General features: G+C 59.6%; 107 protein-coding genes and 1 tRNA gene (2 of these 108 cut by a window edge). 46 read left to right on the top strand and 62 right to left on the bottom strand.

Features of this window, described 5'->3' with window-relative positions; all coding sequences use genetic code 11:
* Window positions 1–415 carry the 5' portion of a PA2169 family four-helix-bundle protein gene (locus JUI81_RS15885; protein WP_019581457.1) on the bottom strand. It extends 53 nt beyond the left edge of the window, so 415 of the gene's 468 nt are visible here — the first part of the coding sequence; the start codon lies at window positions 413–415; its stop codon lies off the left edge, out of view.
* Window positions 416–618: 203 nt separating this feature from the next.
* Here JUI81_RS15885 and JUI81_RS15890 point away from each other — a divergent pair, with 203 nt between their 5' ends.
* Both JUI81_RS15890 and JUI81_RS15895 read left to right on the top strand, forming a co-directional pair.
* On the top strand, window positions 619–855 hold the full coding sequence (locus JUI81_RS15890; protein ID WP_007949456.1) for a DUF3820 family protein: 237 nt from the start codon (window positions 619–621) through the stop codon (window positions 853–855).
* Window positions 856–879: 24 nt separating this feature from the next.
* Entirely contained in the window at window positions 880–2,061 is a 1,182-nt protein-coding gene (locus JUI81_RS15895) for an aminotransferase class V-fold PLP-dependent enzyme (RefSeq protein WP_204124640.1), read from the top strand.
* A 2-nt stretch (window positions 2,062–2,063) separates the two neighbouring features.
* Here the strand turns inward: JUI81_RS15895 and JUI81_RS15900 are convergent, their stop codons facing one another.
* From JUI81_RS15900 to zwf, 4 genes are all read right to left on the bottom strand, one after another.
* Complete coding sequence (locus JUI81_RS15900; RefSeq protein ID WP_019581459.1) at window positions 2,064–2,789, bottom strand: intradiol ring-cleavage dioxygenase; 726 nt, start codon at window positions 2,787–2,789, stop codon at window positions 2,064–2,066.
* A 351-nt stretch (window positions 2,790–3,140) separates the two neighbouring features.
* Window positions 3,141–3,806, bottom strand: a complete 666-nt coding sequence (locus JUI81_RS15905; RefSeq protein WP_018926462.1) for a bifunctional 4-hydroxy-2-oxoglutarate aldolase/2-dehydro-3-deoxy-phosphogluconate aldolase — start codon at window positions 3,804–3,806, stop codon at window positions 3,141–3,143.
* Between the two features lie 17 nt (window positions 3,807–3,823).
* Window positions 3,824–4,537: a 6-phosphogluconolactonase gene (pgl, locus tag JUI81_RS15910; protein WP_018926463.1), complete on the bottom strand. Its 714-nt coding sequence runs from the start codon at window positions 4,535–4,537 to the stop codon at window positions 3,824–3,826.
* Window positions 4,524–5,993 carry a glucose-6-phosphate dehydrogenase gene (gene zwf / locus JUI81_RS15915; RefSeq protein ID WP_019581460.1) on the bottom strand — a complete coding sequence of 490 codons (1,470 nt, stop codon included), beginning with the start codon at window positions 5,991–5,993 and terminating at the stop codon, window positions 4,524–4,526. Before zwf ends, pgl begins: the two co-directional genes overlap by 14 nt.
* A 227-nt stretch (window positions 5,994–6,220) precedes the next feature.
* Between zwf and JUI81_RS15920 the strand changes: the two genes are divergently transcribed.
* A complete protein-coding gene (locus JUI81_RS15920; RefSeq protein ID WP_172901244.1) occupies window positions 6,221–7,081 on the top strand; it encodes a MurR/RpiR family transcriptional regulator in 861 nt (286 codons plus the stop codon).
* A gap of 154 nt (window positions 7,082–7,235) precedes the next feature.
* Here JUI81_RS15920 and JUI81_RS15925 read toward each other — a convergent pair whose 3' ends face one another.
* The 11 genes from JUI81_RS15925 to edd form a co-directional block, all read right to left on the bottom strand.
* A complete protein-coding gene (locus JUI81_RS15925) occupies window positions 7,236–8,090 on the bottom strand; it encodes a D-hexose-6-phosphate mutarotase (protein WP_028939405.1) in 855 nt (284 codons plus the stop codon).
* Window positions 8,091–8,206: 116 nt separating this feature from the next.
* On the bottom strand, window positions 8,207–9,553 hold the full coding sequence (locus JUI81_RS15930) for a carbohydrate porin (RefSeq protein ID WP_028939406.1): 1,347 nt from the start codon (window positions 9,551–9,553) through the stop codon (window positions 8,207–8,209).
* A gap of 129 nt (window positions 9,554–9,682) precedes the next feature.
* Window positions 9,683–10,843 carry an ABC transporter ATP-binding protein gene (locus JUI81_RS15935; protein ID WP_204124641.1) on the bottom strand — a complete coding sequence of 387 codons (1,161 nt, stop codon included), beginning with the start codon at window positions 10,841–10,843 and terminating at the stop codon, window positions 9,683–9,685.
* A gap of 2 nt (window positions 10,844–10,845) precedes the next feature.
* Entirely contained in the window at window positions 10,846–11,691 is an 846-nt protein-coding gene (locus tag JUI81_RS15940; protein WP_019581464.1) for a carbohydrate ABC transporter permease, read from the bottom strand.
* A complete protein-coding gene (locus tag JUI81_RS15945; protein WP_018926470.1) occupies window positions 11,684–12,592 on the bottom strand; it encodes a carbohydrate ABC transporter permease in 909 nt (302 codons plus the stop codon). The genes JUI81_RS15940 and JUI81_RS15945 overlap by 8 nt, the downstream gene beginning before the upstream one ends.
* A 142-nt stretch (window positions 12,593–12,734) precedes the next feature.
* Complete coding sequence (locus tag JUI81_RS15950; RefSeq protein ID WP_204124642.1) at window positions 12,735–14,036, bottom strand: ABC transporter substrate-binding protein; 1,302 nt, start codon at window positions 14,034–14,036, stop codon at window positions 12,735–12,737.
* 117 nt (window positions 14,037–14,153) lie between these two features.
* On the bottom strand, window positions 14,154–15,413 hold the full coding sequence (locus JUI81_RS15955) for an AGE family epimerase/isomerase (protein ID WP_019581466.1): 1,260 nt from the start codon (window positions 15,411–15,413) through the stop codon (window positions 14,154–14,156).
* 229 nt (window positions 15,414–15,642) lie between these two features.
* Entirely contained in the window at window positions 15,643–17,112 is a 1,470-nt protein-coding gene (locus JUI81_RS15960; protein WP_018926473.1) for an ATP-binding protein, read from the bottom strand.
* Window positions 17,102–17,833, bottom strand: a complete 732-nt coding sequence (locus tag JUI81_RS15965) for a response regulator (protein WP_007934711.1) — start codon at window positions 17,831–17,833, stop codon at window positions 17,102–17,104. The genes JUI81_RS15960 and JUI81_RS15965 overlap by 11 nt, the downstream gene beginning before the upstream one ends.
* Window positions 17,834–18,011: 178 nt before the next feature.
* A complete protein-coding gene (locus JUI81_RS15970) occupies window positions 18,012–18,962 on the bottom strand; it encodes a glucokinase (protein ID WP_138866917.1) in 951 nt (316 codons plus the stop codon).
* Entirely contained in the window at window positions 18,959–20,785 is a 1,827-nt protein-coding gene (gene edd / locus JUI81_RS15975) for a phosphogluconate dehydratase (protein WP_019581468.1), read from the bottom strand. The genes JUI81_RS15970 and edd overlap by 4 nt, the downstream gene beginning before the upstream one ends.
* 219 nt (window positions 20,786–21,004) lie before the next feature.
* On the opposite strand from edd, the gene gap reads away from it, so the two are divergent.
* Together gap and JUI81_RS15985 are read left to right on the top strand one after the other, a co-directional pair.
* Window positions 21,005–22,006 (top strand): type I glyceraldehyde-3-phosphate dehydrogenase, encoded by a 1,002-nt coding sequence (gene gap, locus JUI81_RS15980; protein ID WP_018926476.1) that lies wholly within the window; start codon window positions 21,005–21,007, stop codon window positions 22,004–22,006.
* Window positions 22,007–22,024: 18 nt separating this feature from the next.
* Window positions 22,025–22,489, top strand: a complete 465-nt coding sequence (locus tag JUI81_RS15985) for a methylglyoxal synthase (RefSeq protein WP_204124643.1) — start codon at window positions 22,025–22,027, stop codon at window positions 22,487–22,489.
* 139 nt (window positions 22,490–22,628) lie between these two features.
* Here the strand turns inward: JUI81_RS15985 and JUI81_RS15990 are convergent, their stop codons facing one another.
* Complete coding sequence (locus tag JUI81_RS15990; RefSeq protein ID WP_019581469.1) at window positions 22,629–22,991, bottom strand: DUF6124 family protein; 363 nt, start codon at window positions 22,989–22,991, stop codon at window positions 22,629–22,631.
* Between the two features lie 476 nt (window positions 22,992–23,467).
* On the opposite strand from JUI81_RS15990, the gene JUI81_RS15995 reads away from it, so the two are divergent.
* From JUI81_RS15995 to JUI81_RS16025, 7 genes are all read left to right on the top strand, one after another.
* Window positions 23,468–24,799 (top strand): CoA transferase, encoded by a 1,332-nt coding sequence (locus JUI81_RS15995; protein ID WP_204124644.1) that lies wholly within the window; start codon window positions 23,468–23,470, stop codon window positions 24,797–24,799.
* Between the two features lie 587 nt (window positions 24,800–25,386).
* The gene (gene arcD, locus JUI81_RS16000) at window positions 25,387–26,814 is read left to right on the top strand and encodes an arginine-ornithine antiporter (protein ID WP_096480964.1); all 1,428 of its coding nucleotides are present in this window, start codon (window positions 25,387–25,389) and stop codon (window positions 26,812–26,814) included.
* Between the two features lie 51 nt (window positions 26,815–26,865).
* The gene (gene arcA, locus JUI81_RS16005) at window positions 26,866–28,122 is read left to right on the top strand and encodes an arginine deiminase (RefSeq protein ID WP_204124645.1); all 1,257 of its coding nucleotides are present in this window, start codon (window positions 26,866–26,868) and stop codon (window positions 28,120–28,122) included.
* Window positions 28,123–28,191: 69 nt separating this feature from the next.
* Window positions 28,192–29,202 carry an ornithine carbamoyltransferase gene (locus JUI81_RS16010; RefSeq protein WP_019581472.1) on the top strand — a complete coding sequence of 337 codons (1,011 nt, stop codon included), beginning with the start codon at window positions 28,192–28,194 and terminating at the stop codon, window positions 29,200–29,202.
* Between the two features lie 95 nt (window positions 29,203–29,297).
* Window positions 29,298–30,227, top strand: coding sequence for a carbamate kinase (gene arcC, locus JUI81_RS16015; RefSeq protein WP_019581473.1), 930 nt, complete (start codon window positions 29,298–29,300; stop codon window positions 30,225–30,227).
* A 79-nt stretch (window positions 30,228–30,306) separates the two neighbouring features.
* Entirely contained in the window at window positions 30,307–30,666 is a 360-nt protein-coding gene (locus JUI81_RS16020) for a DUF5064 family protein (protein WP_018926483.1), read from the top strand.
* Window positions 30,667–30,811: 145 nt separating this feature from the next.
* The gene (locus tag JUI81_RS16025) at window positions 30,812–32,320 is read left to right on the top strand and encodes a sigma-54-dependent transcriptional regulator (protein ID WP_028939412.1); all 1,509 of its coding nucleotides are present in this window, start codon (window positions 30,812–30,814) and stop codon (window positions 32,318–32,320) included.
* A gap of 172 nt (window positions 32,321–32,492) precedes the next feature.
* On the opposite strand, the gene JUI81_RS16030 is transcribed toward JUI81_RS16025, so the two are convergent.
* Entirely contained in the window at window positions 32,493–32,699 is a 207-nt protein-coding gene (locus JUI81_RS16030) for a hypothetical protein (protein ID WP_155954627.1), read from the bottom strand.
* Between JUI81_RS16030 and gcvH the strand changes: the two genes are divergently transcribed.
* The 6 genes from gcvH to JUI81_RS16060 all read left to right on the top strand — a co-directional run bounded on the left by gcvH (window position 32,698) and on the right by JUI81_RS16060 (window position 39,798).
* Window positions 32,698–33,072 carry a glycine cleavage system protein GcvH gene (gcvH, locus tag JUI81_RS16035; RefSeq protein ID WP_018926486.1) on the top strand — a complete coding sequence of 125 codons (375 nt, stop codon included), beginning with the start codon at window positions 32,698–32,700 and terminating at the stop codon, window positions 33,070–33,072. The two genes, JUI81_RS16030 and gcvH, sit on opposite strands and share 2 nt — an antisense overlap.
* Before the next feature lie 11 nt (window positions 33,073–33,083).
* Entirely contained in the window at window positions 33,084–35,936 is a 2,853-nt protein-coding gene (gcvP, locus tag JUI81_RS16040; RefSeq protein WP_204124646.1) for an aminomethyl-transferring glycine dehydrogenase, read from the top strand.
* 137 nt (window positions 35,937–36,073) lie between these two features.
* The gene (locus JUI81_RS16045; protein WP_018926488.1) at window positions 36,074–37,450 is read left to right on the top strand and encodes an L-serine ammonia-lyase; all 1,377 of its coding nucleotides are present in this window, start codon (window positions 36,074–36,076) and stop codon (window positions 37,448–37,450) included.
* A 33-nt stretch (window positions 37,451–37,483) separates the two neighbouring features.
* Entirely contained in the window at window positions 37,484–38,608 is a 1,125-nt protein-coding gene (gene gcvT, locus JUI81_RS16050) for a glycine cleavage system aminomethyltransferase GcvT (protein ID WP_019581476.1), read from the top strand.
* 393 nt (window positions 38,609–39,001) lie between these two features.
* Entirely contained in the window at window positions 39,002–39,214 is a 213-nt protein-coding gene (locus JUI81_RS16055; protein ID WP_007934683.1) for a cold-shock protein, read from the top strand.
* Between the two features lie 95 nt (window positions 39,215–39,309).
* Entirely contained in the window at window positions 39,310–39,798 is a 489-nt protein-coding gene (locus tag JUI81_RS16060) for an RDD family protein (protein ID WP_028939413.1), read from the top strand.
* 61 nt (window positions 39,799–39,859) lie between these two features.
* On the opposite strand, the gene nadA is transcribed toward JUI81_RS16060, so the two are convergent.
* The 18 genes from nadA to JUI81_RS16150 all read right to left on the bottom strand — a co-directional run bounded on the left by nadA (window position 39,860) and on the right by JUI81_RS16150 (window position 54,301).
* A complete protein-coding gene (gene nadA / locus JUI81_RS16065) occupies window positions 39,860–40,918 on the bottom strand; it encodes a quinolinate synthase NadA (RefSeq protein ID WP_018926491.1) in 1,059 nt (352 codons plus the stop codon).
* 262 nt (window positions 40,919–41,180) lie between these two features.
* Window positions 41,181–41,256: transfer RNA gene (locus JUI81_RS16070), tRNA-Lys, on the bottom strand.
* Between the two features lie 63 nt (window positions 41,257–41,319).
* Window positions 41,320–42,012 (bottom strand): 7-cyano-7-deazaguanine synthase QueC, encoded by a 693-nt coding sequence (queC, locus tag JUI81_RS16075; RefSeq protein ID WP_019581478.1) that lies wholly within the window; start codon window positions 42,010–42,012, stop codon window positions 41,320–41,322.
* A gap of 1 nt (window position 42,013) precedes the next feature.
* A complete protein-coding gene (gene queE, locus JUI81_RS16080; protein WP_018926493.1) occupies window positions 42,014–42,661 on the bottom strand; it encodes a 7-carboxy-7-deazaguanine synthase QueE in 648 nt (215 codons plus the stop codon).
* A gap of 166 nt (window positions 42,662–42,827) precedes the next feature.
* On the bottom strand, window positions 42,828–43,673 hold the full coding sequence (gene ybgF / locus JUI81_RS16085; RefSeq protein WP_204124647.1) for a tol-pal system protein YbgF: 846 nt from the start codon (window positions 43,671–43,673) through the stop codon (window positions 42,828–42,830).
* Window positions 43,674–43,679: 6 nt separating this feature from the next.
* Complete coding sequence (pal, locus tag JUI81_RS16090) at window positions 43,680–44,177, bottom strand: peptidoglycan-associated lipoprotein Pal (RefSeq protein WP_003178634.1); 498 nt, start codon at window positions 44,175–44,177, stop codon at window positions 43,680–43,682.
* 52 nt (window positions 44,178–44,229) lie between these two features.
* Window positions 44,230–45,498, bottom strand: a complete 1,269-nt coding sequence (gene tolB / locus JUI81_RS16095) for a Tol-Pal system beta propeller repeat protein TolB (protein WP_018926495.1) — start codon at window positions 45,496–45,498, stop codon at window positions 44,230–44,232.
* 29 nt (window positions 45,499–45,527) lie between these two features.
* Window positions 45,528–46,607, bottom strand: a complete 1,080-nt coding sequence (gene tolA, locus JUI81_RS16100) for a cell envelope integrity protein TolA (protein WP_018926496.1) — start codon at window positions 46,605–46,607, stop codon at window positions 45,528–45,530.
* Entirely contained in the window at window positions 46,607–47,059 is a 453-nt protein-coding gene (gene tolR, locus JUI81_RS16105) for a protein TolR (protein WP_169342487.1), read from the bottom strand. The genes tolA and tolR overlap by 1 nt, the downstream gene beginning before the upstream one ends.
* A 23-nt stretch (window positions 47,060–47,082) precedes the next feature.
* Window positions 47,083–47,778 carry a protein TolQ gene (tolQ, locus tag JUI81_RS16110; RefSeq protein WP_018926498.1) on the bottom strand — a complete coding sequence of 232 codons (696 nt, stop codon included), beginning with the start codon at window positions 47,776–47,778 and terminating at the stop codon, window positions 47,083–47,085.
* Window positions 47,768–48,235 (bottom strand): tol-pal system-associated acyl-CoA thioesterase, encoded by a 468-nt coding sequence (ybgC, locus tag JUI81_RS16115; RefSeq protein WP_007933231.1) that lies wholly within the window; start codon window positions 48,233–48,235, stop codon window positions 47,768–47,770. The genes tolQ and ybgC overlap by 11 nt, the downstream gene beginning before the upstream one ends.
* Window positions 48,236–48,362: 127 nt before the next feature.
* The gene (ruvB, locus tag JUI81_RS16120; protein WP_018926499.1) at window positions 48,363–49,424 is read right to left on the bottom strand and encodes a Holliday junction branch migration DNA helicase RuvB; all 1,062 of its coding nucleotides are present in this window, start codon (window positions 49,422–49,424) and stop codon (window positions 48,363–48,365) included.
* Complete coding sequence (gene ruvA, locus JUI81_RS16125) at window positions 49,425–50,036, bottom strand: Holliday junction branch migration protein RuvA (RefSeq protein WP_007933256.1); 612 nt, start codon at window positions 50,034–50,036, stop codon at window positions 49,425–49,427.
* Window positions 50,037–50,151: 115 nt separating this feature from the next.
* Window positions 50,152–50,676 (bottom strand): crossover junction endodeoxyribonuclease RuvC, encoded by a 525-nt coding sequence (gene ruvC, locus JUI81_RS16130; protein ID WP_018926500.1) that lies wholly within the window; start codon window positions 50,674–50,676, stop codon window positions 50,152–50,154.
* 163 nt (window positions 50,677–50,839) lie between these two features.
* The gene (locus tag JUI81_RS16135; RefSeq protein WP_204124648.1) at window positions 50,840–51,586 is read right to left on the bottom strand and encodes a YebC/PmpR family DNA-binding transcriptional regulator; all 747 of its coding nucleotides are present in this window, start codon (window positions 51,584–51,586) and stop codon (window positions 50,840–50,842) included.
* Between the two features lie 120 nt (window positions 51,587–51,706).
* Entirely contained in the window at window positions 51,707–53,482 is a 1,776-nt protein-coding gene (gene aspS, locus JUI81_RS16140; RefSeq protein WP_018926502.1) for an aspartate--tRNA ligase, read from the bottom strand.
* Window positions 53,483–53,604: 122 nt separating this feature from the next.
* Window positions 53,605–53,826 (bottom strand): FmdB family zinc ribbon protein, encoded by a 222-nt coding sequence (locus JUI81_RS16145; protein WP_010457489.1) that lies wholly within the window; start codon window positions 53,824–53,826, stop codon window positions 53,605–53,607.
* A gap of 136 nt (window positions 53,827–53,962) precedes the next feature.
* Entirely contained in the window at window positions 53,963–54,301 is a 339-nt protein-coding gene (locus JUI81_RS16150) for a ribbon-helix-helix domain-containing protein (RefSeq protein WP_019581482.1), read from the bottom strand.
* Between the two features lie 463 nt (window positions 54,302–54,764).
* Here JUI81_RS16150 and JUI81_RS32000 point away from each other — a divergent pair, with 463 nt between their 5' ends.
* A complete protein-coding gene (locus JUI81_RS32000) occupies window positions 54,765–55,367 on the top strand; it encodes a cold-shock protein (protein WP_204124649.1) in 603 nt (200 codons plus the stop codon).
* A 60-nt stretch (window positions 55,368–55,427) separates the two neighbouring features.
* Here JUI81_RS32000 and JUI81_RS16160 read toward each other — a convergent pair whose 3' ends face one another.
* The 3 genes from JUI81_RS16160 to JUI81_RS16170 form a co-directional block, all read right to left on the bottom strand.
* Window positions 55,428–55,637 (bottom strand): SlyX family protein, encoded by a 210-nt coding sequence (locus JUI81_RS16160; protein ID WP_019581483.1) that lies wholly within the window; start codon window positions 55,635–55,637, stop codon window positions 55,428–55,430.
* Window positions 55,638–55,640: 3 nt separating this feature from the next.
* Entirely contained in the window at window positions 55,641–56,066 is a 426-nt protein-coding gene (locus JUI81_RS16165; protein WP_007933275.1) for an HIT domain-containing protein, read from the bottom strand.
* 103 nt (window positions 56,067–56,169) lie between these two features.
* Entirely contained in the window at window positions 56,170–56,403 is a 234-nt protein-coding gene (locus tag JUI81_RS16170; RefSeq protein WP_204124650.1) for a hypothetical protein, read from the bottom strand.
* Between the two features lie 561 nt (window positions 56,404–56,964).
* Here JUI81_RS16170 and JUI81_RS16175 point away from each other — a divergent pair.
* Entirely contained in the window at window positions 56,965–58,329 is a 1,365-nt protein-coding gene (locus JUI81_RS16175; RefSeq protein WP_204124651.1) for an OprD family porin, read from the top strand.
* Window positions 58,330–58,457: 128 nt separating this feature from the next.
* Here the strand turns inward: JUI81_RS16175 and JUI81_RS16180 are convergent, their stop codons facing one another.
* Window positions 58,458–59,300 carry a mechanosensitive ion channel family protein gene (locus JUI81_RS16180; protein ID WP_204124652.1) on the bottom strand — a complete coding sequence of 281 codons (843 nt, stop codon included), beginning with the start codon at window positions 59,298–59,300 and terminating at the stop codon, window positions 58,458–58,460.
* A gap of 136 nt (window positions 59,301–59,436) precedes the next feature.
* Window positions 59,437–59,922, bottom strand: coding sequence for a YajQ family cyclic di-GMP-binding protein (locus tag JUI81_RS16185; protein ID WP_018926510.1), 486 nt, complete (start codon window positions 59,920–59,922; stop codon window positions 59,437–59,439).
* A 140-nt stretch (window positions 59,923–60,062) separates the two neighbouring features.
* Here JUI81_RS16185 and JUI81_RS16190 point away from each other — a divergent pair, with 140 nt between their 5' ends.
* The 3 genes from JUI81_RS16190 to JUI81_RS16200 are packed head-to-tail and all read left to right on the top strand — an operon-like array spanning window position 60,063 to window position 63,646.
* Complete coding sequence (locus JUI81_RS16190) at window positions 60,063–60,980, top strand: putative 2-dehydropantoate 2-reductase (protein WP_204124653.1); 918 nt, start codon at window positions 60,063–60,065, stop codon at window positions 60,978–60,980.
* A gap of 45 nt (window positions 60,981–61,025) precedes the next feature.
* Window positions 61,026–63,062 (top strand): HAMP domain-containing sensor histidine kinase, encoded by a 2,037-nt coding sequence (locus tag JUI81_RS16195; RefSeq protein ID WP_028939417.1) that lies wholly within the window; start codon window positions 61,026–61,028, stop codon window positions 63,060–63,062.
* Between the two features lie 2 nt (window positions 63,063–63,064).
* Window positions 63,065–63,646 (top strand): cob(I)yrinic acid a,c-diamide adenosyltransferase, encoded by a 582-nt coding sequence (locus JUI81_RS16200; protein ID WP_019581489.1) that lies wholly within the window; start codon window positions 63,065–63,067, stop codon window positions 63,644–63,646.
* A gap of 50 nt (window positions 63,647–63,696) precedes the next feature.
* Here the strand turns inward: JUI81_RS16200 and JUI81_RS16205 are convergent, their stop codons facing one another.
* The 4 genes from JUI81_RS16205 to secA form a co-directional block, all read right to left on the bottom strand.
* Entirely contained in the window at window positions 63,697–64,641 is a 945-nt protein-coding gene (locus JUI81_RS16205; protein WP_204124654.1) for a Nudix family hydrolase, read from the bottom strand.
* Window positions 64,638–65,270, bottom strand: a complete 633-nt coding sequence (locus JUI81_RS16210; RefSeq protein ID WP_019581491.1) for a glutathione S-transferase family protein — start codon at window positions 65,268–65,270, stop codon at window positions 64,638–64,640. The genes JUI81_RS16205 and JUI81_RS16210 overlap by 4 nt, the downstream gene beginning before the upstream one ends.
* A 131-nt stretch (window positions 65,271–65,401) precedes the next feature.
* The gene (gene argJ, locus JUI81_RS16215) at window positions 65,402–66,619 is read right to left on the bottom strand and encodes a bifunctional glutamate N-acetyltransferase/amino-acid acetyltransferase ArgJ (RefSeq protein WP_019581492.1); all 1,218 of its coding nucleotides are present in this window, start codon (window positions 66,617–66,619) and stop codon (window positions 65,402–65,404) included.
* A gap of 122 nt (window positions 66,620–66,741) precedes the next feature.
* A complete protein-coding gene (secA, locus tag JUI81_RS16220) occupies window positions 66,742–69,477 on the bottom strand; it encodes a preprotein translocase subunit SecA (RefSeq protein WP_019581493.1) in 2,736 nt (911 codons plus the stop codon).
* A gap of 307 nt (window positions 69,478–69,784) precedes the next feature.
* Between secA and JUI81_RS16225 the strand changes: the two genes are divergently transcribed.
* Complete coding sequence (locus JUI81_RS16225; protein WP_018926518.1) at window positions 69,785–70,240, top strand: DUF721 domain-containing protein; 456 nt, start codon at window positions 69,785–69,787, stop codon at window positions 70,238–70,240.
* 101 nt (window positions 70,241–70,341) lie between these two features.
* Here JUI81_RS16225 and JUI81_RS16230 read toward each other — a convergent pair whose 3' ends face one another.
* Window positions 70,342–71,829 (bottom strand): helicase HerA-like domain-containing protein, encoded by a 1,488-nt coding sequence (locus JUI81_RS16230; protein WP_026286451.1) that lies wholly within the window; start codon window positions 71,827–71,829, stop codon window positions 70,342–70,344.
* Window positions 71,830–72,012: 183 nt separating this feature from the next.
* Between JUI81_RS16230 and JUI81_RS16235 the strand changes: the two genes are divergently transcribed.
* From JUI81_RS16235 to JUI81_RS16250, 4 genes are all read left to right on the top strand, one after another.
* The gene (locus JUI81_RS16235) at window positions 72,013–73,902 is read left to right on the top strand and encodes a methyl-accepting chemotaxis protein (RefSeq protein WP_019581494.1); all 1,890 of its coding nucleotides are present in this window, start codon (window positions 72,013–72,015) and stop codon (window positions 73,900–73,902) included.
* Window positions 73,903–74,060: 158 nt separating this feature from the next.
* The gene (locus tag JUI81_RS16240) at window positions 74,061–75,182 is read left to right on the top strand and encodes a glycosyltransferase family 1 protein (protein ID WP_204124655.1); all 1,122 of its coding nucleotides are present in this window, start codon (window positions 74,061–74,063) and stop codon (window positions 75,180–75,182) included.
* Window positions 75,175–75,951, top strand: coding sequence for a DUF2334 domain-containing protein (locus JUI81_RS16245; protein ID WP_204124656.1), 777 nt, complete (start codon window positions 75,175–75,177; stop codon window positions 75,949–75,951). Before JUI81_RS16240 ends, JUI81_RS16245 begins: the two co-directional genes overlap by 8 nt.
* Window positions 75,948–76,943 carry a lysylphosphatidylglycerol synthase transmembrane domain-containing protein gene (locus tag JUI81_RS16250; RefSeq protein WP_019581496.1) on the top strand — a complete coding sequence of 332 codons (996 nt, stop codon included), beginning with the start codon at window positions 75,948–75,950 and terminating at the stop codon, window positions 76,941–76,943. The genes JUI81_RS16245 and JUI81_RS16250 overlap by 4 nt, the downstream gene beginning before the upstream one ends.
* A gap of 119 nt (window positions 76,944–77,062) precedes the next feature.
* Here JUI81_RS16250 and JUI81_RS16255 read toward each other — a convergent pair whose 3' ends face one another.
* Window positions 77,063–77,239: a hypothetical protein gene (locus tag JUI81_RS16255; RefSeq protein ID WP_019581497.1), complete on the bottom strand. Its 177-nt coding sequence runs from the start codon at window positions 77,237–77,239 to the stop codon at window positions 77,063–77,065.
* Between the two features lie 81 nt (window positions 77,240–77,320).
* Window positions 77,321–78,169: a formyltetrahydrofolate deformylase gene (purU, locus tag JUI81_RS16260; protein WP_204124657.1), complete on the bottom strand. Its 849-nt coding sequence runs from the start codon at window positions 78,167–78,169 to the stop codon at window positions 77,321–77,323.
* Between the two features lie 327 nt (window positions 78,170–78,496).
* Here purU and mvaT point away from each other — a divergent pair, with 327 nt between their 5' ends.
* On the top strand, window positions 78,497–78,874 hold the full coding sequence (gene mvaT / locus JUI81_RS16265) for a histone-like nucleoid-structuring protein MvaT (RefSeq protein WP_007933316.1): 378 nt from the start codon (window positions 78,497–78,499) through the stop codon (window positions 78,872–78,874).
* A gap of 98 nt (window positions 78,875–78,972) precedes the next feature.
* Here mvaT and sbcB read toward each other — a convergent pair whose 3' ends face one another.
* Window positions 78,973–80,403 (bottom strand): exodeoxyribonuclease I, encoded by a 1,431-nt coding sequence (sbcB, locus tag JUI81_RS16270; RefSeq protein WP_019581499.1) that lies wholly within the window; start codon window positions 80,401–80,403, stop codon window positions 78,973–78,975.
* A 183-nt stretch (window positions 80,404–80,586) separates the two neighbouring features.
* Between sbcB and JUI81_RS16275 the strand changes: the two genes are divergently transcribed.
* The 8 genes from JUI81_RS16275 to JUI81_RS16310 all read left to right on the top strand — a co-directional run bounded on the left by JUI81_RS16275 (window position 80,587) and on the right by JUI81_RS16310 (window position 88,554).
* The gene (locus JUI81_RS16275) at window positions 80,587–81,312 is read left to right on the top strand and encodes an RDD family protein (protein ID WP_019581500.1); all 726 of its coding nucleotides are present in this window, start codon (window positions 80,587–80,589) and stop codon (window positions 81,310–81,312) included.
* Complete coding sequence (locus JUI81_RS16280; protein WP_019581648.1) at window positions 81,309–82,286, top strand: stage II sporulation protein M; 978 nt, start codon at window positions 81,309–81,311, stop codon at window positions 82,284–82,286. The genes JUI81_RS16275 and JUI81_RS16280 overlap by 4 nt, the downstream gene beginning before the upstream one ends.
* Entirely contained in the window at window positions 82,273–83,817 is a 1,545-nt protein-coding gene (locus tag JUI81_RS16285; RefSeq protein ID WP_019581501.1) for a DUF4129 domain-containing protein, read from the top strand. The genes JUI81_RS16280 and JUI81_RS16285 overlap by 14 nt, the downstream gene beginning before the upstream one ends.
* Window positions 83,814–84,977, top strand: a complete 1,164-nt coding sequence (locus JUI81_RS16290) for a DUF4350 domain-containing protein (protein ID WP_019581502.1) — start codon at window positions 83,814–83,816, stop codon at window positions 84,975–84,977. The genes JUI81_RS16285 and JUI81_RS16290 overlap by 4 nt, the downstream gene beginning before the upstream one ends.
* Complete coding sequence (locus JUI81_RS16295) at window positions 84,974–85,975, top strand: MoxR family ATPase (RefSeq protein WP_018926531.1); 1,002 nt, start codon at window positions 84,974–84,976, stop codon at window positions 85,973–85,975. Before JUI81_RS16290 ends, JUI81_RS16295 begins: the two co-directional genes overlap by 4 nt.
* A gap of 205 nt (window positions 85,976–86,180) precedes the next feature.
* Window positions 86,181–87,512, top strand: coding sequence for a DUF58 domain-containing protein (locus tag JUI81_RS16300; protein ID WP_204124658.1), 1,332 nt, complete (start codon window positions 86,181–86,183; stop codon window positions 87,510–87,512).
* A gap of 132 nt (window positions 87,513–87,644) precedes the next feature.
* Window positions 87,645–87,893 (top strand): hypothetical protein, encoded by a 249-nt coding sequence (locus tag JUI81_RS16305; RefSeq protein ID WP_019581504.1) that lies wholly within the window; start codon window positions 87,645–87,647, stop codon window positions 87,891–87,893.
* Between the two features lie 280 nt (window positions 87,894–88,173).
* A complete protein-coding gene (locus tag JUI81_RS16310; RefSeq protein ID WP_081625771.1) occupies window positions 88,174–88,554 on the top strand; it encodes a DUF6124 family protein in 381 nt (126 codons plus the stop codon).
* Between the two features lie 53 nt (window positions 88,555–88,607).
* Here the strand turns inward: JUI81_RS16310 and JUI81_RS16315 are convergent, their stop codons facing one another.
* Together JUI81_RS16315 and JUI81_RS16320 are read right to left on the bottom strand one after the other, a co-directional pair.
* Window positions 88,608–88,967 (bottom strand): PilZ domain-containing protein, encoded by a 360-nt coding sequence (locus JUI81_RS16315; RefSeq protein WP_204124659.1) that lies wholly within the window; start codon window positions 88,965–88,967, stop codon window positions 88,608–88,610.
* A 237-nt stretch (window positions 88,968–89,204) separates the two neighbouring features.
* Entirely contained in the window at window positions 89,205–89,588 is a 384-nt protein-coding gene (locus JUI81_RS16320) for a tol-pal system YbgF family protein (RefSeq protein WP_019581507.1), read from the bottom strand.
* A gap of 172 nt (window positions 89,589–89,760) precedes the next feature.
* On the opposite strand from JUI81_RS16320, the gene pyk reads away from it, so the two are divergent.
* A complete protein-coding gene (gene pyk / locus JUI81_RS16325) occupies window positions 89,761–91,212 on the top strand; it encodes a pyruvate kinase (RefSeq protein ID WP_018926537.1) in 1,452 nt (483 codons plus the stop codon).
* A gap of 188 nt (window positions 91,213–91,400) precedes the next feature.
* Here pyk and JUI81_RS16330 read toward each other — a convergent pair whose 3' ends face one another.
* The 3 genes from JUI81_RS16330 to JUI81_RS16340 form a co-directional block, all read right to left on the bottom strand.
* Window positions 91,401–92,150 (bottom strand): enoyl-CoA hydratase-related protein, encoded by a 750-nt coding sequence (locus tag JUI81_RS16330; RefSeq protein WP_204124660.1) that lies wholly within the window; start codon window positions 92,148–92,150, stop codon window positions 91,401–91,403.
* A 193-nt stretch (window positions 92,151–92,343) separates the two neighbouring features.
* Window positions 92,344–93,279 carry an iron-sulfur-binding ferredoxin reductase gene (locus JUI81_RS16335; protein WP_204124661.1) on the bottom strand — a complete coding sequence of 312 codons (936 nt, stop codon included), beginning with the start codon at window positions 93,277–93,279 and terminating at the stop codon, window positions 92,344–92,346.
* Entirely contained in the window at window positions 93,272–94,378 is a 1,107-nt protein-coding gene (locus JUI81_RS16340) for a diguanylate cyclase (protein ID WP_026331874.1), read from the bottom strand. Before JUI81_RS16340 ends, JUI81_RS16335 begins: the two co-directional genes overlap by 8 nt.
* Before the next feature lie 569 nt (window positions 94,379–94,947).
* On the opposite strand from JUI81_RS16340, the gene JUI81_RS16345 reads away from it, so the two are divergent.
* The 5 genes from JUI81_RS16345 (at window position 94,948) to JUI81_RS16365 (ending at window position 106,151) form a co-directional block, all read left to right on the top strand.
* Window positions 94,948–96,471 (top strand): fumarate hydratase, encoded by a 1,524-nt coding sequence (locus JUI81_RS16345; protein ID WP_204124662.1) that lies wholly within the window; start codon window positions 94,948–94,950, stop codon window positions 96,469–96,471.
* A 235-nt stretch (window positions 96,472–96,706) separates the two neighbouring features.
* Window positions 96,707–101,221 carry a SpvB/TcaC N-terminal domain-containing protein gene (locus tag JUI81_RS16350; protein WP_204124663.1) on the top strand — a complete coding sequence of 1,505 codons (4,515 nt, stop codon included), beginning with the start codon at window positions 96,707–96,709 and terminating at the stop codon, window positions 101,219–101,221.
* A 203-nt stretch (window positions 101,222–101,424) separates the two neighbouring features.
* Window positions 101,425–103,185 (top strand): ATP-binding protein, encoded by a 1,761-nt coding sequence (locus tag JUI81_RS16355; RefSeq protein WP_204124664.1) that lies wholly within the window; start codon window positions 101,425–101,427, stop codon window positions 103,183–103,185.
* Window positions 103,185–104,519: a sigma-54 dependent transcriptional regulator gene (locus JUI81_RS16360; protein ID WP_204124665.1), complete on the top strand. Its 1,335-nt coding sequence runs from the start codon at window positions 103,185–103,187 to the stop codon at window positions 104,517–104,519. The genes JUI81_RS16355 and JUI81_RS16360 overlap by 1 nt, the downstream gene beginning before the upstream one ends.
* Before the next feature lie 312 nt (window positions 104,520–104,831).
* On the top strand, window positions 104,832–106,151 hold the full coding sequence (locus tag JUI81_RS16365) for an MFS transporter (RefSeq protein WP_019581515.1): 1,320 nt from the start codon (window positions 104,832–104,834) through the stop codon (window positions 106,149–106,151).
* Between the two features lie 66 nt (window positions 106,152–106,217).
* Here JUI81_RS16365 and JUI81_RS16370 read toward each other — a convergent pair whose 3' ends face one another.
* Window positions 106,218–106,973, bottom strand: coding sequence for a membrane protein (locus JUI81_RS16370; protein WP_019581516.1), 756 nt, complete (start codon window positions 106,971–106,973; stop codon window positions 106,218–106,220).
* A 206-nt stretch (window positions 106,974–107,179) separates the two neighbouring features.
* Here JUI81_RS16370 and JUI81_RS16375 point away from each other — a divergent pair, with 206 nt between their 5' ends.
* The gene (locus JUI81_RS16375) at window positions 107,180–107,371 is read left to right on the top strand and encodes a hypothetical protein (protein WP_204124666.1); all 192 of its coding nucleotides are present in this window, start codon (window positions 107,180–107,182) and stop codon (window positions 107,369–107,371) included.
* A 166-nt stretch (window positions 107,372–107,537) separates the two neighbouring features.
* Window positions 107,538–108,167: a flavin reductase family protein gene (locus JUI81_RS16380; RefSeq protein ID WP_018926552.1), complete on the top strand. Its 630-nt coding sequence runs from the start codon at window positions 107,538–107,540 to the stop codon at window positions 108,165–108,167.
* On the opposite strand, the gene JUI81_RS16385 is transcribed toward JUI81_RS16380, so the two are convergent.
* Together JUI81_RS16385 and JUI81_RS16390 are read right to left on the bottom strand one after the other, a co-directional pair.
* Window positions 108,168–108,398, bottom strand: a complete 231-nt coding sequence (locus tag JUI81_RS16385; protein ID WP_018926553.1) for a hypothetical protein — start codon at window positions 108,396–108,398, stop codon at window positions 108,168–108,170.
* A gap of 41 nt (window positions 108,399–108,439) precedes the next feature.
* The gene (locus tag JUI81_RS16390; RefSeq protein WP_026286455.1) at window positions 108,440–108,793 is read right to left on the bottom strand and encodes a putative quinol monooxygenase; all 354 of its coding nucleotides are present in this window, start codon (window positions 108,791–108,793) and stop codon (window positions 108,440–108,442) included.
* Window positions 108,794–109,129: 336 nt separating this feature from the next.
* Here JUI81_RS16390 and JUI81_RS16395 point away from each other — a divergent pair, with 336 nt between their 5' ends.
* On the top strand, window positions 109,130–110,059 hold the full coding sequence (locus JUI81_RS16395) for an AraC family transcriptional regulator (protein WP_019581520.1): 930 nt from the start codon (window positions 109,130–109,132) through the stop codon (window positions 110,057–110,059).
* Window positions 110,060–110,182: 123 nt separating this feature from the next.
* Here JUI81_RS16395 and JUI81_RS16400 read toward each other — a convergent pair whose 3' ends face one another.
* The 5 genes from JUI81_RS16400 to JUI81_RS16420 form a co-directional block, all read right to left on the bottom strand.
* Window positions 110,183–111,238, bottom strand: coding sequence for an ABC transporter ATP-binding protein (locus tag JUI81_RS16400; protein ID WP_018926556.1), 1,056 nt, complete (start codon window positions 111,236–111,238; stop codon window positions 110,183–110,185).
* An 18-nt stretch (window positions 111,239–111,256) separates the two neighbouring features.
* Entirely contained in the window at window positions 111,257–112,105 is an 849-nt protein-coding gene (locus JUI81_RS16405; RefSeq protein ID WP_018926557.1) for an ABC transporter permease, read from the bottom strand.
* On the bottom strand, window positions 112,102–113,010 hold the full coding sequence (locus JUI81_RS16410) for an ABC transporter permease (RefSeq protein WP_204124667.1): 909 nt from the start codon (window positions 113,008–113,010) through the stop codon (window positions 112,102–112,104). Before JUI81_RS16410 ends, JUI81_RS16405 begins: the two co-directional genes overlap by 4 nt.
* A 266-nt stretch (window positions 113,011–113,276) precedes the next feature.
* Window positions 113,277–114,380 carry an extracellular solute-binding protein gene (locus JUI81_RS16415; protein WP_018926559.1) on the bottom strand — a complete coding sequence of 368 codons (1,104 nt, stop codon included), beginning with the start codon at window positions 114,378–114,380 and terminating at the stop codon, window positions 113,277–113,279.
* A 218-nt stretch (window positions 114,381–114,598) separates the two neighbouring features.
* Window positions 114,599–115,343, bottom strand: the 3' portion of a protein-coding gene (locus tag JUI81_RS16420; protein WP_028939435.1) for an aldehyde dehydrogenase family protein. 704 nt of this gene lie beyond the right edge of the window; 745 of the gene's 1,449 nt are visible here — the last part of the coding sequence; its start codon lies off the right edge, out of view; the stop codon is at window positions 114,599–114,601.

Raw genomic sequence — 115,343 nt, forward strand, 5'->3', positions numbered from 1 at the left:
GTTGCACGCCGTGGTACTGGCGTTCAACGGTGTCACGAATACTTACCAGGTTGTCCTCGTTGATTTTTTCCAGCGCTTTCTTGTAAGCCTTCTTCGCGTGGTCTTCACCACGCTCCGCTTCGTTCAGCACTGCCTCTTCATCCTTGCCGGTGAACATCGACTTCACATCCACCCAACGACGGTGCAGATCGCCGCTGACACTGGTGGAGGTTTCCGGATCGCCGCCCAGGGAACGCACCGTGGCCTGCAGTTCGGCAGCGGCAGTGGCGCAGTCGGCGGAGCGCTGAATGAACAGGTTTTTGAGTTCGGGATTCTTGATGTCTTCAGCGCAAGTCTTGAACCCTTCCTGACCATCTTTACAGGTTTCAATCAGGTCGTTGAGTACAGAGATCGCTTCTTTATTAATGTCGGTCATTTTTCAATTCCTTGCGGTTGATGAAAGATGCAGTAAGTCATTGCACCCCGCATGCCAGCTTCGAATTGATATTTTTCACTTTAATTTCAATACGTTAGATTTATATGAGAAATCTGTATCCGTTTTTTTTGCATGATCTGTCAATTGGCCTGCATGCAGAATGCCTGTATTTTCCAGACTGTTTTGAATCAAGACGACTGATGATGAATCCCGAAAAGCTCGAACTGCTGATTACCCGCGAGATGCCCTTCGGCAAATACAAGGGCCGTATCATCGCCGACCTGCCCGGTCAGTACCTGAACTGGTTCGCTCGCGAAGGTTTCCCTCACGGGGAACTGGGCGGGTTGCTGGCCTTGATGCAGGAAATCGATCACAACGGCCTGTCGGAACTGCTCGAACCGCTGCGCGCCAAGCACGGCAAACCTGCCCCTCGTCACTGACCCGCCCTTCTGACCGAGTAGCCCATGCCCGATAACACCCGCCGTGCCCGTGATGAAGCCTTTTGGCAGACCTTTGCCGACCGTTATGCTGTCGAACCCGGCCCCCTGAACCTGGAGAACGGTTACTTCGGGCGCATGTCACGCACCGTGGTCGAGGAGTATCAACGCAACATCGAGCTCATCAACCGCGGCAACTCGGTGCATGTGCGCCAGCGCTTCGAACAGGGCGAAAGCGTCAAGATCCGCGCGCAGCTGGCCGAGCTGATCGGTGCCCCGGCCGAAGCCGTCGCCTTCACCCGAAACGCCTCGGACGGTTTGCAGTCGCTGATCCGCAACTACAATCGCCTGGAACCGGGCGATCAGGTCCTGCTGTGCGATCTGGAGTACGACACGGTCAAGAGCGCAATGCGTTGGCTGGCCCGCTATCGAGGCGTGGAAGTGATCGAGATCGAGCACCGTCACCCCGCCAGTTTCGACAGCTTGCTGGCCACGTACCGCGAAGCTTTCACACGTTATCCGCGACTGAAGTTGATGGCCCTGACCCACGTCACCCATCGCACCGGTCTGGTAATGCCGGTGCAGGCGATTGCCGCTGCAGCCAGGGAGCATGGCATCGATGTAATCCTCGACGGCGCCCATGCCCTCGGCCAGATCGAGTTCAACCTCGATGAACTGGGCATCGCCTTTGCCGGCTACAACCTGCACAAATGGATCGGTGCGCCATTGACCCTCGGCTTCATTTACATCGCGCCCGAGCGCCTGGTCGACATCGATCCGGACATGGGCGAGATGCATTTCCCGGCCACCGACATTCGCGCCCGCACGCCATACAGCACCCCGAACATCCCGGCCCTGCGGACCCTGCCGCTGGTGTTCGAAGAGCATCAGGCCATGGGCGGTTCTGTCGCCAAGGGCACACGGCTCAATTACCTGCGCAACCGCTGGGTCGATGCCGTTCGGGCGTTACCGGGGATCGAAGTCATGACCCCGGATGACCCGCGCCTGTACTGCGGCATCACCTCGATGCGCTTTACCCGACATGCCGACCAACAAGTGATGGTCGAGCGCCTGCTCAACGACTACAACCTGTTTACCGTGGCGCGCAGCGGCGCGGCGTCTGGCCCGTGCATCCGCATTACGCCGGGGCTCACGACCATGGCTGCGGACATGGATGTACTGGCCCGGGCGTTGAACGAATTGCGCTGACGTCACACGGTGTATTTATCAAAGTCCTCGGGCTTGATTTGCGATGACACCGCAAACGTGTCGACACCGATGGTCATGTGCCCGAAAAAGCCGTCCTCATTCGAGTCTCGACCGATGGTGTGGATGTTCAGGGTCGAGGCCTCGCCGCCCATGCGCTGATGAAACATATCCTGCGCATTGGTCAGCGGTGAGACGGCTCGACCGCTGTACTCACGGGCGTTGAGCACCGACCTTGATGCGACCTCGGGAAAGTAAAGCTGGCCGACCCAGGCAACGTGCCGCTCTTCCAGATAGTTATTACCGGCCGTGATGCGTACCGCGACGTGAATGTGCAAAGCGCGGCCGGCATAGAACCCCGGATAAATCGTGGTAAACCGCACGATGCCCATTTTGTCGGTGAATTGCCCACCACGCAGGTAGGTGTCGTCATCGGTGCGCGGGATCGACCCGATATCATCCACATCGACTTCCTTGTCCGGGTTGACCTTGCTCCAGCCCGAATACGCCCCGCGCGCATTGCAATGCCAGATATCGACCAATGCCCCGGTAACCGGTTGACCGGTCATGGCATCGATGATCGTGAGCCGCAGCACCAAGGGAATGCCGTCCATGCCTTCGCTGACGTTTCGCCTGATCAGTTTTGGATTTCGAAAATACGGACCGGCGATCTGCTCGGGTGACAGTTGATAAACCGGTAGTGGGGATGCAGCTGAGGTGTTGTCGTCCATGACGTTCTCTCTTCCATAAGATGAACGCAGGTTAACGCTGGACGTGCGGCGAGATGCGGTAACTATGTATCGCGTGATGTCGATCCGTAGCAGCTGCCGAGCCTGCGAGGCTGCGTTCGGCTGCGCAGCAGTCGTAAAACCAGAGATTGCGGTATGTCAGGCAGACCGCGTCAGCCGGATTCACGACTGCTTCGCAGCCGAACGCAGCCTCGCAGGCTCGACAGCTGCTACAACGAGCGTTTCGACGGCCACAGGAGTTTTCACCAGGCAAAAAAAAACGGTGCACCGACCAAGCGCACCGTAAAGCCGTAGAACACACAACGAAGTGTTTGGTAAATCCGGTAAATCAGATCAGTCCAGCAGCGCCAACGCCTCGGCGGTGCACTCCTGGATACGGGCCCAGTCGCCGTTCTTGATCCACTCGGGGTCAAGCATCCAGCTACCGCCCACGCACATCACGTTTTTCAACGCCATGTAGCTCTTGATGTTGGCCGGGCTGACGCCGCCGGTCGGGCAGAATTTAACTTCGCCGAACGGGCCGCCCAGGGCTTTGATGGCTGCGACGCCGCCGCTGACTTCCGCCGGGAACAGCTTGAAGCGGCGATAGCCCAGGCAATAGCCTTCCATGATGCCGGAGGCGTTGCTGATGCCCGGCAACAGCGGGATCGGGCTGGCGACACTGGCTTCGAGCAAGTCACGGGTGATGCCCGGCGTCACGATGAATTGCGAACCGGCGGCTTCGGCAGCGGCCAGCATGCTGCGATCAAGCACCGTACCGGCACCGGTCACCAGCTCCGGACGCTTTTCGCGCAGGATCTGGATGGCCTTGAGGCCGAACTGCGAACGCAGGGTCACTTCCAGCGCCGTCAGGCCACCGGCGGCCAGGGCGTCGGCCAACGGCAGCACGTCCTGTTCGCGAGCGATGGTGATCACCGGCAGGATCCGCGCCTTGGCGCAGAGGCTGTCGATCAGGGCAACTTTGTCCGCCATGGAAACGGTCGGGGATGTGTTTGTCATAGCGGCTGATCCTTGGTTCATGGGCACCAGTAAATCTCTAACGTAGGTTGCAGAAACGCCCGAATCGGCATGGCGGCGACATCGTCACCGGCCAGTGCGGCGCTCAGGGTGGTCAACTTGGACTGACCGGAAATCGATAGAACGGTGTGCCTGGCCGAAGCCAGCAGCGCGCGACTCATGGTCAGGCGCTGACGCGGCACGGTCGGCGCCAGCATCGGCCAGCAACGACGAGTGCCGTCGACTTTCAAGGCGTCGGCCAGGTTCGGGCTGTTGGGGAACAGTGATGCGGTGTGACCGTCGTCGCCCATGCCCAGCACCAGCACATCGATCGCCGGCAACTCGGCGAGCAAGCGATCAGCCTGCTCGGCGGCCTGCTCCAGGTTGGCGGTGGCACTGTAGAGGCTCAGGAACTGGGCCTTGGCCGCCGGACCTTGCAACAGGTAACGCTTGAGCAGACCGGCATTACTGTCGGCATGCTCCACCGGCACCCAACGCTCGTCAGCCAGGCTGACCACCACCTTCGACCAGTCCAGCGCCTGCTTGGCCAGGTGCTGGAAAAATGCCACCGGGCTGCGTCCACCGGACACCACCAGCGTCGCGGTGCCTTGTGCGGCAATCGCGTCGCTCAGTTGTTTGGCCACTGCCAATGCCAGGCCTTCGGCCAGCAGCATCGGTTTTTTGAACTCATGGGCGCTGACGCCCTGAGGCAGTTTCAATTCAGATATCGCCATACCACGACCTCCCGTCCCGCGTGATCAGTGCAATGGAGCTCATCGGCCCCCAGGACCCGGCCGCGTACGGCTTGGGCGCATCACCGGACTTTTTCCACCCGGCAATCAACTGGTCACACCACTTCCACGCGGCTTCGATTTCATCTTTACGGACAAACAGGTTCTGATTGCCACGCATCACTTCCAGCAACAACCGCTCGTAGGCATCGGGAATCCGTGCGCTGCGCCAGGTGTCGGAAAAATTCAGCTGCAACGGACCGCTACGCAGCTGCATGCCCTTGTCCAGGCCTTGTTCCTTGGTCATCACGCGCAAGGAAATGCCTTCGTCCGGTTGCAGGCGGATGATCAGTTTGTTGCTGATCTGCAAGCGCTGCTCGGGGGCGAAGATGTAGTGCGACGGTTCCTTGAAGTGGATGACGATCTGCGACAGCTTCTGCGGCATGCGCTTGCCGGTGCGCAGGTAAAACGGCACGCCGGCCCAACGCCAGTTGCGAATGTCGGCACGCAGGGCAACGAAGGTTTCGGTGTCGCTCTGGGTGTTGGAGTTAGGCTCCTCCAGATACCCCGGCACCGACTTGCCTTCGCTGTGACCGGCGATGTACTGGCCGCGCACCACTTGAGTGGTCAGGCCTTCCGGGCTGATCGGCGCCAGTGCCTTGAGCACTTTGACTTTCTCGTCGCGGATGCTGTCGGCGGACAAGTCGGCCGGCGGGTCCATGGCGATCAGGCACAGCAACTGCAACAGGTGATTTTGGATCATGTCCCGCAGCTGGCCGGCCTTGTCGAAGTACCCCCAACGGCCTTCGATCCCGACCTGCTCGGCCACGGTGATTTCCACGTGGGAGATGTAATTCTGGTTCCACTGGGTTTCGAACAGGCTGTTGGCGAAACGCAGCGCAATCAGGTTCTGTACGGTCTCTTTGCCCAGGTAGTGGTCGATACGGTAGGTGCGGTTCTCCGGGAAGAACTGCGCCACGGCGTCGTTGACCTTACGCGAGGATTCCAGGTCCGAACCGATGGGTTTTTCCAGCACCACGCGGGTGTTTTCGGCCAGGCCAACCTTCGACAGGTTCTCGCAAATAGCACCGTAAACCGCCGCCGGCGTGGCGAAGTAGGCAATCACCCGCTGGGCGCTGCCGGCCTGCTCGGCCAGGGCGACGTAATCGTCAGCCTTGAGGAAGTCGACATGCAGGTAGCTCAAACGGGCCAGGAAGCGCTCGAGCACGGCTTCATCCAGCTCTTTGGCGCCCACGTAGCGACGCAACTCGGTGGCGATGAACGCCAGATGCTGCTGCTCGCTGCCAGGTTCACGGGCCAGTGCGATAATGCGCGTATCCTCATGAAGCAGGCCGGCACCATCGAGTTGATAAAGGGCAGGGAACAGCTTGCGCAGGGCTAGATCGCCGAGAGCGCCGAACAAGGCAAAGGTGCACGGTTCAACCGTAATCGAAGGCATGATGTTTGTTCTTTTATCAAGTTAAGCTACAAATACCTTTTTTCAAGGCATCACTCAAGGGAAAATGTAGTAATAACCACAACATTTTCGCAAAATATAGATTCCGAGTGGTGGTCGGTCGGAGCCATCAGTAGGATAGGCCACCGTTATGGGCCGTATCAAAGGCCCAATTTGCATAGCCGAGCGCTTGTTTGCGCAGGTGAATTTAGGAACCCCATATGGACCGCGTGCGAAATTTACTGGAACAGATCCAGAGTCGCCTCGAAGACCTGAACAAGGCAGAACGCAAAGTCGCCGAAGTGATCCTGCTCAACCCACAGCAGGCGACCCGGTTCAGCATCGCCGCCCTCGCCCAGGCCGCGTCGGTCAGTGAGCCGACGGTCAACCGTTTCTGCCGCTCATTCGGTGTCAGCGGCTACCCTGAACTGAAACTGCAGCTGGCCCAGAGCCTGGCCAGCGGCGCGGCGTATGTCAGCCGTGCGGTGGAAGCCGACGACAACCCCGAGGCTTACACCCAGAAGATCTTCGGCAGCGCCATCGCGTCCCTGGACAGCGCCTGCCAGGCACTGGACCCGAACCTGATCAGCCGCGCCGTCGACCTGTTGATCCAGGCCCGGCAGATCCACTTCTTCGGCCTCGGCGCCTCGGCCCCGGTGGCACTGGATGCGCAGCACAAGTTCTTCCGCTTCAACCTCGCCGTCACCGCCCATGCCGATGTGCTGATGCAACGCATGATTGCCTCGGTGGCCCACACCGGTGAGTTATTCGTGATCATCTCCTACACCGGCCGTACCCGCGAACTGGTGGAAGTGGCACGCATCGCCCGGGAAAACGGCGCTTCGGTGCTGGGGCTGACGGCCGAGGGTTCGCCGCTGGCCAAGGCCAGTACCTTGAGCCTGAACATTCCGTTGCCGGAAGACACCGACATTTACATGCCGATGACCTCGCGGATCATTCAGCTGACCGTGCTCGATGTGCTCGCCACCGGCATGACCTTGCGCCGAGGCGTGGATTTCCAGCCGCATTTGCGCAAGATCAAGGAAAGCCTCAATGCCAGTCGGTATCCGATTGGGGATGAGTTTAATTAACCCACTGTGGCGAGGGGGCTTGCCCCCGTTCGGCTGCGCAGCAGTCGTAAACCTGGCAAACGCGGCTTGAGCAGAATGTCGCGCTGGTGATTTTGGGGCCGCTTCGCGGCCCAACGGGGGCAAGCCCCCTCGCCACAAAGGTTGTGCGCATCGGCTATGCCCCAACCCGCGCCTGCAAACTCAGATGCGCCCGCTCCCCCGGCGCCAGGCACAGGCTGTCGGTGCCGCCGCTGGCCGCTTCCACACAGACGAACTCGGAAATCTCATTCCAGCTCACGCCCAGCAATGGCCGCGAGCCGGGATGCCAGACCACCGTGTCTGCATGATCACCGGTGTCGATGCACAGTTCGCGCTGCCAGGCGTGGTCCTTGAGCTGCAATTCGCCGTCATGCTGGAACACCCGCTGACACCCACCGTCGACCCGCAACTCGCCTTCCTGTTGGCAAACCTGGCGGTTCAACTGGTCGTAACCTTGCGCTCCTTCGAGCCCAGACAGCGCTACCTCACCGACGTCACCAATACGCCAATAGGCGTGCAACGCCTGACTCAACTGGCACGGCATGTCGTCCTGATGCTCCGTGCTCAAGTGCAAATCCATGCGTTCGCCCAGGTGCGCGTGCAAGTCCACTTGCCAGTCGCACAGCTGTAACTGCCAGTGCAGGTGCACGCCATCGTCGTCACTGCTGCTGTCGAGTAACTTCCAGTCCAGCAGGCGCGCCCAGCCATGGGACGGCCAGGCGTTTTCGCTTGGGTGGCGGCCATACCACGGCCAGCACACCGGCACGCCGCCGCGAATAGCACCCACGTGCGGCCATTTCGCCGCGCACCACAGCCAGGGTTTCTGACCCTTTGGCTGGAAGTGCAGCAACTGCGCGCCCTGACGACTGAACACCGCCTGACACAGCGGATGGTCAATCACCAGCACGTCGCGCATCTGATAGCGCTCCCACGCAAACACCGGACGTTCGCGCAAGGATTTGAAGAAGCGTTGTAGCGGATGCTCAAGCATGTGCCACGGTCCTGAAAATCATCTGTCACCCGAGGGTGCGCCACCCCCAAAAAAAAGCGGACAGCCATGGCCGTCCGCAAATATGCGCACATAGAGAGGAGCTTATCGCAACAGCGTTAGAACACCGACTGAATTTTCAGGCCGGCGACCAGCGCGTTATCAACTTCATCCACACCACCCGGGTGAGTGATGTATTGCAGGTTAGGACGCACCGTCAGCCAGTTGGTAACGTGGAAACCGTAGTTGATCTCGTAGTTGTACTCGGTGCTGCGCAGTGGCGCGAACAGTGGATCGTTGTAGTCGGTGACACCATTGGCGGCGTTGACCAACTCGGAGTTTTTCTTCACGTCATCGTTGACATGGATACGGGAGAAACCGATCCCGACGTCGTCTTTTGGACGCGCATCGAACGGGCCCTTGTAAACAAACATCAGCGACTGGTAGTTGTCGACGAAGTTGGTGTCCTTGTCGTGGAAGGTGGCGTTGGCCGCGATGTTCAGACCGCGCGAAGCATCACCGTTATGGGTGGTCAGTTGTTGCTGCGCCACGAACCAGTAGCCATGCTTGCTGTCATGGCTGCGATAGGCATTGCCGGTGGTCGCTGCATCATTGCCGTTGTCGTCTTTACGGACGTCATCGGCGTCGGCCGTGCTCTTGTAGTAACCGACACGGTATTCGCCCGGCAGGTTGTTGACCTTCGGCGACCAGACCAATTCAACCGGCAAGACGGTGCCCTTGGTGCCACTGCCGCTGAGCTTGAAACCGTTACCGTGCTCAAGTTGCGATGGGTTCTGGTTGTACGCGCCGATCTGCGCATAGAACTCAGGCGTGATGTTGTACTTCACGCGAACCGCCGCCTGCATGACCGGCCAGTTGTACCAGATACCGGTCGCCCAGTTACCCGCCTGGGAACCGCAGAATGCCAGGTTCTGGAACTCGCAAGGGAAGGTGTTGAAGTCTTCGCCTTCGCCGAAGTAACCAGCCTTGACGTCCAGTTTCCCGTCGAGGAACTGATGCTTGATCCACAGCTGGGTCAGACGGACCATGTGGCCACGGCCGTAGACTTCCTGGGAGGAGCTCAAGGTGCCGGCACGCGGGTCGCCGACACGGTCATTGGAGATGTTCTGACCGTTACGGTTGGTGAGCTGGATCTTGGCCTGGGTGTTATCCCAGCCCCACAGTTTTTGCAGGTCCAGCGCCACGCCCAGACCAAACTGGTCGGCGTAACGCGCCGTTTTGTCGTCGTTGTAGCCGCCGTGCAGGTTGGCGCCCACTTCACCGACGTAGTCGGCCTTGATGTCGATACCTTGCTCGATCAGCTTGGTCCGCTCACCACCCCAGTCCCCCGTCATCCACTGGGAATCGGCACTGAACGCGTCAGCCGCGTGTGCGCTACCGGCCAGCATCATCGCCGCAACCGCTGACAATTGGCAGATCAGTTGAGCGTTGTTCTTCTTCTTCATCCCTACATCCTCGTTTTATTGTTATTAACTGTTTTTATCTAACGCGGTTTACATCGATTGCGACGGATGTCTCCATCCGCCACTAATCCCCCCTGTGAGAGCGGGCTTGCTCGCTCCCACATTTGATCTTCAGCGGCCTTTGAACTGGGCCACGTTGGCGCTGTGAGCTTCGGTTTTTGGCAGGCCGGCAACGCCCAGACGCTCACCGGTCTTGGCATCGAACAGCAGCACTTTCGATGGATCGAATTGCAGCGTCAGGGTCTCGCCCGGGGCCGGTGCGACGTCCGGTGCCAGACGGCAGCAGACCTTGGTGTCGTTGAGATTGACGAATACCAGGGTGTCGGGACCGGTCGGTTCGGTGACCTGCACTTCGGCGCGGATGGTCGGCAGGCCGCTGGCTTCGCCGTTCGCCAGCACGATTTGTTCCGGGCGCATGCCGAGGATCACTTCGCGGTCTTCGAGCCCGGCGTCCTGCATGCCCAGCGGCAATTCGCAGCGCGCCTGACCACTGTCGAGCAACGCCAACAGACGGCCGTCCTTGCGCTGCAAACGCAGGGGAATGAAGTTCATCGGCGGCGAACCGATGAAGCTCGCCACGAACAGGTTGGCCGGGTTGTTGTAGATGTCTTTCGGCGTACCGAACTGCTGGATGATCCCGTCCTTCATCACCGCCACTTTGTCGCCCAGGGTCATCGCTTCGATCTGGTCGTGGGTCACGTAGACCGTGGTGGTTTTCAGGCGCTGGTGCATCAGTTTCATTTCGGTGCGCATCTCGACCCGCAGCTTGGCGTCGAGGTTGGACAGCGGTTCGTCGAACAGGTAGATCTTCGGCCGACGCGCCAACGCCCGGCCCATGGCCACGCGCTGTTGCTGACCACCGGAGAGCTGACCCGGCTTGCGGTTGAGCAGGTGTTCGATTTGCAACAGCTTGGCCACGCGAGCGACTTCCGCGTCGATGTCGGCGGCAGGCATCTTGCGGATCTTCAAACCGAACGCGATGTTTTCGCGCACGCTCATGGTCGGGTACAGCGCGTAGGACTGGAACACCATGGCGATGTCGCGGTCTTTGGGGCTCATGCCGCTGACGTCCTGGTCACCGATCATGATCGCGCCGCCGGTGATGGTCTCAAGGCCGGCGATGCAATTCATCAGGGTCGATTTACCGCAACCCGAAGGGCCCACAAGAATCAGGAATTCACCGTCCTTGATCGACAGCTCAATGTTCTTGAGGGTGTCCGGCAGGCCGGGGCCATAGGTTTTGTTTACATTGCGAAGTTCGAGCGTAGCCATGATTACCCCTTGACTGCGCCGGCCGTCAGCCCGCGCACGAAATACTTACCTGCGACCACATAGACCAGCAGGGTTGGCAACCCGGCGATCATTGCCGCCGCCATATCAACGTTGTATTCCTTGGCCCCGGTACTGGTGTTGACCAAGTTGTTCAACGCCACCGTAATGGGTTGCGAGTCACCGCTTGAGAACACCACGCCGAACAGGAAGTCGTTCCAGATCTGAGTGAACTGCCAGATCAGGCAGACCATGATGATCGGGGTGGACATCGGCAGGATGATCAAGCGGAAGATGGTGAAGAACCCCGCGCCATCGAGCCGCGCCGCTTTCACCAGTGCATCGGGAACGCTGACGTAGTAGTTACGGAAAAACAGCGTGGTGAACGCCAGGCCGTAGACCACGTGCACGAACACCAGGCCTGTCGTTGTGCTGGCCAGGCCCATCTTGCCGAGGGTGAACGAGGCCGGCAGCAGGACCGTCTGGAATGGCAGGAAGCAACCGAACAGCAGCAGGCCGAAGAACAACTGCGACCCGCGAAAGCGCCACATCGACAGCACATAGCCGTTCAACGCACCGATGGCCGTGGAGATCATTACCGCCGGAACGGTGATCTTGATCGAGTTCCAGAAGTACCCGTCAACCGTGCCCCAGGCCTTGATCCAGCCAATACCGCTGACCACCGTCGGCCAGCTCAGCAGGTTGCCGGAGTTGATGTCTTCCGGCGTCTTGAAACTGGTCAGCAGCATGACCACCAGCGGTATCAGGTACAGCAATACCGCAAGGAGCAGCACGCCATAGATCGCGATGCGACTCAGGCTGATGGCAGGTTTGGCAGCGAAACTAGTCATGACGTTTGGCCCTCAGCTCGGAGTACAGGTAAGGCACGATGATCGCGAGAATCGCACCGAGCATCAGAATCGCACTGGCCGAGCCCATGCCCATCTGGCCGCGACTGAAGGTGAAGGAATACATGAACATCGCAGGCAGATCGGAGGAATAACCCGGGCCACCGGCGGTCATTGCCGCTACCAGGTCGAAACTCTTGATAGCGATGTGGGCCAGGATCATTACTGCGCTGAAGAACACCGGGCGCAGGCTCGGCAACACCACTTTCAGGTAAATGCGCGGCATGCTCGCGCCATCGATCTGGGCGGCACGGATGATCGATTGATCAACGCCACGCAGGCCGGCGAGGAACATCGCCATGATAAAGCCCGAGGCTTGCCATACCGCCGCGATCACCAGGCAGTACACAACGCGATCCGGATCGATCAGCCAGTCCAGGCGAAAGCCTTCCCAGCCCCAGTCACGCAGCAATTTGTCCAGGCCCATGCCCGGGTTGAGCAGCCACTTCCAGGCGGTACCAGTGACGATCATCGAAAGCGCCATCGGGTACAGGTAAATGGTGCGAATGAAACCTTCGCGACGAATGCGCTGATCAAGAAACACCGCCAGCAACACACCGATCACCAGGGTGATGCCGATGAACATGCCGCCGAAAAGCGCCAGGTTCTTGCTCGCTACCCACCAGCGATCGTTGTCGAACAGCCGCTGGTACTGCGCCAGGCCTGCCCATTTGTAAGTCGGCAGGAAAGTCGAAGTGGTGAACGACAGGACGAAGGTCCACAGGATATAGCCATAGAACCCCACCAGAACAATGAACATGCTCGGCGCCAGCACCAGCTTGGGGAGCCAGCGCTGCAGTGCATCGAACGGCGAGGCCTTGCTGAACACAGCAACAGAACTCATGGGAAGATCCAGTACGAGAGAGAGAGAATTCGGGCAGGTCCCCTGTAGGAGCCGGCTTGCTGGCGAAGGCGGTGTGTCAGTCGACATCTGCGTTGAATGACACATCGCTATCGCCAGCAAGCCGGCTCCTACAGGCCAAGCATTACTTGGCTGCTTTAATGGCAGTGCCGAGTTGCTTGGCGGCAGTGGCAGGGTCGGCTTTCGGATCGTTGATGAAGTTGGTCACGACATCAAAGAAAGCACCCTGTACCGCCAGCGTGGTCGCCATGTTGTGCGCCATGCTCGGCTGCAAGCCACCGGACTTGGCGTCCGCCAGGAAGTCTTTGGCAGCCGTCTGGGCGCAGGAGTCGAAACCGTACTTGCCCATGTCGCTCAGCATGTCGTTTCGAACCGGGATCGAGCCCTTGTTGATGCTGAAGACTTTCTGGAAGTTCTCACCCAGCACGATCTTGGCAATGTCCTGCTGAGCTGCAGCAGTGCCCTTGTCTTTCTGCTTGAACACGGCCAGCGAGTCGATGTTGTAGGTGAAGGCCTTGTCGGTGCCCGGGAAGGCTACGCACTCGTAATCCTTGCCAGCGACTTTCTTGGCCGCTGTCCACTCGCTCTTGGCCCAGTCACCCATGATCTGCATGCCGGCCTTGCCGTTGATGACCTTGGCCGCCTCCAGGTTCCAGTCCTGGCCTTTGCCGTCGGCGTCCATGTAGGTCGCGACTTTCTTCAGCTCGGTCAGCGCCTTGACCATGTCAGGACCGGTCAGCGCCGCGTTATCCAGGTCGACCAGGGCTTTCTTGTAGCCATCGACGCCCATGACCGACAGGACCACCGCTTCGAACACGGTGCTGTCTTGCCAAGGCTGGCCACCGTGGGCCAGCGCGATGAAGCCCGCAGCCTTGAGCTTGTCACCGGCCGCGTAGAATTCCTGAAGGGTGGTTGGCGCTTTTTCGATGCCGGCTTTCTTGAAGACTTCCGGATTGATCCACAACCAGTTGACGCGGTGAATGTTCACCGGCACGGCCACATAGTTACCGTCGTACTTCACGGTATCGGAGACTTTCTTGTCGAGCAGGCTGTCCCACTTCTCAGCTTTGGCAGCGTCTTTCAAGACGTCGGTATCGAGCAGACCGGTAGACGCCCATTCCTGAATGTCCGGACCTTTGATCTGCGCTACGCCCGGCGGGTTACCGGCCACGGCGCGGCTTTTGAGTACGGTCATGGCTGTGGCACCGCCACCGCCGGCGACTGCGCCGTCTTTCCAGGTGAAACCGTCTTTTTCGACTTGAGCCTTGAGCACATCGACAGCCGCTTTTTCACCACCAGACGTCCACCAGTGAACGACTTCCACCGAACCTTTGGAATCGGCGGCAAGGGCACTGATCGGGAATGCAGCAACGGGAAGCAGTGAAGCGAGAGAAATGACAGTAGCGAGGCGAGAAATCGCATTCATCTAGTAGTACCTTTCTTGTTGTTATGCATGCAAGTCTGGTGCTTGCGCTGCATAGGATTTTAAACAGGGGATAGCCCTTCGCAGGTAACGAAGGGACGCGCGAATGTCACCACATGGTTACACATGAGCGCTCTGGGACAATTGCGCCAGCGCACTGGCCATGCTCGGCGCCAATGGCAGGCGCGGGATCAATACGGCTTGCCAGGCGTGATACAGGTCAGGTTTACCGGCCCAGATATCGGCGCTCGGGCGGTTCAGCGGATCGAGCTCGTGATGCCAGCTGCCATCGCAGCGGTCGATGAAATGACTGTCACAGAATTCCCAGAACAGTCGGTACCAACGCTCGTATTGCTCATCACCGGTGCGTTTTAGCAGCGCACTGGCGGCGGCGCTGGCTTCGCAATGAGTCCAGTGCAAACGATGACGAACCACCGCGCGATTGTCCCAGTCGAGGGTGTAGACGATGCCCGGCGCACCGTCGACGTCCCAGCCGTGACGGCAATTGTGTTCGAAGAGTTTTTGCGCATCGGTGGCCAGCCAGCCCGGCGTGAGCATCCCGGCTTGCACCCGCGCCGCTTCAAGGTGCAGTAACAACCGCGCCCATTCGAAACCATGACCCGGTGTGGTGCCATAAGGACGGAAACCGTCGGCCGGATTGTCGTGGTTGTAGTCGCGCAGCGGCTGCCAGTCGCGGTCGAAATGCTCGACCACCAGGTAATCGTTGGCGGCGGCGTGTTCGTGAATGACACGCTCGACGATGCGCTGCGCGCGAATCAGCCAGCGGTGGTCCTCGGTGACATCGGCCAGGGCGAGAAAGGCTTCGGTGGCGTGCATGTTGCTGTTGGCGCCGCGATAGGCTTCCTCGCAACTGAAGTCGCGGTTGAAGGATTCGCGCATGGCGCCCTCCTCCTCGCTCCAGAAATGGCTGTCGATGATGTGGATCGCATCGTCGAGCAAGGCTTGCGCACCGGGACGCTGGGCAACCACCGCAGAACTCGCGGCCAACGCCACGAAGGCATGCAGGTAAGCGGCTTTGCCGGTATTGCCGTCGCGGTGTTCGGGCGTGGCGAACCAGCCACCGTGTTCGGCGTCACGCAGCGGCCCGCTGAGGGCTTTGATGCCGTGATCCACCAGCTCGGCGAACCCCGGCAAACCCTGGATGTGGGCCATGGCGAAGCTGTGGGTCATGCGCGCGGTGTTCATGGTTTCGGCTTGGGCGCTGGCTGGGGGGCGCCCCTTTTCATCAAGGTTGCCGAAACCTTCGGGAAGCTTTGAAGCCCTGGCAAATGCCAACAGGCGCAGGCCTTCGGCGGCGAGCCATTGCTGATGGGCAGGCGCGTTCAGCCAACTGCTGAAGGCGGGTTGGAAGGTGTCCATGCGATACCTTTTTTTGTTGTTATGACTGGGACCAGTCTAAACAACGGTCGGTGGCGGGCAGGTAACGAAGGGGGCGGCTTTTGTCACCGAGTTGTGACATTCACCCTGATTTTGAAGTGAGTGGTTACTTGTGGCGAGGGGGCTTGCCCCCGTTGGACTGCGCAGCAGTCCCTCTTTCAGGGCCGCTCCGCGCCCAACGGGGGCAAGCCCCCTCACCACAGGGTCGCTTTCAATCCATTGGTCGTGGCAACTGCAACGTCACGCGCAACCCGCCTTCACGCAGGTTTTGCAGGCTGACTTCACCGCCATGGCTATGGGCAATGTTGCGTGCAATCCCCAGCCCCAGGCCATAACCCTGCTGCTGCCCGGCCAGGCGGAAGTGCGGTTCGAACACTTGCTCCAGCCGCTGCTCCGGCACGCCCGGACCTTCGTCATCGACATGCAGGACGAACGCGCTCTCGTCGTCATCGATGTGCAGATGCGCGTTCTGCCCGTACTTCAAGGCGTTGTCGATCAGGTTGCCGATGCAGCGCTTGAGCGCCAGTGGCTTGCCGGGATACGGCGCCAGCGCCCGCCCCTGCTGAGTCACGCGGCCATTGCCGTTAGGCGCCAGATACGGTTCCACCAGGCAGTCGAGCACATGATTGAGGTCCACCGGTTCGATGTTTTCGTGGATGTCAGTGTCTTTCACGCATTGCAGCGCGCCTTTGACCAGCAACTCCAGCTCATCCAGATCGCGACCGAACTTGGCTTGCAGCTTTTCGTCTTCAAGCAATTCGACCCGCAGTCGCAACCGAGTGATCGGTGTGCGCAAGTCATGGGAAATCGCGCTGAACAACTGGCTGCGCTCAGTCAGGTAACGGCTGATGCGTTCACGCATTGCATTGAACGCGCGACCGACTTCCACCACTTCACTGCCGCCGCCCTGAGCGACTGGTTCGACGTCGGCCCCCAGGGACATGTCCCGCGCCGCCCGCGCCAATCGCTTGAGCGGCCGGCTCTGCCAGTGCACCAGCAGGCCAATGAACAGGAGTAAGAAGCCGCTGGTGAGTACGATGAACCAGACTTGCTGTGCCGGCAGGCCTTGCTCTTCGAGACTGGTGTAGGGCTCGGGCAACAGCGAAGCGATGTACAGCCATTCCCCCGGCGCCATCTGGATTTGCGTGACCAGCACCGGTGGGTTCACTGGCTCCAGGGTCAACGCGTAGTGCGCCCAGGAGCGTGGCAATTCATCGAGTTTCAGCCCGCTATTGAAGATCCGCAGGTCTTCGGGGCTGACGAACGTCACCGAAATATCGGCGTCCTGGCCCAGCGACTGGCGCAGCACCTCGTCCACCGCTTTGAGCACCGCTTCTTTGCGCGGCGTGATCGGCAGCACTTCCATGCCCAAGGGTTTGTCGTTGAGGGTCACCACGAACCGGGTGCCGCCCATGCTGCGCAACTGGTCGAGCACCAGCGGCCTGAACGCCACCGGCAACGAGCGGAAATAACTGACGCTGGCCGTCATCGAATGGGCCAGGCTGCGGGCGCTGGTGACCAGGCCTTCGAGTTGGGTAGCACGCAGTTGCGAAACCCAGATCACGCTCGACAGCGTCTGGGCAAACAGCACCGCCAACAGGGTCAGCAGCAACATGCGCCCGAGCAGCGAGCGCGGCACCGGCACGCGCCCGGCGAGCTTGCGCAGGAACTCAGTGACCATTGCCGGCAACCACGTTGGCTGCCAATTGGTAGCCGCTGCCACGCACGGTCCGGATCAGCCGCGGCGGCTTTTCAGTGTCGCGCAGACGCTGACGCAAACGGCTGACCGCCATGTCGACGATGCGATCGAGCGGCATCAGGTCACGGCCACGGGTGGCGTTGCCGATGGTGTCGCGGTCGAGGATTTCCTGGGGGTGATCGAGGAACAATTTCAGCAGGGCGAAATCGGCGCCGGAGAGAATCACTTCCTCGCCGTCGGTGTGGAACAGCCGATGGCTGACCATGTCCAGCCGCCAGTCGTCGAAGGCCAGCACTTCACCGCCGGAACGCTCCTGACCGAACTGCGCGCGGCGCAACAAGGCTTTGATCCGCGCCTGCAATTCACGGGGGCTGAAGGGTTTGCCGAGGTAGTCGTCGGCGCCCAATTCCAGGCCGATGACACGATCGGCCTCATCGGAACTGGCGGTGAGCATGATGATCGGCACGTGGGCCTGGCGCGGGTGCTGGCGGATCCAGCGGCAGAGGCTGAAACCATCTTCGTCCGGCAGCATCACGTCGAGGATCACCAGATCGCTCGGCGCCTCGTTCAGCGCCTGACGAAAGCCTGCGCCATCGGGCGTGGTGCGGACCTGGAAACCGGCACGGGTCAGGTAGGTGTCCAGCAACTCGCGTATCTCTTGATCGTCATCGACCAACAAAATCGACTTGTTGACTGAGCTCACGGCGGCATCCTTGTTGTTTGTGTTGGGGAGGATTATGCCTTACGGAAATCTGATGACGTGCGCGGATTTGTGGCGAGGGGGCTTGCCCCCGTTGGATCGCGTAGCGGTCCTTTTTTACGACTGCTTCGCAGCCGAACGGGGCGGTGCGGCGTTCCGACAAGCCCCCTCGCCACAGGTCTCAGGCCTGCTCCAGCGCCACACCCGCGCCAACAAGGCCGGAATACGGCGCTGTCACCAGCCACACCGGAATGCCCTTGAAGTAATCGCTCATGCAACCCTTGTCGGCAAAGCACCGGGCGAAACCGCTTTTAACGAAAAAGTCGGCAAACCGTGGAATCACCCCGCCAACGATGTACACACCACCCCGTGCACCGGTGGTCAGCACATTGTTGCCGGCCACGCGGCCGAGCCAGCAGCAGAACTGCTCAAGCACTTCCAGGGCAATCGGATCACCCGCCAGCCCGGCCGCCGTGATCGCCTCAGGTGTGTCGAGCACAGGCGTGTGACCATCCACCGCGCAGATCGCCCGGTAGACCCGCGGCAAACCACTGCCGCTCAATGCCGTTTCAGCGCTGACATGGCCGATCTCGTTGTAGATGTGTTGCCACAGTTGGGTTTCCCGCGGGCTGCTCAGCGGCAGATCGACGTGACCGCCCTCCCCCGGCAACGCGGCAAAACGGCCCTCGCCCAGATCGAGCAACGTGCCTACACCCAAGCCTGTGCCCGGGCCGATTACCACCGCCGGCCGCAACGGCTCCGGCGTGCCTTCGCAGACCACCCGGAACTCGCCCGGCTGCAATCGGGTCATGCCCAGCGCCATGGCTGAGAAATCGTTGACCAGCAGCAGTTGATCCACCTGCAAAGTCTTGCAGAAACCCTTGCGGCTGAGCCGCCAGTGATTGTTGGTGAACTTGAATTCATCACCGCTCACAGGGCCGGCCACCGAGAGGCACACCGAACCGATCGAACCCGGCGCCAGGCCGAGCCCGTTCAGGTACAGCGCAATCGCTTCTTCCGGGGTGGCGTGGTCTGCCGTTGCCAGCACCTGGACTGATTCCAGTTGCTGGTTTTTCCACAACGCGAAACGTGCGTTGGTCCCACCGATGTCACCGACCAAAGCCAGTTTCAATTAAGCGTCTCCAGGGCAGAAGTAAAGGCGCTGGCGCCTTGCTCTGCGGAGCTGAAGGCCATGCGCATGAAACCAAACAGTTCGCGACCGGTGCCGATGTTGTTGCCCAACAGACCTTTGGCCGGCTCGCGTGCTGCGAATTCTTCGGCGTCCACCTTAAGCTCCAGGGTGCCTTTGACGCCATCGACGCGGATGATATCGCCCTCACGCACCCGTGCCAAAGCGCCGCCCACATAAGCTTCGGGGCTGACGTGGATCGCCGCCGGGATTTTCCCCGAGGCGCCGGACATGCGCCCGTCAGTCACCAACGCAACTTTGAAGCCACGGTCCTGCAACACACCGAGGAATGGCGTCATCTTGTGCAGTTCCGGCATGCCGTTGGAACGCGGGCCCTGGAAGCGCATTACCGCGACAAAATCCTTCTCCAGCAGACCAGCCTTGAATGCATCGGCCAGGTCCTGTTGATCCTGGAACACCATGGCCGGGGCTTCGACGACTTGGTTTTCCAGCGCGACCGCCGAGACCTTCATCACGCCACGACCGAGATTGCCTTCCATCACCCGCAAGCCACCCTCTGCCGAGAATGCCCGAGCCACTGGGCGCAGGATGTTTTCGTCGAGGCTTTCGATCGGGCCTTCGCGCCAGACCAGCTCGCCGTTTTCGAGGAACGGCTCTTTGGTGTAGCGGCTCAGGCCGTGGCCGAGCACGGTGTTGACGTTTTCGTGGAGCAGGCCGGCTTCCAGCAGTTCGCGGATCAGGAACGACATGCCGCCCGCTGCCTGGAAGTGGTTGATGTCGGCTTTGCCGTTCGGGTACACGTGGCTCAGGGTCGGCACCACCTCGGAGAGGTCGGCCATGTCCTGCCAGGTCAACTGGATGCCTGCGGCCATGGCGATGGCCGGCATGTGCAGAGTGTGGTTGGTCGAGCCGCCGGTGGCGTGCAGGGCCACGATGGAGTTGACCAGCGAACGCTCGTCGACGATTTCGCCGATCGGCAGGAAGTTGCCATTCTGCTTGGTCAGGCGCGTGACCTGATGCGCCGCTTCGCGGGTCAGGGCATCGCGCAACGGGGTGTTCGGGTTGACGAACGAGGCGCCCGGCAAGTGCAGGCCCATGACTTCCATCAGCAACTGGTTGGTGTTGGCGGTGCCGTAGAACGTGCAGGTGCCAGGGCTGTGGTAGGACTTCATCTCCGATTCCAGCAGCTCTTCGCGGGTCGCCTTGCCTTCGGCGTAGCGCTGACGCACATCGGCTTTCTGCTTGTTGGAGATGCCCGAGACCATCGGCCCGCCCGGCACGAAAATCATCGGCAGATGACCGAAACGCAACGCGCCCATCATCAGGCCCGGCACGATCTTGTCGCAGATGCCGAGCATCAGCGCGCCGTCGAACATGTTGTGGGACAGCGCCACGGCGGTGGACAACGCGATCACTTCACGGCTCGGCAGGCTCAGTTCCATGCCTGGCTCGCCCTGGGTCACGCCATCGCACATGGCCGGGGTGCCACCGGCGAACTGGCCGACGGAGCCGATTTCGCGCAGGGCTTTTTTGATCTGTTCAGGAAAGACTTCGTACGGCTGGTGCGCCGAGAGCATGTCGTTATATGACGAAACAATTGCGATGTTGGCGGAGTTCATCATCCGCAAGCTGTGCTTGTCGTCGCTGCCACATCCGGCCACGCCGTGGGCGAAGTTGGCGCATTGCAGCTTGCCACGCATCGGGCCGTCACTGGCGGCGCCACGGATCAATGCAAGGTAAGCCTCACGTGTGGCGCGGCTGCGGGCGATAAGCCGTTCGGTGACCTCAAGGACGCGGGGATGCATGTGTAGAACTCCAGGCTAACGGATGTGGCGACCTGATTGTCTATGCTGATCAAACGCCGTTGTGATCGGGATGACAGACGGCTTTCTTGATCATTCGGACCAGTTGATTCAGGTCACTCGTTGTAGATAAAACAAAATATTGCCACTAAAAAGGCTTGTTTTCTATTTTTTTGCGAATAATCTTGTAATTCCAACAACAAAACGACGGCGGCGCTGTAAATGACTCTTCGAATCGCAATCAATGGTTTTGGCCGTATCGGCCGTAATGTCCTGCGCGCACTGTATACCCAAGGCTATCGCCAGGATCTGCAGATCGTGGCAATCAACGACCTGGGCGACAGCTCGATGAATGCTCACCTCCTGAAATACGACACCGTTCACGGCACATTCGATGCCGATGTCCAGCACGATCAGGAAAGCCTGACCGTCAACGGCGACCGTATTTCGGTCAGCGCCATTCGCAACCCGGCCGAATTGCCTTGGGCCGCGGAGAAGGTCGACGTCGTATTCGAATGCACTGGTCTGTTCACCGACCGCGCCAAAGCCGCCGCCCATATTACGGCCGGCGCACGTAAAGTGATTATCTCGGCCCCGGCCAAAGGCGCCGACGCCACTGTGGTTTATGGGGTTAACCACGACATTCTGCGCCAGTCGCACCAGATCATCTCCAACGCCTCGTGCACCACCAACTGCCTGGCCCCGGTGGCCCAGGTGCTGCACCGCGAGCTGGGCATCGAAAGCGGTCTGATGACCACCATCCATGCCTACACCAACGACCAGAACCTGACCGACGTCTACCACACCGACCCGTACCGCGCCCGTTCCGCCACCCAGAACATGATCCCGAGCAAGACCGGCGCCGCTGAAGCGGTAGGCCTGGTGCTGCCGGACCTGGCGGGCAAACTGACCGGCATGGCAGTGCGTGTTCCGGTGATCAACGTGTCGCTGGTGGACCTGACCGTGCAGCTCAAGCGCGAAGCGTCGGCCGATGAAGTGAATGCGCTGCTCAAACAAGCCAGCCAGCACTCGAAGATTCTCGGCTACAACGCCCTGCCGCTGGTATCCAGCGACTTCAACCACAACCCACTGTCGTCGATCTTCGACGCCAACCACACCAAGTCCAGCGGCAAGCTGCTCAAAGTGCTGGCCTGGTACGACAACGAGTGGGGCTTCTCCAACCGCATGCTCGATAACTGCCTGGCACTCTGCAACGCCGAGTAAACCGTGGAGCAGCAACCGATGATCGGTATCAGCTTTACGCAAAAGACCATGGCAGCGCGCAAGCGTATCGCCCTGGTCGCCCATGACCACTGCAAAGTGTTTTTGCTGGACTGGGCCGAGCGGCAGAAAGACAAACTCGCGCAGCATGAACTGGTCGCCACCGGCACCACGGGGTTGTTGTTGCAACAACGCCTCGGCCTGTCGGTGGAAAGCATGATCAGCGGTCCACTGGGCGGCGACCAGCAACTCGGCGCGCAAATCGCCGAGCAGCGGGTCGACATGCTGGTGTTCTTCTGGGACCCGTTCGAACCGCAGCCCCACGACCCGGACATCAAGGCATTACTGCGGGTCGCGGCGGTGTGGAACATCCCCGTGGCCTGCAACGAATGCAGCGCCGACTACCTGCTCAGCAGCCCGTTGATGGATCAGGCTCACGAACACCGCATCCCGGATTACGCAACCTATCTGCAGGGGCGTGGGTAAAGCGCTGGAACAATTCCCCTGTGGCAGCAGCCCCACAGGGGATTGCATATCCTCGTAGGAGCGAGGCTTGCCCGCGAAGGCGTCAAGTCAGCCAACTCAAACTCTGAACTCAGCCAACAGTCCCCCCGGCCACTGGGAATTACTCAGTCGGCACTACCTTGTCCAGCACCTGATTGACCGCCAGTTCAGCCAGCATCACCACCTGCGCGATGCCCAGCAAGGTTTTGCGGTGAGTGCCTTCAAGCAAAGCCGCGAAGTCGTTGAGCATGACGGTGGCCGAGCCCAGGGTTTCGCTGGCGTTGACCAGCATCGGCTCGGTGGCGGCCGCCGGGTTGGCCATGTACAGCTTGTTGGGTTGGTAGGGTGAGGCCATGACCGTGGCCGCCGGCTTGAGGTAATGGTCGAGGGCGCGCTCGGCGGCTTCGTTGAGTTTTCTGGAATCGGGGGATTCGTAGGGGGAGACCGGGTCGGTGAGCGGTGGGTTTGGCGTTACTTTGAACATGGGATACTTACCTCTAGTAAGGCCGCGTCCGTCTCGCTGCTAAACGGATGGGTGGCGGCTATGCGCAAGTTAGCAGACCGGTAAGCTCCCAAAACCCGGCGCACCCGAAGGTGCCATGCGCACAGCCACCATCGAGCACAGGCGAATGCCTGACTGGATGAGACTTATGCAACCGGGAGCTAACACAGCCGGGCTGCTAAACCCGATCACTGGGAATCAGTGATGCGAATCAAGTTACCGACCGGCCCCAAGGCGCACAAGCCGGCGGATTCTGGCGCAGGCGTAGGCAACGGCGCAAGGTTTCGTGGGCTTTAGGACGTAACACAGGGTGTCGTTAAACATTCATTCTGGATCGTGTGTATTGGCGCTCGGAAATCGATGAATACCCTGACAGATCGGTCTTGCTCCCACAGGATTTCATCTGGCCGAGCCGTCTTTTTGAACTATGCTCGGGCTCTCGCTCCGGAGGGCCTTCGATGACTGATTTACTCACGTCCATTCAAGCCGCACTCGGCTTGCCCCACACCCCAATCCCGTTCACCTCGAGCGGCGCCCTGCCCTCGGCGTTTGCCGTGACCGATCTGGCTTGCGCCAGCATTGCTGCCGCCGGCCAGGCCGCCAGCGAACTGCTGCATCAACAAACCGGTCGCTTGCCCACCCTTGAAGTCGACCGCCGCCTGGCGTCGTTCTGGTTCGCCACCTCGATCCGCCCCATGGGCTGGAGCGTCCCGCCGCTGTGGGACCCGGTCGCCGGCGACTACGCGACCAAGGACGGCTGGATCCGCCTGCACACCAACGCGCCCCATCACCGCGCCGCTGCTGAATCAGTGCTCGGCGCCTGTGCCGACCGCGCAGCGATGGCGAGCAAAGTGGCTCAGTGGGCGAAAAGCGATCTGGAACAAGCGGTGGTCGCGGCCGGTGGATGCGCCGCCGAAATGCGCAGTTGGAAGCAATGGCAAGCTCACCCCCAAGGTCAAGCCGTGAACGCCGAACCGTTGATCCAATTCAGCGCCGATGGCAGCCAGAACGCCAAACCGTGGAAAGGCTCGGTGGCGCAACCGTTGGCCGGGATCAAGGTGCTGGACCTCACGCGAGTACTCGCCGGCCCGATCGCCAGCCGCTTCCTCGCCGGGCTCGGCGCCGATGTGCTGCGCATCGACCCACCGACCTGGAACGAACCGGGGGTGGTGCCGGAAGTCACCTTGGGCAAACGCTGTGCGCGCCTGGATCTGCACGACAAAGCCGATCGCGCGGTGTTCGAAAGCCTACTCAAGGACGCCGACATCCTGCTCCACGGCTACCGCGCCGATGCCTTGGAACGCCTGGGTTACGGCATCGCCCAACGCCAGGCACTGGCCCCCGGCCTGATCGATGTTTGCCTCAACGCTTACGGCTGGAGCGGCCCTTGGCAGAACCGCCGCGGCTTCGACAGCCTGGTGCAGATGAGCAGCGGGATTGCCGACGCGGGCATGCACTGGAAGAAGGCGGATAAACCGACACCACTGCCGGTCCAGGCCCTTGATCACGCCACCGGGTATTTAATGGCGGCCAGTGCGATCAAGCTATTGGGGCACGGTGGTTCTGCGCGGTTGTCGCTGGCACGGACGGCGAAGCTGTTGATCGAACATGGCGCCGGAACCAACGAGCCATTGCGCGCAGAGGATGACCTCGATCAAGGGATGTTGATTGAGCAAACGCCGTGGGGACCGGCCCATCGGTTGCAGGTGCCGTTGAAGATCACCGGGACGCCACTGCAATGGGCGCTGCCGGCCGGGGAACTGGGCGCCCATCGCGCGCAGTGGTGGTGATCATCAGATAGCTTTCGCGGGCAAGCCTCGCTCCTACAGGATCACCGCTGTACATCTGTAGGAGCGAGGCTTGCCCGCGAAGAGGCCCGAACAGTCACCGCAAACATCGTCACGTAGTTGTTTTTTAACTAAACAGATAAAACCAAATAACGTTTATTCATTAATCCTGATCAGTGCCTTTTATTTATAGCCGAATAATCTATAGATTCGACCAGTAAAGAGTTTTATACCGCGCACCTGATAAATCCGCAGAAACAAACTAACTTCGTAATGCTATTCACTTAAGCATTTCAGTCGCTACGCATTCTTTGTAGCAGCTGGCGAAGCCTGCGTTCGGCTGCGCAGCAGTCGTGAGTCCGGTTGCCGTGGTGTATTTGACGCACCGCAATGGTTTATTTGACGACTGCTTCGCAGCCGAACGCAGCCTTCGGCAGCTGCTACAGATCGCATTAAGGCCTTGTGCCCGAGAAAGATACATAAGTCTTTCATTAACAATGGAATGTGCCCATGCACTGATCTATGTCAGCTGATTGAACAGCCAGCAGAACTACTCTGTTGTCTCTCTTCTCCTGCACTGGAGTCATGCGATGTCTGAATCCCCCGGAAAACTGAAACTCGGTGCGCTCGTTGCTTTAGTGGTCGGTTCAATGATTGGTGGCGGAATCTTCTCTTTGCCCCAGAACATGGCCGCCAGTGCTGATGTCGGTGCTGTTCTTATTGGTTGGGTAATCACCGCAGTGGGCATGTTGACCCTCGCTTTCGTCTTCCAGACCCTGGCCAATCGCAAGCCTGAGCTGGATGGTGGTGTTTATGCCTACGCCAAGGCCGGTTTCGGCGACTACATGGGTTTCTCGTCTGCCTGGGGATACTGGATCAGTGCCTGGCTGGGCAATGTGGGTTACTTCGTTCTGTTGTTCAGCACCCTCGGTTATTTCTTTCCGATCTTCGGCGAAGGCAACACCGTTGCTGCCGTCATCGGCGCCTCGCTGCTGCTTTGGGCCGTGCACTTTCTGGTGTTACGGGGAATCAAGGAAGCGGCGTTCATCAACCTGGTGACCACCGTCGCCAAGGTCGTACCGCTGCTGCTGTTCGTGTTGATCGCCTTGTTCGCGTTCAAACTGGAGATCTTTACCGCCGACATCTGGGGCATCAAAAACCCAGACCTGGGCAGTGTGATGAACCAGGTGCGCAACATGATGCTGGTCACCGTGTGGGTGTTCATCGGCATCGAAGGCGCGAGCATCTTCTCGGCCCGTGCCGAAGTACGCAGCGACGTGGGTAAAGCCACCGTCATCGGCTTCATCACCGTGCTGCTGTTCCTGATGCTGGTGAACGTGTTGTCTCTGGGGATCATGACCCAACCTGCGTTGGCGAAACTGCAGAACCCCTCGATGGCCGCGGTGCTGGAACATGTGGTCGGTCATTGGGGCGCGGTGCTGATCAGCGTCGGCCTGGTCATTTCCTTGCTCGGGGCGTTGCTGTCGTGGGTGCTGCTGTGCGCGGAGATCATGTTCGCTGCCGCCAAGGACCACACCATGCCGGCGTTTTTGCGCCGTGAAAACGCCAACCAGGTACCGGCCAACGCGCTGTGGCTGACCAACGCGATGGTGCAGCTGTTTCTGATCATCACGCTGTTTTCGGCCAGCACTTACCTGTCGCTGATCTACCTCGCCACTTCGATGATTCTGGTGCCGTACCTGTGGTCGGCGGCTTATGCCGTGCTGCTGGCGGTACGCGGCGAGAGCTATGAAAACGCCCTGGCCGAACGCAGAAAAGATTTGATCGTCGGTGGCATCGCGTTGATCTACGCGATCTGGCTGCTGTACGCCGGCGGCGTCAAATACCTGCTGCTCTCCGCCCTGCTGTATGCCCCCGGTGCGATCCTGTTCGCCAAGGCCAAACTTGAAGTCGACAAACCGGTTTTCACTAACGTCGAGAAGCTGATTTTCGCCGCCGTCGTCGTAGGCGCCCTGGTGGCGGCCTATGGGCTGTATGCCGGCTTTCTGACCCTTTAGCACTGTAATGAAAAGCAGCACCTGAATGTTTTGATCTGGAGGAACACGGTAATGACCACGGAAAAAGTTAAGTACGGCGTCCATTCCGAAGCCGGCAAACTGCGCAAAGTCATGGTTTGCTCCCCCGGCCTGGCCCACCAGCGGCTGACCCCGAACAACTGCGACGAACTGCTGTTCGATGATGTGCTGTGGGTCGCCCAGGCCAAGCGCGACCACTTCGACTTCGTCACCAAGATGCGCGAGCGTGGTGTCGACGTGCTGGAAATGCACAACCTGCTGACCGACATCGTCGCGATGCCTGAAGCGCTGGACTGGATTCTGGAACGCAAGATCACCGCCAATTCGGTCGGCCTCGGCCTGGTCCATGAAGTGGGGGCCTGGCTGCGTAGCCTGGAGCCACGCAAGATCGCCGAATTCCTCATCGGCGGGGTTTCCGCCGATGACCTGCCGGACAGTTTCGGTGGCAAGACCATTCAGATGTTCCGCGACTTCCTCGGTCATTCCAGCTTCATTCTGCCGCCGCTGCCCAACACCCAGTTCACCCGCGACACCACCTGCTGGATCTATGGCGGCGTGACCCTGAACCCGATGCACTGGCCGGCGCGTCGTCAGGAAACCTTGCTGGCCACCGCCATCTACACATTCCACCCGCAGTTCACCAACGCCGACTTCCAGATCTGGTACGGCGACCCCGACCAGGACCACGGCAACGCTACCCTTGAGGGCGGTGACGTGATGCCGATCGGCAACGGCGTGGTATTGATCGGCATGGGCGAGCGCTCGTCCCGCCAGGCCATCGGCCAATTGGCGGTCAACCTGTTCAAGAACAAAGCCGTGGAACGAGTCATCGTCGCCGGCCTGCCGAAATCCCGCGCGGCGATGCACCTGGACACCGTGTTCAGCTTCTGCGACCGCGACCTGGTGACGATTTTCCCGGAAGTGGTGAAGCAGATCGTCGCCTTCAGCCTGCGCCCCGATGAAAGCAAACCGGGCGGCATCGACGTGCGCCGTGAAGAAACCAGCTTCCTCGACACCGTGGCCAAGGCCCTCAACCTCAAGGCGCTGCGTGTCGTCGAAACCGGCGGTAACGCCTTTGCCGCCGAACGCGAGCAATGGGACGACGGCAACAACGTGGTGGCGGTGGAGCCAGGCGTGGTCATCGGCTACGACCGCAACACCTACACCAACACCCTGCTGCGCAAGGCCGGCGTCGAGGTCATCACCATCAGCGCCAGTGAGCTCGGGCGCGGGCGTGGCGGTGGCCACTGCATGACCTGCCCGATCATTCGCGACCCTATCGATTATTAACTTTCGAGCCTTGGCCGATGCTTATCCAGCACGGCCGAGGGGATAACCGAAACCCAAGGAGATCCAATCATGGCTTTCAACATGCGCAACCGCAGCCTGCTCTCGCTGATGCACCACACCACTCGCGAGTTGCACTACCTGCTGGACCTGTCCCGCGACCTCAAGCGCGCCAAATACACCGGCACCGAGCGTCCGCACCTGCAAGGCAAGAACATCGCGCTGATCTTCGAAAAAACCTCGACCCGCACCCGGTGCGCCTTCGAAGTCGCGGCCCATGACCAGGGCGCCCACGTCACCTACATCGACCCGGTGTCATCGCAGATCGGCCACAAGGAAAGCATGAAGGACACCGCCCGCGTGCTGGGGCGGATGTTCGACGCCATCGAGTACCGCGGCTTCGAACAGGAAATCGTCGAAGAGCTGGCCAAGTTCGCCGGCGTACCGGTGTTCAACGGCCTGACCGCTGAATTCCACCCGACGCAAATGATCGCCGACACCCTGACCATGCGCGAACACAGCGACAAACCGCTGCACGACATCAGCTACGCCTACCTCGGCGATGCGCGCTACAACATGGGCAATTCGTTGCTGATGATCGGCGCCAAACTCGGCATGGACGTGCGCATCGCCGCGCCGAAAGCGCTGTGGCCACATCAGGACTTCATCGATCAGTGCAAAGCCTTCGCCGAAGAGAGCGGCGCGCGCATCACCATCACCGAAGACCCGAAAGCCGCGGTCAAGGGCGTGGACTTCATCCACACTGACATCTGGGTGTCGATGGGTGAGCCGGTGGAAGCGTGGGACGAGCGTATCGAGCAACTGCTGCCGTACCAGGTCAACGCCGACATGATGAAGGCCTCGGGCAACCCGCGCGTGAAGTTCATGCACTGCCTGCCGGCGTTCCACAACAGCGAAACCAAGGTCGGCAAGGACATCGCCGCGCGTTATCCGAACCTGGCCAACGGGGTTGAAGTGACTGAAGAAGTCTTCGAATCGCCGGCCAACATCGCCTTCGAGCAAGCGGAAAACCGTATGCACACCATCAAGGCTATTCTGGTGTCGGCGCTGGCGGATATCTGACGGCTGAACACTTGCTCATGATCGTTCCCACGCAGAGCGTGGGGACGATCATCAGGGAGATCAGATTGCCCGCCCCTATTTAGAAGGACTGCACTATGCGTATCGTCATTGCTCTGGGCGGTAACGCCCTGCTCCGCCGGGGTGAGCCCATGACCGCGGACAACCAGCGCGCCAACATCCGGATCGCCACCGAACAGATCGCCAAGATTCATCCCGGCAACCAACTGGTGATTGCCCACGGCAATGGTCCGCAGATCGGCCTGTTGTCGCTGCAAGCGGCGGCCTACAGCCAGGTTTCGCCTTACCCGCTGGACGTACTCGGCGCCGAAACCGACGGCATGATCGGCTACATCATCGAACAGGAACTGGGCAACCTGCTGGACTTCGAAGTGCCCTTCGCCACCCTGCTGACCCAGGTCGAAGTCGACCCCAACGACCCGGCGTTCCAGGCCCCCAGCAAACCGATCGGCCCGGTCTATTCCAAGGCCGACGCCGAGAAACTCGCCGCCGAGAAAGGCTGGGCCATCGCCCCGGACGGTGACAAGTTCCGGCGCGTGGTCGCCAGCCCGAAACCCAAACGTATCTTCGAAATCCGCCCGATCAAGTGGCTGCTGGAAAAAGGCAGCATCGTGATCTGCGCCGGTGGTGGCGGCATCCCGACGATCTACGACGCCAACGGCAAACTGCAGGGTGTGGAAGCGGTGATCGACAAAGACCTGTGTTCGGCGTTGCTGGCCGAACAGTTGGAAAGCGATCTGTTGGTGATCGCCACTGACGTCAATGCGGCGTTCATCGATTTCGGCAAGCCCACGCAGAAAGCCATCGCCCAGGCTCACCCAAATGAAATGGACAAACTCGGCTTCGCCGCCGGCTCCATGGGACCAAAGGTCCAGGCGGCCTGCGAGTTCGCCCGCCATACTGGGAAAGTCGCGGTAATCGGTTCACTCTCGGACATCGAAGCGATCATCCAGGGCAAGGCCGGCACCCGTATCAGCACTGCGACGCCTGGCATCAGTTATCAATAGAAAGAAACGAATAGAAAGAAACGCAGGGGGGCAGGCGTGAGGTCTGCCCTGATTCAATGCCTTTGAAGGAGAGACGCCAATGGCTACGTTCGAACCCGGACACCTGCACATCGAGCGCCATGCGCTGAACAAGGACGATTACAGCTACAACCTGCACATCGAATACAAAATTGCTCAGGATCCCAAGGAAGGCCAAGGCATGCTCTTCACGCTGCGTGGTTCGGTCGAGGGCAAGGAGCTGAATGAAGCGTTTTATCTGCCCAAGGACCAGGCCTTCGACTTTGCCCGCCACGCCACGCGCATCGCGCAAAAGTACGGCATGCCCAAGACCGCCAACATCGGCGCCATGCACAAGTACTACGACGAAATGTTTGAAGACGTGCGGGCCCAACTCGACGTCAAATCCGGCGACCCGGTCAAACCTGAACACCTGGGATAAAACGGTGAACGCTGAACCTGTGGGAGCGGGGCTTGCCCGCTCCCACAGGAGATCATCGTTGTCATGAAGTCCCGTACAGGATTTCACCATTGGCCCGCCCCAAGGCATACTTGCCACCCTCCGCACTCCAGAACCAAACCGCCCCATGCGCATCCACGTCAGTTTCATCGACCGCGTCGGTATCACCCAGGAAGTCCTGGCCCTGCTCGGTGGGCGCAATCTCAATCTGGATGCGGTGGAAATGGTGCCACCCAACGTCTACATCGACGCCCCGACCTTGAGCCCGGCCGTGCTCGAAGAGCTGCGCGATGCGCTGTTCAACGTGCATGGCGTGCAAGCGGTGACGGTGGTCGACATCCTTCCCGGTCAACGCCGTCACTTGCAGCTCGATGCGCTGCTCGCCGCCATGACCGACCCGGTGCTGGCCCTGGACAGCGCCGGCAAGGTGCTGCTGGCCAACCCGGCACTGATTGCCCTGTACGGTCGCGAACCGGCGGGTGAAAGCATCAGCGAGCTGTTTGCCGACCCGGCGCTGCTCGACACATTGCTGGAAAACGGCTTCCGCCTTCCGCTGCGCGAGATCACCGTCAACGGTCAAACCCTGCTGTTGGATGCCACGCCGATCACCGACGCCGGCGCCCTGCTGACCCTGTATCAACCGAACCGCATCGGTGAACGCCTCTCGGCGCTGCACCACGATCACGCTGAAGGTTTCGATGCCCTGCTCGGCGAATCCCCGGCGATTCGTACGCTCAAGGCCCGCGCCCAACGCGTCGCAGCCCTTGATGCACCGTTGCTGATCCAGGGTGAAACCGGCACCGGCAAAGAACTGGTGGCCCGTGCCTGCCACGCCATCAGCACCCGCCACAGTTCGCCGTTCCTGGCCTTGAACTGCGCGGCACTGCCGGAAAACCTCGCCGAAAGCGAACTGTTCGGCTACGCCCCCGGTGCCTTCACCGGGGCACAGCGGGGCGGCAAGCCGGGGCTGATGGAACTGGCCAACCAGGGCACGGTATTTCTCGACGAGATCGGTGAAATGTCGCCGTATTTGCAGGCGAAACTGCTGCGTTTTCTCAACGACGGCAGCTTCCGTCGGGTTGGTGGCGATCGCGAAGTGAAGGTCAACGTGCGGATCCTCAGCGCGACCCATCGCGACCTGGAAAAAATGGTCAGCGAAGGCACTTTCCGCGAAGACCTGTTCTATCGACTCAACGTGCTGAATGTCGAAGTCCCGCCCCTGCGCGAGCGCGGCCAGGACATTCTGCTGCTGGCGCGTTACTTCATGCAGCAGGCCTGCGCGCAGATCCAGCGTCCGGTCTGTCGCCTGGCCCCCGGCACCTACCCGGCGCTGCTGGGCAATCGCTGGCCAGGCAACGTGCGGCAATTGCAGAACGTGATCTTCCGCGCCGCGGCGATTTGCGAAAGCAGCCTGGTGGACATTGGCGACCTCGACATCGCCGGCACCTCTGTGGCGCGCCAGAGCGACATCGAGGTCGACAGCCTCGAACAGGCCATGGAAGCGTTCGAGAAGGACCTGCTGGAAAAGCTCTACGTCAGCTACCCCTCGACCCGCCAACTGGCCAGCCGCCTGCAAACCTCCCACACCGCGATTGCCCATCGGTTGCGCAAGTACGGGATTCCCAATAAGCCGTGAGGCTTGTGGCTGAAAGGCTATCTCTCTAAACACCATAGACCGCCGCTCCCGCAGGTTTTTGCCGCCTTCAAAACCATGCCAAAAAGCGACCTCCATCTGTACTGAAAGCGCTACAGTGGAATGATATCGATACACCCTCTCCCAATCAGCGCCGTGCAAGGCTTTGATCCACCTAGGCTTTTTTCTTTGCTTCAAGCTGTAGCGATTTCGCTACAGCCGCAGAAACACAACGGTTTACGCAAACATCTAAGTTGCTGTTTTTAAACATAAAAATAACATTGGCCGCCTTTTTGCTTAGTAACCTCCTATAAAGCAGGGTTTTTGCCCCTGCATTCCATCGCGTCCACCAGACGAGTCTGGCCCCCTTAGGAGTTTCCATGAGCGAGTTGCGTTTTACTGAAGATCACGAATGGCTGCGCACCGAAGCTGACGGCACCGTTACGGTCGGCATCACCGCTTTCGCACAGAACGCACTGGGCGACGTGGTTTTCGTACAACTGCCTGAGCTGCAGTCCTACGACAAAGGCGCAGAAGCCGCCACAGTGGAATCGGTAAAAGCTGCCAGCGGTGTGTACATGCCTCTGGACGGAGAAGTGGTCGAGACCAACCCGGCCCTCGATAGCAGCCCTGAACTGGTCAACGAAGATCCGCTGGGCGAAGGCTGGTTCTTCCGCTTCAAGCCAACCGACGCCTCGGCTGTCGGCCAACTGCTGGATCAAGACGCTTACGACCGTCTGATTGCCCAAGCCTGAGGAGCGCCGACATGACTCAAGTCAATCTGACGACCGCCAACGAATTCATCACCCGCCACATCGGCCCGCGCGCAGGTGATGAGCAAGCCATGCTCAACAGCCTGGGCTTTGATTCCCTGGAAGCCCTGAGCGCCAGCGTGATTCCCGACAGCATCAAAGGCACCAGCATCCTCGGCCTTGAAGACGGCCTGAGCGAAGCCGATGCCCTGGCGTTGATCAAATCCATCGCCGGTAAAAACCAGCTGTTCAAGACTTACATCGGTCAGGGCTACTACGGCACTCACACGCCGTCGCCGATCCTGCGCAACCTGCTGGAAAATCCGGCCTGGTACACCGCCTACACCCCATACCAGCCAGAAATTTCCCAGGGCCGTCTCGAAGCGCTGTTGAACTTCCAGACCCTGATCAGCGACCTGACCGGCCTGCCGATCGCCAACGCCTCGCTGCTGGACGAAGCCACCGCTGCTGCCGAAGCCATGACCTTCTGCAAACGCCTGAGCAAGAACAAAGGCAGCCACGCCTTCTTCGCCTCCGTTCATTGCCACCCGCAAACCCTCGACGTTTTGCGCACCCGTGCCGAGCCTTTGGGCATCGACGTTGTGGTGGGCGACGAGCGTGAACTGACCGACGTGACGCCGTTCTTCGGCGCCTTGTTGCAATACCCGGCCAGCAACGGTGACGTGTTCGACTACCGCGAACTGACCGAGCGCTTCCACGCGGCGAATGCGCTGGTCGCGGTCGCTGCTGACCTGCTGGCCCTGACCGTGCTGACCCCGCCGGGCGAGTTCGGCGCCGACGTGGCCATCGGCAGCGCGCAACGCTTCGGCGTTCCGCTGGGCTTCGGTGGCCCGCACGCGGCGTACTTCTCCACCAAGGATGCGTTCAAGCGCGACATGCCGGGCCGTCTGGTCGGCGTTTCCGTGGACCGTTTCGGCAAGCCGGCCCTGCGCCTGGCCATGCAGACCCGCGAGCAACATATCCGTCGCGAGAAAGCCACCAGCAACATCTGCACCGCTCAGGTTCTGTTGGCCAACATCGCCAGCATGTACGCCGTGTACCACGGCCCGAAAGGCCTGACGCAGATCGCCAATCGCATTCATCACCTGACCGCGATCCTCGCCAAAGGCTTGAGCGCACTGGGCCTGAGCGTCGAGCAAACCAGCTTCTTCGACACCTTGACGATCAAAACCGGCGCGCAAACGGCGGCCCTGCACGACAAGGCTCATGCGCAGAAGATCAATCTGCGCGTGGTCGATGCTGAGCGTCTGGGTCTGTCCCTCGACGAAACCAGCAGCCAGGCTGACGTCGAAACCCTGTGGAGCCTGCTGGCCGACGGCAAGGCACTGCCGGACTTCGCTGCATTGGCCGCTTCGGTCCAAAGCACCCTCCCGGCCGCACTGGTTCGCCAATCGCCAATCCTCAGCCACCCGGTATTCAACCGTTATCACTCCGAAACCGAGCTGATGCGCTACCTGCGCAAACTGGCGGACAAGGACCTGGCCCTGGATCGCACCATGATTCCGCTGGGTTCCTGCACCATGAAACTCAACGCCGCCAGCGAAATGATCCCGGTAACCTGGGCTGAATTCGGTGCCCTGCACCCGTTCGCTCCGGCCGAGCAAAGCGCCGGCTATCAGCAACTGACCGATGAACTGGAAGCGATGCTCTGCGCCGCCACCGGTTACGACTCGATCTCCCTGCAACCGAACGCCGGTTCCCAGGGTGAATACGCCGGTCTGTTGGCGATTCGTGCCTACCACCAGAGCCGTGGCGAAGACCGTCGCGACATCTGCCTGATCCCGTCGTCCGCCCACGGCACCAACCCGGCCACCGCCAACATGGCCGGCATGCGTGTGGTTGTGACCGCGTGCGATGCCCGCGGCAACGTCGACATCGAAGACCTGCGTGCCAAGGCCATCGAGCACCGCGAACACCTCGCCGCGCTGATGATCACCTACCCGTCGACCCACGGCGTGTTCGAAGAAGGCATCCGTGAAATCTGCGGCATCATTCACGACAACGGCGGCCAGGTGTATATCGATGGCGCGAACATGAACGCCATGGTCGGCCTCTGCGCACCGGGCAAGTTCGGCGGCGACGTATCGCACCTGAACCTGCACAAAACTTTCTGCATCCCACACGGCGGTGGCGGCCCGGGCGTCGGCCCGATTGGCGTCAAGTCGCACCTGACGCCGTTCCTGCCGGGCCACGCCCAGATGGAACGCAAGGAAGGCGCGGTCTGCGCGGCACCGTTCGGCAGCGCGAGCATTCTGCCGATCACCTGGATGTACATTCGAATGATGGGTGGCGCCGGCCTCAAGCGCGCTTCGCAATTGGCGATCCTGAATGCCAATTACATTTCCCGTCGCCTCGAAGAGCACTATCCAGTGCTGTACACCGGCAGCAACGGTCTGGTGGCGCACGAATGCATCCTCGACCTGCGTCCGCTGAAAGACAGCAGCGGCATCAGCGTCGATGACGTGGCCAAGCGCCTGATCGACTTCGGCTTCCACGCCCCGACCATGTCGTTCCCGGTGGCCGGCACGTTGATGATCGAGCCGACCGAAAGCGAATCCAAGGAAGAACTGGACCGCTTCTGCGACGCCATGATCCGCATCCGCGAAGAAATCCGCGCGGTGGAAAACGGCACGCTGGACAAGGATGACAACCCGCTGAAAAACGCCCCGCACACCGCTGCGGAAATCGTCGGCGAGTGGACTCATCCGTACAGCCGCGAGCAAGCCGTTTACCCGGTAGCGTCGCTGATCGAAGCCAAGTACTGGCCACCGGTCGGTCGCGTCGACAACGTGTTTGGCGATCGCAACCTGGTCTGCGCCTGCCCGTCGATCGAAAGCTACGCTTGATCTATAGGGGGCGAGTTACTCGCCCCCTTCAAGAACACCGCACTCCCCCTATGGGAGCTGGCTTGCCTGCTCCCATAGGATCGCAGTTCCCCATCGGATCTGTGTCGATCCTCATAACAAGAAACCGGAGAACAACCATGTCGTTAAGCGTGTTCGACCTGTTCAAAATTGGTATCGGCCCCTCCAGCTCCCACACCGTCGGCCCGATGCGTGCCGCTGCGCGCTTCGCCGAAGGTCTGCGCCGTGAAGGGCTGCTATCGGCAACCACCTGCGTCAAAGTCGAGCTCTACGGCTCGCTCGGCGCCACCGGCAAAGGCCACGGCAGTGACAAGGCCGTATTGCTGGGCCTGGAAGGCGAACACCCGGACACCGTGGACACCGAAACCGTCACCGCCCGCCTGCAAGAGATTCGCAGCAGCGGTCGCTTGAACCTGCTCGGTGAACACAGCATCGCGTTCAACGAGAAAGAACACCTGGCAATGATTCGTAAACCGTTGGCCTATCACCCCAACGGCATGATCTTTCGCGCGTTCGACGCAGCCGGCCTGCAAGTGCGCAGCCGCGAGTATTACTCGGTCGGTGGCGGGTTCGTGGTCGATGAAGACGCGGCCGGTGCCGATCGCATCGTTGAAGACGCCACACCGCTGACCTTCCCGTTCAAAAGCGCCAAGGACCTGCTTGGTCACTGCAGCACTTACGGTTTATCGATCAGTCAGGTGATGCTGACCAACGAAAGCGCCTGGCGCCCGGAAGCGGAAACCCGCGCCGGGCTGCTGAAGATTTGGCAAGTGATGCAAGACTGCGTCGCCGCCGGTTGCCGCAACGAAGGCATCCTGCCCGGTGGGCTGAAGGTCAAACGGCGGGCGGCGGCATTGCATCGGCAACTGTGCAAAAACCCGGAATCGTCGCTGCGCGATCCACTGTCGGTGCTGGACTGGGTCAACCTGTACGCCCTGGCGGTCAACGAAGAAAACGCCAACGGCGGACGCGTGGTCACTGCGCCCACCAATGGTGCAGCCGGCATTATCCCGGCGGTGCTGCATTACTACATGCGCTTCATCCCCGGTGCCAACGAAGACGGCGTGGTGCGTTTTCTACTGACAGCTGCTGCGATCGGCATTCTGTACAAGGAAAACGCCTCGATCTCTGGCGCCGAAGTCGGCTGTCAGGGTGAAGTCGGCGTTGCATGTTCCATGGCGGCCGGCGCCTTGTGCGAAGTGCTGGGCGGTACGGTGCAGCAGGTGGAAAACGCGGCCGAAATCGGCATGGAACACAACCTCGGCCTGACCTGCGACCCGATTGGCGGACTGGTGCAAGTGCCTTGCATCGAGCGCAACGCCATGGGTTCGGTCAAGGCCATCAATGCGGTGCGCATGGCCCTGCGTGGCGACGGTCAGCACTTCGTCTCCCTCGACAAGGTCATCCGCACCATGCGCCAGACCGGCGCCGACATGAAAAGCAAATACAAGGAAACCGCCCGTGGCGGTTTGGCGGTCAACATTATCGAGTGCTGATGCGCGCATCTGCACTATTTTCAGGAGCTGTATATGTCCACCGAACAACTGTTGAAGACCCCGTTGCACGCACTGCACCTCGAACTCGGCGCCCGCATGGTGCCGTTCGCCGGTTATGACATGCCGGTGCAATACCCGTTGGGCGTGATGAAAGAACACCAGCACACCCGTGATCAGGCCGGGCTGTTCGATGTGTCGCACATGGGCCAGATCCGCCTGACCGGTGCCAACGCCGCCAAAGCCCTGGAAACCCTGGTACCGGTGGACATCATCGACCTGCCGGTGGGCATGCAGCGTTACGCGATGTTCACCAACGAGGCCGGTGGCATCCTCGACGACCTGATGGTCGCCAACCTCGGTAATGACGAACTGTTCCTGGTGGTCAACGCCGCCTGCAAGGACCAGGACTTGGCGCACCTGCGCAAGCACATCGGCGACCAGTGCACCATTGAACCGCTGTTCGAAGAGCGTGCCCTGCTCGCTCTGCAAGGCCCGGCTGCCGTCACCGTGCTCGCACGCCTGGCACCGGAAGTTGCGAAGATGACCTTCATGCAGTTCACCCGCGTGAAACTGTTGGGCGTGGACTGCTTTGTCAGCCGTTCGGGCTACACCGGTGAAGACGGTTACGAAATCTCCGTACCGGCGGCCAACGCCGAAGCGCTGGCTCGCGCCCTGCTGGCCGAACCGGAAGTGGAGGCCATCGGCCTCGGCGCCCGCGATTCCCTGCGCCTGGAAGCCGGCCTGTGCCTCTACGGCCACGACATGAACACCGAAACCACGCCGATCGAAGCAAGCCTGTTGTGGGCCATCTCCAAGGTTCGTCGTGCCGATGGTGCACGGGCCGGCGGCTTCCCTGGCGCCGAAACCGTGTTCGCCCAACAGCAAACCGGTGTCAGTCGCAAACGCGTTGGCCTGCTGCCGCAGGAACGTACACCGGTGCGTGAAGGTGCAGAGATCGTCAACGAAGCTGGCGAAATCATCGGCAGCGTCTGCAGCGGCGGCTTCGGTCCGACCTTGGGCGGTCCTTTGGCCATGGGTTACCTCGACAGCGCTTATACCGTTTTGGAAACGCCAGTTTGGGCCATTGTGCGTGGGAAAAAGGTGCCTTTGCTTGTAAGCAAAATGCCATTTGTTCCACAACGCTACTATCGTGGCTGATTGACTGTTTCTATAAGTAACGCGGTTGCGTTAACAGTGCACTAATCTGTAACGCAACCGCCATAAAATAGTGCATACGTTTCGTTTATGAACGCTACTTATAACAATCGAAAAGCAATGAACAACTCGATCGAATAAGCCCGCACTAGTGACCACTCTAATTGCCATCAACCTGAGGAAATCCGGGCCTTCGCGGGGCTTGTTTTTTCTCCCGTAGTTGGCGTAGAGTTTGTTCACTGTGTTTGCATGGGTCGCTTGGAAATCGTGACCTGGGCAGTAGCCTACAAGTTAGCTACATCCCGTTCGACGTCTTCTTACTCTCCTGCAACCAGCCCCAGTACTCTTTCACGAGAAGGAGACTGTCATTCATTTTTGCGTCAAAGGAAATAAGAAATGTCCCAACGTCAGAGCGGTACCGTCAAGTGGTTTAACGACGAGAAAGGTTTTGGTTTTATCACTCCAGAAAGCGGTCCGGATCTGTTCGTGCATTTCCGCGCTATTCAGGGCAACGGCTTCAAGAGCCTGAAAGAAGGCCAGAAAGTGACGTTCGTTGCTGTGCAAGGCCAGAAAGGCATGCAGGCTGACGAAGTACAAGCAGAAGGCTAATCTTCTGTTACGAAAAAGCCCCTGATGGTGACATCAGGGGCTTTTTTGTGCGCGCAAATCCGTAAAATGGCTTCTTTTTCCGTTCAGAGGCAGCCATGTCGAAACACCTGCTCAAACCCCAAGGCGACTTCCCCGCCGTCGGCCTGGGTCGTCGCCTGGCAGCGATGTTCTACGACTTCCTGCTGTGCACTGCCCTGCTGATCGTCACCAGCGGCATTTACAAGATGATCCAGATGGCGATCATCGGCGAAGACCGAATGCGCACCCTGACCGAAGCCGGCGCGCTGGACGGTGACCCTCTGCTGTCGACGGTGCTGCTGTTTGTGCTGTTCGGCTTCTTCGCCAAGTTCTGGACCTGGTCGGGCCAGACCCTGGGCATGCAGGTGTGGTGCATCCGCGTACAAAACGCCGACGGCTCATCCATCAGCCTGTGGCAGGCGCTGCTGCGCTTTGTGGTGTCGATCGCGTCATGGTTATGCCTCGGGCTGGGCTTCTTCTGGTCGCTGTTCGACAAACAGAAGCGCAGCTGGCATGACATCTACTCCAACACCCAGTTGGTACGGATTCCGAAGAAGACCAAATAATCCTCAGATGCAAAAACGCCCCGATCAAACCGGGGCGCTTTTTTGGCTCACTGCCAACGAATCAGGCGTTACCCGCCAGCTTCATCCGCGCCGCCTGCGTGAAATCGAGCATGCGCTTCAACGGCCGAATCGCCTGCGGAATCAACGCCGGGTCGACGAAGATCTCGTTGGTCCCCTCCTTCAAGCTCTTCAGCGTGCGTTCAAGGGTGTTCATCGCCATCCACGGGCAATGCGCACAACTGCGGCAAGCCGCGCCATTACCAGCCGTTGGCGCTTCGATAAAGACCTTGTCCGGGCACAACTGCTGCATCTTGTAGAAGATGCCGCGGTCGGTGGCAACGATCAGGGTCTTGTTCGGCAGGCTTTGCGCAGCAGCGATCAGCTGACTGGTGGAACCCACCGCATCGGCCAATTCGATCACGGCGGTCGGCGACTCCGGATGCACCAGAATGGCCGCGTCCGGGTACAGCGCTTTCATGTCTTCGAGCTGCTTGGCCTTGAACTCTTCGTGAACGATGCAGGCACCGTCCCACAGCAGCATGTCGGCGCCGGTCTGGCGCTGGATGTAAGTGCCCAGGTGCTTGTCCGGGCCCCAGATAATGGTTTCGCCGTTATCCATCAGGCTTTCGACGATTTCCAGCGCGCAACTGGAAGTCACCACCCAATCCGCCCGGGCTTTGACTGCCGCCGAGGTGTTGGCATACACCACCACCGTGCGTTCCGGGTGCTGATCGCAGAACGCCGAGAACTCGTCCACCGGGCAACCCAGGTCCAGCGAGCAGGTCGCTTCCAGGGTCGGCATCAGCACACGTTTTTCAGGGTTGAGGATTTTCGCGGTTTCACCCATGAATTTCACACCGGCGACCACTACGGTCTTGGCCGGGTGAGCATTGCCGAAGCGGGCCATCTCCAGAGAGTCGGAGACGCAGCCACCGGTTTCTTCGGCCAGGGCCTGAATGACCGGATCGCAATAGAAGTGGGCAACCAGCACCGCGTCCTGAGCTTTGAGCTCGGCTGCGATGGCTGTGCGGTAATAAGCCTCTTCCTCGGCCGTCAGCGGCTTGGGCTGCTTGGCGTCGAGGTGGGCTTGAACCAGAAGGCGTTCGGAAATCTGCGTCATGTTCGCAAGACCTGCAGGCGCTTTCGCGCGAAAGTCGAGTATACACCCGGCTCCGGACCCTTCGGGGTACCGCCGGGAGAGTGAGTATTCATCAGGCACGGACAGCGTTGAAGCTGCGCAAGGCTACAGAATATCCGGCGGATGCAAAAGATGATTCTGACCTGCGTCACTCGGTGCGATCCCGGACCAGGACAACCTCAAATCGCGGGCAAAAAAAAACCCGGAAATCCTCACTTACGTGGGCCTTCCAGATTTTTTAAAATGGTGGGTCGTGTGGGATTCGAACCTACGACCAATTGGTTAAAAGCCAACTGCTCTACCAACTGAGCTAACGACCCGCTGTGTGGTGGCGCGTATAATACTGATTTTTAAGGACTATTCAACACCTAATTTGAAATAAATCAAAAATAAGGTGTCGGGTCGCTGATTCCGGCCGCCGCAAAGCCTTCTGCACGCAGACGGCAGCTGTCGCATTTACCGCAAGCACGGCCGTTATCGTCCGCCTGATAGCAGGAAACGGTCAGCCCGTAATCGACGCCAAGCTTCACGCCCGCCTGAACGATCTGCGCCTTGCTCAGGTTCTGCAGGGGCGCCTGGATACGGAAGCCATTCCCTTCTACACCGGCTTTGGTCGCCAAATTAGCCATGCGCTCGAAGGCTTCGATGAACTCGGGACGGCAATCCGGGTAACCGGAGTAATCCACCGCGTTGACACCGATAAAGATGTCACGCGCACCCAGCACTTCGGCCCATCCCAACGCCAGGGACAGAAACACCGTGTTGCGCGCCGGCACATAAGTCACCGGAATGCCTTCGCTCGGCGCCTCCGGTACGTCGATGGAACTGTCGGTCAGGGCCGAGCCGCCGATACCGTTCAGGTTCAGGCCGATCACCTTGTGCTCGACCACACCCAAGTCGCGGGCAACACGCTCGGCGGCCTGCAGTTCGGCGCGGTGGCGCTGACCATAATCGAAGCTCATGGTGTAGCAGCTATAGCCTTCGGCACGGGCCATGGCCACGACCGTCGCCGAGTCCAGGCCGCCGGACAGCAGGATGACCGCACGTTTTTCAGCAGTGTTCAGTTGTTCAGTCATTTCAGCGCCCCGGCTCGTCATTCCAAAGATATTTATGCAGCTGCAATTGCAGACGCACAGGCAGATTGTCCGCCACCACCCAGTCCGCCAGATCACGTGCATTCAGGTCATGGTGGCTCGGCGAGAACAGGACTTCGCCGGCACGCTCGTTCAAACCGTATTGAATCAGCTTGGACACGGCCCAGTCATAGTCTTCCCGCGAGCAGATGACAAACTTCACCTGATCGTTGGGCGTGAGCAGTTCTATGTTCTCGTAGCGGTTGCGGTGGGCTTCTTTCGAACCCGGGGTTTTCAGGTCGACGACGCGACTGACCCGTGGATCGACCGCCGAGATGTCCAGAGCACCACTGGTTTCCAGCGACACTTCGTAACCGGCGTCACACAACTGCTTGAGCAAGGGAATGGCATTGGGTTGCGCCAGGGGCTCACCGCCCGTGACACAGACGTAACGCGGGCGAAAACCGGCCACTTGCTCGAGGATGTCGTCAAGCGTGCGGAGGGTGCCGCCAGTGAACGCGTAGGCGCTGTCGCAGTATTGGCAACGCAATGGGCAACCGGTCAGGCGCACAAAAACAGTGGGCAGCCCGGCAGTCCGCGTTTCACCCTGCAACGAGTAGAAAACTTCGGTGATTCTCAATGTGTCTTGCATAGTCGCCACGGGCGTAACAGCTAAACAGGCTGTCCGCCTCCGTCAGGCACTTCAAGGAACCCCGCCAACGCGCAGATCCCAAAAAGCGTGTTTCATAAAAAGGGCATGAATTCTAACGAAAAAACCCGCGACAAGCGCGGGTTTCTTCAAAACGGGCTAAACAGGCTTACATGCGCTGCAAGTCCCGTTGCGCCAGCTGAGCGGCGGAAGTGCCCGGATATTGGGACACGACCTGTTGCAGAATGCCTTTGACCCGGTCGGTATGACCGAGACGACGCTCTACATCAGCGAGCTTGTACAGCGAATCAGGCACTTTGGGGTGCTTGGGGTACAACTGCGAAACCTTGGCAAATGCCTGACCCGCACCTTGCAGATCGCCTTTGGCCAGGTTCACTTCACCCAACCAGTACTGGGCATTGCCCGCGTATTGGCTGTTCGGGTATTTGCGCAGGAATGCGGCGAAAGCCTGGCTGGCCTTGTCGAAATCCTTGGCTTTGATCAGGTCGAAGGCTGCATCGTAATACAGTTTTTCCTTCGCCGGGTCAGCCGGTTCGCCACCCGCGGCCGCGGCCGGGGCTTGAGCGGCAGCCGCTCCCGCACCTGCGCCGGCTGCTGCACCGGGGGCATTCAAATTGCCACCGGTGGAAGAATTATCAGGAGTCGCGGCTGGTGCAACGCCGGTTCCTATGCGCCGATCAAGATCCTGATATCGCTCCAGGTTCTCTCGCTTCATGCGCGCTACATCATTTTGCAGAACTTCGATGATGCCTTGTTGGCGCGAGATCTGCTCCTGCATCGATTGCAGTTGGTTGAACAGCTCGCCCTGTGCCGAGACAGGGGCCGAAACCCCTCCCCCGGCATAGGCGCCGTTCGTACCGTAACCTGCAGGCGGATAACTGCTCCCGCTATTGTTATAGCCGGAGTTGTCCTCGACCACAGGAACCGCAGCCCACACCGCAAGCGGTGCGAGACTGAGAGCCAAAACAGTTACAGCACGACGGCACGTTCGCATGACGAATTACTTACGCAGTTCGACGCGACGGTTTTGAGCCCAGGACTGCTCGTCGTTGCCGGTAGCAACTGGACGCTCTTCGCCGTAGGAAACCAGTTCCAGCTGAGCTGGGGAAACACCTTGCAGTACCAGGTAGCGCTGAACGGCTTTCGCACGACGCTCGCCCAGTGCCATGTTGTACTCACGAGTACCACGTTCGTCGGTGTTGCCTTCCAGAACAACGCGAGCGCCGTTTGCTTTCAGGTCTTTGGCGTGAACGTCCAGAGCGCGCATGGCTTCTGGCTTCAGGTCCGAGCTGTCGTATTCGAAGTAGAAGGTGGTGATTGCGCGCAGAGCAGCTTCTTCGCTCAGGGAGCCGTCAACTGCACCAGTGTTAGCGCCGTAACCAGCGTTTGGATCTACAGCGCCTTCACCGGCGTTGTCGCCGCCTTTGGACGAGCAACCTACAGCTACAGCCATGGCCAGAGCCAGCGCAGCAAATTTACCAAACTTCAGCATTTCCATCGTGAAACTCCTAATGAACCCCAGTGTGTTAAGTAAAACGTATAGCGCCGCGTCAGTTCAGGTAAGGGGACCAGGACGGTTCTCTGACTTCGCCTTGTGCGGTAGGAAGCGGGAGCCTCACGCGTCCATTAATAGACACGAGCATCAAGACTCCCCGGCCCTGCTGGCGGGTGGCGTAGATTACCATGGTGCCGTTGGGCGCAACAGTAGGAGACTCGTCCAGAGTGCTATCAGTGAGGATCTTTACACTACCGCGCTGCAAATCCTGGGCCGCCACCTTGAAGTTGGTGAAACCGTCCTGGCGGTGAATCATCACCAGGGTCTTTTCATCGGCCGACAGTTTAGGGTTGGCGTTGTAGTTACCAATGAAGGTCACACGCTCCGCACCACCACCGCCTGCGCTGGTTTTATAGATCTGAGGCTTGCCGCCACGGTCGGAGGTGAAGTAGATGGTCGAACCATCCTTACCCCAGAACGGTTCGGTGTTGATGCCAGGACCATTGGTGACACGGGTGATCTGACGCGACCCCAGGTTCATCACGTAGATGTCCGGGTTACCGTCTTTCGACAATACGAATGCCAGGCGATTGCCATCCGGCGACCAGGCTGGCGCGCCATTCAGGCCTTCGAAGTTGGTGATCTGCTCACGGCGACCGGTGTCGATGTTCTGCATGAAAATGCGCGGACGCTTCTGCTCGAACGACACGTAGGCAATGCGCTTGCCATCCGGTGCGAAACGCGGCGACAGGATTGGCTCGCGCGATTGCAGCAGCGTCACGGCACGGGCACCGTCGTAGTCCGAACGTTGCAGTGTGTAGCGAGTGTTCTTCTCGGAGAAACGCTCGGCCGTCACGTACAGCAGACGCGTCGAGAACGCACCTTTGATACCGGTGAGTTTTTCGAACGACTGGTCGGAGATGTAGTGCGCCATGTCGCGCAGTTGATCGACGCCGCCCGACACGCTGCCGGTCAGCACTTGCTGCTCGGTGGCGACGTTGAACAGTGCGTACTGCACCTGCAGGCGACCGCCCGCCGGAACAATGCTGCCGACCATGACGTACTGGGCACCCACCGCCTTGAAGTCACGGTAGATGATTTCGCTGGCCTGGCTTGGCTGGCTGATCATGTTCTGCTTTGGAATCGGCGCGTAGTAACCCGAATTGCGCAGGTCGTTACCGATAATCTCAGCCATGTCGTCCGGCAGCACGCTACCGCCCTGGAAGCCGAAAGGCACAACGGCAATTGGAGTTGCCTGGGAGCTGCCACTGCTGACCAGGATATTTTTTTCATCTGCCGTGGCCAGTCCTGCAAAGCAGAACATGACTACAAGCAGTCCTCGAAGAAGGTTTCTCACAAGGCTAGATCCTCAGGTGTGAATGTCATCTTGAATGAACGATAGGGTGCGAAATCAGCTGGCTTCAGACCCTGCATTTCGGTCAATCGACCAATATTTTTTACAGCCGCGACTGCAGAACTGTCGAACGGCGCGTCACCGCTGGAATGAGCAACCGAAACACCGGAGATCGTTCCGTCAGGGAGCATGTTGATTTGCAGAATCACCTTCATGCCCTTGCGGGCCGACGGTGGCTGCGCCCAACCTTCAGATGCTCGCGAACGAATCAGATCATCAAAGTTGCCCGCGGTTTCATCGCCTTGCTCATCCGCCAAAGCCTGCTGACGCTCGGTCTTATCGGACAGCAAGTCAGCCAGAGCCTGAGCCTTCTTGTCCTCTACCGACTTGCGAGCCGCATCCTGCGCTTTCTTCTTCGCAGCATCGGCAGTCGCTTTCTTCTTCGCGTCTTCGGCGATTTTCTTCTTCGCCTCTTCCGCTTCAGCTTTCTTCTTGGCGTCTTCCGCAGCTTTCTTCTTCGCGTCTTCGACGATCTTTTTCTTCGCTTCTTCAGCGGCCGCTTTCTTGGCCTCTTCTTCAGCAGCTTTTTTGGCTTCTTCTTCGGCTTTCTTCTTGGCTATATCAGCCAATTGTTTCTCTTCGGCCTTTTTGGCTTCGGCGGTCTTCTTCGCTTCGTCGGCTTTCTTGGCTTCATCAGCCTTTTTCGCCTCTTCCGCTTTCTTCGACTCGTCGGCCTTCTTGGCTTCCTCGGCCTTTTGAGCCGCTTCTTCTTTCTTTTGTTCCGCAGCCTTCACCGCTTCCTGCTCGACCTTCTTCTGTTCCATCTGCTCGACTTCGGTCTGACGCGCAGCAGATTTCTGCGCCTCACCCGCGATCTTCTGATTGGTCTGGGTGGTCGCCCGACTTTTCGATTTCAGCTGGTACAGGGTTGCCTGGACAATCGGCTTGGCCGGCGGCAGCTCCGGTGTGAAGGCGAAACTGACGAACAGCATGCCGAACACCAGCACGTGCAAGACAATCGCCCAGACACTAGGCCAGAAGTAGCTTTCCGAGGCGGACGGCTCTCGCAGTTGCTGCATCAGGGCGCCTCGGTAATCAAGCCAACATTACCGACCCCGGCCTTCTGCAACCCGCCCATGGCGCCCATGACGGCGCCATAATCGACGGTTTTGTCGCCACGAATGAACACCTGCGTGCGCTTGCCGTTACCGTTACCAACGCGAATGATCTTGGTCACGGCGTCGGTCATTTGCGGCAAGGTCATGGCCTTGTCCTGCTGCTTTTCGGTGTCGACTTCGCTGCCAAGGTTCCAGTAGTAGGTCTTGTCAGCCTTGATCGAAATGGTCAGGACCTGAGTGTTGTTGTCCTGCGGCAAGGCTTCGCTGGAAACCTTGGGCAGATCAACTTTCACGCCCTGATTGAGCATCGGCGCGGTCACCATGAAGATGACCAGCAGTACCAGCATCACGTCGATGTAAGGCACCACGTTCATCTCGGCAACCGGCTTGCGCTTTTTGCGAGCTCGAGCGATTAAAGCCATTGGAAATTACCTGCTTATTCTTCGCTGGTGTGCACTTTGCGGTGCAGGATCGCCTGGAATTCGTCGGCGAAGGTGTAATAGCGGCCCAGCAGGGTTTCGCTGCGGGCAGCAAAACGGTTGTAGGCGATAACGGCCGGGATGGCAGCGAACAGACCGATCGCAGTAGCAACCAGTGCTTCGGCGATACCTGGAGCCACAGTGGCCAGGGTCGCTTGCTGGGCGGTCGCCAGACCACGGAAGGAGTTCATGATGCCCCAGACTGTACCGAACAGACCGATGTACGGGCTGACGGAACCGACGGTGGCGAGGAACGGCAGGCTCTGCTCGAGCTTCTCTTCCTCACGGGAGATGGCTACGCGCATGGCACGCGCCACGCCTTCCATGACCGCTTCCGGATCAACGCCCGACTGCTGGCGCAGACGGGAGAATTCCTTGAAGCCGGCACGGAAGATCTGCTCGACGCCGGAATCCGGATCAGGGTTGCTGCCAGCCTGACGGTAGAGTTTGGACAGGTCGATACCGGACCAGAAGCGCTCTTCAAAGCTCTCCAGGGCACGTCGACCGGCGCGCAGCAAGTTGCTGCGCTGAAAGATCATGATCCACGAGGTCACCGATGCGGCTACCAGAATCAGCATTACCAGTTGCACCACGACACTGGCATTGCTGACCAGGCTCCACATGGAGGAATGGTCGACGACGTTAGCTTCCACGCTTTATCTCCTGCTTTGAGTGTGTACCCGCGCCGCTCACGTCGGCAAAGGCCGCACGTAGAGCTTCGGGAATGGCCCGGGGTTTCAAACTGTTAGTGCGCACACAGGCCACCAGAAACTGCCCTTCGCAGAGCAGCACGTTATCCGTAGCCCGCCTGACCTGCTGTTTGAAGCGCAGGCTGACCCGGTTCAATTCAATTACTTCGGCGCTTACCAGCAGCTCGTCGTCCAGTCGCGCCGGCGCGTGATAACGCGCTTCGCTGGAATGCACGACGAACAACAGGTCCTCCCCTGCCAGCGCCGACTGGGCAAAGCCCAGCTCTCGGAGCCGCTCGGTTCGAGCCCGTTCCATAAACTTGAGGTAATTGACGTAATACACGATGCCGCCGGCATCGGTGTCCTCGTAATAAACGCGACAACGATGTGCGAACGGCTCAAGCCCGTTTTGCGCGCGCATACTCTAGTGCTTACTCCTCAGGTTGCCAATCCGGCCAGGCAACTGTTTTTCATTGATTCGCGGCTTTCTGGCGAAAGTACCGTCCTGGGACAGCACAAACCCTGAATAAATCAGCGCGCAAAGGTGATTAATCGTCCACGGCATCGAGGAACTCGTCTACCACGGGCATCTCGCCCAATCGTGACGGAATGTTTAAGCCGAAGTGCAAATACGCATGCCGGGTCACTACCCGCCCCCGCGGCGTGCGCATGATATAGCCCTGCTGGATCAGGTACGGCTCCAGCACATCTTCAATGGTGTGGCGTTCTTCGCTGATAGCAGCGGCCAGACTGTCCACCCCCACCGGCCCACCGTCGAACTTCTCGATCATGGTCAACAGCAGGCGTCGGTCCTGATGGTCGAAGCCACGCTCATCGACATCCAGCAGGTTCAAGGCCAGGTCGGCGATTGGTTTGGTGATGTGACCCTTGGCGCGAACCTCGGCAAAATCCCGGACCCGGCGCAGCAAGCGGTTGGCGATTCGCGGTGTGCCACGGGCACGCCGGGCGATTTCAAAGGCGCCTTCCGGGTCCAGCGGCAAACCGAGAATGTTCGCCGAACGGCTGACAATCGTTGCCAGGTCGGCGGTGCTGTAGAACTCCAGGCGCTGGACGATCCCGAAACGGTCGCGCAACGGGTTGGTCAGCATACCGGCACGGGTCGTCGCGCCAACCAGGGTAAACGGTGGCAGATCGAGCTTGATCGAGCGCGCGGCCGGCCCTTCGCCGATCATGATGTCGAGCTGGAAATCTTCCATGGCCGGGTACAGCACTTCTTCGACGATCGGCGACAACCGATGGATCTCGTCGATAAACAGCACGTCATGGGGCTCAAGGTTGGTCAGCAATGCAGCCAGATCACCAGGACGCTCGAGGACCGGCCCCGAGGTGCTTTTGATCGACACGCCCATTTCCTGGGCAATGATGTTGGCCAGGGTGGTTTTACCCAGACCCGGCGGGCCGAAAATCAGGGTGTGATCCAGCGATTCATTGCGCCCGCGCGCGGCCTGGATGAACAACTCCATTTGCTCGCGAACGGTCGGCTGGCCAATGTATTCGGCCAGGCTGACGGGACGAATCGCCCGGTCCTGGACTTCTTCGCGCTCACGGGGGCCACCCGTAGCGGCGATCAGACGATCAGCTTCAATCACTTAGATCATTCCCTTCAGGGCACGACGAATCATGTCTTCACTGCTCAAACCTTTCTCCTTGATCGCGGAAATCGCCTTGCTGGCTTCCTGCGGCTTGTAGCCCAGGGAAATCAGCGCGCTGACCGCGTCATTTTCGGCGGCAGCGACTTGTTGCGCTGGCGCATCCGGCTGGTTCGGCACCAACGCAAACATGCTCGGTACGGTTTCCCAGGCTTTGAAGCGATCCTTGAGTTCCACCAGCAAACGCTCGGCAGTCTTCTTGCCAACGCCCGGCACCTTGGTCAGTGCCGAGGTGTCCTGGGACTGCACGCAACGGATCAACTCGTCGACTTCCAGGCTCGACATCAGGGCCAGCGCCAGTTTCGGCCCTACCCCATTGAGACGGATCAGTTCGCGAAAAAAGTCTCGCTCACGCTTGCCGAAGAAGCCATAGAGTAACTGCGCGTCTTCGCGTACGACCAAATGGGTGTGCAGGGTCAGCGGTTCACCGACCGACGGCAAGCGATAAAGCGTGGTCATGGGCACTTCCAGCTCATACCCCAGACCGTTTACATCCAGAATCAGGTGCGGCGGCTGTTTCTCAGCCAAAGTGCCGCGCAAGCGTCCAATCACGTTTCAGATCCTTGAGCGTTGGCCAGATCAGTGCTGGCGACTGACAGAACAAGGGTTTTGCACCGACTACACAGGCGCAAAACCCTCATCCCACAAAAAATGATTGCTGATGCTATCAGAGACGCAGGCGCCCGCCACGACTGCGTGCCGCGCCCAGGCCATGGGGCAACAGGCTGGAACGGGTGTGAGCGTGGCAAATCGCGATGGCCAGGGCATCCGAGGCATCGATTTGCGGCTTGCTGGTCAGTTTCAGCATGTGCATGACCATCATTTGCACTTGTTCTTTATTGGCGGCGCCGGTGCCGACCACGGCCTGCTTGACCTGGGTTGCGGTGTACTCGGCAATTTCCAGGCTCTCTTCGGCGCCGGCGACAATCGCCGCGCCACGGGCCTGCCCCAGTTTCAGCGCGGAGTCAGCATTGCGCGCCATGAACACCTTTTCGATGCCCATGGTGACCGGACCATAAGTCTGAATGATTTCACGCACACCGCGATAGACGATCTGCAGACGCTCATGCAACTCGCCGGCACCGGTGCGGATACAGCCCGATGCCACGTAAACACAACCACGGCCAGTATCGCGAACAATGCCGTAACCGGTGATACGCGAGCCGGGGTCGATACCAAGAATTAAAGTCATAACGCCTGCAAAGCTAGTGCGAATATCTGAGAGTAACCGTAGGAGCTGCCGAAGGCTCGGGCCGCGTTCGGACGATCTTTAAAATAAATAGCTGAAAATCAAAAGATCGCAGGCTTCGCCAGCACCTGCAGGGCTGATGAAGGCTGCGATCTTTATAAAGGCATCAACCGAGCTGTGCGGCTACCGCCTCTGGAATGTCCGCGTTGGAATACACGTTCTGCACGTCATCCAGGTCTTCGAGCATGTCGATCAGCTTGAGAACCTTCTCGGCGCCTTCCAGATCCAGCTCGGCACTGGTGGTCGGCAACATGACGACTTCCGCATCGCTGCCCTTGAAGCCTGCGGCCTCCAAGGCATTGCGCACGGAATAGAAGCCGGCGAACGAGGTAAACACGTCGATGGAGCCGTCTTCGTTGGTCACCACGTCATCGGCGTCGGCTTCCATGGCGGCTTCCATCAGCGCGTCCTCATCAACCCCTGGCGCGAAGGAAATCTGCCCTTTGCGTTCGAACAGATAAGCCACCGAACCGTCGGTACCGAGGTTGCCGCCGCACTTGCTGAACGCATGGCGAACAGCGGCTGCGGTACGGTTGCGATTATCGGTCATGCATTCGACCATCACCGCCACGCCGCCCGGGCCATAGCCTTCGTAGGTCAGCTCGACCATGTCATCGGTGTCGGCAGCGCCGGCACCACGGGCCACCGCGCGGTCGATGATGTCACGGCTCATGTTTGCGCCCAGCGCTTTATCCAGCGCCAGACGCAGACGCGGGTTGGAGCCCGGATCAGCGCCGCCCTGACGGGCAGCGACCGTCAGTTCACGAATCCACTTGGTGAAAATCTTGCCCTTCTTGGCATCCTGACGTTCTTTGCGGTGCTTGATGTTCGCCCACTTGGAATGACCCGCCATAACTCGCTCCGAATTTCTCTTTGAAACATCGCCCGCCACACAGGGAGTGTCGGCCAGCAACAAAAAATCTCGACCTAAAGAAAAGGCGCATCCCAAAAGGATGCGCCTTTGCGGTCAGCTTTACTCTGCCTTTGGCGTTTCGCGCAGACGAATGTGCAGTTCGCGCAACGCCTTGGCATCTACCACGCCCGGAGCCTGCGTCATCACGTCCGCAGCACTCTGGGTTTTCGGGAAGGCGATCACTTCACGGATCGACTGGGCGCCGGTCATCAGCATCACCAGACGGTCCAGACCGAAGGCCAGACCACCGTGCGGCGGCGCGCCATATTTCAGGGCATCGAGCAGGAAGCCGAATTTCTCTTCCTGTTCCGCTTCGTTGATACCCAGCAGACGGAACACCGACTGTTGCATTTCCTTGCGGTGGATACGGATCGAACCGCCACCCAGCTCGGTGCCGTTCAGGACCATGTCGTAGGCGCGGGACAAAGCGCCGGCCGGGTTGGCTTCCAGCTCTTCAGGAGTGCACTTCGGCGCGGTGAACGGGTGGTGCAAGGCGCTGAAGCTGCCGTCGTCGTTCTCTTCGAACATCGGGAAGTCGACGACCCACATTGGCGCCCACTTGCAGGTCAGCAGCTCGAGGTCATGACCCAGCTTGATCCGCAGCGCGCCCAGGGCTTCGCTGACGATCTTGGCTTTGTCGGCGCCAAAGAACACGATGTCACCATCGACCGCACCCACGCGATCGAGGATCACGTTCAGGTTGGCTTCCGGGATGTTTTTCACGATCGGCGACTGCAGACCTTCAACACCGGCAGCACGCTCGTTGACCTTGATGTACGCCAGGCCCTTGGCTCCGTAGATGCCGACGAACTTGGTGTAATCGTCGATCTGCTTGCGCGGCATGCTCGCCCCGCCTGGAACGCGCAAGGCGGCGATACGGCATTTCGGGTCATTGGCCGGGCCACTGAACACCTTGAAATCGACTTCCTTGAGCTGATCGGCAACATCCACCAGTTCCAGCGGGTTACGCAGGTCTGGCTTGTCGGAACCGTAGCGGCGCATGGCCTCTTCGAAGGTCATGTGCGGGAATTCGCCGAATTCCAGACCCAGCACTTCCTTGAACAGGTTGCGGATCATGCCTTCGGTCAGGCCCATGATGTCTTTTTCATCGAGGAAGCTGGTCTCGATGTCGATCTGAGTGAATTCCGGCTGACGGTCGGCACGCAGGTCTTCGTCGCGGAAGCACTTGGCGATCTGGTAGTAACGGTCGAAGCCGGCCACCATCAACAGCTGCTTGAACAGCTGAGGCGATTGCGGCAAGGCGAAGAACGAACCGGCGTGAGTACGGCTCGGCACCAGATAGTCACGCGCGCCTTCCGGCGTTGCACGGGTCAGGATCGGCGTCTCGACGTCGAGGAAACCGTTCTCGTCCAGATAGCGGCGGATGCTGGTAGTCATGCGCGAACGCAGACGCAGCTTCTCGGCCATTTCAGGGCGACGCAGATCAAGGAAGCGATAACGCAGGCGGGTTTCTTCGCCAACGTCGGAGAACTCGTTCAGCGGGAACGGCGGGGTTTCCGATTCGTTCAGCACTTCCAGCTCGTAGCCCAGGACCTCGATCATGCCCGACGCCATGTTGGCGTTGGTTGCACCGGCCGGACGCAGGCGAACCTTGCCGGTGATCTTCACGACGTACTCGCTGCGCACGCGATCGGCGGCGGCGAAGCTCTCGGCACGGTCCGGATCGAACACCACCTGGGCCAGACCGTCACGATCACGGATATCGAGGAAAATCACCCCGCCATGGTCACGGCGACGGTGAACCCATCCGCAAAGGGTAATTTCCTGGCCTTCCAGGCTTTCGTTCAGTTGGCCGCAATAATGGCTGCGCATCATGGTAGTGGTTTCACTTCTCGTAATTCGAAATTCGGGTGGAGGTCTTGCCGCACCACCGCACTTGAATAAGGTGCCAGATGATGCAAGAGCTCGCGCGTGTCGTTCAACCCGGGCGCTAGACCCTAGTCAGCTTTGTCGCCACCGGCCAGATTTTTCTTGGAACCGGTCTTGAAGTCGGTTTCGTACCAGCCGGTGCCACTGAGGCGGAAACCGGGCATGGACAGCATCTTTTTAAGCTCTGGTGCCTGGCAGGCAGGGCAGTCGACCAGCGGTGCTGCGCTGATCTTTTGAATGGCTTCCAACTGATGACCACAGGAAGCACATTGGTAATCGTACATCGGCATGGGGGTTGTCTCGGCGATCAGATTGCTACCGCGCATGCAGGGCTTTGCGGCAAAGAGCGGGATTATATCCATTAAATGCTGCCTGTGCAGCCGTAAGACTGCACAGACCGACACTCGACTCATTCAGCTGCTCTCGCTAAGCCATGACGGGGCAACTGCCCTCCTTCAGGCTGTGCACGACACAGACAACCCGCACCAGCCCGGTGAAGTTTTTCACCCCGCCATGGCGCAAGTGCACCTCACGATCCACATGGGACAACAGCGCGCTGACCGAGCAGCAATTGACCTTGGCCATGTCGCCCAAAATATCCCAATAGACCTGCTCAAGCCGCAAACAGGTCGCAAAACCATTCAAACGCACTGACCGGGATAAGGGCTGGACCAGCCCCATATCGAATTCGCTGACAAGTGAATCAATCCTTATATCCTTGAGTGGACCGATCCTCCCCTCGCCTTGTCTGTCTTCATGAACCATACCGTTGACACTCCTTTGTCATCCTTGCTGCTTGTAAAGGCCATATTCCGTTTCCTTATAAAAGCGCAGGCGCTACGGTATATCCAGATGACTTTATGACCATCAACGTAGGATAAGCCAACAACGGAGGCGCGATCATGGAGCTCGTCCTAGGCCGGACGATTTCCTACGAAAACTGACGCAACATCACTCAACGAAAAGGCGAAAGATCCGAGAAACACAGCGCACGAATAACACTCGGCAGCGTCATACGCGCACCATGCCAATGGAAACGCCGCCGGACCGCCTGATTTGAGTAGCCGCAGGCTTTGCTGTTAAATAGGCAGTGTGTCGCTACCACCTATTTTCCGGGGGCTGCGCATAGGCTGATATCAGGTACGTGCCCAACGCCTCTTATTGTTCTGAAGCGAACCGTGCTCTATCAGCTCTTCCTTGTGATCCGTCTTAACGTGAGTTAATCAAAATGTTGAAAATCGTCCACCTGCTAATGGGCGCAGCAGCCCTGCTGCTGTCCTTCATCCCTAGCCTGCGATCCGAAGCGGCACCTTACCTGCAACAACCCGATGCGCTGTACCTGGCCTTTTTCGGCCTGCTCAACCTCACCCTCGCGCCTGTTATCCCTTACTGGAACAAAGGCCCGCGTCATCAATTGCAAAACCTGGTCAGCGCCTTGCTGGTTCTGACTGTCGTACTGCAAACCCTGACGCTGATCGCCCCGATGCCTGTCATCGCCGGTCAACCTGCCGTTCTGTTCAGCCTGGTCGCTGCCCTGATCGCCGTATTCCTGCACTTGGCCATCAGTTTCTACAAATCTTCACCGGCCGCCGCCGCGCCAAGCTATGACATGAGCAACCGCGATACTGGCACCGTCAAATGGTTCAACACCTCCAAAGGCTTCGGCTTTATTTCCCGTGACTCCGGCGATGATATTTTCGTGCATTTCCGGGCGATTCGCGGTGAAGGCCACCGCGTTCTGGTGGAAGGCCAGCGCGTGGAGTTCTCTGTCATGAATCGTGACAAAGGCCTGCAAGCCGAAGATGTGATCGCCGCACTGCCGCGCCGCTGATTCAAGGCTAAAAAAAACCGCGAACAGCTTGGCTGTTCGCGGTTTTTTATTGCCTGTGTCCTAGTAATGGGGCGGTGGCGCCTCTTCTTCTTCAAGCGTCGCAAACTGGCCGGCCATTTCCTCCTGCCGCTTGAGCAACGCCGACATTTGCAATTGCAGACGCTCGACCACCCGCTGCTGCGCCACCAGCACATCATTCAATGCCTGGATGGTGTCATCCTGAAACGCCAGCCGGCTTTCCAGATCGGTAACGCGGTCGTCCAGGCTCATGATTCAGCCCTCCAGAAACTTGAAATCGTCGGTCAATACCAGACGCAGTCGCTCGCGAATCGTCGCGATCTGCTCTGAACTGTATGGCTTGGCCTCCTGTTTGCCCCAGATCGGAGCTGGCCAGGCGGCGTCCTCACGCTTGCGCACAATCACATGCATGTGCAACTGATTGACGACGTTACCCAAGGCCGCGACGTTCAACTTGTCCGCGTCGAAAGAGTCCTTGAGGATTTCCGCCAGCTCAGTCGTTTCCCGCCACAGCTGCTGTTGATCTGCGCCATCCAGCTGAAATATTTCACTGATATCCTCGCGGCGTGGCACGAGGATGAACCAGGGGTAATTCGAATCGTTGGACAGCAGTAACCGGCAGAGCGGGAAATCGCCGATTGGCAACGTGTCTTGTTGAAGTCGTGGATCTAAAGCGAACACAGCGCACACTCCCCTCTGGTCATCTTTTTTCAGCTTAGCGCCCCCACCGAAAGACGGCGCACCAAGCGACAGGACGGCAGCATACCTGCGAACGCCACACGCTTCACGACGAACTGCCGCCAGCACCGTCCTGCGGGCGCGTCGTGATGCGCCATTTTGATTCGGGACGCACCATGACGGAACCGACCATCACGGAAAAAACGCCGAAACAGCCCATAAACAACGCACCGTTCGAACCCACGGCAAAGCCACCATGTGTGAATTCAGTACAGGAAATAAAATTTTTTGCACCAAAACCGCACAACGCGTCTACGCTCAGTGCGTCAGCATCCGCCAATTACTCACTGGCGGGGTGAACCGGTAACGCTTTTGGTTGTCACCCCCGCAGCTTCGATGTGGTAACCACGATGCAAAGCATGGCGTCAAGCCCACATAAAATGAGCTTGAACCCCCCGGTTTTATGAGGTTTTTACGGCAACAGGCAGGTTTTCGGAAAAAAACAGCAACAGAATTCCGATTTGTGCACGCTTGTTGCATCAACACCCGTATCGTCTATAAGCGCTCCGCTGGAAGTGGAAGCCTGAAGACCAATAAAAACAGTGGCAGGGTTGCCCGATGGAGATTCAAGTGCAGGACAAGGGACTCTTTTTTACCGATGCTCAAGCCCTGGAAAACAGCGCTGAAGTTGTCAGTCCGATTGTGTCGGGATTGTGAATTTGCGACATTGATCAAGCCATTTGCGACAGGGTCGTAAAGAAGCTGAAAGGTTAGATGCGCAAGTATCGCCAATAGGGTCGGCGTGATATAAGTTTGCGCCGACACAAAAAGAAAGAGCCGCCCAGATAATAAAACAGGTGGGACGGCAGTACTCTTCTAAAAACCAAAGGAGCAAATCACGATGCGCGTGATGAAGTGGAGCATGATCGCACTGGCAGTTGCAGCAGCAGCCAGTACTCAAATGGCTACGGCCGCACCTTTCGTAAGTGACCAGGCTGAAGCCAAAGGTTTTGTTGAAGACGCCAAGCTAAACTTGCTGCTTCGCAACTATTACTTCAACCGTGACAACAAAGATGGCGCTCACGACCAAAAAGACTGGACCCAGGGCTTTTGGGGCAATTTCAGCTCCGGTTACACCCAAGGTACTGTTGGCGTTGGCGTTGATGCGTTCGGTTACCTGGCCGTCAAACTGGATGGCGGTGATGGCACCTCCGGTACGGGCAACATGAGCCGTAGCGACACCGTTAAGGCCAACGGTTATGCCCACGACGTCAACGACAGCCAGGGCAAAGCCGGTGCTGCGGTTAAATTCCGCATCTCCAAAACCGAGCTGAAAGTCGGTGACATGCAGCCAAGCACTGCTCCAGTGTTCGCTGTTGGCGGTTCCCGCGTCCTTCCTCAAACTGCCAGCGGTTTCCAACTGCAGAGCAGTGAAGTCAAAGACCTTGACCTCGAAGCCGGTCACTTCTACTCGGGTACCAGCCAGGACAAAAACGGTCGTGACGGCGGTCTGTATGCAACCTACGCAGGCGTCGAAGCCAACTCTATCGACTACTTCGGTGGCAAGTATGGCATCACCGACAACCTGAGCGCTTCTCTGTACGGCGCCAAGCTGGAAGACATCTGGAACCAGTACTACGCCAACCTGAACTACACCATCCCAATGGGTGGTACCGAGTCGCTGAATCTGGACGGTAACATCTACCGTACTACCGATACCGGCAGCGCCAAGGCTGGTGACATCAGCAACACTGCCTACTCCCTGGCAGCCGCTTTCTCCTTCCTGAAAGCGCACACCATTACCGTCGCCTTCCAGAAGGTCAACGGTGACACTCCGTTCGACTACATCGGTGTGGGCAAAAACAACCGCGGCGGCGACTCGATCTTCCTCGCTAACTCCATCCAGTACTCTGACTTCAACGCTCCTGGCGAGAAATCTGCTCAGATTCGCTACGACCTGAAAATGGCCGAGTACGGTGTTCCAGGTCTGAGCTTCATGACCCGTTACGTGAAAGGTTGGGACATTGACGGCACTGGTCTTGCTGCCAATAGCCAGTACCGTACCCGTACCGGTGACCCGCTTTACGGTGAAGACGGCAAGCACAACGAAACCAACTTCGAAGCCAAGTATGTTGTTCAGTCTGGCCCGGCAAAAGATCTTTCCTTCCGCATTCGTCAAGCATGGCACTACGCTAACGCCGACGAAGGTGAAGGCGATATCAAAGAGTTCCGCCTGATCGTCGACTACCCGATTTCGGTTCTGTAATTGCCGAAAGCCAGTTCGCGGTAATCAAAAAAAGGCCCATCTTCGGATGGGCCTTTTTTATTGGCTACAGCACTAGGTCTTGCGAAATGCCTGACCAAATGGTCAGACATTAGTTGACAGACCGATCATTAAACCGTTGCAGACTCCTGCACTACGCGAATAACCCGCTGCGGAAACGGAATATCGATGCCGGCAGTCTTCAAGCGATCGCGCGATTGCTCGTTAAACATGAACATCACATTCCAGTAGTCGGCAGTCTTCACCCACACCCGCAGAGAAACAGTGATCGAACTGTCGCCCAGTGTGGAAATCACCGCTTCCGGTGCCGGCTCAGTCAACACTCGCGGATCCTTGGCCAGTTCCAGCAACACTTCACGGGCCTTTTGCAAGTCCGCTTCGTAAGCCACACCTACATCAAACACAACCTTGCGGGTCGGCTGACGGTTAGTGTTGGTGATAATGCCGTTCGACAGATTACCGTTAGGCACGATGATGGTTTTGTTATCGCCAGTGCGCAGTACGGTGTGGAAGATCTGGATGCTGTCGACAGTACCGGCAACACCTTGGGCTTCGATCCAGTCTCCGATACGGAACGGACGGAACAACAGGATCAGCACGCCGCCGGCAAAGTTCGCCAGGCTGCCCTGCAGGGCCAGACCGATGGCCAGGCCGGCCGCACCGATCGCCGCGACGAAGGAGGTGGTTTCCACACCGATCATCGACGCTACGCTGACGATCAACAGAACCTTGAGGATGATGTTCGCCAGGCTGCTGATGAAGCCTTGCAGCGCCAGGTCGGCGTTGCGCAACGCCAACAGACCGCCCAGTTTTTGCGTGACTTTGTTGATCAGCCACCAGCCAATGGCCAGGGTAATCACCGCCAGCAACACGCGGCTGCCGTATTCCATGATCATCGGAATCCAGGCTTGAGACGCCTTGACCAGGTTGTCCACTTCAGTATTCAAATCCATCTACTTTCTCCTGATTTCCGGCTACCCGGCACGCAAAAAATGAGCGGCAGAAAGACCGAACCCATAAGGCTCGATCGTTTCTGCCGTTGCTTGGGCCTCGGACGTCGAAATCGCCGAGAGGTTCCCGCTTGAAAGATCAGTCGCGGAAGTTATTGAACTGCAGCGGCATGTCGAAAGTTTTGGCGCGCAGGGCGGCGATGGCTTCCTGCAGATCGTCACGCTTTTTACCGGTGATACGCACCTGCTCACCCTGAATGGCAGCCTGGACCTTGAGCTTGGCATCTTTGACGTGGGCGACGATTTTCTTCGCCAGCTCTTTGTCGATGCCTTCCTTGAGGACCGCTTCCTGCTTCATCAGCTTGCCCGACGCGTAGGCATCCTTGACTTCAAGGCATTGCACGTCGATCTTGCGCTTGACCAGGGCCAGCTTGAGGATCTCGATCATCGCTTCGAGCTGGAAATCGGCTTCAGCGGTCAGGTTGACGGTCAGGTCTTTTTCCTTGAACTCGAAGCTGCCCTTGCCTTTCAGGTCATAACGACGATCGAGTTCCTTGACGGCGTTCTCGACCGCGTTGGTGACTTCGTGTTTGTCCAGTTCGGATACCACGTCGAACGACGGCATGTAATTTCTCCAATAAAAAGGCGCGCTCGATAACGATGGAGCGCGCTTGGCTTGCGGTTAAAATCGGGCTCATTATAACGGGTCTTTTCCAACCGATACTGCGAGCCTCACATGCCAGCCTCAAACCGAGCAAAAAGCTGATGTCGACCCCTTGGCATGTTCTGGGCGCCGGCAGCCTCGGCACGTTGTGGGCCACCCGTCTGGCACGGGCCTCAGTGCCGGTCAGGCTGATCGTACGGGACGCGGCACGCCTGCAGGCCTATCAGGCGGCGGGCGGGCTGACGCTGGTCGAGCACGGCGAAGCGCGGGTGTACCCGGTGCCCGGCGAAACAGCCGACAGCGACGGACCGATCAGCCGTCTGCTGGTGGCCTGTAAAGCCTATGACGCCGTAACAGCCGTGGCCCGGCTCGCCCACCGCCTGCCCCCGGACGCCGAACTGATCCTGTTGCAAAACGGCCTTGGCAGCCAGGACGCCGTCGCCGCGCAAGTCCCGCATGCCCGCTGCATCTTCGCTTCCAGTACCGAAGGCGCGTTTCGCGATGGCGACTGGCGCGTGGTGTTTGCCGGTCATGGTTACACCTGGCTGGGAGATGCCGGCCATCCGGTGGCACCGTTCTGGCTGGAGGACTTGAGCGACGCCGGCATTCCCCATGAGTGGAGCACCGACATTCTCACAAGGCTGTGGCGCAAGCTGGCGCTCAATTGTGCGATCAACCCGTTGACCGTCCTGCACGAATGCCGCAACGGCGGTTTGCAGCAACATCAGTGCGAAGTGGCCACCCTGTGCGCCGAACTCACCGAACTGCTGGAGCGCTGCGGCCAGCCGGCGGCAGCCGAAAACCTCCGGGAGGAAGTCGAACGGGTGATCAAGGCGACCGCGACCAATTTCTCCTCGATGTACCAGGATGTCGCCAATCAGCGCCGCACCGAAATCAGCTACCTGTTGGGCCATGCCTGCAAAGTTGCGTCGCGGCATCAGTTGAACCTGCCCCACCTCAATCAATTGCAGCAGCGCTTGATCGCTCATCTGCACAGCCTTGGATTGCCCAGCGACTGAGCAGCGGCTACGCTGGCCACTTGTTCCTTTTCAGCGATGAACCTGATGCCATTGCGCCAGCGCCTTGAAAACCTTCCGGTCGGCCAGAAACTGCTGGCCGCCCTGCTGGTGCTGTTGACCACCGTTTTGCTGGTCGCCAACCTGACCTTTATCAGTGCCGCGTATTACATCTCCCAGGAAAGCATGGCCCCCCAGGCCCTGCAGACTATCGGCCGACTGGTGTCCAACCCGAGCCTGGTGTCCGACGCGCTGAAGTCGCCGCAAAACGCCGAACGCCTGCTCAACGAACTCAACAGTTATTCACCACTGCGTGCGGCAGCCCTTTACGACGGCACGGGTACGCGTCTGGCGCAGCTGCAACACGGCGACACGCTGAACCTGCCAGAACACTACCGACACCTCGAAGCCTGGCAAGCCACGGAGTTTCGCAGCAATCAAGTGATCACCCTGCCCCGCCCCGGCACCGCTCCCGGGCATTTGCTGCTGGTGGCCAGCAGCGAATTGCCGATGGCGTTCTACACCGGGACCCTGACCGCCAGCCTGGGGATTCTGATCTTCAGCGTGCTGTTGTGGCTGGTGATCGCCCGGCAAATCAAACGCCTGATTACCCGCCCCATCCATCAGCTCGAAGAGCTGTCCCGGCAAGTCACCCGGGAAGAGAACTACGCCCTGCGCGCCTCTCGCGGCAACCACGACGAAATCGGCAGCCTCGCCGAAGCGTTCAACACCATGCTCTCGCGCATCGAGGCCCGGGAGCAGCAGCTCAAGCGTGCCCGCGACGATTCCCAGGCGGCTTACGACCAGGCCCAGGGGCTGGCCGAAGAAACCCGTCACACCAACCGCAAGCTGGAACTGGAAGTTCAGGTGCGGAGCAAGATCGAGAAAAAACTCACCGGTTTCCAGAACTACCTCAATAGCATCATCGACTCCATGCCATCGGCGCTGATCGCCCTCGACGAGCAGCTTTACGTGACCCAGTGGAATCAGGAGGCCAGCGCACTGTCCGGCACGCGCCTGGACGAAGCCTTGAACCAGCCGATCTTTCTCGCCTTCAAACCCCTCAAGCCATTCCTGCCGCAGCTCAAGCAAACCGTCGAGCAGCATACGGTGGCCAAGATCGAACGCGTTACCTGGCCCAAGGACGACGAACCCCGGCATTACGCCCTGACGTTCTACCCGTTGATGGGCGGCGCCGGGCGTGGCGTGGTCATCCGGATCGACGACATCACCCAGCGTCTGTCCCTGGAAGAGATGATGGTGCAGTCGGAAAAAATGCTCTCGGTCGGCGGCCTCGCCGCCGGTATGGCCCATGAGATCAACAACCCGCTGGGCGCAATCCTGCACAACGTGCAGAACATTCGTCGACGTCTGTCCCCCGACCTGCCGAAGAACCTCGAACAGGCCGAGCAAATGGGCATCGAACTGGAAACGGTCAATAAGTACCTGAAAGCGCGTGAAGTACCGCAGCTGCTCGACGGCATTCAGCAGGCCGGCGCCCGGGCGGCGAAGATCGTGACCCACATGCTCAGCTTCAGCCGCCGCAGCACTCGGCAAATGGCGCCATGCGACCTGCCGGCACTGATCGATCAAGCGGTGGAAATCGCCGGCAACGACTTCGACCTGGCCATTGGCTTCGACTTCAAGGGCCAGGCAATCATTCGCCAGTTCGATCCGGCGCTGGGCCCGGTACCCGGCACCGCCAACGAACTGGAACAGGTGCTGCTCAACCTGCTGAAAAACGCTGCGCAAGCCATTCACCAGCGTACAGACGACCGCGAACCGGGGCGGATCATTCTGCGTACAAAACTGAATCCGCCGTGGGCGGAAATCCAGGTCGAGGACAACGGCATCGGCATGAGCGAAAGCGTGCGCAAACGCACGTTCGAGCCGTTCTTCACCACCAAGGAAATCGGTCAGGGCACCGGCCTTGGGCTCTCGGTTTCGTATTTCATCATCACCAACAACCACAAGGGCCAGATGGAAGTGCAATCGACGCCGGGCCAAGGCACTTGCTTCACCTTGCGCCTGCCCTTGTCGGGCACTGCGGTGAACTCTCAAGAACTCAATCAGCTGTCGAGGTAACCATGGGCTTTCGTTTGTCGAAGATTTACACCCGCACCGGCGACAAAGGCGAAACCGGGCTTGGCGACGGCCGCCGGGTGCCCAAGGACCATCCGCGAATCGAGGCCATTGGCGAGGTCGATACGCTGAACAGCCAGGTGGGCGTGCTGTTGGCCGGGTTGGCGGCGCAAAGTGGCGAGTTTCCCGGACTTGGCGAAGTGATCGAGGTATTGGCGCCCTGCCAGCATCGGTTGTTCGACCTCGGTGGCGAACTGGCCATGCCGGTGTATCAGGCACTGAACACGGCAGAAATCGAACGGCTGGAAGCGGCCATTGATGTGTGGAATGAAGAACTGGGGCCGCTGGAGAATTTCATTCTGCCCGGCGGTTCGGCGCTGATTGCCCAGGCCCACGTGTGCCGCAGCCTGGCGCGCAGTGCCGAACGCCGTTGTCAGCAGTTGAATGCGATCGAACCGTTGGCCGGGGTGGGCCTGGCGTATATCAATCGGTTGTCGGATTTGTTGTTTGTGGCGGCACGGTTGATTGCCAAGCGCCAGGGGATTGCCGAGATTTTATGGCAGCCTGCGGCGAAACCTTCAAACTGATCGACTGATCATTCCCACGCGGAGCGTGGGAATGATCACAGCACTGCAAATCAAGCCTCAGGCCAGAACGCCCGAATCCCCGCCACACCTTGTGCGCCCGCTTCCCAGGCTTTCTGCCGCTCTACCGGGCCAACACCACCCAACAAGAACACCGGTTTGCTGAAGCCTTCGATCAAAGTCGACGCCAGCTCCCAACCCAGCGGCTGAGCATCCGGGTGCGTCTGGGTCGGCTGCACCGGCGACAGGGTCACAAAGTCCACGCCCATCTGCTCGGCCAGCGCCAGTTCTTCAGCGTTGTGGCAGGACGCCGCCAACCAGCGCGACGCTGGTAGCGGTCGGCCGGCCGCCGCGTACTTGCGCAACTGCGCGGCAGTGATGTGCCAACCGGCGGAGGGGAAGTCCCCCAGCCATTCAAACGGCCCCTTGATCATCAACTGCGCCTTGCCAGCACACAATCCCGCCGCGTCCACCGCCAGATCGCGGTATTGCGGGTCATAGCCATTGGGCGCACGCAACTGAATCAGCTTGATGCCGCCCGCGATGGCTTTCTGGATACCGCGCAGCAAGGCCGGGGCTTCCAGACCGTCCGGGGTGATCAGGTACTCGCCGGGCAAGCGTGCAGCCGCGACGATCGGCTGGTTCGCGGCCGGAAACTCGTAGTCCAGCAGTTCCCGCGCCGTCACCCAGGCCAAAGGCTGACCTTCGGCACCATGGGGTTCGCCGGTAAACGCCGAGACTTCCCAGACATCCAGCAACACCTGCTTGTCCGGGTAGTCGTGGCGAACCTTGATCAACGGTCGCGCGGTATTGACCACGATGCCCAACTCTTCGTGAAGCTCGCGGGCCAGGGCAGTTTCGACGGATTCGTTATCCTCGACCTTGCCACCGGGGAACTCCCACAAGCCGCCCTGATGCTGGGTGTCGGCACGCCGGGCGATGAGGATCTTGCCGTTGCTATCGCGGATAACCGCCGCGGCCACGTGTACTCGTTTCACTGCCCGACCTCCTCCAGACCTGCCTTCTGCCAGGCCTTGAAAGCTGGCCATTGGTAAATGGTTTCGACATAGGCTGCATCGACCTCGGGCAGCTTCACTTGATAGGTGCGCAGGCGGACGGCGATCGGTGCGAAAAACGCATCGGCCAGGGTCGCGCCACCAAACAGGAATGGGCCAGCTTCAGTCGCGGCCGCACGACACTCAGCCCACAACGCCAGCATGCGCTCGATCTCGGCCTGAACGTCAGGCGGAGTCGGCAACAACGGCGCATTGTGGCTCAGGTCGAACGGCATGTTGCCGCGCATGGCGAAGAAACCGCTGTGCATCTGCGCGCAGGCCGAACGCGCCTGAGCACGGGCGGCGGTGTCTTTGGGCCAGAGGCCGGCATCGGGGAATTGCTCGGCCAGGTACTCGGCAATCGCCAGCGAATCGGCGATGGTGCCGTGTTCGCTTTTCAGCAGTGGGACTTTCCCGGTCGGCGAATGCTTGAGCACGCGTGCGCGGGTATCCGGCTGGTTCAGCTTGATCAGTTCTTCGGTGTAGGACGCGCCGGTCAGGTCGAGGGCCAGCGCGGCGCGCAGGGACCAGGAAGAATACAGTTTGTCGCCGATGATCAGGTGGAGGCTCATGTTCGGGCGCCTTTTGGTAAGAGTACAAGCCAGAATCTTTAGCGTCTGGTGGTCGGTCTTCGCGGGCAAGCCTCGCTCCTACAGGTCACACCACCTGTAGGAGCAAGGCTTGCCCGCGAAAGCGATCTTTCTTACGTGCGGTACTCGGCGTTGATCTTCACGTATTCGTGGGACAGGTCGGTGGTCCAGATGGTTTCGCTGCAATCGCCGCGACCCAGCTCGATGCGGATGGTGATTTCTTCCTGCTGCATCACCGCCGCGCCCTGGGCTTCGGTGTAGGTGGCAGAACGCGCGCCACGGCTGGCGATGCACACCTCGCCCAGGAACACGTCGATCTTGCTCACGTCCAGGTTCGGTACACCGGCACGGCCTACAGCGGCCAGGATGCGGCCCCAGTTCGGATCGGAGGCGAACAGCGCAGTCTTGATCAGCGGCGAGTGGGCCACGGTGTAACCGACGTCCAGGCATTCCTGGTGATTGCCGCCGCCGTTGACTTCAACAGTGACGAACTTGGTCGCGCCTTCGCCGTCACGCACGATAGCCTGGGCCACGTCCATGCACACTTCGAATACCGCTTGTTTCAACTTGGCGAACAGCTCGCCTTCGGCACGGGTGATTTCCGGCAGTGCAGCCTTGCCGGTGGCGATCAGCATGCAGCAGTCGTTGGTCGAGGTGTCGCCGTCGATGGTGATGCGGTTGAACGACTTGTTGGCGCCGTCCAGAAGCAGGTTTTGCAGCACCTCGCGAGAGACTTTGGCGTCGGTGGCGATGTAACCGAGCATGGTCGCCATGTTCGGGCGAATCATGCCCGCGCCTTTGCTGATGCCGGTGACGGTGATGGTCACGCCGTCATGCTGGAACTGGCGGCTCGCGCCCTTGGGCAGGGTGTCGGTGGTCATGATGCCGGTGGCGGCAGCTTCCCAGTTGTTTTCCGACAAGTCATCGAGGGCGGCTTGCAACGCGCCTTCGATTTTCTCGACCGGCAGCGGTTCGCCGATCACACCGGTGGAATACGGCAGCACCAGGCTGGCATCGACGCCGGTCAGCTCGGCCAGCTTGGCGCAGGTGCGCTCGGCGGCGGCCAGGCCTGGTTCGCCGGTGCCGGCGTTGGCATTGCCGGTGTTGGTCAGCAGGTAACGTACCGGGCCTTGCACGCGTTGCTTGGCCAGGATCACGGGAGCGGCGCAAAAGGCGTTCAGGGTGAACACGCCCGCCACGGTGGAACCTTCGGCACAGCGCATGACCACGACATCCTTGCGCCCCGGGCGCTTGATACCGGCCGAGGCGATACCGAGTTCAAAACCGGCAACCGGGTGCAACGTTGGCAAAGGACCAAGACCAACAGCCATGAATGCGCTCCTTAAAAAATGTTGTCTGCACCGTCATTGCGATAGACGGTGGTTTGAATGGCAAAACGCCGCGACGGCATAAGCCGGTCGCGGCGCGGGTATTTCAGCGTTTGAAACGGGTTTTACTGGATCTGCCCGTGGCAATGCTTGAACTTCTTGCCCGAGCCGCAGTAGCACAGCTCGTTGCGGCCCAGTTTCTGCTCGTTGCGTACCGGTGCGGTGGCGAGAGCTACATCGATCTCTTCACCCAACACTTCCGGTTGCTCCAGGCCAGGCGCTTCGTCGTGCTGGAACTGCATGCGCGCAGCCAGCGCCTCGGCTTCCTGACGCAGACGTTGCTCTTCGGCTTCCGGATCTTCGCGGCGCACCTGAACGTGCGACAGCACACGAATCGAGTCGCGCTTGATCGAATCCAGCAGCTCGGAGAACAAGGTGAAGGACTCGCGCTTGTACTCTTGCTTCGGGTTCTTCTGCGCATAACCACGCAAGTGGATGCCGTGACGCAGGTGATCCATGGTCGACAGGTGGTCTTTCCACAGGTCGTCGAGCACGCGCAGTACGATTTGCTTCTCGAAGGAGCGCAGTGCTTCGGCACCGGCCTGGTCTTCTTTCTCGTTGTACGCGGCGATCAGTTCGTTGAGCAGCTTCTCGCGCAGGGTTTCTTCGTACAGGTGGTCGTCTTCGTCGAGCCATTGCTGGATCGGCAGCGCCACACCGAAGTCGCTCTGCAACGCCGCTTCCAGACCGGACACGTCCCACTGCTCAGGCAGCGATTGTGGCGGAATGTGTGCGCTGACGGTTGCGTTGAGCACGTCCTGACGGAAATCGGCAATGGTTTCGCCAATGTTGTCAGCGGCCAACAAACTGTTACGCATGTGATAGATCACTTTACGTTGTTCGTTGTTGACGTCGTCGAACTCAAGCAGCTGCTTACGGATGTCGAAGTTGCGGCCTTCAACCTTGCGCTGAGCCTTCTCGATGGCGTTGGTCACCATGCGGTGTTCAATCGCTTCACCGGACTGCATGCCCAGCGCCTTCATGAAGTTCTTCACCCGGTCAGAGGCGAAGATGCGCATCAGGCTGTCTTCCAGCGAGAGGTAGAAACGGCTGGAACCGGCGTCGCCCTGACGACCGGCACGACCGCGCAACTGGTTATCGATACGACGCGATTCGTGACGCTCGGAAGCGATCACCTGCAAGCCGCCCGACTCCAGCACTTGCTGGTGACGTTTCTGCCAGTCGGCCTTGATCTGGGCAATCTGCTCAGGAGTCGGGTCTTCCAAGGACGCCACTTCCACTTCCCAGTTACCGCCCAACAGGATGTCGGTACCACGACCGGCCATGTTGGTGGCGATGGTCAGTGCACCCGGACGACCGGCCTGAGCGATGATTTCGGCTTCTTTTTCGTGGAACTTGGCGTTCAGAACCTTGTGTTCGATGCCTTCCTTCTGAAGCAGGCCGGACATGTGCTCGGACGTTTCGATGGTGGCGGTACCCACCAGCACCGGACGGCCCTGAGCCATGCACTCCTTGATGTCGCCGATGATCGCCGCGTATTTCTCTTCGGCGGTCAGGAACACCAGGTCGTTGTAGTCTTTACGCGCCAACGGCTTGTTCGGCGGGATGACCATGACCTGCAGGCCATAGATCTGATGGAATTCGAACGCTTCGGTGTCCGCGGTACCGGTCATGCCGGACAGCTTGTTGTACAGACGGAAGTAGTTCTGGAACGTGGTCGACGCCAGGGTCTGGCTCTCGGCCTGGATGTTCAGGTTTTCCTTGGCTTCGATGGCCTGGTGCAGACCTTCGGACAAACGGCGACCCGGCATGGTACGGCCGGTGTGTTCGTCGACCAGCACCACCTGACCGTCCTGCACGATGTACTCGACATTGCGATGGAACAGTTTGTGCGCACGCAGGCCGGCATAGACGTGAGTCAGCAAGCCCAGGTTATGCGCCGAATACAGGCTCTCGCCTTCAGCCAGCAGGCCGACGCGGGTGAGCATTTCTTCGATGAACTGGTGACCGGCTTCGTTGAGTTCGACCTGACGGGTCTTCTCGTCCACGGTGTAGTGGCCAGCCTTGGTGACTTCGCCTTCGACTTCCTCGATGTGCAATTCAAGCTGCGGGATCAGTTTGTTGATCTCGATGTACAGCTTGGAGCTGTCCTCGGCCTGACCGGAGATGATCAGCGGGGTACGGGCTTCGTCGATGAGGATGGAGTCGACTTCGTCGATCACGGCAAAATTGAGTTCGCGCTGGAATTTTTCTTCCATGCTGAACGCCATGTTGTCGCGCAGGTAGTCGAAACCGAATTCGTTGTTGGTGCCGTAGGTGATGTCGGCGGCGTAAGCGGCGCGCTTCTCTTCCGGCGGCTGGAATGGCGTGACCACGCCGACCGTCATGCCGAGGAATTCGTAGAGCGGACGCATCCAGTTGGCGTCACGACGGGCCAGGTAGTCGTTCACCGTCACAACGTGCACGCCCTTGCCGGACAGCGCGTTGAGGTAAACGCCCAGTGTTGCCACCAGGGTCTTGCCTTCACCGGTACGCATTTCCGCGATCATGCCTTCATGCAAGGTCATGCCGCCGATCAGCTGGACATCGAAGTGGCGCATACCCATGACGCGCTTACCGGCTTCGCGGGCGACCGCAAAGGCTTCTGGCAGCAGCTTGTCGAGGGTTTCCCCTTTGGCGAGGCGGGCCTTGAACTCGTTGGTCTTGGCACGCAATTGATCGTCCGAAAGGGCCACCATTTGCTCTTCGAAGGCATTGACGAGCTGCACCGTCTTGAGCATGCGTTTGACTTCACGCTCGTTCTTGCTTCCAAAAAGTTTCTTTAACAAAGGCGCAAACATATCGGCAGGATCTTCCACACTAAAGGGATGGAGGGCGGCCCCGTGAGTCGCCCGTGCAGCCCTCATGGCCGCATGCGAACGAGCATTCTACCCGGAAACGATGGTGAGGAAAGTGGCGTTATTCCACGATGCATGCACTGCGCTGTGACGGGGCTCACTTAAAATAAGGGCTTTTTACTGAACTTCAACCCATTGAGGGTACAAGTTACTCGTTGATTTAATGGGTAAAGCGCTCGTAAAGCAATGGGTCAGGACCAGCGGGTGCTTTCTGTTACCATGGCCGTTCTGTTACTTCAGGTGTTCGATCATGGCATTTCGCCCTCTCACGGCCAGAGCACCCGCCGTTCTGCTTCGCGAAGCCAAACCGCTGAAAGCCATCTTTGGCCACGCTCAACGCCTGGGTCATTTACAACGTCTGGTGGAAAGCCAGCTGCAACCGGCTGCCCGCGAGCATTGCCATGTGGCGTCGTGGCGCGAAGGCAGTTTATTGCTGATTGTCACCGACGGTCACTGGGCCACCCGCCTGCGTTATCAACAAAAGCGTCTGCAACGCCAGTTACAGCTGTTCGACGAGTTCGCCAGCCTGACGCGGATCCTGTTCAAGGTGCAACCACCGACCGTTCAGCAAGGAGCGGCTGGGCATACCATGGATTTGTCGACGGATGCCGCGGCGACCATTCAGGCGACGGCTGACGGGATTACCGACCCGAATTTAAGGGCGGCGCTGGAGCGCCTTGCGGCGCACGCAAAACCTAAATCCTGAACCCCCTGTAGGAGCGAGGCTTGCCCGCGAAGAGGCCCCCGAGGGCGCCAAAAGCTTCGCGGGCAAGCCTCGCTCCTACAGGTGATTGCATTCCAATTCATTCAGCGGCGTTTGCTGCCCCCAAGCAATGAACCCATCAACCCGCGTACCAGCTGTCGGCCCAATTGATTGGCCGCCTGTCGCATCGCCGATTTAAGCGCCTGTCCTGCCGCCGTACCGAGGAATTCCCCGGCCTGTTCGGTGAAACTCGGCTCTTCGGGGGCAGGTTTGCCCGGCGCGGTTTCAGGCTCCGGCGCCAACCCCTTGCGCCCCATCAGCACTTCATAGGCCGATTCGCGATCGACCGGTTTGTCATATCGCCCTTTAAACGGCGAACCGGCAATCAGCACCGTGCGCTCAGTCTCGGTCAGCGGCCCGATCCGCGACTGCGGCGGTGCGACCAGTACACGCTGGACCATCTCCGGCGTGCCCTTGTCCTGCAAGGTGCCGACCAACGCCTCGCCGATGCCCAGCTCAGTCAACACCGACAAGGCATCAAATGCCGGGTTCGGCCGAAAGCCCTCGGCCACTGCCCGCAGGGATTTCTGCTCTTTGGCGGTGAACGCGCGCAAGCCATGCTGAACACGCAGGCCCAACTGAGCCAGCACATCATCCGGCAAGTCCCCCGGCGATTGGGTGACGAAATACACGCCCACGCCTTTCGAACGGATCAGCCGCACCACTTGTTCCAGACGATCCTGCAACGCCTTGGGCGTACCGGCGAACAACAAGTGCGCCTCGTCGAAAAACAGCGCCAGCAGCGGTTTATCGGCATCGCCGCGTTCCGGCAGTTGCTCGAACAATTCAGCCAGCAACCACAGCAGGAACGTCGCGTAGACCTTCGGTGCTTCGTGCACCAGACGGCTGGCGTCAAGCAAGTGGATGCGCCCGCGACCGTCCATCGCCGGCTGCAAAATATCTTCCAGTTGCAGTGCCGGTTCACCGAACAACGCTTCGGCGCCCTGCTGTTCCAGCGTCGCCAAACGGCGCAACAGTGCCTGGCTGGAACCGGTGGTCATCAGCGCCGCGTCATCGCCCAGTAATACGGGGTTATCACGCAGGTGATTGAGCAGCGCCTTCAAATCTTTCAAATCCAGCAGTAACAGCCCTTCGCGGTCGGCCACCTTGAACGCGGCATAAAGTGCCGACTGCTGACTGTCGGTCAGCTCCAGCAGGCTGCCGAGCAGCAACGGCCCCATTTCGCTCAAGGTGGTGCGCAATGGATGACCGGACTGACCGTGAATATCCCACAGGGTTACCGGATACGCCTGAGGCTTATGGTTCAGCCAGGGCATGCCGGCGATCCGCTCCGCGACCTTGCCTTGAGGGTTACCGGCGGCGCCCAGGCCGCACAAGTCGCCTTTGATATCCGCCGCGAACACCGCCACGCCTGCATCGCTGAACGCTTCGGCCAGGCGCTGCAACGTAACGGTTTTACCGGTCCCGGTAGCGCCCGCTACCAAACCGTGACGGTTCGCCAGGCGCATGGCCTGGGCGATTGGCTGGCCAGCGAGGTCAGCGCCGATAACGAGTTGCGATGAGTCAGGCATTTTGTCACCCATGGTTAATCTTTGATCCTTCATGGCCGATAACAACCGAGAGACCAGACTGGAAACAGCGTCGGTAATTCCCTAAGGAGAGACGGAAATATCAGCTTACTTTCATCACTGCCCATTCTGCGCGCCTTTATAAAAGCACGCCCTGGACATTAAGACCTAGCGGACCCCCAAGCCATGAACAAAAACCTGCGCTTCAGCCATAAAATACTGCTTGCCGCCGCCCTGATCGTTATCGCCGCATTCGCTTCGTTCACACTGTACAACGACTATTTGCAGCGCAATGCGATTCGTGAAGATCTGGATAACTATCTCACCGAGATGGGAGACGTCACCGCCAACAACATCCAGAGTTGGCTGGCCGGTCGTATCCTGCTGGTAGAGAACCTCGCTCAAAACATTGCCATCAACCCCGAACAATCCAACGTCGTCAGTCTGCTTGAACAAAATGCTTTGGCATCGACCTTCATGGCCAGGTACCTGGGTGATGCCAGCGGCAACTTCATCAACCGCCCGGACTCCAAGATGCCGGACGGCTACGATCCCAGAGTTCGCCCTTGGTACAAAGGCGCGGAAAACAGCAACGGCTCGACGCTGACCGAACCTTATGTAGATGCGGCGACCGGTCAAACCATCATCTCCATTGCCACCGCTTCGAAAAAATCGGGGAAAAGCGTGGGGGTGGTAGGCGGTGACTTGAGCCTGCAAACCCTGATCGACACCTTGATCGCGCGTGATTTCGGCGGCATGGGCTATGCCTTTCTGGTCAGCGCCGACGGCAAGATCCTGGTTCATCCGGACAAAGCCATGGTGATGAAGTCCCTGAGCGAGGCGTACCCGAAAAATACCCCACGCATTAGCAGCAACTTCACTGAAGTGGACGTCGACGGCAAAACCCGCATCGTCACTTTCACCCCGATCAAAGGCTTGCCGTCGGTCAACTGGTACATCGGCCTGTCGGTGGACAAGGACAAAGCCTTCTCCATGCTCAGCGAATTCCGCACCTCGGCGATCATCGCGACCCTGATTGCCGTGGCCATCATCATTGGCTTGTTGGGCATGCTGATCCGCCTGCTGATCCAGCCGCTGCACGTGATGACCCGCGCCATGGAAGACATCGCCGACGGTGAAGGCGACCTGACCAAACGCCTGACCATCCAGAATCAGGACGAATTCGGCATCCTTGGCACGGCATTCAACCGTTTCGTGGAGCGAATTCATACATCGATCCGCGAAGTGTCCTCAGCCACCGGCCAGGTCAACGAAGTGGCCTTGCGGGTGGTGGCGGCCTCGAACTCGTCGATGTTCAATTCCGACCAGCAAGCTTCGCGCACCAGCAGCGTCGCCGCGGCCATCAACCAGCTCGGCGCCGCTGCTCAGGAAATCGCCCGTAACGCAGCCCAAGCATCGAATCAGGCCAGCGATGCCCGCAGCCTGGCCGAAGACGGCCAGCAAGTGGTGGATCGCAGCATTGCCGCGATGAATCAGCTGTCGAGCATGCTCAGCGCTTCGAGCACCAACATCGAATCGCTGAACAGCAAAACCGTGAACATCGGGCAGATTCTCGAAGTGATCACCAGCATTTCCCAGCAAACCAACCTGCTGGCGCTCAACGCCGCCATCGAAGCGGCGCGGGCCGGTGAAGCCGGGCGCGGTTTTGCCGTGGTGGCCGACGAGGTACGCAACCTGGCGCACCGCACGCAGGAGTCGGCGCAACAGGTGCAGACCATGATCGAGGAGCTGCAAGTCGGCGCCCGTGAATCCGTCAGCACCATGAGCGACAGCCAGCGCCACAGCCAGGACAGCGTGGAAATCGCCAACCTGGCCGGCGAGCGCCTGAACAGTGTGACGTTGCGAATCGGCGAAATCGACGGCATGAACCAGTCGGTGGCCACGGCGACCGAGGAACAGACGGCGGTGGTGGAGTCAATCAACGTGGACATCACCGAAATCAACACGCTGAACCAGGAAGGCGTGGAAAACCTGCAATCGACCCTGCGGGCGTGCTCGGACCTTGAGCAACAGGCTTCTCGATTGAAGCAATTGGTAGGCAGTTTCCGTATCTAGTGTCTGAACTGGTCTCTTCGCGGGCGGCGATCCGACTTGCCCGCGAAGGCGTCCATCCAGACACCGCAAATCCCGCTGCGCCCCCCCACCGCAAAACCCCAACCGAACATCTATCCTTCATATAGGTCAACCAAAGGGAGCACATCGAACCCGGAGGGATGTTCATCGTGCATATCGCTGACATAACCATGTTCTACGCCCCTGCCAGCGGTGGCGTGCGCACTTATCTGGATGCCAAACACCGTCGTTTGGGCATCAAACCCGGCATTTGCCATAGCCTGCTGATCCCAGGGGCGCATTTGAGTGAACAGGATGGTGTCTATACGGTTCCGGCCCCCGCCCTGCCCTTCGGCAAGGGTTATCGCTTCCCCCTCCGTCTCGGGCCGTGGCGCAATGTTCTGCAGGATTTACAGCCTGACTTGATCGAAGTCGGCGACCCTTACCTGACTGCCTGGGCCGCTTTGGACGCCAAGCGGCAACTCGATGTGCCGGTGATCGGTTTTTATCACTCCGACCTGCCGATGCTGGTCAGCAATCGCATGGGCAACTGGGTTACACCCAATGTCGAGGCTTATGTCAGCAAGCTCTACGGCAACTTCGACCGGGTTCTGGCGCCAAGCCAGGTCATGGCCGACAAACTGATCGGGTTGGGGGTGAAGAACGTTTTCGTACAGCCCCTGGGCGTCGACCTGCAAACGTTCAACCCCAGCGTTCGGGATCCAGGCCTGCGGGCCGAATTGGGCATCGATGAAAACACTCACCTGCTGATCTTCGCCGGCCGTGGCTCCAAGGAAAAAAACCTGCCGGTGCTGCTCAACTGCATGAAACGCCTGGGTCGTCGCTACCACCTGCTGCTGGTGGGCTCGTCGATGCCGACCCTGGTGCCGCGCAATGTCACCGTCCTCGATGAATTCTGCCCGGCAGCGCAAGTCGCGCGCCTGATGGCCAGCGCCGACGCGCTGGTGCATGCCGGCGACCAGGAAACCTTTGGCCTGGTGGTTCTCGAAGCCATGGCCAGTGGCATTCCCGTGGTGGCCGTGGCGGCCGGGGCTTTTCAAGAGATTGTTACCGATCAATGCGGCCTGCTCTGCGCGCCGAACAATCCAGTGGCGATGGCCAACACCGTTCGCGAACTGTTCAGCCAAGGCAGCGCCGCGTTGGGCAAACAGGCCCGCCGACATGTCGAGCAACATTACGCCTGGGACACCGTGGTCCACAGCCTGCTGGGGCACTATCACGCCGTACTCGGTACGCAATGGCCGCTGATCGCCAATGGCTGAGCCCATGAACACACCCAACCTGTTGTTGGTGCTACACGACGTTGCACCGCAGACCTGGCCCGATTACCAGGCCTTCGTCGAAGCCGTCGACGCATTGGGTACAGTGCCAATGACCTGGCTGGTGGTGCCGAATTTCCATAAACATAACGACCTTGACGCATATCCGGAGTTTCGACGTTTGCTAAGCCGTCGCGTCGCTCGCGGCGACGAACTGGTACTGCACGGTTACTACCATTGCGATGAAGGGCCGATTCCCACCACTCCCCGAGACTGGTTCATGCGCCGGATCTATACCCATGAAGGCGAGTTCTATGACCTGCCTCTAGACGCCGCCCTCGCCCGCCTGCGCGCCGGAATCGAGGTATTCAATCGCTACAACTGGCCGCTCGAAGGCTTTATCGCCCCCGCCTGGCTGATGAGCGAAGGCACCCGTCAGGCGTTGCGTCAGTTACCGCTGCACTACACCAGCGATTCGCAGCACCTGATTCGTCTGCCGGATTTCACTGCGATCGATGCCCCAGGCCTGGTCTGGAGCGCACGCAGCGCCTGGCGCCGTGGCCTGTCGAAAATCGTCAGCGATCAACGCGAACAGCGCTGGCGCCAGGCGCAGGTGATTCGTCTCGGCCTGCACCCGGTGGACATGCGCCATGAGTTCTCGCGTCAGTATTGGCTGCAAACTCTCAAGCGCTTGCTCGACGAGGGCCGTGTGCCGATGACCAAGGCCGGTTGGTTGAAACTGCAACGCGCGCCCATCGGTCGCGCAGCATGAGCCGGGGAATTCTGCTGGTCATCGCGCTGCTCGCTGCGGTGCTCATCCCGTCGTTGCTGGGCGGCGGCGAGACATGGTCGCGGCTGCAAAGTTTTCCGTTGGAATGGCTGCTGATCATGTTCGGCATGATCCTGCTGTGCTGGGTGATCAACACCTTGCGCTTGCGCCTGTTGATGGGTGATCAGTGCATCAAGGTGAGCCGCCTGAAAAGCCTCGGGGTGGTGATGTCCGCCGAGTTCGCCTATTGCGCCACTCCCGGTGGCAGCGGCGGCCCGCTGACCATCATGGCCCTGTTGGCGCGCCACGGCGTGCGGCCGGCCAGGGGCAGCGCCGTGTTCGCCATGGACCAGTTGAGCGACTTGCTGTTTTTTCTCTGCGCGCTGAGCGCGATTCTGATTTATGCACTGTTCCAGCACCTCAGTCAGCGCCTGGAATGGATGCTGACGGTCAGCGCCATCTCGTTGTTCGGCGGGCTGTTCAGTTGTGTGTTGATGGCTCGCTGCCACCGTTCGCTGATTCGCCTGAGTGGTCGGTTGCTCGCCCGTTTCAATGTCAAGGAAGCGACCCGGCTTCGTTGGGCGCGAAAGCTCCTGCACTTCCTGGCGGCGTTCACCGACACACTGAAGTTACCCTTTCAAACATTGATCACGGTGTTTGCCCTGACCTGCCTGCATTGGGTCTTGCGGTATAGCGTGCTGTATCTGGCGTTACGCGGGCTGGGCGTGGACTTGCAATGGGCCTGGTGCTTTCTGATCCAGATGCTGTCATTGAGTGCGGGGCAGTTCAGTCTGTTGCCGGGCGGTGCCGGGGCGGCGGAACTGACGTCGGCGGCGCTGCTGGCGCCCATGGTCGGGAAATCCACCGCGGCGGCGGCGATTCTGATCTGGCGGACAGTGACCTATTACTTCTATCTGGTGGTCGGTGGCCCGGTGTTTCTGCTGATGCTCGGGCGGCCATTGCTGAAGAAGTTGATGAAGTTCAAGCAAGCTTGAAAGATCCCTGTGGTGAGGGGGCTTGCCCCCGTTCGGCGGCGCAGCCGTCGCAAGATATACCTGAAAAAATGCCGGGGGCCGCTTCGCAGCCCAACGGGGGCAAGCCCCCTCGCCACAGTTCAGGCGTCCCCGGCTGTATCTTCAGAATCGTCCTGCAACTGTTCCCACAACTCGGCGGCGCCGGGAAACTCCGTGCCGTCTTCGGGGCTCAGGTCGTCCGGATCGTAGCGGCTCAAACAGCCCTCGCCCAATGTGGCGGGCGCCTTGGAAACGGCTTTTTCCAGCGGATCGGCCATGGTCATGTCCTCGGTGCAGAAACGGCGAAGGGCCTGAAGCGATTGAACGCCCAGGCCCTTCGGATTTCAACCGTATGGTTGTCAGAACACGACGGTTTTGTTGCCGTGCACCAACACCCGGTCTTCCAGGTGATAACGCAGACCACGGGCCAGCACCATTTTCTCGACGTCACGACCGAAGCGCACCATGTCTTCAATACTGTCGCTGTGGCTGACACGCACCACGTCCTGCTCGATGATCGGACCGGCGTCCAGCTCTTCGGTGACATAGTGACAAGTGGCACCGATCAACTTCACACCGCGCATCGAAGCCTGATGATACGGCTTGGCGCCAACGAACGACGGCAGGAAGCTGTGGTGAATGTTGATGACTTTGTGGGCATATTCGCTGCACAACTCGGGCGGCAGAATCTGCATGTAACGGGCAAGTACCACCACTTCGGCGTCGTGCTGTTTTACCAGGCGCGAGACTTCGGCGAAGGCCGGCTCCTTGTCCTGCGGGTTGACCGGTACATGGTAGTAAGGAATACCGTGCCACTCGACCATGCTGCGCAAATCGTCATGGTTGGAAATCACGCAGGCGATTTCGCAGTCCAGTTCGTCGCTGTGCCAGCGGTGCAACAAGTCAGCCAGGCAATGGGACTCACGGCTGGCCATCAACACCACGCGCTTCTTCTGCTCGGTGTCGGTGATGCGCCAGTCCATCGAGAACTCTTGGGCAATCGGTGCAAACGCTTCGCGAAAGGCTTCGATACCGAAAGGCAGCGAATCGGCACGAATTTCGTGACGCATGAAGAACCAGCCACTGAGATTGTCCGAGTGATGGCTCGCTTCAGTGATCCAGCCGTTATGTGACGCCAGAAAGTTACTGACTTTAGCAACGATGCCGACGCGGTCCGGGCAAGCAATCACCAGCCGAAAAGTGCGCATGAGGGGGAAACTCCAGAACTTCGCAAAGGCCGCCATTCTAGCGATTGCGCAGCAAAACTGCAGTATTGATGACGCGCGGCTGCGGATTGCGGTCATCGGCACAGGTTCTGGCGGTGCCATACGCCAGTGCATGGTGCTCTAGTGGCCAGTCTTCAAGGGGTTAACTGTGAATATTTGTGACGCTATTTAACTGCCTCTCCAATGTGCGTCCTATTCACCGCAACTAATTTAAGTAAAACTTCGGTTAAATGTTTACTTGATGAAACACCCTGACTATTATTGTCGCACTGTCACCCTGTCATCCAGCGCCAACATAAGGTAGTCCTCATGTCCTTGATCAACGAATATCGCGCCACCGAAGAAGCTATCAAAGAGCTGCAAGCCCGTTTGAAGAACCTGTCCCAAGACGACAAACTGCAAACCGAGCTGGAATTCGAAGGCAAATTGCGCACCCTGATGGGCGAATACTCCAAATCCCTGCGTGACATCATTGCCCTATTGGATCCAGAGTCCAAAACCAAGGCTCCACGTGGCGGCGCAGTAAAAACTACTGGCACCAAGCGTGCTCGCAAAGTTAAACAATACAAAAACCCGCACAACGGCGAAGTCATCGAAACCAAAGGTGGCAACCACAAAACTCTGAAAGAGTGGAAAGCCAAGTGGGGCGGTGACGTGGTTGAAGGCTGGGCTACCCTGCTGGGCTAAGCCGCAAGCGCGTCGCAGACTGATCCGCGACCAAAAGAACGCCAGCAAATGCTGGCGTTTTTTTATGCCCGTAATTCAATCGCAAGTCATTTTCGTTTTCAAATATTCAAACGTTTGCGTAATGCCTGGACATGAATCTGCCATTCATCCAGAACCTCTTGCTGAAACGATGTAGGACTAATCGTCAATTGGGCGGCAGCTGTCAGAAAACTTTCCAGCGTATTGGGAGCGCCCCACTCCGGCACGGACAAACGCTGCTGACAAAATATTCGCCAACGTTCTTGCTCTTCCGGGCTCAACGTATCCGGAAAGTTGCGTGCGCGATAACGAAACAATAATTCGGGCAAACGTTCATCATCGAAAGGCCACTGCTCTTGTGCTAATTGCGCAGGGTCGGCGGCTCTGACTTGCTCACATAGACGCCGATCCCGATCGCCAATAAAACCGTCGTATAACTGTTGCTCGGGGTCCAGGCTTGCGGCGAAATCCTCGCGGGCATAAATTCCCGAGACTTTATCTTGCCAAAGTTGTTGTGCGGCACTTAGCCGCAGCGCCCGTTCCTGATAGAGCGCCATGTCCAGCCCCAAACGTTGCTGATCTTCGGGACGAAGTACCGATAACGGCGCCACCACCGGGCACTTGTTGATGTGTATGAGCTTGAGCGGCACCGGCAGTTCGCCTTCAACCAGATCGTCACGCCGGGTATAAAGCCGCTGACGCAAGGTTTCGGTATCCAGATCGAGCAGCCCCTGAGGGTCCAGGTGCAGGTCACAAACAATCAACGCGTTGCGATTGCGTGGATGCCAGGCCAGTGGCAGTACCACGCCGACATAATGGCGGGCCGCCGAAAAGCGCCCGGAAATGTGCACCATCGGCTGCAACAGCCGAATCTGGTCCATCACCTTTTGTTTGCTGCGCAACTGAAACAGCCATTCATACAACTTCGGCTGTTTTTCACGAATCAGACGCGCCAGAGCGATGGTCGCGCGAACATCCGACAGTGCCTCGTGGGCATTCCCGTGATCGATGCCGTTGGCGGCGGTCAGGCGTTCGAGCTTGAGCGTCACCCGCCCTTCGTCATCCGTGGGCCAGACGAAGCCATCGGGACGCAACGCATAAGCCGCGCGCACGATGTCGATCAGGTCCCAGCGGCTGTTGCCGCCCTGCCACTCCCGTGCGTAGGGGTCGAAAAAGTTTCGATACAGGCTGTAACGGGTCATCTCGTCGTCGAAACGCAGCGTGTTGTACCCCGCCCCACAAGTGCCGGGCAGGGCGAGCTGGGCATGCACCCGAGTCATGAAATCGGCTTCGCTCAAACCTTGCTCGGCCAGAAGGCCAGGCGTAATACCAGTGATTGCGCAGGCTGCCGGATGCGGCAGGATGTCGTCACTGGGCTGGCAGTAGAGATTGACCGGCTCGTCTATTTCATTGAGATCGAAGTCGGTGCGAATCCCCGCCACTTGCAACGGACGGTCGCAACGGGGGTTGATGCCAGTGGTTTCGTAGTCGTACCAGAAGATCGAGGTCACGGGTTGTTCCTGAACAGAAGACCGGCGAAGTCTAGGCGCACACAGGCTGCCCCGACCAGAATTCTTGTTATTCAATCACCTCTGGCCACGCACCGTGCAATACATAGTTATGTCGTTTTCCCCTGAGAGGCTGCTAGCATCGGACGGACATCGATTCGCAAACCAGCCACACCAAGGTTGCCCATGCTCGAGAACACAGCACTGCCACGGAAAGCAACGCTGGCCCCGCCACTGGACACGCGGTATCACGTCGAAACGCCCGAAGGCATCGACTTGCCACTGCGCCCGGCCGGGTTGATGGTCCGTGCGCTGGCGTTCACCATCGACCTGGGCCTGCGCGGGTTGATCCTGGGCCTGCTGTTCATGGTGCTGGCGTTCCTCGGCAAACTCGGCGCCGGGCTTGGCTCGATTTTGCTGTTCGTGGTGAGCTGGTGGTACATGGTGCTGTTCGAGGTGCTCAATCAGGGGCGCTCGCCGGGCAAGCAATGGATGGGGTTGCGCGTGGTGCACGACGATGGCACCCCCATCGGCTGGTCCGCGTCCTTGCTGCGTAACCTGTTGCGATTTGTCGACATGTTGCCGTTCGGCTACTTCCTCGGGGCGATCAGTTGCCTGCAACATCCCACCTTCAAACGCCTCGGCGATCTGGCCGCCGGCACGCTGGTGATCTACCGCGAACAACCGCTCACCCGACCGCAGTTACCTGATGCCCCGCCGCGCCGTGCCGCTTTCGCGCTGACGCTGACCGAACAACGCGCCATCCTCGGGTTTGCCGAGCGCCAGGGTGAACTCTCTGAGGCGCGGGCAAGCGAACTCGCCTCGATACTCGCGCAACCGCTGCACGTTTCAGCGCCGCAGGCCGTGGCCGAACTCAACGGCATCGCCCGCGGACTGTTGGGCCCGACATGAAGCAAAGCCTATTCGAAAGCCGCCACAAGACCGAATGGGAGCAGTTTGCACTCATGCTCGAACGGCTGGAACGCGGCAAGGAAACCTCGCGAGTCGCCAGCTTCCCCAGCGATTATCGACGGCTCTGCCAACACCTGGCCCTGGCTCAGGAGCGTGGTTACAGCAGCTTTTTGGTCGACTCGTTACAGCAACAAGTGCTGCGCGGGCATCAACAGCTTTATCGGCATCGCAGTTGGCTGAGGGCCAACGTACTGAGCTTCATCCTTGCCGACTTCCCGCGACTGGTGCGCGAACAATGGCGCTTCGTGCTTGCCGCCAGCCTGATATTTTTTGGCAGCCTGATTGGCATCGGGCTGCTGGTGTATCTGTTCCCGGAACTGGTCTACAACCTGATCCCGGCCGAGCAGGTCAGTGAGATGCAAAGCATGTATGACCCCGTCGCCGGTCATCTGGGGCGCTTGGCGGAACGGGCGGCCAGTGAAGACTGGGAGATGTTCGGTTACTACATCATGCACAACATCGGCATCGCGTTTCAGACCTTCGCCAGCGGTTTGCTGTTTGGCCTGGGCAGCGCGTTTTTCCTGTTCTTTAACGGCTTGATGATCGGTGCGGTGGCCGGGCACCTGACGCACATCGGCTACGGGCAAACCTTCTGGTCATTCGTGATCGGGCACGGCGCCTTCGAACTGAGCGCCATTGCCCTGGCCGGTGCCGCCGGCCTGCAACTGGGCTGGGCGTTGATCGCGCCGGGACGTTTGCCCCGTGCCGAAGCCCTGCGAGTGGCGGCGAGCAAGAGCGTGTTGCTGATTTGCGGGGTCATGCTGTTTTTGTTGATTGCAGCGTTTATAGAAGCCTACTGGTCGTCGCGGACCGGAGTCACGCCGCTGACCAAATACCTGGTCGGCGCAGCGCTCTGGGTGTTGGTCGGGACTTATCTGCTGTTTGCCGGACGGACCCGCCATGCGCCTGAGTGACGCCAGTGCAGTGATTCGCCCACGCACAAACTGGGAAGCCATGGACCTCGGGGTGCTGCTGAGTCAGCGCCATCGACGCCTGTTGATGACCAGTTGGGCGATCGTGACCCTACCGATTTTTACCTTGCTCAGCCTGATGCTGTGGGATTCGCCCTCCCTCGCCCTGTTCCTGTTCTGGTGGCTCAAACCGGCGTTCGATCGGCTGCCGCTGTACATCCTGTCCAAAGCCATGTTCGGCGAAACACCCACACTGAAACAGGCCCTGCGCCAATGGCCGCGTCTGCTCCCGCCGCAACTGCTGGCCAGCCTGACCTGGCGCCGCCTGAGCCTGAGCCGCAGCTTTCTGATGCCGGTGGTACAACTCGAAGGCCTGGAGGGCGAAGCACGACAACAGCGTTTACGCGTGCTCTTGCAGCGCAATGCCGGTGCCGCGCAATGGCTGACGATCATCGGCGTGCACCTGGAAACCGCGTTGTGGATCGGCCTGATGGTGCTGTTCTACATGCTCTTGCCGCTGCAGGTCGAACTCGACTGGGGCTGGCAGACCTTGATTGCCGCCGCCACACAAGACTGGCGCTGGCTGGAACACCTGACCAATGCTTTTTACGCCCTGGTGCTGGTGGTCTGGGAGCCGATTTATGTCGCCTGTGGTTTCAGCCTTTACCTGAACCGGCGCACACGATTGGAGGCCTGGGACATCGAACTGGTGTTCCGCCGCTTGCGCCAGCGCCTGAGCAGCGCAGTCATCACGTTGCTGCTGGCGGCGTTTGTGCTGGTGCCGACGGGGCAAAGCGTCTGGGCCGCCGAACCGGGCATGTCACCAGACAGCCCGCGTCTGCTGGAGCAACCGCTGACCAGTCAGGCATCCCGAGACAGCATCAAGGCCATCCTCGATCAGCCACCGTTCAAGAACAAGGAAACGGTGACCCGCTATCGGTTTGGCCAAGACAAGCCCAACGACGACACTGCGCACGGTGGTCAAACACCCGCCTGGCTGAAAGCGCTGTTCAGTTTGCTCGACAGCCAACGTTTCGGCGTATTGGCCAACCTGATCGAGGTGTTGCTGTGGGGCGCGGTGATCGGCGCCATTGGCCTGTTGATCTGGCGTTACCGCGACTGGTTGCAGGCGTTCGTCAGCCGCCGGCCGGCGTTGAACCATAAAGTGACGCGACCATCGCCGCAGCAGGCGTTCGGCCTGGACCTCAACCGCGAAACCCTGCCCGCCGATATCGCGGCCAGCGCCGAAAGCCTCTGGCAAACCAACCCGCGTGAAGCCCTTGGCTTGCTCTATCGCGCCTTGCTCAGCCACTTGCTGAACGACTTCAACATGACGCTCAAACCCGCCGACACCGAAGGCGAAGTGCTTCAGCGCGTTGAACAATTGAAGCAACCGGCGTTGCTGGCCTTCAGTAAAAACCTGACCGCACACTGGCAGAACATGGCCTACGGGCATCGCCTGCCACCGGCGCATTTGCAACAGGAACTGTGTGACGGCTGGCGCGCATTGTTCGGCCCGGGAGCGGTCCGTTGAACCGCAGGGCATGGCTGGCGGTCGGCGTGTTCATCGTCGTGCTCTTGGGTGCGCTGAGTGTTTACCTGTATTTCAAGGCCACGCCCTATCAGGTACAAATCGAACACGGCCCGTCCCCTGAAGCCCAGGCCAATCCCTACCTGGCCGCCGAGCATTTTCTGCGCAAACAGGGCCTGACCGTCAGCCACGCCAACAGCCTCGACATCCTGCCGACCCTCGAACCGCGTCAGCACAGCCTGTTGTTGCTCGGCGACCGGTCCAACATGTCGCCTCGCCAGGTGGATCAGGTATTGAACTGGACCCGGGCCGGTGGGCGCCTGGTATTCGTCGCCGAAGCCCTGTGGGATGAAAAGACCGGCCAAAGCAATGACCTGCTGCTCGACCGGGTGCAGTTGCACCAGTTCCTGAGCAAAGACCTCAAGGACTCGCCTCCCGATCTGCGCGATGATCCCTACCCCAAACTGACCAAGCTCTATCTGGAAAACGAAGAGGCGCCGGCCTACTTCAGCTTCGATACCGCGTTCCACCTCGACGACCCGAAAAACCTCGCCCAGGCCTGGGCCAACAGTGGCAAGGCCACGCACATGATGCAGCTGAGCCACGGGCTGGGTTCGATCACCGTGGTCACCGACGCCGACCTCTGGAAAACCCCGGCCATCAACCAGTACGACAACGCCTGGCTGCTGTGGTACCTGACCGCCGACACCGGTGTGACCCTGCTGTTCAATACCGAGCACGACAGTCTGCTGACCTTGTTGTGGCGTTACTTTCCCCAAGCCCTGGTAGCCCTGATCGCCTTGATCGCTTTGGGTTTCTGGCACGTTGGCGTGCGCAGCGGCCCGTTGCTGGAGCCGGCCCCAAGGGCGCGTCGGCATCTTCAGGAACACCTGCGCGCAAGCGCCGATTTCATGCTGCGCCGCAGCGGTCAGCACAGCCTGTTGCACGCCTTGCAGCAAGACATCCTGCGTCGTGTCCGCCACCGTCATCCCGGTTTTGAACAACTCGGCGTCGCCGAACAATGGCTGGTGCTCGCACGCCTGACCGGCCACCCCACACGCGCCATCAGCCAGGCCATGAGCCCGCGACCGAAGCAGCGGCTGTCCAGCGCTGAATTCAGCCGTCAGGTCGCCCACCTGCAAACCTTGAGGAACGCCTTATGAGTGAACAGATCGAGCCCGGCACCCAGACCCACGCCGCCCAACAGCGCCAGCGCGCCAGCCAGTTGGCCCAGGCGATAAGAACGGAATTGCAAAAAGCGGTGATCGGCCAGAACACCGTGATCGACGATGTGCTCACCGCCCTGATCGCCGGCGGCCATGTGCTGCTCGAAGGCGTGCCGGGGTTGGGCAAGACGTTGCTGGTGCGCGCCCTCGCCCGTTGCTTCGGTGGCGAATACGCCCGCATCCAGTTCACCCCGGACCTGATGCCCAGCGACGTCACCGGGCATGCGGTGTACGACCTGCAGACCGAGCAATTCAAACTGCGCAAAGGCCCATTGTTCACCAACCTACTATTGGCCGACGAGATCAACCGCGCCCCGGCAAAAACCCAGGCCGCGCTGCTCGAAGCCATGCAGGAACGCCAGGTCACCCTCGAAGGCCGCGCCCTGCCCATCGCCCAACCGTTCATGGTGCTGGCCACGCAAAACCCCATCGAACAGGAAGGCACTTACCCGTTACCCGAAGCCGAGCTCGACCGCTTCATGCTCAAGGTGCGCATGGACTACCCCGAGGCCGATCAGGAACTGGACATGGTGCGTCAGGTCAGCCGCTCGACCCGCGCCGACATGCTCGATGTACAACCGCTGCGCACCGTGTTGCAAGCCAAGGACGTGCTGGCCTTGCAGCGCATTGCCAGCGATCTGCCGCTGGACGATCAGGTGCTCGATTACGCCGTGCGCCTGGCCCGCACCACCCGCACCTGGCCGGGTTTGACCCTCGGCGCCGGGCCTCGCGCCTCCATCGCCCTGGCACGTTGCGCCCGCGCCCGCGCCTTGTTGCGCGGAGGCGAGTTCGTGATTCCCGACGACATCAAAGGTTGCGCCCTGGCGGTACTGCGTCACCGCGTGCGGATTGCCCCGGAACTGGACATCGAAGGGCTGGACGTCGATCAGGTGCTCAAGCAACTGCTCGACCAAGTGCCGGCGCCACGGTTATGACCCCCTCTATTTCGTTACACGCCACTCCTGTGGCGAGGGGGCTTGCCCCCGTTGGGTTGCGAAGCGACCCCAAAACCTGCAATCGCATATCGACAGACACACCGCGGTTGTCGGGTTTACGACTGCTTCGCAGCCGAACGCGGGCAAGCCCGCTCGCCACAGAATTACCGTGCCAGACCAACCCTTGCCACGAAGTCGCGACGCCATGAAACCCTCGCGCCTGCTCTTGACCTGGCTCACTATCCTGCTGGCCATCGGCATCGTGCTGGGCGCCTTACGGACGCTGGACATCGCCGTTCCATCAAGCCTTTTATCGATCAACTGGGGATTACTGCTAGCCCTGCTGGCCCTGGCGATACTCGACGCCATTCGCCTCAAGCGTTTGTCCTCACCGCGCCTCCAGCGACAAATGCCCGGCAGCCTGGCACTCGGTCGATGGAGCGAAGTGCGATTGGAGGTCGAGCATAATTTTACCCAACCACTGAACATTCAGATCTTCGACCACGTACCCGACGGCCTGAGCTTCGAAAACCTGCCCCTGTCGGTCGAACTGCAACCCGGCCAACAGAGCCAGATCAGCTACCGCCTGCGCCCGCTCATGCGCGGCCATTTCAGCTTCGAACACTGCGAAATCAACCTGCCGAGCCCCATGGGTTTGTGGTCCGACAAACGCCTGCTCAACATACCCGACACCACCCGCGTCTACCCCGACTTCGCCCGCCTCTACGGCGGCGAACTGCTGGCGGTGGACAACTGGCTCAGCCAGATCGGCGTGCGCCAACGACAACGTCGCGGTCTGGGCCTGGAATTCCATCAACTGCGCGAATTCCGTGAAGGCGACAGCCTGCGCCAGATCGACTGGAAAGCCACCGCCCGCCAACGCACCCCCATCGCCCGTGAATACCAGGACGAGCGCGACCAGCAAATCATCTTCATGCTCGACTGCGGCCGGCGCATGCGCAGCCAGGATGGCGAGCTTGCGCATTTCGATCACGCACTCAATGCCTGCCTGTTGCTCAGCTACATCGCATTACGCCAGGGCGATGCAGTCGGCCTGAGCACCTTCGCCAGCGACCGACCGCACTACCTCGCCCCGGTCAAAGGCACGGGCCAGCTCAACGTATTGCTCAACACCGTCTACGACCTCGACAGCACCCAACGCCCCGCCGACTATCAGGCTGCCGCCACGCAATTACTGGCCCGACAAAAACGCCGGGCGCTGGTGGTGCTGGTCACCAATCTGCGGGATGAAGACGACGAAGAATTGCTGACCGCCGTCAAACGCCTGAGCAAACTGCATCGGGTGTTGGTGGCGAGCCTGCGTGAAGACTTGCTCGACAATCTACGGCACGCCCCGGTGCAGACCTTGCCAGAGGCGCTGGCCTATTGCGGGACGGTGGATTATTTGAATGACCGGGCGCAACTCCATGAGCGGTTGAGTGCTCATGGAGTGCCGGTGGTGGATGCTCGGCCTGGGGAGTTGGGGGCCGAGTTGGTGACGGCGTATTTGGGGTGGAAAAAAGCTGGGACGATGTAACGTCGAATCGTATATAAAATCGTCATATCACGATGTCTACATGAATATGACGTGCGAGCACGTACGACAGGCCTTCAATCCGGGTACTTACGAAAACCAATCCCCTGAAAGCTCTATCACAAGGAATCAATCATGGACGAGACAAACCTATTTGCTTCAGTGCTAACGCAGATCAATGAGAACCAACTGGCTTTGGGCGCCGCTATAGAAGAACTATCGAATTGGGTGGCGCAACGAGGGGGTACCGAAGTAGCGGATAACATCCGATGTGCAATGCAAACGATAGATCGAAACCAAGAATTCATCTCTTTGGCACTTATTTCCATCTCCACCGATTTTAAAGAATCACAGGTTCCAAAAAAGAATGCCCCTAATGACTAGCTAACCATCAAGAGTCGCAATTCTCCTCGGTTGTTACCCGATGCCTCTCATCGGGTAACAACTGACGCTCATGGTCAGTAATCTGCTTGTTGTCCTCCTCCCGACTTCTCGAATAGCAGCGCTAACGGCTACAGAATGAAGCGCATCTGCCTACAAGTGTCAGCGACCTGGGCTGATTGTGGGTGCTGTCCGTCCCGACATAAGGTTCTCCTTCCCTCGCTGCCGTCCATTCGTCTACCTCCGAATCGGCGGTAGCTCCAACAAGGAGTTAACCGTGTTAATGCCTCGACCCAATCCACGCAATACCATCCCGCGTTCCCCCTACGGAACCCTCGACTCAAGAAAACTCCAAGAAGCTGCCAACAGGGCTCTAGATCACTATCTAAAACAGGAAAACACTGAGCCGTGTTTTGCCAACGAGCGCCCCACCGAGGAACGATCCATGAAAATGTTCACCGTTGTCCCCGATGCCAATCCCGAAGCCTTGACCATCGAGACCTACGAAACCTTTTCGACGGTCAGCATTCTGCTGCTCGACCTGGCTGAAAGCCTGGACGACAAGCCGCGACATCTGGCCATGGCGATTTATCGGATGAGTGAGTTGGGGTTGATGCTGGTGGAGCGATCGCTGGATAACGAGAAGGCGATTAAAACGACGTAGCGACGAATTCCAGTAGCAGCAGGCTGTGCCAGCTGCTACTGGTTGCGGATTTGTCAGGCTGAAGCAGGCAATGGCTGAAAGCTGAAGTACTGCGTCAACGCCTCCATCAGCTGCCCATACTCCGGCGGTGCCCGTTGCAGGCTGAACCCGGCGTCGTAATGGTGGGGCGTGGCGTCTTCATGGCACCACAGACAACACGCCTTCAGGTCAATGACCTGCTGGCAGCCGTCGCTGGCGGGGATTTTCAATCGCAGGTCAAAGTCGACGCCCACCATCATCGGCAACTGGCTGATGAGCATCAGCCCGTCGTTGGACAAGTTGCCCAGAAAGCCGATGGGTTTGTCGGTGACGCTGTTGAACACTTTCAGAAAATACGGCAGTTGATGCCGCTCGATCCGGCGGTCGGTAAACATGCGCAAATGGCCCAGCAAGGCCCTTAAGCAGGGCCGCACTAATGCTTCGGAACGTGCCGGCTACTTGATAAGCCAGGGCGCGCTCTCCCCGATCCTGGTGCGTCAGCCCTTACAACGCTGACGTTTACTGCAGCCGATCACAGGTATCACCTCGGTTTAGAAGCAGGGTTCTAAAACCGATCTATTCGACTATAGCTCACCACCGCCGGGCGGCCAGCCGTTGCATGACAGCGGCCATCAGAACTGCGTCGGGCGCACGGCCGCCGCGCTGCGCGTCGGGTAATGGCCCAGGCTCTGCAAGGTTTCCAGACGGGCACGGGCGCGATAGGCATATTCGCTTTGCGGGTAGGCCGCGATGATGTACTGGTAGGTCTGGGCCGCATCAATAAACAGCTTCTGCCGTTCCAGGCACTGGCCACGCATCATCGACACTTCCGGCTGTACGTAGCGACGGGAACGACTTTCACGATCGACCTTGGACAGTTCGAGCATCACCTGTTCGCAGTTACCGCGTTCGTAGGCGCTGTAGGCATTGTTCAAATGATGGTCCATCGACCAACGGGTGCAGCCCGTGACGCTGAGGACGCTGAGGGCAAGGGCGGCAGTGGGCACGAATCGCATGGGGGATCTCCTGTCTTGTGCTCTGTATCGACCCGTTGTCGGAAATCTTCAGGATGGCGTGCTGCAAAGTTGTCACGTTCAATAAAGAAAGCAATAAGTAGTGCAAACGAACAATGACTACACCCAAAGACCATAGTAGCCTCTGCTAGCGCTTGAACTCAGGAGTCTTTGCATGTCCGTCCGTCGTACCAAAATCGTCGCTACCCTTGGCCCGGCCAGTAACTCGCCGGAAGTTCTCGAACAGCTGATTCTGGCTGGCCTGGACGTCGCCCGCCTGAACTTCTCCCACGGCACCCCCGACGAGCACAAGGCTCGCGCGAAGCTGGTGCGTGACCTCGCTGCCAAGCACGGCCGCTTCGTCGCCCTGCTGGGTGACCTGCAAGGCCCGAAAATCCGTATCGCCAAATTCGCCAACAAGCGGATCGAGCTGAAGATCGGTGATCAATTCACCTTCTCCACCAGCCATCCGTTGACCGAAGGCAACCAGCAAGTGGTCGGCATCGACTACCCGGACCTGGTAAAAGACTGCGGCGTGGGCGACGAGCTGCTGCTCGACGACGGCCGCGTGGTGATGCGCGTCGATACCGCCACCGCCACCGAACTGAATTGCACCGTGACCATCGGCGGCCCGCTGTCGGACCATAAAGGCATCAACCGTCGCGGCGGTGGCCTGACGGCGCCGGCCCTGACCGAGAAAGACAAGGCCGACATCAAGCTCGCCGCCGAGATGGAAGTCGACTACCTCGCCGTGTCCTTCCCGCGTGATGCCGCCGACATGGAATACGCCCGTCAACTGCGCGACGAAGCCGGCGGCACTGCCTGGCTGGTGGCGAAGATCGAACGCGCCGAAGCCGTGGCCGACGACGAAACCCTCGACGGCCTGATCAAGGCCTCCGACGCGGTGATGGTTGCCCGTGGTGACCTGGGTGTGGAAATCGGCGACGCTGAGCTTGTGGGCATTCAGAAGAAAATCATTCTGCACGCTCGCCGCCACAACAAAGCCGTGATCGTCGCGACCCAGATGATGGAGTCGATGATCCAGAACCCGATGCCGACCCGCGCCGAAGTGTCCGACGTAGCCAACGCCGTGCTCGACTACACCGACGCCGTGATGCTCTCGGCCGAAAGTGCTGCTGGCCTGTACCCGCTGGAAGCGGTGCAAGCCATGGCGCGCATCTGCATCGGCGCTGAAAAGCACCCGACCAGCAAGACCTCCAGCCACCGCATCGGCAAGGAATTCGAGCGCTGCGACGAGAGCATCGCGCTGGCAACCATGTACACCGCCAACCACTTCCCGGGCGTGAAAGCGATCATCGCGCTGACCGAAAGCGGCTACACCCCGCTGATCATGTCGCGTATCCGCTCGTCGGTGCCGATTTACGCGTTCACCCCGCACCGCGAAGCCCAGGCCCGCGCAGCGATGTTCCGTGGCGTGTACACCGTTCCGTTCGACCCGGCCTCGCTGGCACCGAACGAAGTCAGCCAGAAAGCCATCGACGAGCTGGTCAAGCGCGGCGTCGTGCAGAAAGGTGACTGGGTGATCCTGACCAAGGGCGACAGCTACCACACCACCGGCGGTACCAACGGCATGAAGATCCTGCACGTGGGCGACCCACAGGTCTGAGTGACCGATTGCTGAAAAACAAAAGCCCCGCCATGTGAATGGCGGGGCTTTTTGGTTTTTGATCCGCAAGTCGTGTTGCCCAGGCGGGGCTCTTCGCGGGCAAGCCGCTGCCAACCAAGTCAGAGCTCAACACAAAACCTGTGGGAGCGAGGCTTGCCCGCGAAGAGGCCCGCACGATCACCGAAGATTCAATGCCTGCTGATAAACCCCGACAACGCCGCAATCGCTTCCGGCGAACGCAGCCGTTGGTTGAACAACGCGCCCTCCTCCTCGATCACTTTACGGATCAACTCGCGATCCGGTGCCTTCATCAATTGCTTGCTGATGCGCACTGCCTTCGGTGGCAACTCATCAAAGCGCAACGCCATCTCCCGCGCCTTGGCCAATGCCGCTTCGCCACTGCCCAAGGCCTCAGTCGCGATCCCCCACGCGGCGGCCTGTTCGCCACTGAAACCTTCCCCAAGCAACAACAACTGCGCCGCTTTGGCCTGCCCGAGCAAACGCGGCAGGATCAGACTGGAACCGAACTCCGGGCATAACCCCAGATTAACGAACGGCATGCGCAACCTCGCATCCGCACTGACATAAACCAGATCGCAATGCAGCAGCATCGTCGTGCCGATCCCCACCGCCGCGCCGGCTACCGCAGCGATCACTGGCTTGCGGCACTCAAGAAGGCCGAGCATGAAGTGAAACACCGGGCTGTCGAGGTTGCCCGGCGGTTGCTGGATGAAGTCGGCGATGTCGTTGCCAGCCGTGAAGCACTCGGCGCTGCCGGTGATCAGCACGGCGTTGATGTCGGGATCGCTGTCGGCAAGCCGCAAGCCCTCCGCCAGTTGGCTGTACATGGCGCGGGTCAGGGCGTTTTTCTTTTCCGGGCGGTTGAGGCGCAGGGTCAGTAAACCGCGCTCACGTTCAAAGTGGATGGCGTCGGGCATGGCGTGTCCTGATCTGAGAGGATCCACTGTGGCGAGGGAGCTTGCTCCCGTTCGGCTGCGAAGCAGTCGTAAAACCGGCACGCTCGGTTTGTCTGATACACCGAGGTGGCGTCTGTTTTTAGGGGCCGCTTCGCAGCCCAACGGGGGCGAGCCCCCTCGCCACAGCAAGCTCCCTCGCCACAAAAATCAGCGCTCAACCATGGGGTACAAAGACATCCGCCAGCAGTTGATTGCGCGGCAAACCCGCCAGGTACAGGCGCCGGGCAAAGGCGTCGACGCTGTCGGGTGCTCCGCAGACTAAGGCCAGGGTTTGCCGGGAAACAAGGTGCAGTTGCGCCAAAGCCGCTGGCAACTCGGCCGCCGTCCACAGCTCGACATTAAGGTTTTCACGGCCCTCGGCCATGGCTTGCAGGGGTTTGGCCAGATAATGCTCACTGGCATCATGGGCCAGGTGAATGACGCGGATGGCGCCCTGGTGATGCTGACGCAAGGCTTCGCGCAAGATGCCGAACAACGGCCCCAGACCGGTGCCGGCCGCCAGCAACCACAGTGGTCGGGTGTGCCAGTCCGGATCGTAATGCAGCGCCCCGCCGCGCAACTCGCCGAGGCGGATCGGATCGCCGATTTTCAAGCGACGCGCCGCGTCACTGAATTCCCCCGGTTGACGGCAATCGAGGTGGAATTCCAGAAAGCGGTCTTCTTCTGGCAGGCTGGCCAGGGAATATGGCCGCGCCACCTGCCCCGCCCACAACACCAAATGCTGCCCCGCCTGATAGCGCAACGGGCGCTCGCTGGTCAGGCGCAAGCGCAACACGCTGGCGCTCAGCCAATCGCTGGCGACCACTTGCGCGGCAAGACCATCGCGCAGCGGGTCAAAGGTTTCGACTTGCAGATCGTCAACCACCTGGCACTGACAGGCCAACCGCCAACCCTGCTGGCGCTGTTCATTGCTCAAGGCATCGGGACGGCTGTCGCTGGGCAGGCCCTCGACACATTTGACCAGGCACGCGTGGCAACTGCCGGCGCGGCAGCTATAGGGCACCGGCACGCCGTTTTGATTGAGGGCATCGAGCAGGTTACTGCCCGCCTCCACTGCCCATTGGCGTTCGCCGACCCGTAACTCAGGCATCGACATTCTCCCAGGCGGCCGCGCAACGGTTACGGCCGTCACGCTTGGCGCGGTACAGCGCCTGATCGGCGCAGTGCAAGGCACGATCCAGATCGTCACCCAATTCCAACAAGGTCATGCCCGCCGACAGGCTGAGGTGGGCGATCTCCAGGCCGACCAATTCGACATCCATGAAGGCTATGCGCAAGCGCTCGCAACAGGCCGTCAGGCGCTCGGCATCGCAATCGGGCAACAGCACCACGAATTCTTCACCACCATAGCGGGCCAGAATATCGCCATCGCGCAGGCAGGCCGTGGCCACTCCGGCGAACGCTTGCAGCACCTGATCGCCGGCGGCGTGGCCATGAACATCGTTGATGCGTTTGAAGTGGTCGAGGTCGATCAGCGCCAGGCCATGCACCACACCGACTTCCATGGCGTTCAGCTCGCGGGAGGCCAGGCGCAGAAAATGCCGGCGGTTGAACAGCCCGGTGAGTTCGTCGGTCGCCACCAGGCCTTCGAGCTGGCGCATCATCCCGCGCAGGGTGTCTTGATGCGCCTGCAAGGCGAACCGCCGCTGCCGCATACGCTGGCGCGACACCTGGACGTAACGGGCATAGAGCACCAGCCAGCCGAGTACCACAAACAGCACGCACACCTGCAACAGGGCCTGCGTCGGGTCGTGCAGCTTGAAGTGGTAAAGCTCCCATAACGTGATGGCGCTGAAACTGAAAAACACCAGCAACGCGCAACGCACAAAAGCAATACGCGACAGATGAAACAGCCCGAACAACAGGATCAGCAGGTAAAACACCAGAAACGCACCGCGCGCCTCGTCCAGATGGGCAATCAGCCAGGATTGCCAACCCAGCCCCAGCAGTATTTGCACTTCGGTCAGGCTGGGGTCGGAACAGCGCAGGTTCGTGCCGCTGTAAAACACCGCGAACAACACGGCCTGGCTGAACACCGTCAACACGCTGCCGATCACCATGCCGGCAAGGGAGTCGTCGTAATGGCCGGTGAAAAACGCCAGCCACACCAGCAGCAAGGCCAGGGCATAAGTGCCGGCCGCAAGGGCAAAGCGTTTGAGCAAAAGCCGCTGGATGGCGTTATGGGTCAATCGTTGATTCACCGTGCGAAAGGAGGCTGTCAGAGTGTCCTACTCTACAGACCGGATGCCACTTTAGTGGCGAGTCTGATAAATGACCATTCAATTTTTAGGGCGAAATTCTGGCGTCAAACCCATGACCCGTTTCCTGCGAGTCGAGCCTTGCTGCATTCCAGGTAGCAGCTGCCGAAGACTGCGTTCTTCGCTGTAGCAGCTGTCGAGCTTGCGAGGCTGCGTTCGGCTGCGAAGCAGTCGTGAATCCGGCTGACACGGTCTACCTGACATACCGCAAATCTCTGATATTGCGACTGCTTCGCAGCCGAACGCAGCCTTCGGCAGCTGCCACAGGTTCGCGTTGTGCGGCTATATCAGGATTCGTGGCGATCCGCACCGGCGATGTATGCGACCAACGTTTGACTGTCAACAGATGTACCCGCCTTTGATGCGCGGTATACTGCCGCGCCTTTTTAGCGTCGCGCCAGCATGCCCGGCGTGCCTTGAAAGGTGTCTGCGACCGACCGATGCACCCAAGCCGCAGGCACCTTATTGAATGTTCCCGTCTTTTAGAGGAGCGCGACTCGATGACCGTGATCAAGCAAGACGACCTGATTCAGAGCGTTGCCGACGCCCTGCAATTCATTTCTTACTACCACCCCGTGGATTTCATCCAGGCGATGCACGAGGCCTACCTGCGTGAAGAATCGCCGGCAGCCCGCGATTCCATCGCGCAAATCCTGATCAACTCGCGCATGTGCGCCACCGGCCACCGCCCGATCTGCCAGGACACCGGCATCGTCACCGTGTTCGTGCGCGTGGGCATGGACGTACGTTGGGATGGCGCCACCATGGGCCTGGACGACATGATCAACGAAGGCGTGCGCCGGGCTTACAACCTGCCGGAAAACGTCCTGCGTGCCTCGATCCTCGCCGACCCGGCGGGTGCTCGTAAAAACACCAAGGACAACACCCCGGCCGTTATCCACTACTCCATCGTTCCGGGTAACACCGTGGAAGTGGACGTGGCGGCCAAGGGAGGCGGTTCCGAGAACAAGTCGAAAATGGCCATGCTCAACCCATCCGACTCGATCGTCGACTGGGTGTTGAAAACCGTTCCGACGATGGGCGCCGGCTGGTGCCCACCGGGCATGCTCGGCATCGGCATCGGCGGCACCGCCGAGAAAGCCGCCGTGATGGCCAAGGAAGTGTTGATGGAATCCATCGACATTCACGAGCTCAAAGCACGCGGCCCGCAGAACCGTATCGAAGAGATGCGCCTGGAGCTGTTCGAGAAGGTCAACCAACTGGGCATCGGCGCCCAGGGCCTGGGTGGTCTGACCACCGTGCTCGACGTGAAGATCATGGATTACCCGACCCACGCCGCCTCCCTGCCGGTGTGCATGATCCCCAACTGCGCCGCCACCCGTCACGCGCACTTCGTGCTCGACGGTTCCGGCCCGGCCTCGCTGGAAGCGCCACCGTTGGACGCCTACCCGGAAATCGTCTGGGAAGCCGGCCCGTCGGCCCGTCGCGTCAACCTCGACACCCTGACGCCGGAAGAAGTGCAGAGCTGGAAGCCGGGCGAAACCGTCCTGCTCAACGGCAAGATGCTCACCGGTCGCGACGCCGCGCACAAGCGCATGGTCGAGATGCTGAACAAGGGCGAAACCCTGCCGGTGGACCTGAAAGGTCGCTTCATCTACTACGTCGGCCCGGTTGATCCGGTGCGCGAAGAAGTGGTTGGCCCTGCCGGCCCGACTACCGCCACGCGGATGGACAAGTTCACTCGTCAGATCCTCGAGCAAACCGGCCTGTTGGGCATGATCGGCAAATCCGAGCGCGGCCCGACCGCAATCGAAGCGATCAAGGACCACAAAGCCGTTTACCTGATGGCAGTCGGCGGCGCGGCTTACCTGGTGGCGCAAGCGATCAAGAAATCCCGCGTGGTGGCTTTCGCCGAACTGGGGATGGAAGCCATCTACGAGTTCGACGTGAAAGACATGCCGGTGACTGTTGCGGTCGACAGCAAAGGTGAGTCGGTACACATCACCGGTCCTGCCATCTGGCAGAAAAAGATCAGTGAAAACCTGGCGGTCGAAGTGCAGTAAGCGCTTCGATTGACCCCAACGGCCGGCTCGTCAGATGACGACCCGGCCGTTTTTTTGCTGACGAACAGTGTCAATCGACATTAAAAACTTTCTCCTTACAGCGATTCGATCTAGAACCCCCCCTCTGACCTGTCAGATCTGACAGGTTACGAATGCCGCCCATCTTGTTAGCGTCTGACCTATCCCGCGACACCGTTGCCATGCAACAGCGTCTGGCCAAAACAGGATCAGCCCCATGCAAGAACAAGCGTCCCTGAGCATCACTGAACCTTCCATCGCCAAGAGCGCTTCAATCGCCACCATCGCCAGTAGCTGGGGCTCGACGGGGTCGACGGGAGCCACTGCCTATGACTTGCCTGTGCCCTTGTCATTGGGCCGTGGCTGGGATCCTCACCTCTTACTAAGTTACAGCAGCCAGTCGGGAAACGGTCCGTTCGGTATCGGTTGGCGCTTGAACCTTCAGGCTTTTACCCGCCAGACGGACAAGGGTGTACCAAGTTATCGTGACGAGAAGGATGTGTTCATCGACCCCTTGGGGCAGGAGGTGATGCCCGATCGTGACAACGAGGGCAAGATCGAGTCCAGAGAGGTGTCCGAATACTGTGGTCAACTCGTTGGCAAACATACGGTGGTGCGTTACAGGCCTCGGGTCGAACAGACATTCGACCTCATCGAGTTCTGGCGTTCCGACTTCACGCCCGAGGGCTTCTGGCTGGTGCACGGAGCAGACGGCAGCCTGCACCTTTTCGGCAAAGACGACAGCTCCCGCGTGGCCGACCCGCAAGCCCCACTCCATGTGGCGACGTGGCTGTTGCAGGAAAGCATGAACGCCCTTGGCGAGCATATTTGCTATGAGTACCTGTCAGAGAAACAGGACGAGCTTCCTGACCCGCATGACTACCGGGCCCAGCGATATTTGCATCGAGTGCTCTACGGCAATGGTCAGGCAAACGATCAGTTGTACGGCTGGAATGTCTTGAGGCCGGCACCACCTTCATGGCTTTTTCACGTGGTATTCGATTACGGCGAACGTACGCTGGGCCTGACTGAAAAACCGGTTTATGACGGCGCGACACTCGAGCCTTGGTTAGTCCGTAACGACCCGTTTTCATCCTATGGGCGAGGCTTCGAAGTGGGCACCCGGCGCCTCTGTCGGCAGGTGCTGATGTTTCACAGTTTCCCGCAACTGGGCGATAAACCTGTGCTGGTGCGCCGCTTGCTGCTGGAGTACTCGGACTACACCAACCTGCGGCCCTACAGCCAGATCACAGCGGCGCATTATCAGGCATACGAAGCCGGCGGACTGATGGAATCCTCGCCGCCGGTGGAATTCGAATACTCGTCTTTCGAACTCAACACGCAGCCGAGCGCATTTTTTCCGTTCGAGGTCATGCCGGCAATCGAGGATGGACAGACATATCAATGTGTTGATCTGTTCAGCGAAAGCATTCCCGGTTTTCTGTGTTGCTATGACCAATGCTGGTATTACCGCGAACCGCTGCGTGGCGCGGACAATGTCGATCACATCACGTATGGCCCCTGGACAGCCCTGGATAAAATCCCGGGCGCCGACCGCAATAAGGAGGCGCATCAGGCCCTGATGGACCTGACCGGCGAAGGCCGTCTGAACTGGATTATTGCCGAGCCGGGAATGTGTGGTTTTTATACGCTGAACCCGGATAAATCCTGGTCTGGCTTCATTCCGTTCACGGCGTTCCCGGTGGAGTTTTTCAACGTCCTTTCGCAACTGGGCGACTTTACGGGAGACGGGCTCAACTCCCTGGCCCTGATCGGGCCCAACGCTGTACGCCTTTACGCCAACCGGCGCGAAGACGGTTTTGCCAAGGGCGAAGATGTCGCTCATGAGCCGCCTGATGACCGTCTGCCGTTGATCAGCAACTCACCCATCGAGCTGGTATTTCTGGGCAACCTGAACGGTAGCGACATGACCGGGTTGTGCCGCATTCGTCACAACGAAATCAAATGCTGGCCAAACCTCGGGCATGGGAAATTCGGCACTGGCTTTGTTATCGACGGCCCCGTTTTCGAGTACGAAACATTCAACGTGAGCCAGGTGCGCATCGCGGACCTGGACGGGTCCGGCGCACCGGCGCTGATCTATCTCAAATCGGATCACTTTGAGATTTACCTCAACCGCGGCGGCAACGGTTTCGAAAAGACACCCATCGAGGTTTCGTGGCCCGAAGACGTGCGTTACGACAACCTGTGCCAAGTCACATTCGCCGACCTGCAAGGGCTCGGTTGCGCCAGCCTGATCCTGACCGTGACGCACATGAAGCCCCAGCACTGGCGTTATGACTTTGTCAGCGCCAAGCCCTATTTGCTGACATCGAGCAATAACAACATGGGGTGCTTCACCGAGGCGGTGTACAGAAGTTCTGCGCAATTCTGGCTGGATGAAAAAAAGGACATCCTCGGCCTCGGGCGACTTCCCGTGTGTTACCTGCCGTTTGCCGTGCAAGTCGTCAGTCAACAGACCCAGCTCGACGAAATCACCAGCAACTGCCTGAATCAGTTTTTCAGTTATTTCGCGGGATACTACGACAGTCGGGACCGCGAATTCCGGGGCTTCGGCCGCGTGCGCCAAACCGACAGTGAAAGTGCATCAGATGACGACAACACCGGCTTTACCGAATCGGCGCTGCTCGACATCTGGTATCACACCGGCAACAGGATCAATGCATCTCGCGATGGATATTTCAATCTCGATGATGAGGCACAGCCTCTGGGTGACACGCTTTTTTGTCGGTATCACCCGGCCGACGATTGCGAAGAGATCATTACGCCGGCCGACGACGCCATTGCCCACGAAATCGCCCGCGCCCTCGCAGGTTCCGTATTGAGAGTCGAAACCAGAGCGGAGAAAGACACAGACGCCGACACTCCCATTCTGGTAGAGCAAAATCGTTACATCGTGCGCGAAGTGCGTGAGCGCGGCCACCATCCCGACTCGGTGTTGATGGCATCCCTGCTGGAGAACATCAGCTACCGTTACGAACGTATCGTCGAAGACCCGTTGTGCCGCCATGTCATCAACCTGAAACGAGACGAATTCGGCCTGACCACCCACAGCTTCACGGTCAGTTACGCCCGCCGCAGGACCGAAAAGGATGAGCCCCCCTTTGAAGACCCTGACGAAAGGAAGCGCTGGTTCGATGCACATGACCGAGCACAACAGTCTTATTACCTGAGCGAAACCCGCGCCCAATTCATTCACTTGGTCGACCTGCAGGGCTGGCGGATTGGTCTGCCGTTTCTGCAACGCGGCAACGCATTGATTTTGCCCAAAGGAACAGCACCATCGGGTCTCAACCCCGCAGAAATTTCTTATAAGGACTTCCTGGATTCATTCAAGTCCCTCGAATGGGCCGCTGTGCGGGAACTGACCGCGCAATCGGTGCAACTCTACGTCGACACGAACAATGACGAGTTGCCGAAGGATGAAGCCTGTTTACAGGCTTTGCGGGGAACGATGGAAATCGCTTATCTGAACAAGAACGCGCTGGAGGTCTACGGCAACGTAACGCCCCCGATCGATATCCGGGAAGAACTTGCGAACATTGGATATCTGCCCATGGAGCTGTTTCTGGGTGCGGACGACACGGCCGACAAAAAGGAGGACGAAGAGAAAAATCTTTGGTCTGCCCTACACAACTTTGCTACGTATGCTGGCATCGATCAATTCTACCGAGTGATCAAATACAACGAAACGCAAAGCCACGGTGTCACCCAGGCGCAATATGACGAGTACTGTCTGGTGACCAAAAGCGTCGAGCAGCCGGATGGCTGCACCACTCGCGTCGAGCAGGATTACTTCTCAGGGTTAACGAAGAGCATCACCGACGCCAACGATAATAGGGAGGAAGCCTATAACGGTCCTTCCGGTGTGCACACTCACACTTTTCACGGCACTGAAAATGGTCGGCCCATCGGCTTTGGCTTAATCAGAAACTATATCCCCAGCGGAGATTTAAGCCCTGACACGGCAATCGAGCACCCTGAAGATGAGCTGCAAGAAGCGGCCAGCACCTTGCGCACGGATCTTCACTGCTGGATGGGCACATTGCCCGTATCGGCCAGACAGAACACCGAATGGCTGAACGAGTGGATCAACAACGGTTACGTGTTACCCAGCGGCCACATTCGCGCCAGTGCCCGCAGGCGCCTGGCCAGGATCCGAACGCGCACGCCGGCGGAACAGGCTTTAAATGACTTGTTGCACACCGTCGAGCGCATGCCGGTGCACAGCGTCCGCCTGAGTGCGGACCGGTACCCTGGTGACGATGTTTCAGCAAAATTCCACATCATTCGGTCATTTTTCGACGGTTTTCAACGGCTCTTGCAAACTCAGCAACGGGTCGAGTCCGGTGAAGCTTATGTCGTGAAGGACGGCAAATTGGAGTACGAGAACGGTGAGCCAATGGTGGCATACGCCGATCAACGCTGGCGCATCAGCGAACGCGTGGAATACAACAACAAAGGGTTAGTAGTACGAACGTATCGTCCCTATTTCGCCAATGCTAAGGGTTACATCCGCGATCACTCCTTCAGGGATTCCGGCCATCACGATAAAAGCTTCTACGACGTGATGGGTCGCCTCATCAAGATCATCAACGCCAAGGGGCATATTGCGCTCGTCGTCTATCATCCCTGGTATGTCAGAAACTGGGACTACAATGACACCTACGTCGGGCCAGACGCGAAAGGACTCAATACGGGGAACCGATGATGCCCATTGTCGACTGGCAAACACCGTCATTAAAATCCTTTGACTCGCGGGGCCTGGCAGCCCCCTGCCGAGAACATCAAAGTGTTGCCGGGTAATAAGCGTTTCCACGGGACCGCCCGCCACAGTGCGCCAATAGGCAATATCTCTTGCGGCGGGCGCACATGCTATGGTGCCCGCCCGACTTTCTAACTGTTTGCGCCAGCATGCTGCCGATTTCTCGTACCTTGCGTTTGTCGTTTTATACCTTGCTCATCATCGCCGGTGCCGCGTTGGCGGCCGGCTTGGCCGTGCGTCACGCCGAACGCCAGGCGCTGGTCGAAGACGCGGCCCGCGCCAACCAGCAACTGGCGCTGTACGCCAATTCCCTGCATACCCTGATCGACCGCTACCGTGCCCTGCCCGCCGTGCTGGCGCTGGACCCGGAGTTGCGCGCCGCGCTCGATGGCCCGGTAACGCTTGAGCAACAGGACGCACTGAACCGCAAACTGGAAAAAATCAACGGTGCGGCCCAGTCCTCGACCCTGGAACTGCTCGACCGCACCGGCCTCGCCGTGGCCGCCAGTAATTGGCGTTTGCCCAGCAGTTACGTCGGCCACAACTACGGTTTTCGCCCTTACTTCAGCCAGACGCGCACCCAGGGCACCGGGCGTTTTTACGCGGTGGGCGTAACGAGCGGGATTCCTGGCTACTTCCTGTCCAGCGCGGTGACCCGCGACAGCGGCGAGTTCCTCGGCGCCATGGTGGTGAAGCTTGAGTTTCCAGAGCTGGAGCGCGAATGGCGTCAGGGCAGCGACACATTGCTGGTCAGCGATGCACGCGGGATCATCTTCATTGCCAACCAGCCGGGCTGGCGCTATCGCCTGTTGAAACCGTTGAACGACAGCGACCGCGCCGAACTTAAAGCCACCCGGCAATACGACAAACAACCGCTGACACCGCTGGATTACCAATCGCTGCAGCGCTTTGACGACAACAGTGATCTGGCGCGCGTCGTCGGTCCTGACGGCACGGCAAACTACCTGTGGGAATCCCTGCCGCTGACCACTGAAGGCTGGACCTTGCACCTGCTGCGCCGCCCGCAAGTCGCCTTCGAAGACATCCGTAACGCCGCGCTCGCCGCTGCCGGATTGTGGCTGGCGCTGGTGTTTCTGTTGCTGTTCCTTAATCAACGCTGGCGCCTGGCCAAGATGCGCCAACGCAGCCGAGAAGAACTCGAACAACTGGTAGAAGAACGCACCCGTGACCTGCGCACCGCTCAGGACGGACTGGTGCAATCGGCCAAACTCGCGGCGCTGGGGCAGATGTCCGCAGCGCTGGCCCATGAAATCAATCAGCCCCTGACCGCTCAGCGCATGCAGCTTGCTACGCTGAGGTTGCTACTCGATCACGGCCGGGTCGACGACGCCTACAAGGCGCTCAAACCGGTGGACGACATGCTCACGCGCATGGCCGCCCTCACCGGCCACCTGAAAACCTTCGCGCGCAAAAGCCCCAGCGGTTTGCGCGAACGGCTGGATCTGGCAGCGGTGGTGGATCAGGCCCTGCAATTGCTCGACGCGCGCCTGCGCGATGAACAGGTCAGCCTGGTGCTGCACCTGACTCGTCCGGCCTGGGTGCGTGGCGATGCGATTCGTCTGGAACAGGTGCTGATCAACCTGCTGCGCAACGCCCTGGACGCCATGCAGGGCAAATCCTGCAAGCGTCTGGAAATCCGCCTCGAAGCCGATGAACAGCTATGGCGCCTGAGTGTGATCGACAATGGCGGCGGCATTGCCGAAGAACACTTGAGCCAGGTGTTCGATCCATTCTTTACCACTAAGCCGGTGGGTGATGGCCTGGGCTTGGGGCTGGCCGTGTCCTTTGCCATCGTCCACGAAGCGGGCGGACGCCTGAGCGCCGATAATGGCGAAAAAGGCGCGGTATTCACCCTGACGTTGCCCATTGATCTGGAGGTATGTGCCTGATGCTCAATTCGGTGATGGTGGTCGATGACGAAAGCAGCATCCGCAGCGCCGTCGAACAGTGGCTGAGCCTGTCGGGGTTCGAGGTGCAACTGTTCAGCCGCGCCGATGAATGCCTGGCGCAACTGCCGAAACACTTCCCTGGGGTGATTCTCAGCGATGTGCGCATGCCAGGCATGAGCGGGCTGGAGCTGCTGGCCGAAGTGCAGCGCCGCGACGCCGATTTGCCGGTGATCTTGCTGACTGGTCACGGCGATGTGCCGATGGCCGTCGAAGCGATGCGCGATGGCGCCTACGATTTCCTCGAAAAACCCTTCAGCCCGGAAACCCTGCTGAGCAGCCTGCGCCGCGCGCTGGACAAACGCCGGCTGGTGCTGGAAAACCGTGCCCTGCACGAGCAGGCCGACAATCGCGCCAAACTCGATGCCACCCTGCTGGGGGTGTCCCGTGGTTTGCAGACGCTGCGCCGGCAAGTGCTGGATCTGGCGACGCTGCCGGTCAATGTGCTGATCCGTGGCGAAACCGGCAGCGGCAAGGAACTGGTTGCCCGCTGCCTGCACGACTTCGGCCCCCGCGCCGACAAGCCCTTCGTCGCCTTGAACTGCGCGGCGATTCCCGAGCAGTTGTTCGAGGCCGAACTGTTCGGCCATGAGAGCGGCGCGTTCACCGGCGCCCAGGGCAAGCGCATCGGCAAGCTCGAATACGCCGACGGTGGCACGCTGTTTCTCGATGAAATCGAAAGCATGCCGCTGACGCAGCAGGTGAAACTGCTGCGGGTGTTGCAGGAGCAGAAGCTTGAGCGATTGGGCTCCAATCAGAGCATCCGCGTGGATTTGCGAATCATCGCCGCGACCAAACCCGACTTGCTGGATGAAGCCCGGGCCGGGCGTTTTCGCGAGGACCTGGCGTATCGCTTGAACGTCGCCGAGCTGCGGCTGCCGCCGTTGCGTGATCGGCGTGAAGACATTCCACTATTGTTCGAGTTCTTCGCGCAGAGTGCCGCCGAACGCCTTGGTCGTACCTTTCCACCGTTGAGCGGGCCGCAATTGAGCCATCTGCTGAGCCACGACTGGCCGGGCAATGTGCGCGAGCTGGCGAACGTCGCCGAGCGCCAAGTGCTGGGCCTCAGCGAACCGGAGCCGGTGGGGATCGATCCCGGCCAGTCACTGGCCGCGCAGCAAGAAGCCTTCGAAGCGCATTGCTTGCGCGCGGCGCTGACCCGGCATAAGGGCGATGTGAAAGCGGTGCTTGAAGAACTGCAACTGCCGCGCCGTACCTTCAATGAAAAGATGCAGCGCCATGGGTTGAGTCGCGAGATGTTCATATCCGACACATGACCTGTGGCGAGGGGGCTTGTCGGAACGCCGCATCGCCCCGTTGGAGTGCGAAGCGCTCCCCGGCATTTTTCAGGTACACCATATTTGCAGACTTTACGACTGCTTCGCAGCCGAACGGGGGCAAGCCCCCTCGCCACAAGTGATCGGCGGAAATCCGCTCATGCTTGCATATACCTTGAGCGACTATCCGCTCAACAAAACCTCTTACCCCCTCTAAACCGGCCCTCCTCCCCTTGGCACAGCTCCTGCTATAGCCCCTGCAGGCTGCGTTTCAACGCGCTCCACAAAAACAATTAAACGAAGGATCCTTCAATGGATAACTCCAACGCCCTGCCCCTTGGGTCGGCTGCCGTGCCGGCTAAAGAAAGAAGCACCGCCAGCCGGATCAAATCGATCTTCAGCGGCTCTGTCGGCAACATGGTCGAGTGGTACGACTGGTACGTCTACGCCGCCTTCTCCCTGTACTTCGCCAAAGTCTTCTTCCCCAAAGGCGACACCACCGCCCAACTGCTCAACACCGCCGCAATCTTCGCCGTGGGCTTTTTGATGCGCCCGATCGGTGGCTGGCTGATGGGCCTCTACGCTGACAAGGCCGGCCGTAAAGCCGCGCTCATGGCCTCGGTCTACCTGATGTGCTTCGGCTCGCTGCTGATCGCCCTGAGCCCAGGCTATGAAACCATCGGTATCGGCGCGCCGATCCTGCTGGTGTTCGCCCGCCTGCTGCAAGGTTTGTCGGTGGGGGGTGAGTACGGCACCTCGGCGACGTACCTCAGCGAGATGGCAACCAAGGAACGTCGCGGCTTCTACTCGAGTTTCCAGTACGTGACGCTGATCTCCGGCCAGCTCATCGCCCTGGGCGTGCTGATCGTGCTGCAAAATTTCCTGACCACCGAAGAGCTGTACGCCTGGGGCTGGCGCATTCCATTCGCCATCGGCGCGCTGTGTGCCGTGGTCGCGCTGTACCTGCGTCGTGGCATGGAAGAAACCGAGTCGTTCACCAAGAAAGAGAAGGCCAAGGAAAGCGCGATGCGCACCTTGCTGCGCCATCCCAAGGAACTGATGACCGTGGTCGGCCTGACCATGGGCGGCACGCTGGCGTTCTACACCTACACCACGTACATGCAGAAATACCTGGTGAACACCGTCGGCATGAGCATTTCCGACTCCACCACGATTTCTGCGGCCACGCTGTTCCTGTTCATGTGCCTGCAACCGATCATCGGCGGTCTGTCGGATAAAGTCGGTCGGCGGCCGATCCTGATTGCCTTCGGCATTCTCGGGACGCTGTTCACCGTACCGATCCTGACCACCTTGCACACCATCCAGAGCTGGTGGGGTGCGTTCTTCCTGATCATGGCGGCGCTGATCATCGTCAGCGGCTACACCTCGATCAACGCGGTGGTCAAAGCTGAATTGTTCCCCACCGAAATCCGCGCCCTGGGCGTCGGCCTGCCATACGCACTGACCGTGTCGATCTTCGGCGGCACCGCTGAATACATCGCCCTGTGGTTCAAGAGCATCGGCATGGAAACCGGTTACTACTGGTATGTCACGGCGTGCATCGCGGTGTCGTTGCTGGTGTACGTGACCATGAAAGACACCCGCAAGCATTCGCGGATCGAGACCGACTGACAGCAACATTGATGGCGGCTGTACCGTCCTCTTCGCAGGCAAGCCCGTGAAGAGGACGACTCAGTCTCAAGTCAACTCGGCCGCCGTCTGCTTCGCGTACTTGCCCTGCACGTAAGATGCCCCCGCAATCATCACCACCAGAATCCCCGCCAACACCAGCGACGAGCCGATGGTGCCGAAATCCAGGCCACCCTTTGCATGGGGTTTGGTCAGGAAGTCGCCCAAGGTTGCGCCGAATGGCCGCGTCAACACGAACGCCACCCAGAACAGCAGCACCGACGAAATCTTCGTGAAGTATTTCAACAGCACCACCAGCGCAATGGTCGAACCGATCAACAGTGCGCCGCCGGCAAAACCCAGGCCCGAGTCGTCGGCCAGGTAATCGCCAAGCGCCGTGCCCAGGGTGTTGGAAAACAGAATCGCCATCCAATAGAACATCTCACCCCGGAAGGTCTGGACCTTGGTGACGTTCAGCGAATCGCCGCTCAAGCGCCAGGCCGCGAAAATCCCCAGCAGAATCGCAATCAGGATCATCGAACCCGTGGCGTAGCCCAATTCAAGGGTGCGGTCCATGAAGTCGGACATGGTGGTGCCGGCGGTGCTGGTCGACAGAATCACGATCCAGTACAGCACCGGCTTGTAAGTTTTGGACATCAACTGCGTGACCAGCGTCAGCACAAAGACGCTGATCAGGATCAGCGAGCTGATGGCGTAACCGACATTAAGGGTCATCGACAACAAATCCCCCGCGGTTTCACCCAGGGTCGTTGCGCAGATTTTCATGACCCAGAACGCCAGGGTGATCTGAGGAAGTTTATTCATTCAAGGCAAGCTCCAGTTCGTGACGGTCGTTTCTTCGGTTTATTGACCGGTGCGCAGACTGGCGGTGGAGCGGTGAAAAATAGGTAAGTGCAGGATGAAAATTCTGTCACGCAGACAAGAGAGCCCGATTAATCGCTGGTTAATGCCCAGTACGCATCCTGCCCCCGTCTGATCAATTCATTGCGCTGTGCAAACTGGAGTTACCCATGAAAACCAAACTGATGGTCGTTCTGGCCCTCTCTGTGCTGGCCGCCAATACCTTCGCCGCCGATGGTTACGACCGCACCGGTTCCGCCGTCTTCACTGCACAAAGCAACGTCGCTGGCGATAGCCGCACCGACGCAGCCACAGTCGCTACCGACAGCGTCGATCGCACCGATGCAGCTCGCACCAACTGATCCCTGAGCGCACCACACAGCCCGGCTTTGGCCGGGCTTAGTTATTTCTGGAGCAAGCAAAACCCAGTGATCTCCACAAAACCCACACTGATTGAGGATGGACTGGAAATCTGCCGCTGGCCCTTGCACCATGCTCACCTCCCGAACGCCCTCAGGAATTCACTCCATGCCCGACGACATTCATTTCTACGAACCCGCCAACGGCCACGGCCTGCCCCATGACCCGTTCAACGCCATCGTCGGCCCGCGTCCCATCGGCTGGATTTCCTCCCAGGACGCCAACGGTCGCCTGAATCTAGCGCCCTACAGCTTCTTCAATGCCTTCAACTACATTCCGCCGATCATCGGGTTCTCCAGTGTCGGGCGCAAAGACAGCCTGAACAACATCGAGCAGACCGGCGAGTTCGCCTGGAACCTGGCGACGCGTCCGCTGGCCGAGCAGATGAACCAGAGCTGCGCCATGGTCGGGCCGGAAGTCAACGAGTTCGAACTGTCCGGGCTGACCACCGCCGCGTCGAAGATCATTCAGGTGCCACGGGTCGCCGAAAGCCCGGTGTCCTTCGAGTGCAAGGTCACGCAGATCATTCAGTTGCAGCGCGCCAACAAGGAAGTGGTGCCGAGCTGGCTGATTCTCGGCGAAGTGGTCGCCGTGCACATCGCCAAATGGCTGTTGAAGGATGGGGTGTACGACACCGCCGCGGCAGAACCGATTCTGCGCGGCGGCGGGCCAGCGGATTATTTTCAGCTGGGGCCAGAGGCACTGTTCAAGATGTTCCGCCCGGGGGCGGTCAAGTGATTACCAGAGCAGGTCGGCGTCTTGTTTGACGTCTTTGAGGTGGGTCAGCTCTTTGGCCGCGGCCTCGTCGGCTTCATGAGCGGTCTTGAACGTCTGGCCTTCCAGCACTTTGTGAAAAACCGGGGCACCGGAACCACCGAGGGCTTTGACGGCAATCGCGGCGTGGTAACCGCCCTCGCTCGGTACTACTGCTGAAACGGCTTCGAAGTGTTCAAAAGCTTTACGTGCCATGTCGCGGATCCTGGCTAATGGAGAGTTGCGCCATTAAACCCTCAACCGGCCAGTTTGTGTACCGCTGCCTGGGACTGGCCGAGGGCCTGGGTCGCCGAGACATCCTTGAAAGTATGGAAATCCAGGCTGTTGACCACCATTTCCTGCACCAGCTCGGCAAAAATCTGCATCGCCGGGCTGCCGAAGTAAGCGGTCATCGCCTGTTGGCTGGCCCAGAAACCGGACACCAGCCACAGCTCGGGATCACATTGCGAGTGCTGCAGGGCGAAGCTCAGGCAACCCGGCGCGTTGCGCGACGGTTCGATCAGGGCGCTCAGACGCGCACCGAGTTCTGCCGAACGCCCGGCGCGGGCGCGAACGAAGGCCATATGACTGACGGGGATCTGCGTAGACATGTTCAACCCTCCCAGGGAGTCGAGTGGCAGCCGTGGGACGGGCTGCGACAGGATCCAAGATTAGGCGGCGCATCACAGTCAGCGTTAGTCGATTTCTGCCGGCTTATTGCACAATCCTGCGCAACTGCAAAAAGCCTCTGTAACAGCGCGCAAAGTACTGTCACACCGCTGTCACACCACTTTTAAGCAAGTTTCATCCACGTTGCCCTGCTATGACAGCCTCGTGTATTCACCCCGCGCAGAATCAGGCAAGCTTTTGACAGGATGTGTCTACCGCTGTCCCTTGCACAAATTTAAGCTCGGCCCATGACCAACACTTCACGGAGGATTCCCTGCATGTCGTCGCTCGATCACTTTCAGGCTCCGCTTCCCGCTGACATGGAAAAACAGCGCGCGGAACTGGCCGACCTCATCCGCCGCAACACCATGGACGATGGCTCCTACGCCACTGCCGTCGGTTCGCTGTTCATGTCGCGTCACAGCAAATCCCATGATTTCGCCCCGGGGCTGGCCCAACCGGCCCTGTGCATCATGGCCCAGGGGCGCAAGGAAGTTCGGCTGGCGGACGAGTACTTCAATTACGACCCGCTGAATTACCTGGTGGTATCAGTCTCGATGCCCTTGAGCGGACGGGTGGTGAATGCCTCGCCCGAAGAACCGATCCTCGCGGTGCGGCTGGACATCGACCCGGCGGAAATCACCGCGCTGATTGCCGACGCCGGCCCCATCGGCCTGCCCACACGGCCCACGGGCCGAGGCCTGTATGTCGAGCGGATCGACGCGGCCATGCTCGACGCCGTGCTGCGTCTGGCGCGTTTGCTGGACACACCGAAAGACATCGCCATGCTCGCGCCGCTGATTCGTCGGGAGATTCTGTATCGGCTGTTACGCAGCCAGCAGGGACATCGGCTGTATGAGATTGCCATCGCCAACAGCCAGAGCCATCGCATCAGCCAGGCGATCAAATGGCTCAACGGCAATTATGAGCAACCGCTGCGCATCGACGACCTGGCGCGGGAAGTGAACCTGAGCGTGTCGACGCTGCATCACCGCTTCAAGGCGATGACGGCGATGAGCCCGCTGCAGTATCAGAAACAGCTGCGCCTGCAAGAAGCGCGACGGTTGATGCTGGCCGAAGGGCTGGAAGCGTCGGCGGCGGGATATCGAGTGGGGTATGAAAGCCCTTCGCAGTTCAGCCGGGAGTACAGCCGATTGTTCGGGGCACCGCCGCTGCGGGATTTGGCGCGGTTGCGGTTGTCCGTGTAATCAGATTCACACCCTGTAGGAGCGAGGCTTGCCCGCGAAGGCGTCGTATCAGCCAGCATCAATGCTGAGTATGAAATAGCCTTCGCGGGCAAGCCTCGCTCCTACGAGGATGGGGGTGTTTGTTCAGGCGCTCAGTACTCGGCACGCCTCAGCCGGCAAGGTCACCGACACCGGATTGCCAATGCTTAACCCAACGTCCTGACACGGCGTGCTCAACGCGGTAAACGACACCCCGGAACACTCGACAGTGGTTTCGATGGTCGCGCCGATATCTCGCACAAACGTCACCTTACCCAGCAAGCGATTCCCCGCCGTGGCCTGCGGTTGCGACAGTTGCAGGTCTTCGGGGCGAATCAGCATTTTCACCTTCTCCCCCACCACAATGCTGCTGCAGATCGGCACTTGCAGCGCATCGCCGCCGGGCAAGCTGACCTTGCCGTTACCCAGCGCCGTGGCCGGGAAAATATTCCCCGAACCGATGAAGTCCGCGACGAATTCATTGGCCGGGTGCCGATAAATCTCAATCGGCGTGCCCACCTGCTGCACCCGATGTTCACCCAGCACCACCACGATATCGGCCATGGTCATGGCTTCGCGCTGGTCGTGGGTGACCATGATGGTGGTGATGTTCAAACGCTGTTGCAGTTGACGGATTTCCACCTGCATCGACTCGCGCAGCTTGGCGTCCAGCGCCGACAGCGGTTCGTCGAGCAGCAGGATTTTCGGCCGCGAGGCAATCGCCCGGGCAATCGCCACACGCTGACGCTGACCGCCGGAGAGTTTCGCCACCGGGCGATCAATCATTTCCTGCAGTTGAATCAGCTCAAGCAACTCCACCACCCGCGCCTGCTGATCGGCCTTGCTGACCCCACGCAGTTTCAACGGATAGGCAATGTTCTCCCCCACCGTCATGTGCGGAAACAGTGCCAGCGATTGAAACACCATGCCGAAATTGCGCTGATGCGCAGGGGTATGGCCGATGTCTTCACCGTCCAGGCGAATCTCGCCGCCGGTCAGGGTTTCGAGCCCGGCGATCATCCGCAGCAAAGTGGTTTTACCACAGCCCGACGGGCCGAGAAAACACACCAGTTTGCCCTCGGGCAAATGCAGGTTCACATCCTTTACCGCGCAGGCCGAGCCGTAATGTTTCTCGACGTTTTCCAGAATCAGACCAGTCATTTGAATCACCTCAAGAAATCAGAACGAAACGCCGCCTTCGCCAACCAACTTTTCCAGCGCCCAAATGAGCACGAAGTCGATCAGCACGATCAGCACGGCAAACGAGAAAACGGTAGGGTCGAGCGAAGACACGGTGCGGCTGTACATCCAGATCGGCACGGTCATGACGTCGATGGTGTAGAGGAAATAGGTCACGGTGAATTCGTTGAACGAGACGATGAACGCCAGCAGCATGCCCGCCAGAATCCCCGACTTCATCAACGGCACCACCACATCGACAATCGCCCGAGTCGGTGAAGCGCCGAGCATTTGCGCGGCCTCTTCGACTTCGCTGCCAATGGAAAGCATCGCTGCCGTGCAGTTCTTCACCACGAACGGCAGCGCCAGAATCACATGGGCGATCACCAGCCGCGAAGTGGTTATCTGGAACGGCAGACTGTCGAATACCAACAGCAAGGCCAGGCCCAACACCACCATCGGGAACACCAGTGGCAGCGACATCAATTGCAGCGCCACGGCCTTGCCACGGAACTCGCAACGGGTCAGTGCGTAAGCCGCCGGCACCGCGATGATCGTGGCGAAGATCATGGTCAGGCAGGCCACCAGCAAACTGGTGCTCATGGCTTTGCCCAGGCTCAGCACATCACTGGCGTCCGGCGAGACGAAGGTGTGCCAGGCGGCCTTGTACCATTGCAGGCTGTAGCTGCTGGGCGGAAAGTCGAGGTTCGACGCGCCGCTGAACGACATGACGATCATGGTCAGGATCGGCAATACCGCCAGCAGCAGAATGAAGCCCGAGAGGATGCCGGCGAACTTGCCGGTATCGCCCGGCAACAGCGACTGACGCTTCTTGATCAAGGTGCTCATTGGGAAGCCTCCAGCATGCGCCGACGACGGCCAGTGATGTATTCGGACAAGGTCATGATTGCCAGGGTGGTAACGATCAGCACCACGCCGGCAGCGGACGCGGCAGGCCAGTTCATCAGCGGGGCGATCTGGTCATGGACCATCACCGCCAGCATCGGCACACGCCGACCGCCGAGCAACAAAGGCACCACGAAACTGCTGGCGTTGTAGGCGAACACCAGCGTCGCGCCGGTGATGATCCCCGGAAAACTCATCGGCAACACCACTTGGCGAAACACCTGCAGGCGACTGGCGCCCAAGGTTGCAGCGGCTTCTTCGTAAGTGCGGGCGACACCGCGCATCGCGCTGGCAATCGGCAGCACGGCCAACGGAAACGCGGTTTGCACCAGGCCCATCAATACGCCGTTCTGGTTGTACAGCAGCATGATCGGCCGCTTGATCAGGCCCAGGCCCATCAGCGCCTGATTGAGCATCCCGCCCGGGCCGAGAATCACCAGCCAGCCGTAGCTTTGCAGCAACAGGTTGACCAGCAATGGCAACAGCACCGCCGCGAGGAAAATCCGCCGCACGAACGGTGAGGTCAGCCGCGACATGGTGTAGGCCACCGGGATCGCCAGCAGCACCGCGATCACCGCGCTGATCAGCGCCAGGCGCAGAGTCAGCAGCAAGGATTTGAGGTAGTACGGTTCCAGCAATTGCGCGTAACTGGCCAGGCTGAAGCCGGACCACTCCGCACCTTTGGTGCCGACGCTCATGCGCAGCACCAGGAGGCTGGCGGCAATCAGCACGCCGAGAAACAGCATCGACGGCGAGAGGAAAAACCACGCACGCACTGTCGGTGAGACACCCTGATTAGCGCGCGTGGGTGCGACGCTTACCGGATGGGTCAGAGGTTGGTGTTCCATAGCAAGGGTCTCGTCAATGGAAAGCAGCTGGCAAACACAGCCCTCAAAACCGCCGTGAATCCTGTGGGAGCGGGCTTTGTGGCGAGGGGGCTTGCCCCCGTTCGACTGCGAAGCAGTCGTAAACCATCTCATGCGGTACACCTGATGCACCGCAATGACAGGATTCAGGGCCGCTTCGCGCCCCAACGGGGGCAAGCCCCCTCGCCACAAAAGCCCGCTCCCACATTTGATTTGCGGTGCTCTCAGGGCTTGTGTTCGCCACTCGATCAGGAAGAAAAGATTTCCGTGTAACGACGAATCCATTGGTCATGCACGGTGGCCAGGAAGGCGTTGTCGTGCATGATCGCCTTCTCGGCAATCTGCTCCGGCGTAAGGATGTACGGGCTCTTGCGGGCTTCGGCGGAGATGATCGCCTTGGCGTTGACCGGACCGTTGTAGATGTCTTCGGCCATCTTGCCCTGCACCAGCGGGTCCAGAGAGTGGTTGATGAAGGCGTAGGCCAGGTCGGTATCGCCCGGACGGTTTTTCGGCATCACCGAGAGCATCAGGTCGGTGTAGAAACCTTCCTTCATGCCGAACGTGGCGCCCAGACCGTAGGCCGGGTCGCGGATCTGTTTGGGGAAAAACGCCGGCGCGTACAAGCCGCCCATGTCCAGGGACCCGGTGCGGAACAGCTCGGCGATCTGGTTCGGGTTTTCACCCAGGGTCACCACGCGGCTCTTGAGCTCGGCGAGTTTCTTGAAGCCTGGCTCGATGTTGTGTTCGTCACCACCGGCCAGTTTGGCGGCGATGATGATCAGGTCCATGGCTTCGGTCCAGTTCGGCGGCGGCAGGAAAATGTTCGGCGCCAGGTCGGCGTCCCACATCGCGGCATAGCTGTCCGGGGCTTCTTTCTGGGTACGGGTGCTGTAGACCAGGCTGTTGCACCACAGCAGGTAACCGATACCGTGGCCATTGGCGCCGGTGCGATATTTCTCCGGCACGTCCACCAGGTTGGGGATGCGGTTGAGGTCGGGTTTTTCCAGCAGGTTGGCGGCGGCCAGGCCTTCGGCGCCGACGCCGGCCAGGGTGATGATGTCGTACTGTGGACGATCACCGCCGGCCTTGAGTTTGGCGACCATTTCCGAAGTACTGCCGGTACGGTCAGCGATGACCTTGCAGCCGTACTTGTCTTCGAAGGTCGCCGCAATATTGCGCAGTGCTGCCAGGCCAGTGTCATCGGACCAGGTCAGCAGGCGCAGGGTCTTGCCCGTAAAGCGCGTGTCGCTGGCATTGGCCCGGATGAACGGCATGCTCATGGCTGCCGCGGCTACCGACGCCACACCCACGGTTTTGATGAATTGACGTCTGTTCAGATCATGCTTGCCCATGAAGGACTCCCTTTGTTTTTTTAAGTATGAGGTTGGTCGCAACCGTTGCATCCGCGCGGCCAGATCGGCTTGAAGTCCCCGGTTTCAAAGGACTTGAGCTTGACCTGCGGGTTCATCCTGAGGTCGTGCAAAACACCTGACTATCGATAAATACTCATTGAAGCCATGACGTAAGTGCATGCCTCCTTTCGAGGCATGCGCTCACCGTTTTCGTGCTGTCAGACGGCCCGAATCACGTGTTTGATTTCCTGGAAAGCCTGCAAACCCCACGGCCCCAATTCGCGGCCGATGCTGCTCTGTTTGTAGCCACCCCAGGCGGTCTGCGGGAAGATCACTTGCGGCGCGTTGATCCACACAAGCCCCGCCTGCAAAGCGTTGGCGACCCGATCGGCGGCCTCGCTGTCGCGCGTGACCACACTGGCTACCAGACCGAACGGGCTGTCGTTGGCCAAGGCAATCGCCTCGGCTTCAGAGCTGAAACTGCGCACGCAAATCACTGGGCCGAAAATCTCTTCGCACCACAACGCACTCTCGAGGGGCGCGTCGACGAAAACGGTTGGCTGCAAAAAATAACCGCGCGACAGGTCTGCCGGACGATTGCCGCCGCAGATCAGCTTCGCGCCAGCGCTCAAACCGCGATCGATGTGGCCCAGCACCCGCTGGTATTGCGCCTGGTTGACCAGTGCGCCCATCTCCACGTTCGGGTCGAACGGGTCGGCCACGCGGATGGCTTCGGCACGGGCCTTCAATCGCGCAACAAATTCATCCGCCAACTCATCGGCGACGAGCACGCGACTGGTCGCGGAACACATCTGCCCGGCGTTGAAGAAACCGCCGCCACAGGCCACTTCCACAGCCAGTTCGATATCAGCATCGGCGAGCACCAACAGCGAGGATTTACCGCCCAGTTCCAGGCTCACGCCTTTCACGGTTTCCGCCGCCCGCTGCATCACCTGCACGCCC

This window comes from Pseudomonas sp. 008, assembly GCF_016861935.1.
Taxonomy (GTDB): domain Bacteria; phylum Pseudomonadota; class Gammaproteobacteria; order Pseudomonadales; family Pseudomonadaceae; genus Aquipseudomonas.

Bases quoted from the DNA above. Each gene is read 5' to 3' on its own strand.
- JUI81_RS15890 (WP_007949456.1), top strand. From the start codon at position 619: ATGAATCCCGAAAAGCTCGAACTGCTGATTACCCGCGAGATGCCCTTC.
- JUI81_RS15895 (WP_204124640.1), top strand. From the start codon at position 880: ATGCCCGATAACACCCGCCGTGCCCGTGATGAAGCCTTTTGGCAGACC.
- JUI81_RS15900 (WP_019581459.1), bottom strand. From the start codon at position 2,789: ATGGACGACAACACCTCAGCTGCATCCCCACTACCGGTTTATCAACTG.
- JUI81_RS15905 (WP_018926462.1), bottom strand. From the start codon at position 3,806: ATGACAAACACATCCCCGACCGTTTCCATGGCGGACAAAGTTGCCCTG.
- pgl (WP_018926463.1), bottom strand. From the start codon at position 4,537: ATGGCGATATCTGAATTGAAACTGCCTCAGGGCGTCAGCGCCCATGAG.
- zwf (WP_019581460.1), bottom strand. From the start codon at position 5,993: ATGCCTTCGATTACGGTTGAACCGTGCACCTTTGCCTTGTTCGGCGCT.
- JUI81_RS15925 (WP_028939405.1), bottom strand. From the start codon at position 8,090: ATGCTTGAGCATCCGCTACAACGCTTCTTCAAATCCTTGCGCGAACGT.
- JUI81_RS15930 (WP_028939406.1), bottom strand. From the start codon at position 9,553: ATGAAGAAGAAGAACAACGCTCAACTGATCTGCCAATTGTCAGCGGTT.
- JUI81_RS15935 (WP_204124641.1), bottom strand. From the start codon at position 10,843: ATGGCTACGCTCGAACTTCGCAATGTAAACAAAACCTATGGCCCCGGC.
- JUI81_RS15940 (WP_019581464.1), bottom strand. From the start codon at position 11,691: ATGACTAGTTTCGCTGCCAAACCTGCCATCAGCCTGAGTCGCATCGCG.
- JUI81_RS15945 (WP_018926470.1), bottom strand. From the start codon at position 12,592: ATGAGTTCTGTTGCTGTGTTCAGCAAGGCCTCGCCGTTCGATGCACTG.
- JUI81_RS15950 (WP_204124642.1), bottom strand. From the start codon at position 14,036: ATGAATGCGATTTCTCGCCTCGCTACTGTCATTTCTCTCGCTTCACTG.
- JUI81_RS15955 (WP_019581466.1), bottom strand. From the start codon at position 15,413: ATGGACACCTTCCAACCCGCCTTCAGCAGTTGGCTGAACGCGCCTGCC.
- JUI81_RS15960 (WP_018926473.1), bottom strand. From the start codon at position 17,112: ATGGTCACTGAGTTCCTGCGCAAGCTCGCCGGGCGCGTGCCGGTGCCG.
- edd (WP_019581468.1), bottom strand. From the start codon at position 20,785: ATGCATCCCCGCGTCCTTGAGGTCACCGAACGGCTTATCGCCCGCAGC.
- gap (WP_018926476.1), top strand. From the start codon at position 21,005: ATGACTCTTCGAATCGCAATCAATGGTTTTGGCCGTATCGGCCGTAAT.
- JUI81_RS15985 (WP_204124643.1), top strand. From the start codon at position 22,025: ATGATCGGTATCAGCTTTACGCAAAAGACCATGGCAGCGCGCAAGCGT.
- JUI81_RS15990 (WP_019581469.1), bottom strand. From the start codon at position 22,991: ATGTTCAAAGTAACGCCAAACCCACCGCTCACCGACCCGGTCTCCCCC.
- JUI81_RS15995 (WP_204124644.1), top strand. From the start codon at position 23,468: ATGACTGATTTACTCACGTCCATTCAAGCCGCACTCGGCTTGCCCCAC.
- arcD (WP_096480964.1), top strand. From the start codon at position 25,387: ATGTCTGAATCCCCCGGAAAACTGAAACTCGGTGCGCTCGTTGCTTTA.
- arcA (WP_204124645.1), top strand. From the start codon at position 26,866: ATGACCACGGAAAAAGTTAAGTACGGCGTCCATTCCGAAGCCGGCAAA.
- JUI81_RS16010 (WP_019581472.1), top strand. From the start codon at position 28,192: ATGGCTTTCAACATGCGCAACCGCAGCCTGCTCTCGCTGATGCACCAC.
- arcC (WP_019581473.1), top strand. From the start codon at position 29,298: ATGCGTATCGTCATTGCTCTGGGCGGTAACGCCCTGCTCCGCCGGGGT.
- JUI81_RS16020 (WP_018926483.1), top strand. From the start codon at position 30,307: ATGGCTACGTTCGAACCCGGACACCTGCACATCGAGCGCCATGCGCTG.
- JUI81_RS16025 (WP_028939412.1), top strand. From the start codon at position 30,812: ATGCGCATCCACGTCAGTTTCATCGACCGCGTCGGTATCACCCAGGAA.
- gcvH (WP_018926486.1), top strand. From the start codon at position 32,698: ATGAGCGAGTTGCGTTTTACTGAAGATCACGAATGGCTGCGCACCGAA.
- JUI81_RS16030 (WP_155954627.1), bottom strand. From the start codon at position 32,699: ATGGAAACTCCTAAGGGGGCCAGACTCGTCTGGTGGACGCGATGGAAT.
- gcvP (WP_204124646.1), top strand. From the start codon at position 33,084: ATGACTCAAGTCAATCTGACGACCGCCAACGAATTCATCACCCGCCAC.
- JUI81_RS16045 (WP_018926488.1), top strand. From the start codon at position 36,074: ATGTCGTTAAGCGTGTTCGACCTGTTCAAAATTGGTATCGGCCCCTCC.
- gcvT (WP_019581476.1), top strand. From the start codon at position 37,484: ATGTCCACCGAACAACTGTTGAAGACCCCGTTGCACGCACTGCACCTC.
- JUI81_RS16055 (WP_007934683.1), top strand. From the start codon at position 39,002: ATGTCCCAACGTCAGAGCGGTACCGTCAAGTGGTTTAACGACGAGAAA.
- JUI81_RS16060 (WP_028939413.1), top strand. From the start codon at position 39,310: ATGTCGAAACACCTGCTCAAACCCCAAGGCGACTTCCCCGCCGTCGGC.
- nadA (WP_018926491.1), bottom strand. From the start codon at position 40,918: ATGACGCAGATTTCCGAACGCCTTCTGGTTCAAGCCCACCTCGACGCC.
- queC (WP_019581478.1), bottom strand. From the start codon at position 42,012: ATGACTGAACAACTGAACACTGCTGAAAAACGTGCGGTCATCCTGCTG.
- queE (WP_018926493.1), bottom strand. From the start codon at position 42,661: ATGCAAGACACATTGAGAATCACCGAAGTTTTCTACTCGTTGCAGGGT.
- ybgF (WP_204124647.1), bottom strand. From the start codon at position 43,673: ATGCGAACGTGCCGTCGTGCTGTAACTGTTTTGGCTCTCAGTCTCGCA.
- pal (WP_003178634.1), bottom strand. From the start codon at position 44,177: ATGGAAATGCTGAAGTTTGGTAAATTTGCTGCGCTGGCTCTGGCCATG.
- tolB (WP_018926495.1), bottom strand. From the start codon at position 45,498: ATGTTCTGCTTTGCAGGACTGGCCACGGCAGATGAAAAAAATATCCTG.
- tolA (WP_018926496.1), bottom strand. From the start codon at position 46,607: ATGCAGCAACTGCGAGAGCCGTCCGCCTCGGAAAGCTACTTCTGGCCT.
- ybgC (WP_007933231.1), bottom strand. From the start codon at position 48,235: ATGCGCGCGCAAAACGGGCTTGAGCCGTTCGCACATCGTTGTCGCGTT.
- ruvC (WP_018926500.1), bottom strand. From the start codon at position 50,676: ATGACTTTAATTCTTGGTATCGACCCCGGCTCGCGTATCACCGGTTAC.
- JUI81_RS16135 (WP_204124648.1), bottom strand. From the start codon at position 51,586: ATGGCGGGTCATTCCAAGTGGGCGAACATCAAGCACCGCAAAGAACGT.
- aspS (WP_018926502.1), bottom strand. From the start codon at position 53,482: ATGATGCGCAGCCATTATTGCGGCCAACTGAACGAAAGCCTGGAAGGC.
- JUI81_RS16145 (WP_010457489.1), bottom strand. From the start codon at position 53,826: ATGCCGATGTACGATTACCAATGTGCTTCCTGTGGTCATCAGTTGGAA.
- JUI81_RS16150 (WP_019581482.1), bottom strand. From the start codon at position 54,301: ATGGTTCATGAAGACAGACAAGGCGAGGGGAGGATCGGTCCACTCAAG.
- JUI81_RS32000 (WP_204124649.1), top strand. From the start codon at position 54,765: ATGTTGAAAATCGTCCACCTGCTAATGGGCGCAGCAGCCCTGCTGCTG.
- JUI81_RS16160 (WP_019581483.1), bottom strand. From the start codon at position 55,637: ATGAGCCTGGACGACCGCGTTACCGATCTGGAAAGCCGGCTGGCGTTT.
- JUI81_RS16175 (WP_204124651.1), top strand. From the start codon at position 56,965: ATGCGCGTGATGAAGTGGAGCATGATCGCACTGGCAGTTGCAGCAGCA.
- JUI81_RS16180 (WP_204124652.1), bottom strand. From the start codon at position 59,300: ATGGATTTGAATACTGAAGTGGACAACCTGGTCAAGGCGTCTCAAGCC.
- JUI81_RS16185 (WP_018926510.1), bottom strand. From the start codon at position 59,922: ATGCCGTCGTTCGACGTGGTATCCGAACTGGACAAACACGAAGTCACC.
- JUI81_RS16190 (WP_204124653.1), top strand. From the start codon at position 60,063: ATGTCGACCCCTTGGCATGTTCTGGGCGCCGGCAGCCTCGGCACGTTG.
- JUI81_RS16195 (WP_028939417.1), top strand. From the start codon at position 61,026: ATGCCATTGCGCCAGCGCCTTGAAAACCTTCCGGTCGGCCAGAAACTG.
- JUI81_RS16200 (WP_019581489.1), top strand. From the start codon at position 63,065: ATGGGCTTTCGTTTGTCGAAGATTTACACCCGCACCGGCGACAAAGGC.
- JUI81_RS16210 (WP_019581491.1), bottom strand. From the start codon at position 65,270: ATGAGCCTCCACCTGATCATCGGCGACAAACTGTATTCTTCCTGGTCC.
- argJ (WP_019581492.1), bottom strand. From the start codon at position 66,619: ATGGCTGTTGGTCTTGGTCCTTTGCCAACGTTGCACCCGGTTGCCGGT.
- secA (WP_019581493.1), bottom strand. From the start codon at position 69,477: ATGTTTGCGCCTTTGTTAAAGAAACTTTTTGGAAGCAAGAACGAGCGT.
- JUI81_RS16225 (WP_018926518.1), top strand. From the start codon at position 69,785: ATGGCATTTCGCCCTCTCACGGCCAGAGCACCCGCCGTTCTGCTTCGC.
- JUI81_RS16230 (WP_026286451.1), bottom strand. From the start codon at position 71,829: ATGCCTGACTCATCGCAACTCGTTATCGGCGCTGACCTCGCTGGCCAG.
- JUI81_RS16235 (WP_019581494.1), top strand. From the start codon at position 72,013: ATGAACAAAAACCTGCGCTTCAGCCATAAAATACTGCTTGCCGCCGCC.
- JUI81_RS16240 (WP_204124655.1), top strand. From the start codon at position 74,061: ATGTTCATCGTGCATATCGCTGACATAACCATGTTCTACGCCCCTGCC.
- JUI81_RS16245 (WP_204124656.1), top strand. From the start codon at position 75,175: ATGGCTGAGCCCATGAACACACCCAACCTGTTGTTGGTGCTACACGAC.
- JUI81_RS16250 (WP_019581496.1), top strand. From the start codon at position 75,948: ATGAGCCGGGGAATTCTGCTGGTCATCGCGCTGCTCGCTGCGGTGCTC.
- JUI81_RS16255 (WP_019581497.1), bottom strand. From the start codon at position 77,239: ATGGCCGATCCGCTGGAAAAAGCCGTTTCCAAGGCGCCCGCCACATTG.
- purU (WP_204124657.1), bottom strand. From the start codon at position 78,169: ATGCGCACTTTTCGGCTGGTGATTGCTTGCCCGGACCGCGTCGGCATC.
- mvaT (WP_007933316.1), top strand. From the start codon at position 78,497: ATGTCCTTGATCAACGAATATCGCGCCACCGAAGAAGCTATCAAAGAG.
- JUI81_RS16275 (WP_019581500.1), top strand. From the start codon at position 80,587: ATGCTCGAGAACACAGCACTGCCACGGAAAGCAACGCTGGCCCCGCCA.
- JUI81_RS16280 (WP_019581648.1), top strand. From the start codon at position 81,309: ATGAAGCAAAGCCTATTCGAAAGCCGCCACAAGACCGAATGGGAGCAG.
- JUI81_RS16285 (WP_019581501.1), top strand. From the start codon at position 82,273: ATGCGCCTGAGTGACGCCAGTGCAGTGATTCGCCCACGCACAAACTGG.
- JUI81_RS16295 (WP_018926531.1), top strand. From the start codon at position 84,974: ATGAGTGAACAGATCGAGCCCGGCACCCAGACCCACGCCGCCCAACAG.
- JUI81_RS16300 (WP_204124658.1), top strand. From the start codon at position 86,181: ATGAAACCCTCGCGCCTGCTCTTGACCTGGCTCACTATCCTGCTGGCC.
- JUI81_RS16305 (WP_019581504.1), top strand. From the start codon at position 87,645: ATGGACGAGACAAACCTATTTGCTTCAGTGCTAACGCAGATCAATGAG.
- JUI81_RS16310 (WP_081625771.1), top strand. From the start codon at position 88,174: ATGCCTCGACCCAATCCACGCAATACCATCCCGCGTTCCCCCTACGGA.
- JUI81_RS16315 (WP_204124659.1), bottom strand. From the start codon at position 88,967: ATGTTTACCGACCGCCGGATCGAGCGGCATCAACTGCCGTATTTTCTG.
- JUI81_RS16320 (WP_019581507.1), bottom strand. From the start codon at position 89,588: ATGCGATTCGTGCCCACTGCCGCCCTTGCCCTCAGCGTCCTCAGCGTC.
- pyk (WP_018926537.1), top strand. From the start codon at position 89,761: ATGTCCGTCCGTCGTACCAAAATCGTCGCTACCCTTGGCCCGGCCAGT.
- JUI81_RS16330 (WP_204124660.1), bottom strand. From the start codon at position 92,150: ATGCCCGACGCCATCCACTTTGAACGTGAGCGCGGTTTACTGACCCTG.
- JUI81_RS16335 (WP_204124661.1), bottom strand. From the start codon at position 93,279: ATGCCTGAGTTACGGGTCGGCGAACGCCAATGGGCAGTGGAGGCGGGC.
- JUI81_RS16345 (WP_204124662.1), top strand. From the start codon at position 94,948: ATGACCGTGATCAAGCAAGACGACCTGATTCAGAGCGTTGCCGACGCC.
- JUI81_RS16350 (WP_204124663.1), top strand. From the start codon at position 96,707: ATGCAAGAACAAGCGTCCCTGAGCATCACTGAACCTTCCATCGCCAAG.
- JUI81_RS16355 (WP_204124664.1), top strand. From the start codon at position 101,425: ATGCTGCCGATTTCTCGTACCTTGCGTTTGTCGTTTTATACCTTGCTC.
- JUI81_RS16360 (WP_204124665.1), top strand. From the start codon at position 103,185: ATGCTCAATTCGGTGATGGTGGTCGATGACGAAAGCAGCATCCGCAGC.
- JUI81_RS16365 (WP_019581515.1), top strand. From the start codon at position 104,832: ATGGATAACTCCAACGCCCTGCCCCTTGGGTCGGCTGCCGTGCCGGCT.
- JUI81_RS16370 (WP_019581516.1), bottom strand. From the start codon at position 106,973: ATGAATAAACTTCCTCAGATCACCCTGGCGTTCTGGGTCATGAAAATC.
- JUI81_RS16375 (WP_204124666.1), top strand. From the start codon at position 107,180: ATGAAAACCAAACTGATGGTCGTTCTGGCCCTCTCTGTGCTGGCCGCC.
- JUI81_RS16380 (WP_018926552.1), top strand. From the start codon at position 107,538: ATGCCCGACGACATTCATTTCTACGAACCCGCCAACGGCCACGGCCTG.
- JUI81_RS16385 (WP_018926553.1), bottom strand. From the start codon at position 108,398: ATGGCACGTAAAGCTTTTGAACACTTCGAAGCCGTTTCAGCAGTAGTA.
- JUI81_RS16390 (WP_026286455.1), bottom strand. From the start codon at position 108,793: ATGTCTACGCAGATCCCCGTCAGTCATATGGCCTTCGTTCGCGCCCGC.
- JUI81_RS16395 (WP_019581520.1), top strand. From the start codon at position 109,130: ATGTCGTCGCTCGATCACTTTCAGGCTCCGCTTCCCGCTGACATGGAA.
- JUI81_RS16400 (WP_018926556.1), bottom strand. From the start codon at position 111,238: ATGACTGGTCTGATTCTGGAAAACGTCGAGAAACATTACGGCTCGGCC.
- JUI81_RS16405 (WP_018926557.1), bottom strand. From the start codon at position 112,105: ATGAGCACCTTGATCAAGAAGCGTCAGTCGCTGTTGCCGGGCGATACC.
- JUI81_RS16410 (WP_204124667.1), bottom strand. From the start codon at position 113,010: ATGGAACACCAACCTCTGACCCATCCGGTAAGCGTCGCACCCACGCGC.
- JUI81_RS16415 (WP_018926559.1), bottom strand. From the start codon at position 114,380: ATGGGCAAGCATGATCTGAACAGACGTCAATTCATCAAAACCGTGGGT.